Annotated in this window: 107 protein-coding genes (2 of these 107 only partly in view); 39 read left to right on the top strand and 68 right to left on the bottom strand. The window is 70.1% G+C overall.

The genetic code is table 11. The annotated features are described in order from the left end of the window. From menE to YWY_RS0106325, 3 genes are all read left to right on the top strand, one after another. On the top strand, nt 1-363 hold the end of the coding sequence (gene menE, locus YWY_RS0106315; protein ID WP_028846912.1) for an o-succinylbenzoate--CoA ligase. 789 nt of this gene lie to the left of the window's left edge; only the last 363 of its 1,152 coding nucleotides appear in the window; its start codon lies off the left edge, out of view; it ends in the stop codon at nt 361-363. Nucleotides 364-577: 214 nt separating this feature from the next. Next, nucleotides 578-1,744: an SH3 domain-containing protein gene (locus YWY_RS0106320; protein WP_245566574.1), complete on the top strand. Its 1,167-nt coding sequence runs from the start codon at nt 578-580 to the stop codon at nt 1,742-1,744. A 98-nt stretch (nt 1,745-1,842) separates the two neighbouring features. Further along, entirely contained in the window at nt 1,843-2,715 is an 873-nt protein-coding gene (locus YWY_RS0106325; protein WP_028846914.1) for a 1,4-dihydroxy-2-naphthoate polyprenyltransferase, read from the top strand. Between the two features lie 4 nt (nt 2,716-2,719). On the opposite strand, the gene cds1 is transcribed toward YWY_RS0106325, so the two are convergent. Together cds1 and YWY_RS0106335 are read right to left on the bottom strand one after the other, a co-directional pair. After that, nucleotides 2,720-3,784: an L-cysteine desulfhydrase Cds1 gene (gene cds1 / locus YWY_RS0106330; RefSeq protein ID WP_028846915.1), complete on the bottom strand. Its 1,065-nt coding sequence runs from the start codon at nt 3,782-3,784 to the stop codon at nt 2,720-2,722. Nucleotides 3,785-3,789: 5 nt separating this feature from the next. Then, nucleotides 3,790-4,152: a DUF4229 domain-containing protein gene (locus YWY_RS0106335; protein WP_028846916.1), complete on the bottom strand. Its 363-nt coding sequence runs from the start codon at nt 4,150-4,152 to the stop codon at nt 3,790-3,792. Between the two features lie 448 nt (nt 4,153-4,600). Between YWY_RS0106335 and YWY_RS0106340 the strand changes: the two genes are divergently transcribed. Together YWY_RS0106340 and YWY_RS0106345 are read left to right on the top strand one after the other, a co-directional pair. Further along, nucleotides 4,601-4,816, top strand: coding sequence for a BldC family transcriptional regulator (locus YWY_RS0106340; protein WP_028846917.1), 216 nt, complete (start codon nt 4,601-4,603; stop codon nt 4,814-4,816). Between the two features lie 112 nt (nt 4,817-4,928). Next, nucleotides 4,929-5,126, top strand: a complete 198-nt coding sequence (locus YWY_RS0106345) for a hypothetical protein (protein ID WP_028846918.1) — start codon at nt 4,929-4,931, stop codon at nt 5,124-5,126. Nucleotides 5,127-5,451: 325 nt separating this feature from the next. Here YWY_RS0106345 and YWY_RS20610 read toward each other — a convergent pair whose 3' ends face one another. The 18 genes from YWY_RS20610 to YWY_RS0106435 all read right to left on the bottom strand — a co-directional run bounded on the left by YWY_RS20610 (nt 5,452) and on the right by YWY_RS0106435 (nt 25,381). Then, nucleotides 5,452-6,684, bottom strand: a complete 1,233-nt coding sequence (locus YWY_RS20610) for a MinD/ParA family ATP-binding protein (RefSeq protein ID WP_084609090.1) — start codon at nt 6,682-6,684, stop codon at nt 5,452-5,454. Between the two features lie 429 nt (nt 6,685-7,113). Next, the gene (gene ccsB / locus YWY_RS0106355) at nt 7,114-8,112 is read right to left on the bottom strand and encodes a c-type cytochrome biogenesis protein CcsB (RefSeq protein WP_028846919.1); all 999 of its coding nucleotides are present in this window, start codon (nt 8,110-8,112) and stop codon (nt 7,114-7,116) included. Next, the gene (gene resB, locus YWY_RS0106360; protein ID WP_028846920.1) at nt 8,109-9,701 is read right to left on the bottom strand and encodes a cytochrome c biogenesis protein ResB; all 1,593 of its coding nucleotides are present in this window, start codon (nt 9,699-9,701) and stop codon (nt 8,109-8,111) included. The genes ccsB and resB overlap by 4 nt, the downstream gene beginning before the upstream one ends. Further along, nucleotides 9,698-10,468, bottom strand: a complete 771-nt coding sequence (locus YWY_RS0106365) for a cytochrome c biogenesis CcdA family protein (protein ID WP_028846921.1) — start codon at nt 10,466-10,468, stop codon at nt 9,698-9,700. The genes resB and YWY_RS0106365 overlap by 4 nt, the downstream gene beginning before the upstream one ends. 30 nt (nt 10,469-10,498) lie before the next feature. Further along, complete coding sequence (locus YWY_RS0106370) at nt 10,499-11,122, bottom strand: TlpA family protein disulfide reductase (protein ID WP_084609052.1); 624 nt, start codon at nt 11,120-11,122, stop codon at nt 10,499-10,501. Continuing rightward, on the bottom strand, nt 11,119-11,754 hold the full coding sequence (locus tag YWY_RS0106375; RefSeq protein WP_028846923.1) for a histidine phosphatase family protein: 636 nt from the start codon (nt 11,752-11,754) through the stop codon (nt 11,119-11,121). The genes YWY_RS0106370 and YWY_RS0106375 overlap by 4 nt, the downstream gene beginning before the upstream one ends. 191 nt (nt 11,755-11,945) lie before the next feature. Beyond that, nucleotides 11,946-13,241, bottom strand: coding sequence for a glutamate-1-semialdehyde 2,1-aminomutase (gene hemL / locus YWY_RS0106380; RefSeq protein ID WP_028846924.1), 1,296 nt, complete (start codon nt 13,239-13,241; stop codon nt 11,946-11,948). A gap of 18 nt (nt 13,242-13,259) precedes the next feature. Next, complete coding sequence (locus YWY_RS0106385) at nt 13,260-13,682, bottom strand: hypothetical protein (protein WP_245566575.1); 423 nt, start codon at nt 13,680-13,682, stop codon at nt 13,260-13,262. Between the two features lie 18 nt (nt 13,683-13,700). Beyond that, on the bottom strand, nt 13,701-14,168 hold the full coding sequence (locus YWY_RS0106390; protein WP_156899127.1) for a hypothetical protein: 468 nt from the start codon (nt 14,166-14,168) through the stop codon (nt 13,701-13,703). Continuing rightward, nucleotides 14,165-15,049, bottom strand: coding sequence for a hypothetical protein (locus YWY_RS23090; protein WP_051309914.1), 885 nt, complete (start codon nt 15,047-15,049; stop codon nt 14,165-14,167). Before YWY_RS23090 ends, YWY_RS0106390 begins: the two co-directional genes overlap by 4 nt. Next, nucleotides 15,046-16,020, bottom strand: coding sequence for a porphobilinogen synthase (gene hemB, locus YWY_RS0106400; RefSeq protein ID WP_028846927.1), 975 nt, complete (start codon nt 16,018-16,020; stop codon nt 15,046-15,048). The genes YWY_RS23090 and hemB overlap by 4 nt, the downstream gene beginning before the upstream one ends. A gap of 170 nt (nt 16,021-16,190) precedes the next feature. Beyond that, nucleotides 16,191-17,744 carry a bifunctional uroporphyrinogen-III C-methyltransferase/uroporphyrinogen-III synthase gene (locus tag YWY_RS0106405; RefSeq protein ID WP_028846928.1) on the bottom strand — a complete coding sequence of 518 codons (1,554 nt, stop codon included), beginning with the start codon at nt 17,742-17,744 and terminating at the stop codon, nt 16,191-16,193. Between the two features lie 70 nt (nt 17,745-17,814). Beyond that, entirely contained in the window at nt 17,815-18,750 is a 936-nt protein-coding gene (gene hemC / locus YWY_RS0106410; protein WP_028846929.1) for a hydroxymethylbilane synthase, read from the bottom strand. Between the two features lie 41 nt (nt 18,751-18,791). Beyond that, nucleotides 18,792-20,099: a glutamyl-tRNA reductase gene (locus tag YWY_RS0106415; protein ID WP_028846930.1), complete on the bottom strand. Its 1,308-nt coding sequence runs from the start codon at nt 20,097-20,099 to the stop codon at nt 18,792-18,794. Further along, nucleotides 20,100-20,960 (bottom strand): redox-sensing transcriptional repressor Rex, encoded by an 861-nt coding sequence (locus tag YWY_RS20620; protein WP_084609053.1) that lies wholly within the window; start codon nt 20,958-20,960, stop codon nt 20,100-20,102. Between the two features lie 747 nt (nt 20,961-21,707). Further along, nucleotides 21,708-23,444, bottom strand: a complete 1,737-nt coding sequence (locus YWY_RS0106425) for a molybdopterin-dependent oxidoreductase (protein WP_051309916.1) — start codon at nt 23,442-23,444, stop codon at nt 21,708-21,710. Nucleotides 23,445-23,563: 119 nt separating this feature from the next. After that, complete coding sequence (locus tag YWY_RS0106430; protein ID WP_028846932.1) at nt 23,564-23,806, bottom strand: glutaredoxin family protein; 243 nt, start codon at nt 23,804-23,806, stop codon at nt 23,564-23,566. A gap of 84 nt (nt 23,807-23,890) precedes the next feature. Continuing rightward, nucleotides 23,891-25,381, bottom strand: coding sequence for an AMP-binding protein (locus YWY_RS0106435; protein ID WP_028846933.1), 1,491 nt, complete (start codon nt 25,379-25,381; stop codon nt 23,891-23,893). A gap of 315 nt (nt 25,382-25,696) precedes the next feature. Between YWY_RS0106435 and YWY_RS0106440 the strand changes: the two genes are divergently transcribed. The 4 genes from YWY_RS0106440 to YWY_RS0106455 all read left to right on the top strand — a co-directional run bounded on the left by YWY_RS0106440 (nt 25,697) and on the right by YWY_RS0106455 (nt 29,081). Next, nucleotides 25,697-26,344: a sigma-70 family RNA polymerase sigma factor gene (locus YWY_RS0106440; RefSeq protein ID WP_051310001.1), complete on the top strand. Its 648-nt coding sequence runs from the start codon at nt 25,697-25,699 to the stop codon at nt 26,342-26,344. A 136-nt stretch (nt 26,345-26,480) separates the two neighbouring features. After that, the gene (locus tag YWY_RS20625) at nt 26,481-27,683 is read left to right on the top strand and encodes a DUF5667 domain-containing protein (RefSeq protein WP_156899128.1); all 1,203 of its coding nucleotides are present in this window, start codon (nt 26,481-26,483) and stop codon (nt 27,681-27,683) included. Nucleotides 27,684-27,794: 111 nt separating this feature from the next. Continuing rightward, a complete protein-coding gene (locus YWY_RS0106450) occupies nt 27,795-28,139 on the top strand; it encodes a hypothetical protein (protein ID WP_028846935.1) in 345 nt (114 codons plus the stop codon). A 30-nt stretch (nt 28,140-28,169) separates the two neighbouring features. Then, entirely contained in the window at nt 28,170-29,081 is a 912-nt protein-coding gene (locus tag YWY_RS0106455) for an HAD family hydrolase (protein ID WP_425426114.1), read from the top strand. Nucleotides 29,082-29,168: 87 nt separating this feature from the next. Here YWY_RS0106455 and YWY_RS0106460 read toward each other — a convergent pair whose 3' ends face one another. The 20 genes from YWY_RS0106460 to YWY_RS0106565 all read right to left on the bottom strand — a co-directional run bounded on the left by YWY_RS0106460 (nt 29,169) and on the right by YWY_RS0106565 (nt 49,709). Next, nucleotides 29,169-30,218, bottom strand: a complete 1,050-nt coding sequence (locus YWY_RS0106460) for a lysophospholipid acyltransferase family protein (RefSeq protein WP_038044660.1) — start codon at nt 30,216-30,218, stop codon at nt 29,169-29,171. Between the two features lie 22 nt (nt 30,219-30,240). Next, entirely contained in the window at nt 30,241-31,278 is a 1,038-nt protein-coding gene (locus YWY_RS0106465; RefSeq protein ID WP_028846938.1) for an NAD-dependent epimerase/dehydratase family protein, read from the bottom strand. 250 nt (nt 31,279-31,528) lie between these two features. Further along, nucleotides 31,529-31,630 (bottom strand): 30S ribosomal protein bS22, encoded by a 102-nt coding sequence (locus YWY_RS23610; RefSeq protein ID WP_084609054.1) that lies wholly within the window; start codon nt 31,628-31,630, stop codon nt 31,529-31,531. A gap of 124 nt (nt 31,631-31,754) precedes the next feature. Beyond that, complete coding sequence (locus tag YWY_RS0106475; protein ID WP_028846939.1) at nt 31,755-31,970, bottom strand: helix-turn-helix domain-containing protein; 216 nt, start codon at nt 31,968-31,970, stop codon at nt 31,755-31,757. Nucleotides 31,971-32,413: 443 nt separating this feature from the next. Continuing rightward, on the bottom strand, nt 32,414-33,226 hold the full coding sequence (proC, locus tag YWY_RS0106485; RefSeq protein WP_038044661.1) for a pyrroline-5-carboxylate reductase: 813 nt from the start codon (nt 33,224-33,226) through the stop codon (nt 32,414-32,416). 89 nt (nt 33,227-33,315) lie between these two features. Continuing rightward, on the bottom strand, nt 33,316-34,182 hold the full coding sequence (locus tag YWY_RS0106490) for a thioesterase family protein (protein ID WP_028846941.1): 867 nt from the start codon (nt 34,180-34,182) through the stop codon (nt 33,316-33,318). 46 nt (nt 34,183-34,228) lie between these two features. Next, a complete protein-coding gene (locus YWY_RS0106495) occupies nt 34,229-35,155 on the bottom strand; it encodes a proline dehydrogenase family protein (protein WP_028846942.1) in 927 nt (308 codons plus the stop codon). A 113-nt stretch (nt 35,156-35,268) separates the two neighbouring features. Continuing rightward, on the bottom strand, nt 35,269-36,069 hold the full coding sequence (locus tag YWY_RS0106500; RefSeq protein WP_028846943.1) for a sugar phosphate isomerase/epimerase family protein: 801 nt from the start codon (nt 36,067-36,069) through the stop codon (nt 35,269-35,271). After that, entirely contained in the window at nt 36,066-37,838 is a 1,773-nt protein-coding gene (locus tag YWY_RS23095) for a hypothetical protein (RefSeq protein ID WP_051309921.1), read from the bottom strand. Before YWY_RS23095 ends, YWY_RS0106500 begins: the two co-directional genes overlap by 4 nt. Before the next feature lie 115 nt (nt 37,839-37,953). Continuing rightward, nucleotides 37,954-38,952 carry a Ppx/GppA family phosphatase gene (locus tag YWY_RS0106510; RefSeq protein ID WP_028846944.1) on the bottom strand — a complete coding sequence of 333 codons (999 nt, stop codon included), beginning with the start codon at nt 38,950-38,952 and terminating at the stop codon, nt 37,954-37,956. 6 nt (nt 38,953-38,958) lie between these two features. Further along, nucleotides 38,959-39,642, bottom strand: coding sequence for a response regulator transcription factor (locus YWY_RS0106515; RefSeq protein WP_028846945.1), 684 nt, complete (start codon nt 39,640-39,642; stop codon nt 38,959-38,961). Continuing rightward, nucleotides 39,639-40,829 (bottom strand): sensor histidine kinase, encoded by a 1,191-nt coding sequence (locus YWY_RS0106520; protein ID WP_028846946.1) that lies wholly within the window; start codon nt 40,827-40,829, stop codon nt 39,639-39,641. The genes YWY_RS0106515 and YWY_RS0106520 overlap by 4 nt, the downstream gene beginning before the upstream one ends. Before the next feature lie 242 nt (nt 40,830-41,071). Continuing rightward, on the bottom strand, nt 41,072-41,821 hold the full coding sequence (locus YWY_RS0106525; RefSeq protein ID WP_028846947.1) for a phosphoglyceromutase: 750 nt from the start codon (nt 41,819-41,821) through the stop codon (nt 41,072-41,074). Between the two features lie 390 nt (nt 41,822-42,211). Further along, a complete protein-coding gene (locus tag YWY_RS0106530) occupies nt 42,212-43,147 on the bottom strand; it encodes a DUF4349 domain-containing protein (RefSeq protein ID WP_038044662.1) in 936 nt (311 codons plus the stop codon). 73 nt (nt 43,148-43,220) lie between these two features. Next, nucleotides 43,221-43,739 (bottom strand): type III secretion system chaperone family protein, encoded by a 519-nt coding sequence (locus YWY_RS0106535; protein WP_028846949.1) that lies wholly within the window; start codon nt 43,737-43,739, stop codon nt 43,221-43,223. Nucleotides 43,740-43,768: 29 nt separating this feature from the next. After that, nucleotides 43,769-45,085, bottom strand: a complete 1,317-nt coding sequence (mshA, locus tag YWY_RS0106540; RefSeq protein ID WP_425426115.1) for a D-inositol-3-phosphate glycosyltransferase — start codon at nt 45,083-45,085, stop codon at nt 43,769-43,771. A 239-nt stretch (nt 45,086-45,324) separates the two neighbouring features. Then, nucleotides 45,325-46,482 (bottom strand): L,D-transpeptidase, encoded by a 1,158-nt coding sequence (locus YWY_RS0106545; RefSeq protein ID WP_028846951.1) that lies wholly within the window; start codon nt 46,480-46,482, stop codon nt 45,325-45,327. A 155-nt stretch (nt 46,483-46,637) separates the two neighbouring features. Further along, nucleotides 46,638-47,441 carry an NsdA family TPR-like regulatory protein gene (locus YWY_RS24565; protein ID WP_051309925.1) on the bottom strand — a complete coding sequence of 268 codons (804 nt, stop codon included), beginning with the start codon at nt 47,439-47,441 and terminating at the stop codon, nt 46,638-46,640. Beyond that, nucleotides 47,411-48,019, bottom strand: coding sequence for an NsdA family TPR-like regulatory protein (locus tag YWY_RS24570; protein WP_245566577.1), 609 nt, complete (start codon nt 48,017-48,019; stop codon nt 47,411-47,413). Before YWY_RS24570 ends, YWY_RS24565 begins: the two co-directional genes overlap by 31 nt. A gap of 613 nt (nt 48,020-48,632) precedes the next feature. Then, nucleotides 48,633-49,709, bottom strand: coding sequence for a UDP-N-acetylmuramate dehydrogenase (locus YWY_RS0106565; protein ID WP_028846954.1), 1,077 nt, complete (start codon nt 49,707-49,709; stop codon nt 48,633-48,635). Nucleotides 49,710-49,733: 24 nt separating this feature from the next. Between YWY_RS0106565 and YWY_RS0106570 the strand changes: the two genes are divergently transcribed. The 3 genes from YWY_RS0106570 to purU all read left to right on the top strand — a co-directional run bounded on the left by YWY_RS0106570 (nt 49,734) and on the right by purU (nt 51,925). Further along, nucleotides 49,734-50,243 (top strand): DUF2505 domain-containing protein, encoded by a 510-nt coding sequence (locus YWY_RS0106570; RefSeq protein ID WP_028846955.1) that lies wholly within the window; start codon nt 49,734-49,736, stop codon nt 50,241-50,243. 73 nt (nt 50,244-50,316) lie between these two features. Then, on the top strand, nt 50,317-51,006 hold the full coding sequence (locus tag YWY_RS20640) for a DedA family protein (RefSeq protein WP_051309927.1): 690 nt from the start codon (nt 50,317-50,319) through the stop codon (nt 51,004-51,006). A gap of 43 nt (nt 51,007-51,049) precedes the next feature. Next, complete coding sequence (gene purU, locus YWY_RS0106580) at nt 51,050-51,925, top strand: formyltetrahydrofolate deformylase (protein WP_028846956.1); 876 nt, start codon at nt 51,050-51,052, stop codon at nt 51,923-51,925. A 204-nt stretch (nt 51,926-52,129) separates the two neighbouring features. Here purU and YWY_RS0106585 read toward each other — a convergent pair whose 3' ends face one another. The 3 genes from YWY_RS0106585 to YWY_RS0106595 all read right to left on the bottom strand — a co-directional run bounded on the left by YWY_RS0106585 (nt 52,130) and on the right by YWY_RS0106595 (nt 55,689). Continuing rightward, nucleotides 52,130-52,633 carry a hypothetical protein gene (locus YWY_RS0106585; protein ID WP_028846957.1) on the bottom strand — a complete coding sequence of 168 codons (504 nt, stop codon included), beginning with the start codon at nt 52,631-52,633 and terminating at the stop codon, nt 52,130-52,132. A gap of 574 nt (nt 52,634-53,207) precedes the next feature. After that, complete coding sequence (locus tag YWY_RS0106590; RefSeq protein WP_169725220.1) at nt 53,208-54,245, bottom strand: hypothetical protein; 1,038 nt, start codon at nt 54,243-54,245, stop codon at nt 53,208-53,210. 277 nt (nt 54,246-54,522) lie between these two features. Next, nucleotides 54,523-55,689, bottom strand: coding sequence for a pyridoxal phosphate-dependent aminotransferase (locus YWY_RS0106595; RefSeq protein ID WP_028846959.1), 1,167 nt, complete (start codon nt 55,687-55,689; stop codon nt 54,523-54,525). 164 nt (nt 55,690-55,853) lie between these two features. Here YWY_RS0106595 and YWY_RS0106600 point away from each other — a divergent pair, with 164 nt between their 5' ends. From YWY_RS0106600 to YWY_RS23110, 7 genes are all read left to right on the top strand, one after another. Next, entirely contained in the window at nt 55,854-57,119 is a 1,266-nt protein-coding gene (locus tag YWY_RS0106600) for a DUF445 domain-containing protein (RefSeq protein ID WP_038044720.1), read from the top strand. Between the two features lie 76 nt (nt 57,120-57,195). Then, entirely contained in the window at nt 57,196-57,585 is a 390-nt protein-coding gene (locus tag YWY_RS0106605) for a VOC family protein (RefSeq protein ID WP_028846961.1), read from the top strand. A gap of 297 nt (nt 57,586-57,882) precedes the next feature. Then, nucleotides 57,883-58,371, top strand: coding sequence for a helix-turn-helix domain-containing protein (locus tag YWY_RS20645; RefSeq protein WP_084609055.1), 489 nt, complete (start codon nt 57,883-57,885; stop codon nt 58,369-58,371). A 7-nt stretch (nt 58,372-58,378) separates the two neighbouring features. Further along, nucleotides 58,379-59,137: a hypothetical protein gene (locus tag YWY_RS0106615; RefSeq protein WP_051309932.1), complete on the top strand. Its 759-nt coding sequence runs from the start codon at nt 58,379-58,381 to the stop codon at nt 59,135-59,137. A 129-nt stretch (nt 59,138-59,266) separates the two neighbouring features. Next, a complete protein-coding gene (locus YWY_RS0106620) occupies nt 59,267-59,569 on the top strand; it encodes a DUF2516 family protein (protein WP_028846963.1) in 303 nt (100 codons plus the stop codon). A 10-nt stretch (nt 59,570-59,579) separates the two neighbouring features. Then, nucleotides 59,580-60,131 carry a YbaK/EbsC family protein gene (locus tag YWY_RS0106625; protein ID WP_028846964.1) on the top strand — a complete coding sequence of 184 codons (552 nt, stop codon included), beginning with the start codon at nt 59,580-59,582 and terminating at the stop codon, nt 60,129-60,131. Beyond that, nucleotides 60,128-61,417, top strand: coding sequence for a protein kinase domain-containing protein (locus tag YWY_RS23110; protein ID WP_051309935.1), 1,290 nt, complete (start codon nt 60,128-60,130; stop codon nt 61,415-61,417). The genes YWY_RS0106625 and YWY_RS23110 overlap by 4 nt, the downstream gene beginning before the upstream one ends. 823 nt (nt 61,418-62,240) lie before the next feature. On the opposite strand, the gene YWY_RS0106635 is transcribed toward YWY_RS23110, so the two are convergent. The 5 genes from YWY_RS0106635 to YWY_RS0106655 all read right to left on the bottom strand — a co-directional run bounded on the left by YWY_RS0106635 (nt 62,241) and on the right by YWY_RS0106655 (nt 70,218). Then, nucleotides 62,241-64,517, bottom strand: a complete 2,277-nt coding sequence (locus YWY_RS0106635) for a transglutaminase TgpA family protein (RefSeq protein ID WP_051309937.1) — start codon at nt 64,515-64,517, stop codon at nt 62,241-62,243. After that, a complete protein-coding gene (locus YWY_RS0106640) occupies nt 64,514-65,695 on the bottom strand; it encodes a DUF58 domain-containing protein (RefSeq protein ID WP_028846966.1) in 1,182 nt (393 codons plus the stop codon). The genes YWY_RS0106635 and YWY_RS0106640 overlap by 4 nt, the downstream gene beginning before the upstream one ends. An 18-nt stretch (nt 65,696-65,713) precedes the next feature. Then, nucleotides 65,714-66,658, bottom strand: a complete 945-nt coding sequence (locus YWY_RS0106645) for an AAA family ATPase (RefSeq protein WP_028846967.1) — start codon at nt 66,656-66,658, stop codon at nt 65,714-65,716. A 65-nt stretch (nt 66,659-66,723) separates the two neighbouring features. Further along, nucleotides 66,724-68,874 carry a fibronectin type III domain-containing protein gene (locus YWY_RS20655; protein WP_169725221.1) on the bottom strand — a complete coding sequence of 717 codons (2,151 nt, stop codon included), beginning with the start codon at nt 68,872-68,874 and terminating at the stop codon, nt 66,724-66,726. A gap of 96 nt (nt 68,875-68,970) precedes the next feature. Next, nucleotides 68,971-70,218: a sensor histidine kinase gene (locus YWY_RS0106655; protein ID WP_028846968.1), complete on the bottom strand. Its 1,248-nt coding sequence runs from the start codon at nt 70,216-70,218 to the stop codon at nt 68,971-68,973. Nucleotides 70,219-70,983: 765 nt separating this feature from the next. On the opposite strand from YWY_RS0106655, the gene YWY_RS20660 reads away from it, so the two are divergent. Beyond that, nucleotides 70,984-71,805, top strand: a complete 822-nt coding sequence (locus tag YWY_RS20660) for a LuxR C-terminal-related transcriptional regulator (RefSeq protein ID WP_084609056.1) — start codon at nt 70,984-70,986, stop codon at nt 71,803-71,805. A gap of 99 nt (nt 71,806-71,904) precedes the next feature. Here the strand turns inward: YWY_RS20660 and YWY_RS0106665 are convergent, their stop codons facing one another. Continuing rightward, nucleotides 71,905-72,678 (bottom strand): hypothetical protein, encoded by a 774-nt coding sequence (locus tag YWY_RS0106665; protein ID WP_156899131.1) that lies wholly within the window; start codon nt 72,676-72,678, stop codon nt 71,905-71,907. 493 nt (nt 72,679-73,171) lie between these two features. On the opposite strand from YWY_RS0106665, the gene YWY_RS0106670 reads away from it, so the two are divergent. Both YWY_RS0106670 and YWY_RS0106675 read left to right on the top strand, forming a co-directional pair. Beyond that, on the top strand, nt 73,172-75,028 hold the full coding sequence (locus tag YWY_RS0106670) for an acyl-CoA dehydrogenase (RefSeq protein ID WP_028846970.1): 1,857 nt from the start codon (nt 73,172-73,174) through the stop codon (nt 75,026-75,028). A gap of 332 nt (nt 75,029-75,360) precedes the next feature. Further along, a complete protein-coding gene (locus YWY_RS0106675; protein ID WP_245566578.1) occupies nt 75,361-75,696 on the top strand; it encodes a GlsB/YeaQ/YmgE family stress response membrane protein in 336 nt (111 codons plus the stop codon). A 357-nt stretch (nt 75,697-76,053) separates the two neighbouring features. Here YWY_RS0106675 and YWY_RS20665 read toward each other — a convergent pair whose 3' ends face one another. The 7 genes from YWY_RS20665 to YWY_RS0106710 all read right to left on the bottom strand — a co-directional run bounded on the left by YWY_RS20665 (nt 76,054) and on the right by YWY_RS0106710 (nt 85,472). Further along, nucleotides 76,054-78,435, bottom strand: a complete 2,382-nt coding sequence (locus YWY_RS20665) for a VanW family protein (RefSeq protein WP_245566579.1) — start codon at nt 78,433-78,435, stop codon at nt 76,054-76,056. A gap of 18 nt (nt 78,436-78,453) precedes the next feature. After that, complete coding sequence (locus YWY_RS0106685; protein ID WP_028846972.1) at nt 78,454-78,789, bottom strand: GroES family chaperonin; 336 nt, start codon at nt 78,787-78,789, stop codon at nt 78,454-78,456. A gap of 44 nt (nt 78,790-78,833) precedes the next feature. Beyond that, a complete protein-coding gene (locus YWY_RS0106690; protein ID WP_028846973.1) occupies nt 78,834-81,158 on the bottom strand; it encodes a hypothetical protein in 2,325 nt (774 codons plus the stop codon). 29 nt (nt 81,159-81,187) lie between these two features. Next, nucleotides 81,188-81,964 carry an amino acid ABC transporter ATP-binding protein gene (locus YWY_RS0106695; protein WP_038044664.1) on the bottom strand — a complete coding sequence of 259 codons (777 nt, stop codon included), beginning with the start codon at nt 81,962-81,964 and terminating at the stop codon, nt 81,188-81,190. Next, nucleotides 81,961-82,770 carry an amino acid ABC transporter permease gene (locus YWY_RS0106700; protein WP_028846975.1) on the bottom strand — a complete coding sequence of 270 codons (810 nt, stop codon included), beginning with the start codon at nt 82,768-82,770 and terminating at the stop codon, nt 81,961-81,963. Before YWY_RS0106700 ends, YWY_RS0106695 begins: the two co-directional genes overlap by 4 nt. Before the next feature lie 86 nt (nt 82,771-82,856). Next, on the bottom strand, nt 82,857-83,681 hold the full coding sequence (locus YWY_RS0106705) for a basic amino acid ABC transporter substrate-binding protein (RefSeq protein WP_028846976.1): 825 nt from the start codon (nt 83,679-83,681) through the stop codon (nt 82,857-82,859). Between the two features lie 369 nt (nt 83,682-84,050). Beyond that, the gene (locus tag YWY_RS0106710) at nt 84,051-85,472 is read right to left on the bottom strand and encodes a M20/M25/M40 family metallo-hydrolase (protein WP_028846977.1); all 1,422 of its coding nucleotides are present in this window, start codon (nt 85,470-85,472) and stop codon (nt 84,051-84,053) included. 203 nt (nt 85,473-85,675) lie between these two features. Here YWY_RS0106710 and pdhA point away from each other — a divergent pair, with 203 nt between their 5' ends. The 4 genes from pdhA (at nt 85,676) to YWY_RS0106730 (ending at nt 90,296) form a co-directional block, all read left to right on the top strand. Next, nucleotides 85,676-86,881 (top strand): pyruvate dehydrogenase (acetyl-transferring) E1 component subunit alpha, encoded by a 1,206-nt coding sequence (gene pdhA, locus YWY_RS0106715; protein WP_028846978.1) that lies wholly within the window; start codon nt 85,676-85,678, stop codon nt 86,879-86,881. Next, nucleotides 86,881-87,912, top strand: coding sequence for an alpha-ketoacid dehydrogenase subunit beta (locus YWY_RS0106720; RefSeq protein WP_028846979.1), 1,032 nt, complete (start codon nt 86,881-86,883; stop codon nt 87,910-87,912). The genes pdhA and YWY_RS0106720 overlap by 1 nt, the downstream gene beginning before the upstream one ends. A gap of 6 nt (nt 87,913-87,918) precedes the next feature. Further along, the gene (locus YWY_RS0106725) at nt 87,919-89,337 is read left to right on the top strand and encodes a dihydrolipoamide acetyltransferase family protein (RefSeq protein ID WP_028846980.1); all 1,419 of its coding nucleotides are present in this window, start codon (nt 87,919-87,921) and stop codon (nt 89,335-89,337) included. 494 nt (nt 89,338-89,831) lie between these two features. Continuing rightward, nucleotides 89,832-90,296 carry an FxsA family protein gene (locus YWY_RS0106730; protein ID WP_028846981.1) on the top strand — a complete coding sequence of 155 codons (465 nt, stop codon included), beginning with the start codon at nt 89,832-89,834 and terminating at the stop codon, nt 90,294-90,296. Nucleotides 90,297-90,325: 29 nt separating this feature from the next. On the opposite strand, the gene YWY_RS0106735 is transcribed toward YWY_RS0106730, so the two are convergent. Continuing rightward, nucleotides 90,326-90,931 (bottom strand): SCP2 sterol-binding domain-containing protein, encoded by a 606-nt coding sequence (locus YWY_RS0106735; protein ID WP_169725222.1) that lies wholly within the window; start codon nt 90,929-90,931, stop codon nt 90,326-90,328. Between the two features lie 23 nt (nt 90,932-90,954). Further along, complete coding sequence (locus YWY_RS20670; RefSeq protein ID WP_342665096.1) at nt 90,955-91,437, bottom strand: SCP2 sterol-binding domain-containing protein; 483 nt, start codon at nt 91,435-91,437, stop codon at nt 90,955-90,957. A 90-nt stretch (nt 91,438-91,527) separates the two neighbouring features. On the opposite strand from YWY_RS20670, the gene YWY_RS0106745 reads away from it, so the two are divergent. Then, complete coding sequence (locus tag YWY_RS0106745) at nt 91,528-92,193, top strand: TetR/AcrR family transcriptional regulator (protein ID WP_028846983.1); 666 nt, start codon at nt 91,528-91,530, stop codon at nt 92,191-92,193. Between the two features lie 13 nt (nt 92,194-92,206). Here YWY_RS0106745 and YWY_RS0106750 read toward each other — a convergent pair whose 3' ends face one another. Together YWY_RS0106750 and YWY_RS0106755 are read right to left on the bottom strand one after the other, a co-directional pair. Next, the gene (locus YWY_RS0106750; RefSeq protein ID WP_051309943.1) at nt 92,207-93,088 is read right to left on the bottom strand and encodes a MaoC/PaaZ C-terminal domain-containing protein; all 882 of its coding nucleotides are present in this window, start codon (nt 93,086-93,088) and stop codon (nt 92,207-92,209) included. A gap of 2 nt (nt 93,089-93,090) precedes the next feature. After that, the gene (locus tag YWY_RS0106755) at nt 93,091-94,446 is read right to left on the bottom strand and encodes a 3-oxoacyl-ACP reductase (RefSeq protein ID WP_028846985.1); all 1,356 of its coding nucleotides are present in this window, start codon (nt 94,444-94,446) and stop codon (nt 93,091-93,093) included. Between the two features lie 110 nt (nt 94,447-94,556). On the opposite strand from YWY_RS0106755, the gene YWY_RS0106760 reads away from it, so the two are divergent. From YWY_RS0106760 to YWY_RS20680, 6 genes are all read left to right on the top strand, one after another. Beyond that, on the top strand, nt 94,557-95,921 hold the full coding sequence (locus YWY_RS0106760; protein WP_028846986.1) for an acetyl-CoA C-acetyltransferase: 1,365 nt from the start codon (nt 94,557-94,559) through the stop codon (nt 95,919-95,921). Between the two features lie 231 nt (nt 95,922-96,152). Next, nucleotides 96,153-97,157: a daunorubicin resistance protein DrrA family ABC transporter ATP-binding protein gene (locus YWY_RS20675; RefSeq protein ID WP_038044665.1), complete on the top strand. Its 1,005-nt coding sequence runs from the start codon at nt 96,153-96,155 to the stop codon at nt 97,155-97,157. Continuing rightward, nucleotides 97,154-97,990 (top strand): ABC transporter permease, encoded by an 837-nt coding sequence (locus YWY_RS0106770; protein ID WP_051309944.1) that lies wholly within the window; start codon nt 97,154-97,156, stop codon nt 97,988-97,990. The genes YWY_RS20675 and YWY_RS0106770 overlap by 4 nt, the downstream gene beginning before the upstream one ends. A gap of 162 nt (nt 97,991-98,152) precedes the next feature. Further along, a complete protein-coding gene (locus tag YWY_RS0106775; protein ID WP_028846988.1) occupies nt 98,153-98,923 on the top strand; it encodes a MerR family transcriptional regulator in 771 nt (256 codons plus the stop codon). 258 nt (nt 98,924-99,181) lie between these two features. Continuing rightward, complete coding sequence (gene dusB / locus YWY_RS0106780; protein WP_028846989.1) at nt 99,182-100,324, top strand: tRNA dihydrouridine synthase DusB; 1,143 nt, start codon at nt 99,182-99,184, stop codon at nt 100,322-100,324. Next, nucleotides 100,317-101,123, top strand: coding sequence for an aminoglycoside adenylyltransferase domain-containing protein (locus YWY_RS20680; RefSeq protein WP_051309956.1), 807 nt, complete (start codon nt 100,317-100,319; stop codon nt 101,121-101,123). The genes dusB and YWY_RS20680 overlap by 8 nt, the downstream gene beginning before the upstream one ends. Nucleotides 101,124-101,188: 65 nt before the next feature. Here YWY_RS20680 and YWY_RS20685 read toward each other — a convergent pair whose 3' ends face one another. After that, nucleotides 101,189-102,622: a cytochrome P450 gene (locus YWY_RS20685; protein ID WP_051309957.1), complete on the bottom strand. Its 1,434-nt coding sequence runs from the start codon at nt 102,620-102,622 to the stop codon at nt 101,189-101,191. A gap of 98 nt (nt 102,623-102,720) precedes the next feature. Between YWY_RS20685 and YWY_RS0106795 the strand changes: the two genes are divergently transcribed. The 5 genes from YWY_RS0106795 to phoU all read left to right on the top strand — a co-directional run bounded on the left by YWY_RS0106795 (nt 102,721) and on the right by phoU (nt 108,309). Further along, nucleotides 102,721-103,374, top strand: coding sequence for a TetR/AcrR family transcriptional regulator (locus YWY_RS0106795; RefSeq protein WP_028846990.1), 654 nt, complete (start codon nt 102,721-102,723; stop codon nt 103,372-103,374). Next, entirely contained in the window at nt 103,371-103,994 is a 624-nt protein-coding gene (locus YWY_RS0106800; RefSeq protein ID WP_028846991.1) for a class I SAM-dependent methyltransferase, read from the top strand. The genes YWY_RS0106795 and YWY_RS0106800 overlap by 4 nt, the downstream gene beginning before the upstream one ends. 376 nt (nt 103,995-104,370) lie before the next feature. Then, nucleotides 104,371-105,105 carry a GGDEF domain-containing protein gene (locus YWY_RS0106805; RefSeq protein ID WP_245566580.1) on the top strand — a complete coding sequence of 245 codons (735 nt, stop codon included), beginning with the start codon at nt 104,371-104,373 and terminating at the stop codon, nt 105,103-105,105. Nucleotides 105,106-106,278: 1,173 nt separating this feature from the next. Continuing rightward, on the top strand, nt 106,279-107,481 hold the full coding sequence (locus YWY_RS20690; RefSeq protein ID WP_051309961.1) for an LCP family protein: 1,203 nt from the start codon (nt 106,279-106,281) through the stop codon (nt 107,479-107,481). Nucleotides 107,482-107,637: 156 nt separating this feature from the next. Further along, complete coding sequence (phoU, locus tag YWY_RS0106815; RefSeq protein ID WP_028846993.1) at nt 107,638-108,309, top strand: phosphate signaling complex protein PhoU; 672 nt, start codon at nt 107,638-107,640, stop codon at nt 108,307-108,309. Between the two features lie 162 nt (nt 108,310-108,471). On the opposite strand, the gene YWY_RS20695 is transcribed toward phoU, so the two are convergent. Then, the gene (locus YWY_RS20695; protein WP_084609059.1) at nt 108,472-108,939 is read right to left on the bottom strand and encodes a serine hydrolase; all 468 of its coding nucleotides are present in this window, start codon (nt 108,937-108,939) and stop codon (nt 108,472-108,474) included. 103 nt (nt 108,940-109,042) lie between these two features. On the opposite strand from YWY_RS20695, the gene YWY_RS20700 reads away from it, so the two are divergent. Then, nucleotides 109,043-109,663: a hypothetical protein gene (locus tag YWY_RS20700; protein ID WP_038044667.1), complete on the top strand. Its 621-nt coding sequence runs from the start codon at nt 109,043-109,045 to the stop codon at nt 109,661-109,663. 7 nt (nt 109,664-109,670) lie between these two features. Here YWY_RS20700 and pstB (YWY_RS0106830) read toward each other — a convergent pair whose 3' ends face one another. The 6 genes from pstB (YWY_RS0106830) to mshD all read right to left on the bottom strand — a co-directional run. Beyond that, on the bottom strand, nt 109,671-110,534 hold the full coding sequence (pstB, locus tag YWY_RS0106830) for a phosphate ABC transporter ATP-binding protein PstB (protein ID WP_038044668.1): 864 nt from the start codon (nt 110,532-110,534) through the stop codon (nt 109,671-109,673). A 28-nt stretch (nt 110,535-110,562) separates the two neighbouring features. After that, a complete protein-coding gene (gene pstB / locus YWY_RS0106835) occupies nt 110,563-111,333 on the bottom strand; it encodes a phosphate ABC transporter ATP-binding protein PstB (protein WP_245566592.1) in 771 nt (256 codons plus the stop codon). A 126-nt stretch (nt 111,334-111,459) separates the two neighbouring features. Next, a complete protein-coding gene (gene pstA / locus YWY_RS0106840) occupies nt 111,460-112,398 on the bottom strand; it encodes a phosphate ABC transporter permease PstA (RefSeq protein ID WP_211227489.1) in 939 nt (312 codons plus the stop codon). Beyond that, nucleotides 112,398-113,354, bottom strand: a complete 957-nt coding sequence (gene pstC, locus YWY_RS0106845; protein WP_051309963.1) for a phosphate ABC transporter permease subunit PstC — start codon at nt 113,352-113,354, stop codon at nt 112,398-112,400. The genes pstA and pstC overlap by 1 nt, the downstream gene beginning before the upstream one ends. Nucleotides 113,355-113,412: 58 nt before the next feature. Further along, a complete protein-coding gene (locus YWY_RS0106850) occupies nt 113,413-114,357 on the bottom strand; it encodes a PstS family phosphate ABC transporter substrate-binding protein (protein WP_211227490.1) in 945 nt (314 codons plus the stop codon). A 149-nt stretch (nt 114,358-114,506) separates the two neighbouring features. Further along, nucleotides 114,507-115,343, bottom strand: the 3' portion of a protein-coding gene (gene mshD, locus YWY_RS0106855) for a mycothiol synthase (RefSeq protein ID WP_028847000.1). 60 nt of this gene lie beyond the right edge of the window; only the last 837 of its 897 coding nucleotides appear in the window; the start codon falls outside the window, past its right edge; it ends in the stop codon at nt 114,507-114,509.

The following is a 115,343-nucleotide window of genomic DNA, read 5'->3' on the forward strand; positions in this document are numbered from 1 at the left end:
GAAGACCTCGGGCGGATCACCGACGGCGTGCTGGAAGTGCTTGGCCGGGCCGACGACGTGATCAACAGCGGCGGGGTGAAGGTTTCCGCGCCCGCGGTCGAGCAGATCCTGCGCGGCCACCCCGCGGTCCGCGCGTGCGCGGTGGTCGGCATTCCGGACGCGGAATGGGGAGAAGTCGTGTCCGCTCTCGTCGTGCCCACCGACCCGGCGAATCCGCCCTCGGTGGCCGAGCTGCGTGCACATGTCCGCGCCGGCGAAGGGAAAGCCGCTGCGCCGAAAGTGGTGCGCTTCGCCACCGAACTCCCGTTGCGCGGCCCCGGGAAAGTCGACCGTCGCGCGGTGCGCGACGCCCTCGAATCGTGAGCGAATTCACGCTCGAGAACCACACTCAGCGCCCAGCGATCACCACATGATGATCACCCTGCGCATTCACATTTATTAACGCTGTCGAGTGAGTGTTTCACCAAGTGAAACGTTTACGAGTTGACACCTCACGGAACGCCCTTTTTGCTCAGCGCACGGTCACTAAACCGAGCGAGGGATTCATATGCGAGGGCGAAAACTGTTGACAGCGGCGGTGTCCGCCGTACTCATCACCGGTGCAACTGTCGGGGTGACGGCCGCTCCCGGCCTGGCCGCCGAACCAGGCACGTGGGCGCTGACACCGGACAACACCGAGCCGGACAACCGGACGATCATCGAGTCCGGCGGCTCCTGGACGCTGTCGGGCGATCTCGGCAGGCAGAGCGCCGACTGGACGACCGGCACCCTGACCTTCCCTGCCAAGCACATGCAGCACCCGGTGAACCGGGTTGCCGCACGCGTCGACGCCGCCATCCCGGACGGGACGGAAGTGGCCGTCGACGTGCGCGGCAAGCGGCCGGACGGCACCTGGTCGGAGTGGACCGAGGTCCTCCCCGACACCCCTGCCGTGCTGCCGAACCGGACCAAGACCGTCCAGGCCCGCCTCGTGCTCACCGCACCACCGGACGCCCGCAGCCCGCAGGTGGATCGGATCGAGCTCAGCGCGAGCTACGACGCCTCGGCCAAGCCGACCGCGGAGGTCGCCGGGCCGGCCGAGGGATACCGAGTGTTCGCCACCCGGGAAGGCCTGGTGGGCGGGACGACCGCGAACGGTCACGTGATCGTGGCCCGCGACCACTTCGTGGCGCTGCCGTCCCGCCGGGGGCTGGCCGACAAGAACAGCGGCAACTACACGGTGCAGGTGTGCACGGAGAACGGCGCCCGGTGCGAGTGGGCCCCGGTGTGGGACGTCGGCCCGTGGAACACCAAGGACGACTACTGGAACCCCAACCGGGAGATGTGGCAGGACCTGCCGCAGGGTAAGCCGGAGGCCCAGGCCGCGTACCTGGAGGGCTACAACGGCGGCAAGGACCAGTTCGGCCGCAAGGTGGCCAACCCGGCGGGCATCGACCTGGCCGACGGGACGTTCTGGGACGGCCTCGGGTTCACCGACAACGGCTGGGTGATCGTGACCTACGAGTGGACCGTCGGCGGCCCGTGGGGGACCGTAGCCACCTCGGGACCGGTGCTGAACGTGCGCGCGCAACCCAACACCAGCTCCGCCGTGGTGGGCCTGGCCGCCAAGTACGCCCAGGTGCGGATCGAGTGCGCGGTGAAGGGCCAGGTGGTCGAGGGCAACGACACGTGGTTCCGGATCAACCCCGGTAAGTACATCTCCGCGGCCTACGTGCGGGTGGGCCAGGCGCCACCCGCCTGCTGAGTGGCAGCCCGGTTGCCCCGGTGTCGTGACCGGCGCCGGGGCAACACCGCGCCGGCGGCCGGTCGATGCCCGCCAGATGGGTAGGAAAGAATGCCGGCATGGCCACCGTCGCGCAGTGGATCGAAGGCGCCCGTCCCCGCACCTTGCCCAACGCGATCGCTCCCGTGCTGGCGGGCACCGGGGCCGCGACCGCCATGGGCGAGTTCGACTGGGTGCGTGCCAGCCTGGCCATGGTGGTCAGCCTGGCCCTGATCATCGGAGTCAACTACGCCAACGACTACTCCGACGGGGTGCGTGGCACCGACGACCAGCGGGTCGGCCCGCTGCGGCTGGTCGGTTCCGGCGCGGCCCGGCCGCCGGAGGTACTGGCTGCCGCGGTCGGCGCGCTGGCCTTCGCCGCGGTCGCCGGGCTCGCCCTGGTGGTGCTGACCAGGCAGTGGTGGCTGCTGGCGGTCGGGGCGGCGTGCATTGCCGGCGCGTGGTTCTACACCGGCGGCAAGCGCCCGTACGGCTACGCGGGCTTCGGCGAGCTCGCGGTCTTCGTGTTCTTCGGGCCGGTCGCGGTGCTCGGCACCACCTACGTCCAGGCAGGAACGGTGAGCTGGGCCGCGGTGGTGTGCTCGGTCGCCGTCGGATCGTTCTCCGCGGCCGTGTTGCTGGCCAACAACCTGCGCGACATCCCCACGGACACCGAGGCGGGCAAGCGCACGCTGGCGGTCGCGCTGGGCGATCGCGGCACCCGGCGGCTCTACCTCACGCTGCTGGCGCTGCCGTTCCTGCTCACCCTGATCCTGGGGTGGTGGTTCCCGCCCGCGCTGTTCGCCGTGGTCGCCGCGATCGTGGCGGCCGGGCCGGCGCGCACCGTCTCCAGCGGTGCGACCGGCCGCGATCTGATCGCCGTGCTCCGCGACACCGGCCTGACCATGCTGCTGTGGTCCGTCGTGGTCGCCGCGGCCCTTGCGTTCGGCTGACCGGCTAAGCCTCGAACCGGCCGGTGGCCAGGAAGTTCTCCATGATTTCGGTGTACGGGTCGAGGTCCATGCCCTGCTCCGCCACCCAGTTGTCGTCGTAGTAGGTCTGCGCGTACCGCTCGCCGCCGTCGCAGAGCAATGTCACGACGCTGCCCTGCTCGCCGGCCTCCAGCATCCTGGCGATGAGCTGGAAGGCCCCGTAGAGGTTGGTGCCGGTCGAGCCGCCCGCCCAGTGACCGGTGCGCCTGCGCAACAGCCGGATCGCCGCGATCGACGCCGCGTCCGGCACCTGGATCATCTCGTCGATCACCGACGGCACGAACGACGGTTCGACGCGCGGGCGGCCGATCCCCTCGATGCGAGACGGCATCCCGGTGGTGTAGTCCGTCGCCCCGGTCTTCCACGCCCAGTAGAACGACGAGTTCTCCGGGTCGACCACCGCGATCTGCGTGGGGTGGCGGCGATACCGCACATAGCGGCCGAGCGTGGCGCTGGTGCCGCCGGTGCCCGCGCCGACCACGATCCACCGCGGTATCGGGTGCCGTTCGGCGCGCATCTGGGTGAAGATCGACTCGGCGATGTTGTTGTTGCCGCGCCAGTCCGTCGCCCGCTCGGCGTAGGTGAACTGGTCCAGGTAGTACCCGCCGCACTCGGCGGCCAGCCGCTCGGCCTCCGGGTACATCTCCGGCGGGCGGTCGACGAAGTGGCACCGGCCGCCGTAGAACTCGATCAGCTCGATCTTCTGTTTGCTCGTGCTGCGCGGCACCACGGTGACGAAGTCCAGGCCGAGCATCCTGGCGAAGTAGGCCTCGGACACGGCGGTGGAGCCGCTGGAGGCCTCCACCAACACCGTCGATGGCCCGATTTGCCCGTTGACCAGCCCATAGAGGAAAAGCGATCTCGCCAACCGATGTTTCAACGAACCGGTCGGATGGACCGACTCGTCCTTCAAGTAGAGATCGATGCCCCAGTCCTCGGGCAACGGAAACACAAGGAGATGAGTGTCCGCGCTACGGTTGGCGTCCGCGTCGATGGCCCGGATCGCCTCGGTGACCCATTCCCGGTCCACCGCCGTCACGACCGCCCCTCGTCCTGGCCACGGCGGTCGGCGGGGTCCGTGGGGCGGGCGCCGTCTGCGGCATCGCCTGCGGGGCCGTCGTCGGGCTCGACGTCGCCGCGCAACTGGGCACGCAGTTTTTCCCGTTCGGCGCGGCGTCGCTCGCCGCGTGCCGCCAGCCCGGCGGTGACCCGGGCGGCCAGCGACCGGAACAGCAGCAGACCGAGCGGGAAACCGACCACCATGGCGATGATCAACGCGACCAGCACCGGAACCCGGAACGCGACCAGCAGCACCGTGATGACCGCCACCAGGGCGAACCGGGCCAGCAGATACAGCGTCAGATCGACCGCGAACCGGTCCTTCGGTGCCTGGTCCACCAGGGATTTCGCTCCTTTAGCTCGCCGCGCCCTCCTGGTCAAGCCTAACCGGCGGCGTGTGGCCGTGACCGACCGCCACGCACCGGCGGGCATGGGCGTGCGGCAGGATGCCGCACCACGCATACCCGACACGACGACCACACCCGGGAACGCGGTGGATTCCGGACGAGGAGCAGGTTTTGCGGAGGAGACACCCCATTGCGCACCGCAAGGGAAGCGGTACGCTCTGCAGTCGTCTGCTCCGAATGCCGCGCCGGATTGCACCGATGGGATGCAGCCGCGCGCCCGATTCCTGCCCTTACCTCCCCTTTACTCTCACCCAACCGTTCGAGTACTTGATGCGTACGATGACACGATTGGGATGTAGACCGCCCGTCGGTGGTGATCGGGATGATCCGCCTGGTCATCGCACGGGGACCGCAGCAAAAGTCGTAAGGAGGCGAAACGGATGACTCAGTCGGTGCCTCAGTCGGGGGGACGATTGCTCACCCCGGGCGAAGTGGCAGCACTCTTCCGCGTTGATCCGAAGACCGTGACCCGCTGGGCCGCGGCCGGGCGGATCGGCTCCATCCGCACCCCTGGCGGACACCGCCGGTTCCGCGAATCGGAGGTCAACGAGCTGCTGGCCAAGCTGACCACCGAGGCGACGGAGAGCGTCAGCTGATCGTCGCCCCGGCGCCGGCACGTGTCGCGCCGACGGGCGACAGCAGGCGAGTGCGCGGTACCGGTCGGGAAGGTTAACCTCGAGGGAGAACCCCCGGCGCGGAAGGAGCGGCATGCACTACCTGCTCGTGGCGATCGGAGCACTGGCCGTCGCCGTGCTCCTCTGGCGTATGTACACCGCGGAACGGGTCGGCGTGCCGGCTGAGAAGCGCCGGCCTGCCCGTCCGTTGGCGCCGGACGACGATCCGGAGTTCTTGCGCAAGCTGGCCGAGCAGACCCGCAAGAACTTGCCAGAGGACAAGGACAAGTAGCGCCGAAGCGAAAGCCGCGGACCCAGGCGGTCCGCGGCTTTTGTCATGCCCGACGGCAGGCCGCGTCACCGCCTGAGTGGTGTGTGTGGGGCTGGTTGGCGAAGGGCACTGGCACGGGTGCGCTGCCTATGCGCGACAGCCGACCGACGATGCTGGGCGTGGTTCTGAGCCTGAGAGGAGTCCTGTCGGGCTGAAAACGACGGTCGTCGCCATGGCGGCCACCCGACCACGACACGACACAGCGCACCCACGCGCACCAACCACCAGCACCACAGCAAGGACCACAACCCCGCCCCCGAGCAAGACTGCCAGCCCAGCAAACGCCCTACTGGGTGGGGAAGGCGTCCGCCACCGCGGCGGCCAGCCGCAGCAACGCCAGCTGGGTCTCCTCCTGCAGCCGGTCCAGCTCGATCTCCGCGCCTTCCTCCAGGTGCGGGTCGAACGGGATCCGACACACCACCCTGGTGCGCGCCCCGAAATGCGCCTCCAGCTTGTCCAGGTCGACCGAGCTCGCCTTGGGTCGGACCGAGTTGATCACCGCCACCGAACGCTTCACCAGGTCCCCGTAACCGTGCGCGTCCAGCCAGTCCAGCGTCGCCGACGCACTGCGCGCCCCGTCCACCGACCCGGACGACACCACCACCAGGGCGTCGGCCAGCTCCAGCACGCCTTTCATCGCGCTGTGCATCAAGCCGGTGCCGCAGTCGGTGAGCACGATGTTGTAGAAGTGCTCGAGCAGGTCCACCGTGCGGCGGTAGTCGTGCTCCGAGAACGCCTCGGACACCGCCGGGTCCTGCTCGCTGGCCAGGATCTCCAACCTGCTCGAGCCCTGCGACGTGTACGCCCGGATGTCGCTGTACTTGGTGATCCGGTCGGCGTCCCGCAGCAGATGCCGCACGGTCGCCGTGGTCTCCATCGGGATCTTCTGCGACAGCGTCCCCCGGTCCGGGTTGGCGTCGACGGCGATCACCCGGTCACCGCGCAGGGACGCGAACGTCGCGCCCAAGGTCGCGGTGGTCGTGGTCTTCCCGACGCCGCCCTTGAGGCTCAACATGGCGATCTTGTAGCAGCCACGCAGCGGCTGGTTGATGCGCGTGATCAGTTCCCGCTTGAGCCGGTCCTTCGGGCTCTCGCCCGGGTTGATCAGGTGCCCGGACGCGACGTAGACGAACTTGCGCCACCCGGACTGCGGCTTCCGCTTCACCGGTTTGATCAGCTGCGCCGACGCCAGGTCGTCGCCATTGGCCCGGGCATGCCTGCCGCGCTTGGGCTGCTGCTGCGGCTGCGCCGGGGGCACCTGCATCGGCTGCTGCGGAGCGGCCATCGGGGCCTGCGGACGACCTGCCGCCTGCGGGTGACCGGCCGCCTGCGGGTGACCGGCCTGGTGGCCGGGGGCCTGGGGGCCGCCCGGCATCTGCTGGCCGGGAGCCGGTTGCCCGGCGGACGTCGGCGGGTAGGCCTGATGCTGCTGATCGACCGACGCTTGCTGGTATCCGGGCTGCTGCGCGGGCAGCGGACCCGACGGCGGCTGGGCCAGTCCGTAGTGGCCGTACCCCATCGGATGCGCAACGGTCTGCTCGAGGGCCGACTCGGCGTGGCTTCCCGGGTAGACCTCGTCGGCGGGAACGACGGGCGGAACCTCTTCCTGCCGAACCGTCTGCGGGGCGACGTGGTGCCCACGCGCACGAGGGTGGGCGTGCGAATCGGTGTCGGCGTCCGCGTCCGCGGCACCGTCCACGCTGTCCGGCGGGTTCTCGGCCGCCGCTTGTGCGCTTGTGGTGGGCTCGGGCTCCTGGGCGGCCTGGGTGGGCCGCTGCTCCTGAGCCCCGGCCTCGGCCGGACTCTCTGCGGCCGGGTGGCCCGTGCTCTGGTGTGGCTCACTCACTCGACGTCCTCCACTCACCCGACCAGTAGCTCACCGATCACGCGCAACGGTAGTCGCCACCACGTGCGGTCGCGACCCAGTGGTGACCCGCGACTTGCCTCGTCAGACGCCCGCGTACGAGTGCAGGCCGGCGGTGACGAGGTTGATGAAGAAGAAGTTGAACACGATACAGGCGAACCCTGCGGTGTTGATCCACGCCGCAGGCTTGCCGCGCCATCCGGCGGTCGCCCTGGCATGCAGGTACGCAGCGTAGATGACCCAGGCGACGAACGACACCGTCTCCTTGGGGTCCCAGTCCCAGAACCGGCCCCACGCCGACTCCGCCCAGATGGCGCCGGCGAAGACACCGAACGTGTAGATCGGGAAGGCCAGCACGCTGGTGCGGTAGGCGATCCGGTCCAGCACGTCCTTACCGGGCAGCCGCTCGGCCAGCCGCCGGAACCGCCGCGGGTTGCCCTCGTTGGCGGTCCGCATCAGATACAGCACGCTGGCCACCCCGGGCACCAGGAACATCCCGGAAGCCACGATCGCCGCCGCCACGTGAATGACCAGCCAATACGACTGGAGGGCGGGAACAAGCGGGCCGGCCTCGACGTACAGCGTGCCGCCGACGAACATCAAGAAGACGACCGGCAGCAGCACGAAGGCGGTCAGGTGCCTCAGCGGGTACTTGCGCACCAGAACCAGCCAGGTCACCACCGCCACCAGCGACAGCGCCATCAGGTACTCGTACATGTTGCCCCAGGGGGCACGCCCGGCGGCCAGGCCACGCAACACCAGCGCCGCCACGTGCAACAGCGCGCCGAGCACCATCAGTGCGATGCCCATGCGGCCGAACCGTTCCGGCCGGCCGGAAGCAGGCCTGCCGGCGGACGGGGCCGCGGGCACAGCGGCGTCGTGGGTGGCATCGGCGCCGTCGCCGTCCGCGACCGGCGCACCCGCCCCGACCAGCGCGCGCTGCTTGGCCAGGTCGCGCTGCGCCACCCGCTGCCTGGCCACTCGCCCGAACGCCTGCTCCACCAGCACGAACAGCATGGCCAGTACGTAAATGGCCGCCGCCGTCGTGTACGACAAGTCGCTGAATTGCGAATACGCGGTCATCGCGCCTGCTCCTTAGTTCGCAGCAGTTCGTCGGCGATGGCGCCGAACTCCTCGCCGTAGCCGGCTTGATCGGTCTTCGCCAAACCCCCGACCTGCACCACGGTACGTGTTCCGGACGTTTCGTCGCTCGCTGGGGTGACGCGAATCCACACCCGCCGCCGCTTGATCAGCAGCGACATCAGCAGGCCGATCATGGTGGCCACCGCGAAGCCGAGCACGCCCTCCTGTGCGGGGTCGTGCGACACCTGCAGGGACACCCAGCGCTTCACCCCGGTGAACTCGACCTTGGTGCCGTCGTCCAGAACCACGGATTCACCGGGCCGAAGGTTCTCCCGCGCCACGCGTTTGAGTCGCTTCTGCTCGATCATGTCCTGATCGATCGAGAAGATCGATTGCGCGCGGCCGCTCTCCAGCCCCAGGTCCCCGCGCAGGATGTCCACCGCCACCGCGGGATCGAGCAGCTGCGGGCCCGCCGACGTCAGCACCTTGCCCTGGAAGGCGGCCGTCGGGGCGAACAGGCCGGTGATGGCCAGCTGCTTGGTGCGCCGCTCGCGGGAGTCGGTGATGCCGGGCGGGTCGAACTTCGTGGCGCCGTCGGACAAGAACGTCGTCTGGTCCGCGGGACGCCACTGGGTGGCCTGCACCCGCTTGGTGCCGTCCGGGAAGGTCACCGTGAACTCCGGGGCGAAGCCGTGACCGAGCAGGTAGACCCGGTCGCCCTCGGTGCGCAGCGGGTTGTTGACCTCCAACTGGTGGGTCTTCCACCGGCCGGCTTCCAGATCCTCACCCGCGGAGTACTGCACCTGCGCACGGAAGGACGACGGCTGACCGTTCGGCAGGAACGTCGGGGTGAAGTCGGTGACGCGGATGCAGAACGACGTCAGCTCCGTGCCGTCCACCCGCAGGCCCGGCTCGAACGAGTCGTAGGCGTAGATGCCCGCATTGCAGAACTCCGACTCGGGGCCACCGCCGGCGTGCACGATGACCTGCCCCTCGTAGCCGTAGAGCTTGCCAAGTGCCACGCACACGATCAGGCCGAGCATCGAGAAGTGGAACAGCAGGTTGCCCGCTTCCCGCAGATAGCCGCGCTCCGCGCTGATGCTGGCCCCGCCGTCCTCGGTGCGCTCGACCATCCGCCACCCGCGCAGCCGTTGCTTCGCCCGCGCCAGCACCTCCTCCGGCGTGCCGTCGACGGTGGCCGTCCGGAAGTGCGGCAAGCGGGACAGGTTGCGTGGGGTGAGCACCGGCTCGGCCCGCAGCGCCCGGTAGTACTCCAGGAATCGGGGCAGCAGGCAGCCGACGATCGACACCATCAGCAGCAGGTAGATCGCCGAGAACCAGGCGCTGGAGTACACCTCGAAGAAGCCGAGGGCGTCCAGCAGCTCGCCCCACCAGCCGTGCTCGGCGATGTAGGCATCGACCTTCGGGGTGTTCAGCGAGTACTGCGGGAGCATCGCCCCGGGCAGCGCGGCCAGCGCGAGCAGGAACAGCAGGATCAGCGCGGTGCGCATCGAGGTGAGGCCGCGCCAGGTGTTGCGCGCGAAGGCCAGCGCCCTGCGGGCGGGGGTGTTGACGTATCCGGTGGTCACAGTGGCAGCTCCGTGTCGGAGATGAAGCCGTCCCGCAGCCAGGCGACGATGTCCGCCCACAGCCCGCTGACCAGCAGCAGTCCGACGACCAGCAACAGCACCCCGCCGGTGATCTGCACCGCGCGGACCCGGCGGCGCAGCCAGCCTGCCGCCCGGACGGCCCAGCCCGCGCCCAGCGCGATGAGCAGGAACGGCAGGCCGAGGCCGATGCAGTAGACGAACACCAGGAAGTACCCGCGCACCGCGCTCTCTCCGGTCGCCGAGGCGATGGCCAGCACCCCGGCCAGCGTCGGCCCCAGGCACGGGGTCCAGCCGAGGGCGAAGACGCCGCCGAGCACCGGGGCGCCCCACAGGCCCATACGCGGCACGACCTTCGGCCGGACGTCGCGTTGCAGCGCCGGGACGAAGCCCAGGAACACCAGGGCCATGACGATGGTGATCACCCCGCCGATGCGCTGCAGCAGCTCCTGGTTGGCCAGCAGGGCGTCGGCGAGCCACACCAGGCTGCCGATGCCGGCGGCGAAGACGACGGTGAACCCGAGAACGAACAGCGCCGCGGCACCGACCACCCGGAAGCGGCCTTGCTTGGGGCCCTCGCCGGTGGTCACCGCCGGGGCGTCCGCACCGACCAGCGCGGCGAGGTAGGCGAGGTAGCCGGGCACCAGCGGGACGACGCACGGCGAGGCGAACGACACCGCACCGGCGGCCAGCGCCAGGACTGCCGCCAGCAGCAGCGGTCCCGACATCGCCAGCTCGGTGAGTTCCATCGGGGACCTAGCCTAGGCCGGTGTCCGCCGTCACTCGGCGGTGAGTCGCTTGAGCACGGGTTTCAGATCAGCGGCCAGCACCGGCTCGAGGAACACGTTGGCCACCCGGTGGCGTTTGTCCAGCACCAGGGTCAACGGCACGACGTTGCGCGGCAGGCCCTTCATCTGCAGCATCACGCGGCCGGACGGGTCGTACAGCGACGGATAGGTGAGCTTGCGGTCCCGCATGAAGTCCTGCGCCGTCTCGCGCACCGGGTCCCGCACGTCGATGCCCAGCACCACCACGCCGCCGTCCGGGTCGTGCACCTGCTGCAGCTCGGGTGCCTCGGCCCGGCACGGCGGGCACCACTGACCCCACACGTTCAGCACCACGACCTTGCCGGCGAAGTCCTTGGTGGACAGCTGCTTGCCCGGGTTCATCAGGTCTTCGCCGGTGACGGTGAGCGACTGCCGCTCCGCACGCGGGTATTCGATGCGGGTCTGGCCGCCAGGGGCGACGAAGGTGAACTGGGAACCGCTCACCACCGCGTCGTCGCCGGTGCTGCAGCCGGCCAGCGCGGCGGAACAGCAGGTCAGCGCCGCGGCGAGCGCGGCGAGCAGGCGCCCGCCGCGCCGGGCACGGGCCCGGCCACGACGCGCGGACGCCGGTGTCATGCCCCGGTCACCCGCGGGTCGGTCCGGCCTGCCGGCTCGGCGTAGCGGATGGCCGTGATGGTGTGCCCGGTGAACTCGAAGCTGGTCAGCGAGGCCAGCGAACACTCCCGCTTGCGGGGGTCGTGCCACAGCCGCTTGCCCTCCACGAAGCGGCGCAGCGTCCAGATCGGCAGCTGGTGCGACACGCACACCGCTTCGTGCCCCTCCGCGGCCGCCCGCGCGGCGTAGGCGGCACCCAGCATGCGCCGGGCGATGTCCAGGTACGGCTCGCCCCACGACGGCCGGAACGGGTTCCACAGCTTGCGCCAATGGCGGGGATCCCGCAGTGCCCCGTCGCCGACCGACACCCGCATGCCCTCGAAGTAGTTGTCCGACTCGATCAGCTGCTCGTCGGTATCGACCTCCAGCCGGTGCGCCGCCGCGATCGGCGCCGCGGTCTCCTGTGCGCGCTGCAGCGGCGAGGCCACCACGTAGGTGATGTCGTGATTGGCCAGGTACTCGGCCACCGCGAGGGCCTGCTTGTTGCCGGTCTCCGACAGCTTGTACCCGGGCAGCCTGCCGTACAGCACGCCTTCCGGGTTGTGCACCTCGCCGTGCCGCACGAAATGCACCACTGTCCTGGTCGCTGTCATGAACCCCTCCGCTCGTGCACCGCGCCGGATCGGTTACCGCTACCTCAGCCTTGCGCCCGCCGGTGACGATCCCCGTGACCACCGGCTTTGGGCGAACTGTCCAAGTTCACCTTGCCCCATCGCCGGTCCGGCTCGCCGTGGTGGCGGTCCGATCCATGAGGCAGACCACGGCACCCTCCGGCGGTTCCCCGTCAGGGCTCGGCACGGGCGGCCGCTTCGGCGGCGGCGGGCAGTGCCGCCTCGATCCGCTCGAACGTCTCGTCGTCCATCGCCGCGTTGACGAACCACGCTTCGAACGCGCTTGGCGGCGCGTACACCCCGCGCTCGAGCAACGCGTGGAAGAACGGCGCGAACCGGTACGTCTCCGAGGCCTGCGCACTGGCGTAATCGTGCACGGGCTGGTCGGTGAAGAAGACCGACAGCAGGTTGCCCGCGTACTGCACGATGTGCCGCACCCCGGCCTTGGTCAGCGCCTCGGTCAGCAGGGCGCCGAGCCGCTGCGCGTTGGCGTCCAGCGCCTGGTAGACCTCGGCGTCCGCGGCGCGGAGGGTCGCCAGGCCCGCCGCCACGGCCACCGGATTGCCGGAGAGCGTGCCCGCCTGGTAGACCGGTCCGCTCGGGGCAAGGTGCTCCATCACGTCCGCCCGGCCGCCGAACGCGGCAGCGGGCAGCCCGCCGGACATCACCTTGCCGAACGTGTACAGGTCGCCGGGGATCCGCTCCAGCCCGTACCAGCCCGACGCGGACACCCGGAAGCCGGTCATCACTTCGTCCATGATCAACAGGGCGCCGTGCTGCGTGCACAGCTCGCGCAGCCCCGCGTTGAAGCCCTCCCGCGGCGGGACCGCGCCCATGTTGCCCGCGGCCGCCTCGGTGATCACGCACGCGATCTGCCCCTCGTTCTCGCTGAACGCCAGCTTGACCGCGTCGAGATCGTTGTACGGAAGCACGATGGTGTCCGCCGCGGACGCCCCGGTCACGCCGGGCGACGTCGGCAGCCCGAGCGTGGCCACCCCCGACCCGGCCTGGGCCAGCAGCGCGTCGACGTGGCCGTGGTAGCAGCCGGCGAACTTGATCACCTTGCTGCGGCCGGTGAAGCCGCGCGCCAGGCGCACCGCGCTCATGGTCGCCTCGGTGCCGCTGTTGACCAGCCGGATCCGTTCCACCGGCTCGACCCGGTCGACGATCTCCTCGGCCAGGTCCAGCTCGCCCCGTGTCGGTGTGCCGAACGACAAGCCGAACGCGGCGGCTTCCTGCACGGCCCGCACGACGTCCGGGTGCGCGTGGCCGAGGATCATCGGCCCCCAGGAGGAGACCAGGTCCACGTAGGTGTTGCCGTCCGCATCACGCAGGTACGCGCCGGAGCCGGACACCATGAAACGCGGGGTGCCGCCCACCGCTTTGAACGCCCGCACCGGCGAATTGACCCCGCCCGGGGTCAGCGTCGTCGCCCGGTCGAACAGTGCTCGAGACTCCTGGCAGCTCATCATCCTCCGGTCCACGCATCAGACGTCTTCGTCGAACGGCGGCCACGGTTCGGTGCGCTCGGACCGCCCCCTGCGCGAGCGGACCCGCACCGCGAGCAGCAGCTGCCGCCCGGCATCCAGGACCAGCAGGACACCCACCAGCCCGAGGCCGATCGCGCCGCTGATCGCGTCGCCGTGGTAGTGGGTCAGCTCCACCGAACCGTCCGGGGTGGGCACCACGGTGATCCCGGACTGCCACAGCCGGACGGCCAGCCACCCGGCCGTCGCGGCCAGGATCAGCTCGGCCAGCGCGACGAGTGCCCGCCACGGCTGGTGCAGGCGCCCAGGGCGAGTGGGCGCGGATGCCGGCGGCCCGCCTGTCGGATCGGGTGCCCGATCCCCGGCGGCGTCCGCGAACGCCTGGTCGGCGCCCCGGCCCCCTTCGCCCGATGTCCTGGTCATGCTCACGTGGTCAGCTTCTCATGCGTCCATGGCGGCTCGCAGGGCGGTGCGCAGCGCCTCGCCGTCCCGTGCCCAGGCCAGCGCCCTGGTGCCGTCGGTCAGCTGCAGCCGCACCGGTTCGTACTTGCGCGGCATGCTGTGCCCGCCGCCGAGGACCCGCAGGTCACGGACCTGCTCGTCGCGCGGGCCCGCCGGGAGGATCTTGGCGATGCGGTCGATGGCGAGCACTTCGGGGCCCTGGATCAGCTCGCTGCGGGTGACCCGCACGCGGCAGAACCGGCGCCTGGCGACCACCCAAAGCACGGTGATCAGCAGCAGGACCCCGCCGGCGAGCGCCCACAGGCTCCAGAACACCGGGCCGGTGACCGCTTCCACCGCGACGCCGGCCGCGGCCAGCCCGAACGGGAAGGCCAGCGCCAGCCAGCTGCCCCCCGGGTCGTCGTAGAGCACGTCCTGCGCGTCCGGCACGGCACGTTCCCCGCTCACCGATCACCTCGCCATCGCCGTTTCGGGGCCTGGATTTTCGGCAGGTAGGCGTTCGCCGCGGGCAGGAACAGCAACACGGCCGCCACACCGCCGAGCACCAGCCCGGCCCAGTGCGCGGGGTTGACGTACTCGGCGGGCATGAACCCGCAGAACGCAACGACCACCAGGGCCAACGCCACCAGCACGGTGCGCGCCGATCGGGTTCCCTCGCGCATCCGGTAGGCGAACGTCACCACCAGCATCGCCAGCATGACGCCGCCGCTGCCCAACAGCCACACCAAGCCGGACGCACCGGCCCGCACGTCGTCCGCGGTGATGTCGGTCCGCATGATCGGGTCGCCCGCCTCCACCGCGCGGTTGTAGGCGGCGACGTTCGCTTCGGCGATGTCGTCGACGTCGACGATCATCAGCACGAACGCCAACGCCGTCGCGGCCGCCGCGGCCAGCCACAGCGCGAGCGAGACGGTGATCTCGCGGGGCGGCGGCACCGTGCTGCGTGGGCCCGAATCCAGTGGCGGCAGGCCGGCCGCTTCCCGCTCCAGCGGATCCGTCGGATCCGAGTAGCCGGGTCCGCCGGACGGCTCCTCCTCGGGGAGCTCCGGATCATGCCAGTTCAGCCGGCCGCCGGGGCGTGCCTGCGCCGCCGGGCTCGGCCCGGCACGGCCGGGACCTACGCCGGTGTGTGGCCCGCCCTGACCCAGCTCGGGAGCGGCCAACGGGTCGTCCGAGGCCAGCGGCGCCGAAGCGGTCCGGTCCGGCCCGGGCTCGGCGGGCGCGCCCAGGGAGGACGGCGGCTCCGGAACGTTCCGATCCGGCTCGTCGCCCGGGCGCGGATCACCGGCGTCCCACTCGCGACGCGGGGAAGGAGAGCGATCGGTCATCGGGACAGCCAGGCCGCGGCCTCCGCCGCCCAGTATGTCAGCACCATGTCCGCGCCGGCGCGGACGATCGAGGTCAGCATCTCCAGCACCGCGCGCTCCCGCTCGACCCATCCGCGCTCCGCAGCGGCTTCGAGCATGGCGTATTCGCCGGACACCAGATACGCCGCCACCGGGACGGTGGACAACTCGGCGGCCAGGCTGACCACGTCGAGGTACGCAAGCGCGGGCTTGACCATCACCATGTCCGCGCCCTCGGCGATGTCCAGCTCGATCTCCCGGATCGCCTCACGCGCGTTGGCCGGGTCCTGCTGATAGGTCTTGCGGTCGCCGCGCAGCTGCGAATTCACCGCCTCGCGGAACGGGCCGTAGAACGCGCTGGCGTACTTCGCCGAGTACGCCAGGATGCCCACGTCGGTGAAACCGGCCTCGTCCAGCGCCGAGCGGATCGCGGCCACCTGGCCGTCCATCATGCCGCTCGGCCCGAGCACGTGGGCGCCCGCTTCCGCCTGCGCCACGGCCATCTCCGCGTAGCGCTGCAGCGTCGCGTCGTTGTCCACGTTGCCGTGCTCGTCCAGCACACCGCAGTGGCCGTGGTCGGTGTATTCGTCCAGGCACGTGTCGGCCATCAGCACGGTGTCGTCGCCCAGCTCGGCACGCAGGTCGCGCAACGCGACGTTCAGGATGCCGTCGGGGCTGCTGGCGGCCGACCCGATCGCGTCATGCGTGGCGGGCACACCGAAGAGCATCAGCCCGCCCACCCCGGCGGAGACCGCTTCCACCGCGGCCTTGCGCAGCGAATCCCTGGTGTGGTGCACGACGCCGGGCATGCTGGCGATCGGCCTCGGCTCGGTGATTCCCTCGGCCACGAACAGCGGCAGGATCAGCTGGCGCGGCCGCACCTCTGTCTCGCGGACCAGCCGCCGTATGGCGGCGGTGCCGCGCAGCCTACGGGGTCGATGCTCGGGAAACATTCATCAAACGGTACTCCGTCGCACCCGCTCGACGACGCACCCCTCACCTGGACGTACGCCGCAAAAAGCCGGTGCGCGAGCCCGCAAGCACAGCGGACTCGCGCACCGGAACGTCTCGTCGATCACCTGGCCGCGGCCAGGTCCACATCGCCCCTGATGCGCCCTGCTGCCTACTTCGACGAGGACGAGGAGCGACGCCGCTTGGTCTTCCGCGGCGGCGGCAGGGCACCCTCCGCGCGCAGCTTGGCCGCGTGCGCCGCCAGCTCGTCGACCAGCACGGTCACCCGGGGCTGGCTGGCCAGCACGTCCACCCGCAGGCCGAACTCCTGCGCGGTCTCCGCGGTCTTCGGCCCGATGCAGGCGACCAGCGTGCGCGCGTGCGGCTTACCCGCGATGCCGACCAGGTTCCGCACCGTGGACGCCGAGGTGAAGCACACCGCGTCGAACCCACCGGTCTTGATCATCTCGCGGGTCTCGGCGGGCGGCGGGGCGGCACGCACCGTGCGGTAGGCCGTCACGTCGTCGACCTCCCAGCCGCGTTCGACCAGCCCGGCGGACAGCGTCTCGGTGGCGATGTCGGCACGCGGCAGCAGGATCCGGTTGACCGGGTCGAGCACGTCGTCGTACGGCGGGAACTCCTTGAGCATGCCCTCGCTGGACTGCTCGCCCTGCGGAATCATCTCCGGGGTGATGCCGAACGCCCGCACCCGGTCCGCGGTGGCCTCGCCGATGCAGCCGATCTTGACCCCGGAGAAGGCCCGCGCGTCCAGGCCGAACTCCTGGAACTTCTCCCACACCGCCTTGACCGCGTTGGCCGAGGTGAAGATGACCCACTGGTAGCGGCCGTCCACCAGGCCCTTGACCGCCCGCTCCATCTGCGCCGGGCTGCGCGGCGGCTCGACCGAGATGGTCGGCACCTCGTGCGGGGTGGCGCCGTGGCTGCGCAGCCGCTCGGTCATCTCGGCCGCCTGCTCCTTGGTGCGCGGCACCAGCACCTTCCACCCGTACAGCGCCCGGGACTCCCACCAGGACAGCTTGGCCCGCTCGGCCACCGCGTCCCCGATGGTCACCACCAGCGTGCCGACCGTCTCGCCGATGGCGTCGGCCATCTGTGCCAGCGTGGTCTCCACGGTGCGCTGCAGGTTGACCGTGCCGTTGCTGGTCACCGCCACCGGAGTGTCCGGCTTGCGGCCGTGCTCGATCAGCTCGGCGGCCGCCTGCCCGAGGTGCGCCGACGTGGCGATCAGCACCAACACGCCGGGAGCGGCGGCCAGTGCCGCCCAGTCCACCTCGGCCCGCGAGTCGATCAGGTTCACCGTCGTCTGCGCACTGCCCAGCGCGATCCCCGCGTAGGCGGGCACGGCCAGCGCCGGCGGAACACCGGGCAGCACGTCGAACACCGCGTCGGTCTCGGCCACCGCCTTGACCTCGGCGATCACGGCCGAGCGGGTGAACGGGTCACCCGACACCAGCCGCAGCACCAGCCTGCCTGCCTTGGCCTCGGCGGCCAGGTCCTTGGCGACCTCGGCCGACTCGCCGACCGCGGGCCGTACCTCGGCGCCGTCGGCGGCCATCGCCAGCACGCCGGACGGGACGTCCGGGTCGGTGACGACAAGGTCGGCCTTGGCCAGCAGCTCGCGAGCGTTCGCCGTGATCAACCCGGGATCACCGGGGCCTGAGCCGACGAAGGCGATGCGCCCGGCGGACTTCGGTGCGGGGGTCATCTCGTGCACTTCTCCTTGTCGTGTCGAGCAGGTTGTCGGTCTTTGTCGTCATGGCGCTGCGGGCGGCGGGTCAGGCGCGCGGGGCCGCTCCGCGCTCCAGCAGTTCGGCGGCGAGCGCCTTGCCCATCGACTCCGCCTCGGCGAGCTCCCCGGTGATCGAGGCACGCAGCAGCGCCGGGGCGGCGGCGTCGGCGTCGACCGCGGCGACGCCGCGCAGGGACAACCGGGTCACCACCGATCCGTCGTCGGTCAAGTCCTCCACCACGTCGGCCAGCGCGCCGACCGGGGCACTGCACCCGGCTTCCAGCGCGGCGAGCATGCTGCGCTCGGCCGTGACGGCCGCGCGGGTGTGCGAGTCGTCCAGCACCTCGTGCAGCAGCTGCTCCAGCTCGACGTCGGCCGACCGGCATTCCACCGCCAGCGCGCCCTGCGCGGGCGCGGGCAGCATCTGCAGCGGATCCAGCGTCTCGGTGATGCGGTCGGTGCGGCCCGCCCGCTCCAGCCCGGCCCTGGCCAGCACGACCGCGTCCACCTCGCCGGAGTCGACCTTGCCCATCCGGGTGTCGATGTTGCCGCGGATGCCGCGCACCTCGAGGCCGAGGCCGAGCGCGCGCAGCTGGGCGGCCCGCCGGGGCGAGCCGGTGCCGATCACCGACCCCGGCGGCAGCTCACCGAGCGTCAGCCCGTCCCGGGCCACCAGGGCGTCCCTCGGGTCGGCCCGGCGCGGCACGGCCGCCACCACCAGGTCGGGCTCCGGCGTCGTCGGCAGGTCCTTGTAGGAGTGCACCGCCAGGTCGATCGCGCCGGCCCGCAGCGCCTCGCGCAACGCGGAGGTGAACACGCCGACACCGATCTCCGCGATCGGCTTGGTCGACTGGTCGCCAGGGGTGGTGATGCGCACCAGCTCCACGGCGTGGCCCGCGGCGCGCAGCGCGGCGGCGACGGTCTCGGTCTGCGCGACAGCCAGGACGCTCGCCCTGGTGCCGACCTTGAGGGTCTTGGTCACGGATGACTTCCGGTTGGTCGTTACGGTCTGCTGCTTGCCTGTCAGTTCTGTGCCCGGTCACGGTCCCCGGGCTGCGACACCACCGCGGGAGCCGACGGGTCCAGCCCGAACAGCTCGCGCAGCGCCTGGGCGTAGTCGGTCCGGTCGCCGCCCGCGGCCAGCTGCTTGACCCGCACCGTCGGGGTGTGCAGCAGCTTGTCCACCACACGGCGCACCGTGCGGGCCACTTCCTGCCGGACCTGCGGGTCCAGGTCCGGCAGCCGCCGGTCCAGCCGCAACAGCTCGGCGTCGACCACCTCGGCCGCTTGCTGCCGCAATGCCGCGACGGTCGGCGTGACGGCCGCCGTGCGCTGCTCGGCGAGGTAGTCCCGCACCTCGTCCAGCACGATGCCGGACGCCTGCGCGATGTGCTTGGCGGTGCTGGAGTCACCGGCGCGGTCCATGCGGTCACGCACCGTCTCCAAGTCCACGATACGCACGCCGGGCAGCCGCTCGACCGCGGAATCGACGTCCCTCGGCATGCCGAGATCGCAGATCACCAGGTCCTTCTCGCGTGGGCGGACGTGCTCGGGGCCGATCACCACGCCCTTCGCGCCGGTGCACGACACCGCCACGTCCGCGTCGAGCAGGGCCTGCGGGACCTCGGACAGTCCGACGGCCGCGGCGTCGGCACCGGACTCGGCGATGTTCTGCACCAGCCGCTCGGCCGTGGCGAACGTCCGGTTCGCCACCACGATCCGCCGCACCCCGGTCTTGACCAGCTGCGATGCGGCGAGCGCGCCCATCGACCCCGCGCCGACGACGAGCGCGGTGCGGCCGGCCAGGTCACCGGCGGCGGCCAGCGCCTCGGACACCACCGACGCGCCGAGCGAACCGAGGGCGGTCTCGCTGTGCACCCGCTTGCCGACCCGCAGCGTGCGCTGCACCAGGCCGTGCAGGGCGCTGCCGACGGTGCCCGCTTCGTGCGCTGCGGCGTAGGCGGCCCGCACCTGGCCGAGGATCTGCGTTTCCCCGACGACCATCGAGTCGAGGCCCGAAGCCACCGAGAACAGGTGCTCGATGGCGGCGCCCGCGTAGTGCACGTACAGGCTTTCGTGCAGTGTCGGGCACGGGACGCCTGCCTTCTCAGCGAGCGCTTCGGAGACCGCGGTGAGGCCGCCGTGGAACGTCTCCACCACCGCGTAGACCTCGGTCCGGTTGCACGTGGACAGCACCATGACCTCGGTGATGTCCGGCGCCTGCTGCAGCTTGTGCAGCAGCTTCGGCAACTCGGTCGCGGTGACCGCCACCCGCTCCAGCATGGTCAGCTCGGCGGTGCGGTGCGACAGGCCGACGGCGAGCACGCTCATTCAGACCACCTCACCGTTGGACGGCATGCGGCGTGCGGCCGCTCGCTTGGCGGTGCGCTGACCGGACGACTGGGCCGCGGACGAGCGCGCGCCGTTGCGTTCGGCCCGCTTGGCCGCCGCCCGGCCGGCGTGCCGCTGTTCGGCCTTGCGCGCCACGTGGAAGGACAGGATCTGCAGCTCCACGGCCAGGTCGACCTTGCGGACCTCGACGTGGGACGGCACCTGCAGCACCACCGGAGCGAAGTTGAGGATGCACTGCACGCCGCCCGCCACCAGCCGATCGCAGACGGCCTGCGCCGCCGCGGGCGGGGTGGCGATGATCCCGATGGCGATGCGCTTCTGCGCGCACACCTTGGGGATGTCGTCGATGTGCTGCACCGGAAGGCCACCGACCGGGACCCCGATCAGGTCCGGGTCCACGTCGAACAGCGCCTCCACCGGGAAGCCGCGCCGGGGGAATCCGGCGTAGTTGGCCAGCGCGTGGCCCAGGTTACCGATGCCCACCACGGCGACGGTCTGCTTGCGGGTCAGCCCGAGGGCGCGTTCGATCTCGCCGACCAGGACTTCCACTTCGTAGCCGACGCCGCGGGTGCCGTAGGAGCCGAGGTAGGACAGGTCCTTGCGCAGCTTCGCCGAGTTCACCCCGGCCGCCGCGGCCAGCTCCTCGCTGGAGACGGTGACCGCGCCCTGGTCGGCCATGGCGGACAGCACCCGCAGGTAGACCGCAAGGCGGGCGACGGCGGCTTCCGGGATGTCCCTGGTGCGGCCGATCGCGCGGTCGGTGACCTTGGGCAGCTCGGTGGTCTGCTCTCCGTCAGCGGGTGGCTGAGGAGGCTGGACTCCGTTGCCTGACCGTGCCACGTGCTGCCCTCACAAAACGCGTGCCCTGGCGCGGTTGGCACACCGAACGCCCGGGGAGAGAAGGTGGGATGCCTTAGTAACGGTAACGCTTGTGAACGTGCGCACAAAATCGGCGGGACTTTCGGGTGAGCAGCGCCATGTTTCGGCTGCTCACGGCTGTGTTCGAAGCCACGAGCGCGGCCGCCTGCCGATCGTTCGAACGGCTCACGGGGGCAAGCCCACCGACGCCACACATCGCCGGCGCTGGGCTTCTGCTCTGGCTGAGCAGCGTGCACGGTGACTTCTGGCGCCGGAGCAGCCGCCTCTGACCCCCCGCACCCTTCCCGCAGGTCAGGTCACTTCTGGCCACGGGGGCGGCAGGTCCTGGCACGGAATCCCGCCAGTCAGCACGTCGGTCACTCCCGGCCACGGGGGGTGGCAGGCTGCGCGGAACCCCGCAGGTCAGGTCACTCCCGGCCAGGGGAGGCAGCCCCTGACCGCAGGGGTGGCAGCGGCTCCGGGGGGCCGGAGCGCAGTGGGTCCCTGGCCCTGGTGGGCGGGACTCCCGGCCGATGGCAGCCGCCGAGATCACCGGCGCGGCGCACGATCGCTGACCGCCGCGGTCATCAGGCCGAGGACGAACCATCGCGCTGGCCGAACGCACCGACAACCCCCTCGACACCCATCCGGATGCCGGTCACGCCGAGAACGAGACCTCGCGCCAGCCGAACGCACCGACAGCCCACTCGACCCCCATCCAAGAACGGGTCACGCCGAGAACGAGACCTCGTGCCAGCCGGTCGTGCCGTCCGGCGCCGGGGGCGCGACCTTGCTGGTCTGCGTGTAGCCACTGCGGTCGGTGGCTCGGCAGCGCACCGTGTGCTCACCGGGATCCACGCGTGCCGACAGCCGCCACATGCGCCAGGTGTCCTTGCTGACCTCCGTGGCCAGTTCCGCTGCCTGCCACGGCCCGTCGTCGATCTGCACCTCGACCTTGTCGATGCCGATGTGCGGCGCCCACGCCGTGCCCGCTACACGCACGCTTCCGCCGTCGGCCGTCACCTTGTCGATCCGCGACTGCGTCTTCACCGGGCCTTCGCGCGCCCAGCCGCGCGGCACCCAGTACGGCGTGCGCGCCCGCCACGTGGTGACCTCCAAATCGACCAGCCACTTGGTCGCGGAGACGAACCCGTAAAGCCCGGCGACCACCATGCGCACCGGGAACCCGTGCGCCACCGGCAACGGCTCGCCGTTCATGCCGATGGCCAACATGGCCCGGCCGGGCTCGAGCACCGCGTCGATCGGCGTGCCCGCGGTGAACCCGTCCTCGCTGGTGCTGAACAGCTGCTCGGCCCCCGCCTGGACACCGACCTCCGTCAACAGCTCGGCCAGGTCGACTCCGATGAAGTTCGCGGTCGAGACCAGATCGCCACCCACCGGATTGGACACGCACGCCATGGTGATGGTGCGCTCCACCAGCGGCCGGCTCCGCAACTGCTGGTAGGTCAGCGTGACGGGGCGGTCGACCATGCCGTGAATGCGCAGCCGCCAGTCCTCGGCCCGCAGCCTGGGCAGCACGAACGCGGTGTGGACGGTGTAGAAGTTCTCGTTCGGCGTGATGAAGACCGGCGTCCCCCTCGAGGCGAAGTCCGCACCGCCGGGCGGAGCCGGGGGACGCTTGATCCCGACGAACGGGGCGACAGCACGCCGGGATGCCTCCGCGTCCGGGCCGGCCAGCCACTGCCCGGCGGCACCGACCAGGCCTGCACCGACGAGCGCGCCCGCCGACCCGACCAGCAAGCGCCGGCGATCCACACCCGAGTCCGACCGCTGCGGCTGCCCGGCCGTGACCTTGCCCGGCTCGGCGGCCGGCTGCTCCGGCTGCCGGGCCCCGCCGGCGTCCGGCTCATCGCTTGCCTGCTGCGCCGCCTCGGCTTCCTCGGCACCCACCTCATGGCGCGGTCGCGTCACGGGTTCGGCGCCGGCATCTCGCAGAACAGGGGCACCGGGCGCACGGCCGGCCGAAGCCCCCTCGTCCGGCCCCGCGACGGGCTCCCCGGCCGTGGCCCGAGCGTGCAGCCAGGCGAAGACGATCGACCCGGCCAGCACACTCACCAACGGAGCGAGCACGGCGAACGGGCCCACGTCCGGGCGAGTGAGGACGGCGGCGAGGCCCGCGACACCGAGCATCCCGACGACGACCAGCCCGAGCACCAGGCGCCGCAGCGCAAGCCACCCCGCGAACACCGCCAGCGCGAGCAGCACCACCGCCATGCCCGCGAAAAGCACCACCTTGTTGGCCGTGCCGAAGGCTTCCTTGGCGAACTCCACCAGCCACGGCGGCGAGAGGTCGATGACGCTGTTGGCCACCGCCACATAGGGCGAGGCGCCCGGGGCGATCAAGGCACCGGCGAGGTGACCGACGGCCAGTGCGCTCGCCAGCGCCGGCACGCCGATCAACGCGGCGCGCAGCACCGAAGCACGCGATGAATCGGCAGCGGTCATGGCTCCATCATCCTCCTCAGCCCCCGTCACGACCGCGTTTTCTGCGCAGAGCAGATCGGGTCGTCCGGAAGGCTGAAAGTCAAGTGCTCGACCGCAGGCCGGGACGGCCGCGAAATGGTCTACTGCGCGGCCGCCAGGGCGGCGCGGAACCTCTCCTCCTCCACCCGCCAGTAACCGTGCTGCACGCCGTCGATCAGGATGACCGGAACCATGTCGCCGTACTCGGCACGCAGCTCCGGGTCGCTGTCGACGTCCACCGTCTTCCACGGCACGCCGAGTTCGCCGCAGATGCGGTCCACCTCCTGCTCGGCGACCTCACACAGGTGGCAGTTCACGCGGCTGACGACGGTGACCTCGGGCATGGCCACATGATGCCCGAGGCGCAACGCCGACGACCACGGCGGCGTGCCCTGGCGATGGCAGCCGCTGCCGCACCGACCGCACGGTCAGCGCAGCTTGGCGCGATACAGCTTGCCGGTGACCGTGTGCGGCAGTTGGCCGGAGAACTCCACGGCGATCGGCACCTTGTAGCGCGGGAGCTTCTGCGCGCAGTGCTCGATCACCTGCTGCTCGCTCAACGTGCTGCCCGGGCCGGGAACCACGACCGCCTTGACCGCCTCCCCGGTGTGGTCGTCCAGCACGCCGACCACCGCGACCTCCGCGACCTGCGGCAGCTCGGCGACGACCTCCTCGACCTCGTGCGGATACACCGGGAACCCGCTGACGACGATCGTGTCGTCGACCCGGTCGACCAGGTGCAGATCGCCGTCGGCGTCCAGGTAGCCGATGTCGGCCGTCTGGAACCAGCCGTCGTCGTCCGGGCCACCCACCCCGTCCGGCCAGTAGCCGGAGAACAGGTTCGGCCCCCTGACCGCCACCATCCCGGTGTCGCCGTCCGTGTCGGAGAGATCGGCGAGCACTTCGTCGGCTTCGTCGTCCGGTGTCGGCGCGTCGCTGACCAGCCGCAGCTCCACCCCAGGCAGCGCGCGGCCGACCGAGTTGGGCTTGGGGCGACCGGTCACCAAGGTCGAGGCCAGCATCGGGGCCGCCTGCGTCAGCCCGTAGCCGTCGTAGACGCCGAGGCCGGTCGCTTGCTCGATCGCCGTCAGCACGTTCGGCCGCAGCGCCGCCGCCCCGGAGATCAGCAAGCGCACGCTGGCCAGGCCGGAACGGAGCTCGTCGGCGGGAAGCGCCGCGAGCTCGGCGTACATCGCGGGCACCCCAAGCACCACCGAGACGTGGTGCTGCGTGCAGGCCGCCAGGGCCGCCCGCCCGTCGGTGTGGTCCGCGATCACGGCCGTCGCGCCCGCCCGGATGCACTGCAACAGCCCCGGCCCGAACCCGTAGACGTGGAACAGCGGAACCGCCACCAGTACCCGGTCGATGGCCGTCACGGGTGCGGGGTCGATCGCCGCCATCTGTTCCACGTTGGCCAGCAATGCGCGGTGCGACAGCATCACGCCGCGGGCCTGACCGCGGGCGGCGGTGGTGTAACAAAGCAGCGCGATGTCTTCGCCGGAGCCGACCGGCGTGGCCGTCGCCACCGTGTCCGCACCCGGCCGTGCCGCCGGAGGCTCGAGGACTCGCTCGACCGGGACGTCGCCGTCGGTTCGCCCGGAGATCAGGAAGCGGGAGCCGCTGTGCTCCAGGATGCGCCGCAGGTCCTCGTCCGGCTCGTGCGGGGAGGCAGGCACCACGATCCCACCCGCCCGGACGGCTCCCAGCATGGCCACCGCACAGTCGATCGACGACGGCAGGCACACCGCCACCCGGTCGCCCTGCTGCAGGCCGACGCCGGCCAATCGCGCCGCCTCGGCGGACACCGCCCCGTCGAAGTCCGCCCATGTCATGCTTCGACCGGTCGCCGCATCGACCAGGGCAAGCCCTTCCGGGTCGCGAGCGGCGGCCGTGCTCGCCAGTTCGGAGGTGTTCGGCACGGCTCTCCTTCGCGCTCTTGAGCTCGGCACCGTCGCCTGTCATCTTGGCCGAGCCGGCCACCGCAAGCCAGTCGGAACCGAACCGCTACCGCGTCGTGACGTCATACGTCATTCGGACGATCGTCGCAGATTCAGTCGCTGCGAGCACTACCGAACAACCGTTTCGACAACGTATGCTGCGCACGCTCGTGGGGATTCGTCACCGCGCGTGACGCGAAGCCACAGATCGACGCACAGCAGCGAGGAGACCATGTGTCCAACGCCATGGCTGGTCTTCGGCAGGTGTCCTCGGCCCGCCCCGGAGCGACCAACGCCATGACGACCACGCGCCGGCATCCGCTGCCCGGGCCGCCCGCCACCGCCGAGGCCGTCGGCGGTGCGGCGACCGACGGCGACAGCGAGGCCTGGCGGCTGGTGCGCGCGGCGCAGGCGGGCGACCAGAAGGCGTTCGCCGCGCTCTACGACCGCTACGTCGACACCGTCTTCCGCTACGTGCTGTTCCGGCTGGGCAACCGCGAACTGGCCGAAGACGTCACCAGCGAGACGTTCCTGCGCGCGCTGCGGCGCATCCGTTCGATCACCTACCAGGGACGCGACGTCGGCGCCTGGTTCATCACCATCGCCCGCAACCTGGTGCTCGACCACGTCAAGTCGAGCCAGTACCGGCGGGAGATCAGCACCGGCGAGATCGCCGACGCCGGGCCGGTGCCGTACCTGGCCGAACACCGGGCAGACGAAGGCCCGGAGCACCAGGTCATGGCCATGGCCACCAAGGAGCAGCTGCTGCGGTGCATCGCGGAGCTGGGCGACGACCAGCGGGAATGCATCGTACTGCGGTTCCTGCAGGGACTGTCGGTGGCCGAGACGGCAGTGATCATGAAGCGCAACGAGGGTGCGGTGAAGGCGCTGCAACATCGCGCCGTGCGCCGCCTCGCGCAACTGCTGCCGCGGGGGACCAGATGACGGCGTCGCCGCCCCGGCTCGCGGCGGGGCCGGAACCACCCGGGCCGGACAGGCGTTCTTCCGGGTGGACCGGCGTAACCGGCACCAGGGCTGGTCGTTGGGCCCTCAGGAATCGCCCCCGAGTCAGGACAGCAGCGTGAACGAGCCCGTTTGGTCCCGGCGGCCGCGCGAAGCCAGTGACCGCTTCGCCGACGCGGTGGATCGTGCTGGGCGCGCGCCGGAGACCGGGGACACCGAGTTCGCCGACGAGCTTGCCGTGGTCGCGCTGCTGCGCCAGCTGGGCTCCGAACCCGTTCTCGAGCCGGCCCGGCGGGACCGCATGAAAGCCGCGGTGATGTCCGAGGCGGCCGCCATCACCACCGACGACGAGCCGGAGGAATCGACCACCGTCCGTCCGCTCGCCCGGCCGTCCCGCGCGCAGCGGCGCAAGGCCGGCTTGTGGGCCGCCGCCACCGCCGCCGGGATCGTCGCGCTGGGGGCGTTCGGGATCGAGTTGTCGCAGAGCGCCCTGCCCGGCGAATGGCTGTACGACGTCAAACGCACCACCGAGTCGATCTCGCTCGACCTGACCTTCTCGCCGAGCGACAAGGCGCTCCGGCAGCTGGAGCTGGCCGAAACCCGGATCGCCGAGCTGGCCGCGCTGGCCGAGCGGGACCGGGCCGACGGCGGGACCACAGCCGAGGAACTGGCCGGATACCGCTCGCTGATCGCCGACCTGAACGGCACGGTCGCGGCCGCGTCCCGGAACATCACCAGCTACGCCCCGCAGACGAACGGCGACGACCTGCGGGCGCTGCGCGACTGGGCGAAGAAGAACCGCGCGCGGCTCGCAGCGCTGCGTCCCGACGTGCCGGCGAGCACGGTGGGGGATCTCGACGGCAGCGTCGAGCTGATTTCCCGCGTGCAGCAGCGTGCCAGCGCGTTGCTGGCTCGGTGGCCATGTCGGCAGATCACTTCCGGACATGCCGATGCCCTCGGTGCCTTGCCCGCGACGCTGGAATGCCAGGACGCCCCGACGTCGCCCGACCTGTCGGTCCGCCCGCGCGCGAGCGAACAGCCCGCGGACAGCACGCGCGGCAAGTCGCCCTCGGCGGCGAAGCCGGGCGATGCGCCGTCCACCGCCGAAGACCCGGCAGAGCAGAAGTCACCGGACAACGGCGGGCAACCCGGTGGCAGCGGTAGCGACAGCGCTCCGCCGACCGTGCAGCTTCCGGAAGCCCCTGACCGCACGACGACTCAGCCGCCGCCGGACGAGCCCACGCAGCAGCCCGGAGGTCTTCCGTTGCTGCCGCTGTTGGAAAAGCTCGGCAAGCTCAACCTCCGCCTGGACCTGAACTAGCCGCTGTCCGGCCGCCTTTCGCCGCGCAGGGACACGTCGTCGTTGCTCCACTCCAACCCCTTTCCGGCTGATCGCTGGTTGCGCCGGTGCTGCGCGGATGGCTGGGAGACGATGCTGCTGGAGATCGACATCGTCGTCACCGAGGCCGTTCTTCGCCAGGAACCCGTGCCGGACACGGCTCGGCGCGAGGGCGAACCGTACTGCCGGGTCGAGCGCCGACCGGGTGCACCATTCCATCGATCGATCGACGAGCCGGGTGACGCACGACTGCGTGATCGGCCCAGCGGTCAGGGCCCGCTGTTTCGCCTGCGCCTCATGGCGATCGACCCGGTGACTCGCCGCCGAGCAAGATCGCGGGTGAAAAGCACGTCGTCGGCTCCGATCGACCCGGTGATTCGCGGCCAAGCAAGATCGCGGGTGAAACAGCACGTCGTCGGGGGCCTGGATAGGCTGTAACTGACAGGACGATTTGCTCCCTGGGAGGCGGTGCGCGTGTCGTTGTGGTGGAGCAAGGAGTCGCCGCGCGACGTGGAGCAGCGAGCCGCAGAAGCAGGTGAGGCCTCCGCCGAAGCCGCGGTCGCACTGGAGAAGGCCAACGCCGACGCCGAACCCGGCAAGCCGAAGAAGCAGGTGACGCCGGACCTGACCGCCGCGGCGTTCTTCGACGTGGACAACACGATGATGATGGGCTCGTCGTTGTTCCACCTGGCCAGGGGGTTGGCCTCGCGCAAGTACTTCACCACCGCCGACCTGGCCGGTTTCGCCTGGCAGCAGCTGAAGTTCCGGATCAGCGGCAAGGAGGGCGACCTCAACTCGCCGCGGGAGCAGGCGCTGTCGTTCGTGGCCGGGCGCAGCGTCGCCGAACTCAACGCCATCGGCGAGGAGATCTACGACGAGCTGATGGCCGACAAGATCTGGTCCGGAACCCGGGCACTGGCCCAGCTGCACCTGGACGCCGGCCAGCGGGTGTGGCTGGTGACCGCCACGCCGGTGGAGATCGCCAACCTGATCGCGCGCAAGCTGGGGTTGACCGGCGCCCTCGGCACCGTCGCCGAGCAGAAGGACGGCGTCTACACCGGACGGCTGGTCGGCGATCTGCTGCACGGCCGGGCGAAAGCGCATGCCGTCCGGGCGCTGGCCGCCAAGGAGGGCCTGAACCTCAAGCGCTGCACGGCCTACTCGGACTCGGTCAACGACGTGCCCATGCTGTCGGTGGTCGGCACGGCGGTGGCCATCAACCCGGACACCGGCCTGCGGGACATCGCGCGGGAACGGCAGTGGGAGATCCGCGACTGGCGGACCGGGCGCAAAGCCGCCAAGATCGGCGTTCCGTCCGTACTGGGCATCGGGGCGCTGGCCGGGGTGCTGGCCGCAGGCATGGCCTACCGCAAACGCTGACCGGACAGCACAGCCACTGGGCGCTCCGCACCACTCCTCGGCCGCGAGGTCGCCTGCCGTGGCGTCGGCTTGTCAGGGGCGCCGACCCTACCCCCGGAAGATGCTCTTGCGCTGTGCCAGGCGGGCGTAGAGCATCTGCTGGATCGTCTCGCGCACCTGATCGGCGAGCGTGAAGACCGCCATCGGGTCGTCCGCGTCCTCGGTCATCCGGTCGGTCCGCACCGGCTCACCGAACTCGATGTGCCACTTCGTCGGCAGCGGGATCGCCCCGAGCGGCCCGAACAGCGGGAAGAACGGCGTGATGGGGAAGTACGGCAGCCCCAGCAGCCGGGCCAGCGGTTTGAGGTCGGCGATCTTCGGATAGATCTCCTCCGCCCCGACAATGGCGCACGGCACGATCGGCACCCGGGTGCGCAACGCGGCGGAGACGAACCCGCCCCTGCCGAACCGCTGCAGCTTGTACCGGGACGAGAACGGTTTGCCGATCCCTTTGAACCCCTCGGGGAAGACGCCCACCAGCTCGCCGCCGCTCAGCAGCCGCTCCGCGTCGGGGTTGCAGGCCAGCGTGTACCCGGCCTTCCTGGCGAACGGACCGACGAACGGCAGCTTGAACACCAGGTCGGCGGCCAGATGGCGGGCGTGCCTGCCAGACGCGTCATGCACCGCGACCGCGGCCATGAGGGCATCGAGCGGAAGCGTGCCCGAGTGGTTGAAGACCAACAGCGCGCCACCGGTGGCGGGCAGGTTCTCCGCCCCGGAGGTGGTCACCCGGAACCACTTGTCGTACAGCACGCGCAGCGCGGGCAGGACCAACGCCTCGGTCAGCTGCGCGTCGAACCCGAACTCGTCGACGTCGTAGTCGCCGGTCAGCCTGTCCCGCACGAAGTCGAGTGCCCGCTTCAGCTGAGCCGGGACGGACTCCTCGTCCGCGTCCACGTGGTCGCTCCGCCCGGCGCGTCCGGCGGCGGTCGGCATGGCGACCACGTCGGCGACCTCGGCATCGCACCGATCACCGGCCGGCGTCGCGTGCCGCCCCGAACGCCCGGGGAGCGGGATCACCTGGGCGGCCCCGGCCGTGCGGGCCTGGGCCGCGCCGCCACCTCGGACGACACCCAGTGCGGGATCTTGATCGGCCATCACAACTCCTGGGACTCGCGGATCACATGCGGCGCGCGGCGGCGAACGCCACCCTGCTCAGCGACTCCGTCATCGCGCCCCCGTCGACCACCGGCCGCAGCCCCCGACCCTGCACGTAGTCGTCGAACGCTTCCTGCGTCGACCAGCGGGGCACGAAACCGAACTCCCGCTTCACCTTCGTGGTGTCCACGACCAGCCCGTGCTGCAGCAACTGGATCCGGTCGGGCGAGAAGTCCACCAGCCTGGCGCCACGCAGCATCCTCCCGATCGACGGCAGCATCGCCTTGGGCAGCGGCAGCTCCACCCGGCCGGCCTGGCGGATCGCCTGGGACAGCGTCAGCACCCCGTCGCCGCCGACGTTGAACACGCCCGGCTTGTCCTCCACGGCGGCCAGCTCCAGCACGCTCAGCGCATCGGCCGCGTGCAGCAGCTGGATGCGCGCGTCGTAGCCCAGGATGGTCGGCACCACGGGCAACGCGAAGTACCTGGTGGTCACCGTGTCGACCTGCGGGCCGATCAGGTTGGTGAACCGGACCACGGTGACCGCGATGTCCGGCCGCCTGCGCTGCAAGCCGCGTACGTAGTTCTCCACCTCGACCGCGTCGGCCACGAAACCTTGCGCCGACGGCGGCCGCAGCGGGGCGTCCTCGTCGAACACCGCGGGCGAGCGCGCATCGGTGCCGTAGACCGCCGCCGTCGACTTGACCACCAGCTTGCGCACCAGCGGGGATCGCTGGCAGGCCGCCAGCAACCGCATGGTGCCGATGACGTTCATCTCCTTGACCGCGGTCCGCCTCGCCGGGCCCGCCGGGTGCGCCGTGGTGGATGCGTGCACCACCGTGTCCACTTCGGACGCTGCGATGATCTTGGCGATGAGCGGGTTACGGATGTCCGCCCGAACGAACTCGGCCCGGCCCATGCGGGCGGCCACGTGCGGCGCGGGCGGCACCGTGTCCACGCCGATGACCCGCTGGAAATCCGGGTTGTTGCCCAACCTGGCCAGCAGCTTGCCACCCAGCTCGCCGCCGACCCCGGTGACCAGCACGATTCTGGACGGCATACCGCTCCCCGGACGCGAAGGACACGAACGACTCACGACGGCGCGATCAGCACCGCCGGCCGGTGCGCACCGTCTTCGCTCGTGGCACGGCGCGCATCGGTGATGCTACTCCGCGTGTGCGGCCTTCCCCAGAGTGCTTACGACCTGTTAACACCCTCGACCGCGGATGGACACCCGGGCCGAAGGAAGCGGTTCCGGTCCACGCCGGTGCCGGTGCGAGGGCCGCCGCCGTGGCCCGGCGGCGCGATGATCACTTGCCCTGCTTGCGACGCTGGTGGCGAGTCTTCCGCAGCAGCTTGCGGTGCTTCTTCTTGGACATGCGCTTGCGACGCTTCTTGATCACCGACCCCACAGGGCACTCCTCTTTTCACACGAATTGAACCAGCTTGGCGAGATTATCAAGCGCCGTTCGCCGGGCAGTTGCCCGCTCCTGCACTGCCCGGGGGACCGGATCGTGCCGGGGTCGGTGATCGCGCTCATCCGACGTCGTAGTAGGCGTTCTCCAGGTACGCGTGCACGGCCTTCTCCGGCACCCGGAAGGACTTGCCCACCCGGACGGCGGGCAGCTCGCCGGAATGCACCAGGCGGTACACGGTCATCTTGGAGACCCGCATCATCGCGGCGACCTCGGCGACGGTCAGGAACTGCACCTCGCCCGGCGTGACCGATTGGGGGCCCTTCTTCTGCGGCATAGTCAGACTCCTGTGGCACGCGTCGCGCCGCTCGGCTTCCCCACCGAACGGTGACGACACGCGCGTGCTACCTCTGAGCCTAGCGGGACCTGTGTGACTCGTGCGACATGCGCGCCCGATTTGCCGCGAACCGCTGCCCGCGGTCGGCGTGTCGCTGCCGGGAAAAGAGCCATCCGCGTGATATGCATTGCTCTTTTCGGGCGTGGTCGACGTCATACCGGAGACGGGCACCGGACGGGGGCGAAGCGGCGGACACCGAGCGCGGAAAATACCCCGGGCGGGGCAGGGCGCGCGGGGCGGAGGCGCGGGAACAAGCTGGTGTGGAGCCGAGGCGTGAGAAACAAGCCGACGCGGAGCCGAGTCGCGAGGGCAGGCGGGCGTCGGGCCGCATCACGCCGAGCGCCGCCGCCAGATCGCACCCGATCCACGCGCCGACACCACCCTCAGTCCTCGTGCGCCTTCCCCAGTTCCACCGACCGGTCCCTGGCGGCCTCGATAGCGTCCAGCAGCGCCGCCCGGACGCCGTGCTTCTCCAGCTCACGGATGGCGTTGATGGTCGTCCCGGCAGGCGACGTCACCGCTTCGCGGAGCAGGACCGGGTGCTCGTCGGACGTGGCCAGCATCTTCGCCGCACCCACCGCCGACTGGATGATCAGTTGCTCGGCGACCGCCCGCGGCAGCCCGAGCAGGATGCCGGCGTCGATCATGGCTTCCACCAGGTAGTAGAAGTACGCCGGGCCCGACCCGGACAGCGCGGTCACCGCATCCTGCTGGTGTTCCGGCAGCTCGATGACCTTGCCGACGTGCGACAGCATCTTCTCCACCACGGCGACGTGGTCGGCGGTGGCGTACTGGCCGGGGGAGGCCACGCTCATCGCCTCGCCGACCAGCATCGGCGTGTTCGGCATGACGCGCACCACCGGCACCTGGCCGAGCCGCCGCTCGAAGAGCGTGGTCGGCAGGCCCGCGCACAGCGAGACGATCAGCGTCCGCGAGCTGACCAGCGGCGCCAGATCGGCCAGCAGCGGCTCGATGTCCTGCGGCTTGACCGAGACGACCAGCACGTCGGCGGTCTTGGCCGCCTCCGCGAGGTCGACACCGCGGATGCCGTACTGCTCGGTGAGCTGCGCGGACCGCTCGGGGTGCCGCTCCACGAAGATCAGCTCGTCCGGCTGGTGGCCGCCGCGGAGCAGACCGGACAGCAGCGCCTCACCGATCTTGCCTGCACCGACGACCGCGATGACGGGATTGCTCATGTGCACACTCTAGAAGCGCACGCCCGGCATGCGCGGAAAGCATCCGGCTGCGCTCGGTCAACAACCCGCCCCGGCCGGCGGAACCGGACTCACGGACCAGGGGTCAGGGCCAGCTGGCGGGCCTGGCAGACCAGCTGCCCGCTGGCGTCGAGCACCGTGGCGTCGGAGTCGAACCAGCTCCCGCCGACCGCCCTGCTCTCCACGTGAATGCGCAGCCACCCCGGCACCGGCCTGCCCCGCAGGTACGCGGTCATCTGCACCGACGGCGCCCATCCCGGGCGGCCGATGAGCAGCGGCATGGGCGGGTTGAGGTCGCCGGCCAGCAGCGCGAAGTACAGATCGGGCTCGGCGTTCCGCGGCCGCACCCACAGCCGCATCCTCGGCGGCGGTTGCCGGTCCCGCGTGCCCGGTGCCGGGCGCACCGGCCGCCGCGCCACCTGTGCCGCCGCGCTGGAGTCCAGCCGCACGTCGCATCCCTGGGCGAGCCGGAAGACGCTCGGCCCGACCCCGGGCATCTCCTCGCCGAGCGGCAGCGCGTTCGCCGGTGGTTCGGCGGGCATCACCGGCAGGTCCACCCACGCGGGCCGCTGCGCAGGCACGCGGCCGATCACCACGGATGCTTCCACGCAGCTGCGGCCCCGCTGCTCGACGATCACCGCGATGACCGACGTCTGCCTGCCCACCTTGCGGACGTCCGTGCGCAGCAGCACCGGCCCGAGGCTGGTGGCCCGGAGGAACTCCGCGCTGACCGAGACCGGCTCGCCGTTGATCCCTTCGTGCTCGCTCGCCACCTGCATGGCCGTGCGCGCGATCAATGCCGTCACGAACCCTCCGTGCGGGTGGCCGTTGATGGACCACTCGGACCGCAGGGCCGCGGTGAACGTCCCGTCTCCGAGGGAACGGGCCTGGCTGGCCGTGGCGAACGGCACCGGCTGCTCGGTCGCGGACGCAGTCATGACGCGATCCCGTCAGCGCTGGTCAAGGGACAGGGACGGACATGGTTCATGATCTGCTCACCAACGCGCGCAGGAAGAACGCTGTGTTCGCGGGTCGCTCGGCAAGCCTGCGCATCAAGTACCCATACCACTGATCGCCGTAGGGAACATAGATCCGAACGGTATCCCCTGCCGAGGCCAAACGTCGCTGCTCGTCCGGCCGGACGCCGTAAAGGAACTGGAATTCGTAGTCACCGGGGCCGAGCCCGTACGCCTGCGCCCGGTCCTGCACCACGTCGATCAGCCGGGGGTCGTGAGTGGCGAACATCGGGTACCCGCCGCTGGCCAGCAGCTGGTTGGCGCACCGCACGAAGGCCAGGTCGACCTCGTGCTGATCCTGGTAGGCGACCTCCGGCGGCTCGGCGTAGGCGCCTTTGACCAGCCGGACGCGGGAACCCGGAACGGCGAGCTCCTTCAGGTCGTCCTCGGTCCGCCGCAGGTACGACTGCACCACCGCGCCGACGTCCGGCCACGTCGACCGCAGCGAGCGGACGATGCGCAGCGTGGCGTCCGTGGTGGTGTGGTCCTCCATGTCGATGGTGACGCTGGTGCGGCACTGTTCGGCCGCCGCGCAGATGCGGAAGGCGTTGTCGGCCGCCAGCCGCTCGTCGAGCTTCAAGCCGAGCGCGGACAGCTTCACGCTCACCTCCGCCCGTGGCGTCAGCTTGGCGGCGTGCAGCTGGTCGAGCAGCTGCAGGTAGGCCTGCACGGTGGTTTCGGCCTGGGCATTGTCGGTGACGTCCTCGCCGAGGTAGTCCAGCGTGACGTGCAGGCCTTCGTCGGCCAGGCGCGCCACCACGGCCACCGCGTCCTCGGTGGTCTCCCCGGCGACGAAGCGCTCGACCACGCTACGGGTCACGGGCGCGGTCTTGACCGCTTTGCGGATCGACTCGGCCTCGGCCGCGGCCAGGATGAGCGAGCGCAACGGGTTCACACCACGAGACTAACCGGATTCCGCCGTTCCGCCGGGTGTCCACCGCGCACCCGGCCCGCGTGGGTGCCGACACGAACGTGCAGCACAGGCCCGGTACGGATGCCCGGTGGACGTCACTGCCCGAGGTGCAGGCGGGTGAACAACAGCGCTTCCCCGAGCGCTCGCACCCGATCGGCCGGACGGCGCATGCTGCGGGTGTTGATCTCCAGGATCACCTGACCGGAGAACTCGCTGGCGGCCAGCTTCTCCAGGAATTCCGCGCACGGCTGGTTGCCTTTGCCCGGCAGCAAGTGCTCGTCCACCGGCCGCCCCGTTCCGTCGGCCAGGTGCACATGGGTCAGGCCCTCGCCCATCCGGTCGGCGAGCGCGAAGACGTCCATCTCCGCGGCCGCCGTGTGGGAGAGGTCCAGCGTGTAGTGGCGGTAGCCGACGTCGGTGGGATCGATCGACGGATGGAACGCGGACACGCGCCGCTTGCGGGCACCGATCGGCGGCCGCACCTTGTACATGTTCTCCACCGCGATCTCGACGCCGCTGGACTCCTCCAGCTCGGCCACCAGATCGGCGAATCCTTCGGCGTACCTGCGCTGCCAGCGGAACGGCGGGTGCACCACCACGGTGCGGGCGCCCAGTTCGAGCGCGGCGTCGACGCTGCGCCGCAGCCGCACCTCGGGGTCTGACGACCACACCCGCTGGGTGATGAGCAACGACGGCGAATGCACCGACAGCACGGGCACGCCGGTGGAGTCCGACAGCCACTTCAGCGCGGAGACGTCCTGGCTGATGGAGTCGACCCAGACCATCACCTCGACGCCGTCGAAGCCGAGTTCGGCGGCCAGCTCGAAGCCGACGTTGGCACGCAGCGGCCAGACCGACGCGGTGGACAGTCCGACCGGGATCGACCGAGTACTCATCTGGACAGCAGCAACAGCATCGCCGGTGACACCGTCACGACCAGGCCGACCAGCACCGCCATCAGCGTCGTCTGCATGTCCTCGGCCTTGCGGATCTTGCGCACGATCCACACCAGGCCTGCGGTGACCACCAGCGCGGTGCCCAGTGCCACCACCGGCAGCTGGTTCCACAGCCAGTTGAACAACAGCCACACCGCCGCGCCGCCGACCACGCCCAGCGCCAGCTGCACCCCGACGACCAGCCACTGCCTGGCCGGGGACTGCTCTTGCTCGTCGTCCTCGTCGCCCTGGTCGTCCTGGTCGGACGCCGCCGCCTGCTCGGCGGCGGGCTCCGGCTTGGCCTGCTGACCGCTCAGCAGCTCGGGCTCGTCGTCTGCGTCGTCGACGGCGGACTCGCCGGAAGCGTCGTAGTCTTCGGCGTAGTTCTCGTCCTCGTAGCCTTCGTCGACGTAGTCGCTGTCCTCGTAGCCTTCGTCGGCGTAATCGCTGTCGTCGTAGTCCCCGTCGGCGTAGTCGTCGAGCTCGTCGTCCTCGGCGTAATCCGCCTCGTCGTAGGCGTACTCGTCGTCGGCCAGCTCCTCCTCGGCGTCCTCGACGAAGTCCTCGACCGCGTCGAACTGCTCGGTGTGGCCGTCCTCCGGCGCCATCTGCTGGCGCTGCTCCGGCGGGACCGGCGGGCCGCCCGGCCCCGGCGTGGGCGGCTGGCCGGGCCGGTTCGCCAGCGTGGTGTCCGCTCCGTTCAGCCGGTCGTCGATGGCACCGGGCGGGACCGGTGCCGCGAAGGCGGTGCCGGACTTCTCCCCGGCAGCGGCGGGCGGCACGGCCGTTCCGTTGGCGCCGTTGACCCCCTTGCCACCGGTGACCCCGTCGACGCTCTCGACGCCCTTGACACCGTTGATCCCGTTGACGCCGCCGGGCCGCAGCGGCGGGGCGAAGCCGGGGTTGCTGCGCTCGGCCGACCGGGGCGGGGGTGGGAAGGCAGGCTTGCCGTGCTCACCCGCACCCGGCATCGGGGAAAATCCGGTGCCCGTCCGCTCCCCGCCGGGCCGGGCAGGCGGAAACGCCGTACCGGACCGCTCACCACGAGGCGGGGTCGGCGGCATGGTCCCAGTTCGGTCACCCGGCCGGTTGGCGGGCGGGAAGGCAGGCTTGCTGTGCTCACCCGCACCCGGCATCGGCGAGAATCCGGTGCCCGTCCGCTCCCCGCCGGGCCGGGCAGGCGGAAACGCCGTACCGGACCGCTCACCACGAGGCGCGGACGGGAAACCGGTCCCGTTGCGGTCCCCGGGTGGCGGCACGGGCGCGAAGCCCCGCCCGGTCCGGTTCCCCGGGCCGGGCTGACGCAGCGGTGGGATGTCGTCGCGAGAGGGGCCGTCGTGCGGTGTGACCGGCTTGATGTCGGTCCTGGTCGTCGCCGTGTCGTCCGGCTGGCCCTGCGGTGGTTTCGGCGCGGGCGGCTTCGGCTGGGCGGCGTCCGGCCCCGGCCGCGCCACCTCGGTCTTGGTGTCCAGCTCGCCGAGCGAATGCCCGTTGCGCCCAGGCTTGTCGTCGCCGTCGTACCCGGCGTCGTGCCGCTCGGCACGAATACGCGCGATGATCTCGTGCGGCGCGGTCGTGGTCAGCTCGGTGTCGGCCGCTTCGTCCGGGCCCTCCGCACGCCGGCGGCGGCGACGACCGGCACTGCTGCTGATGTCGGTCTTGCCGTGCTGCGCCAACAGCTCGGCAACAGTGAGCCGCCGCGTGGGCTGTTCACCGTTCTGTCGACTCATCCCTCTCACCGTGCCTGATCGCCGATCCGTGCATCACGTGGCGTGACGGCTCGCCAACGGCCTGACAGGGGCTGGTAGCACCGCCAGCGTTGTCACAGCGTTACACGGTACTGAATCACGCGCGCCTGCGTGCAGGGCCGACCCCGCTCGGGCCCACTTGCTGAGACCAGACTTCACCGTGCGCATCCAGATCCGTGTGGTCCAGCCTGCGCAAAATCACGCCTTCGCGTAACGCCCAGGGACACAACGTCAATTCGCTCACACCGAGTGCACGCATCGTCGCTTGCGCCACCAGCGCGCCACCCACAAGTTGATGAGCGCGGCTCGGGCTGACTCCGTCGATCTCCGCCAGGTCCGCCGCGGTCATCCGGGAGATGAACGCGATCAGCTGGCTCAGCGCGGTGTCGGTGAGTGTGCGGCGCACGCGCGGGCCCGCCGCGGACGGCGCGGCGCCGGTGAGCCTGGCCAGTGACCGGAACGTCTTCGACGTCGCCACCGCGTGGTCCGGCGCACCGTTGGCCATGACCTGCTCACGCACCCCGGAAAGCTGCTCGTCCAGCCATGCGCAGGTGTCCACCAGCTCCGACCGGCTGGGCGGATCGTTGCTGAACCTGGTGCGGGTCACCCGCCCGGCGCCCAACGGCAGGGACAGGGCGGTGTCCGGCACCTCGTCGACACCGATGGCCATTTCCAGTGAGCCGCCCCCGATGTCCAGCACCAGCAGCCTGCCCGCGGACCATCCGAACCACCGGCGCACGGCAAGGAACGTCAACCTGGCCTCGTCGGCACCGGACAACACCTCGAGGTCGACTCCGGTGCGCTCGTAGACCTGCCGGAGCACGTCGGCGGCGTTCGTCGCCTCCCGCACCGCGGAGGTCGCGAACGCCATCAGCTCGCTGCAGCCCAGGCGGATCGCCGAGTCGCGTGCCGCGGCGACGGCCGCCACCAGGTCCTCCGCACCGTCCTGGCTCAGCTCGCCGTCGGGGGTGATCCGCTCAGCCAGCCGCAGCATCGTCTTCTCCGAGTGCGTCGGGGTCGGGTGGCCACCGCGATGCGCATCCACCACCAGCAGATGCGTGGTGTTCGAACCGACGTCGAGGACCCCGAGCCGCATGGCGGGTCACGCCTCGAGCTTGTAGCCGAGGCCGCGCACGGTCACCAGGTAGCGCGGCGAGCTCGGGTCGGGTTCGATCTTCGAACGCAGGCGTTTGACGTGCACGTCCAGCGTCTTGGTGTCGCCGACGTAGTCCGCGCCCCACACCCGGTCGATCAGCTGGCTGCGGGTGAGGACCCGGCCGACGTTGCGCATCAGGTACTCCAGCAGGTCGAACTCCTTCAACGGCAGCGCGACCTCCTTGCCGTCGACGGTCACCACGTGCCGCTCGACGTCCATCCGGACCGGCCCGGCGGTGAGCACCGACGAGGAGTTCCGGTCGGCGGACTTCTCGCCGCGCCGCAGCACCGCGCGGATCCGGGCGACCAGCTCACGCGCCGAGTACGGCTTGGTCACGTAGTCGTCCGCCCCCAGCTCCAGCCCGACGACCTTGTCGATCTCGCTGTCCCGCGCGGTCACCATGATCACCGGCACGGACGTCCGCTGGCGCAGCTTCTTGCACACGTCCGTGCCGCTCATGCCCGGCAACATCAGGTCGAGCAGCACGATGTCGGCGCCGTTGCGGTCGAACTCCTCGAGCGCCTGCTGGCCGTCGGTGGCGATCGCCGTCGTGAATCCCTCCTTGCGGAGCAGGAAGGCCAGCGGGTCAGCGAACGACTCCTCGTCTTCGACGATCAGCACCCTGGTCACAGCTTTCCTCCGTGGTCGGTCCCGACGAGGCGCGTGGCACGCTCGCCATGGGTCGCGTTCGCCCGCACGCTCTGCCGCGCGGGAATGCACAGTGTGAACGTCGAGCCGGTGCCGGGCACGCTCCACAGCCGCACCGATCCGCCGTGGTTGGCGGCGACATGCTTGACGATGGCCAGCCCGAGCCCGGTGCCGCCGGTTTCCCGTGAGCGCGCCTTGTCCACCCGGTAGAACCGTTCGAACACGCGCTCCTGCTCCTCCGGGGCGATGCCGATGCCGCGGTCGGTCACCGCGATCTCCACCATCCCGTCCACCAGGCGGCGGGTCACCGAGACCGGGCTGCCCGGCGGCGAGTACGCGACCGCGTTGTTGAGCAGGTTGGTCAACGCGGTCACCAGCAGCGTGCGGTCGCCTTCCACCACCAGGCCGCTGTCGACGTCGGTGGTGAACCGCCTGCGGTCCTCGTCGTCGGGGAGCTTGACCCGCTCGAGCGCTTCCCGCACCACGTCGTCGACGTCCACCTCGACCAGGTCCGGCAGCCGCTCGGCGCCCTGCAACCGGGACAGCGCGATCAGCTCGGAGACCAAAGTGCCCATCCGGTTGGCCTCGTCGAGGATCTTCCTGCCGAACCGGCGCACCCCGTCCGGATCGATCGGGTCCTCCGCCGCGTCCAGCACGGCCTCGGCCAGCAGCGCCATGGCGCCGACCGGCGTCTTGAGCTCGTGACTGACGTTGGCTACGAAATCCCGCCGGGTGGCCTCCAACCGGACCGCCTCGGAATGGTCGACCGCCTCGATGACGGTGAACCCGTCGCCCAGCGCGGTCGCCTCACCGACCACCGCCTCCGGCTGCCTGCCCTTGGCGTGCAGCGGGGACAGGTCGATGGAGACCTTCTCGCCGGTCTGCTGCGCCTGGTCGGCGGCCACCCTGGCTCGCGGGTCGATGCGGTTGTCGCGCACCACACCGAGTTCGACCGCGCGCGGATTGTGCAGCACCGTGTCGCCGAACTTGTTGATCACCGCGATGGCGCTGCGCGAGGAATCCAGTAGCCGAAGCAGCAATTCCGCCACCGTCGGGCCCTCTGGGCGGCCGGCGCGCTGCCCACCGGAGGAGCGCCGGAGGAAATACCCCAGCACCACGCCGGCCACCAACGAGCCGACGGCGACGGCAACGGTCGCGACCACACTCACGGGCGAATCGTAAACATGCAGGTAGGCGGTTGTCCTAGTCTCGGACGTGGAATTCGTGACCGCGGTGACATCCGGGGCGGAAATGTTTCCCGGCAGGTCAATTCCCGTTCACCCGTTGGTGGTTTTGCGGTCACCGTGGGCGAACCGCCGGCCCGGGCGCCTGCCGCGGGAAACGGCAAGGCCCCGGCATGATCGACACCGGGGCCTTGGCCGTGGTTCACCGAACGCCGGTCAGCAAGAATTCACCGGCCCTGGTTGGCCACCGCTTCCGCGGCGGCCTTCGCCGCTTCCGGATCCAGGTACTCGCCGCCGCGCTTGATCGGCTTGAGGTTCTCGTCCAGGTCGTAGCGCAGCGGGATGCCGGTCGGGATGTTCAGGCCGACGATGTCGGTGTCGGAGATGCCGTCCAGATGCTTCACCAGCGCCCGCAGCGAATTGCCGTGCGCGGCCAGCAGCACCGTCTTGCCCGCCCGCAGGTCCGGCACCACCGCGGACTCCCAGTACGGCAGCACCCGCTCGAGGACGTCTTTCAGGCACTCGGTGCGCGGGATGTCGACTCCCGCGTACCGCGGGTCGTCGTCCTGGCTGAACTCGCTGCCCGGCTCGATCGGCGGCGGCGGGGTGTCGTAGGAGCGGCGCCACAGCATGAACTGCTCCTCGCCGAACTGCTCCAGCGTCTGCTTCTTGTTCTTGCCCTGCAGTGCGCCGTAGTGCCGTTCGTTGAGCCGCCAGTCCCGCCGCACCGGGATCCACAGCCGGTCCGCGGCGTCCAACGCGATGTTGGCCGTGACGATGGCGCGCCGCAGCAGCGACGTGTGCACGACATCCGGCAGCACGCCGCGTTCGCGCAGCAGTTCACCGCCGCGCCGGGCTTCCTGTTCACCCTGCTCGGAGAGCGGAACGTCGACCCAGCCGGTGAACAAATTCTCCGCGTTCCAGGTGCTCTGCCCGTGGCGGAGCAAGACCAAGGTTCCCATCGCGTTGTCAGCCATGCGTTCAGGCTATTCGGTGACCCCGGCCCCCTGGCTACACGGGTAACACGGTCCTACCGGCGGTAGAACGACCTTTCTGCCTTCCTGGGCACGTCGAGTGATTTCGTTCACTCTCCCGGGCTCCGAAACGCTGCCCCGAGCGGACGTCAGCGGCAGAATCCGCCCGGATGGATGAGCGGCGGTACTTGAGAAAACGGTGGCATTTCTGACAAGTTGTGTCTCGACCCCGTCCGCGCCGGCCTCCACGCACTCCCTGGCGCGGGCCGGGAATCGCCGCCGTCCGTTGGCTCCCGTCACGGTCGGACTTCCGGCGGACCTGGCGGAACGGCTCGAGCTTCGCGACTCCCCCTCCCTCGAGCCGTTCCGCCAGTCGTTACCCACCGCGATCGATCATCGACTCTCGGTCGCCAGGTTGCGATTGCGCCGCCTGCGCAGCCACAGCACCGCCGCCACCCCCGGCAGCGCGAGGACGAGCACGAACGGTGCAGCTGCGCCGATGCCGGTCGCGACGGCGGCGAGCATGGTGGTGAACGCGTCCCAGCCACCGGCGAGCCCGGCCAGGAAACCAGTGTCGTCGTCCTGCTGGCCGGCAGGCACGTCGTCGCGGGTGATCGTGACGGTGATCGAAGCCATCGCGACCCGGCTGGTGAGCGCCTGATGCCGGGCGAGGAGTGATTCCAGCTCGGCTTCCCGTTCGGCGACCTCCTCCTCGACCGTGACGATCTCGCCGATGGTCTTCGCCTGATCAAGCAGTGCCCGCGCACGTGCCACGCTGCGCCGCTGGGACGCGATGCGGCTTTGCACGTCGACCACGGCGTCGGTGACGTCCTCGACGGTCACCTCGCGGGTGGTCAGCGGCGCGATCCGGGCGATGCGGTCGAGCGCCTGATCCAGCTTCTCGCCAGGGACCGCCAAGGCGAGGGTCGCCGAATCCTCCGATGTCCGCTCCGATCCGACGTAGCCGCCCAAGCCGGCGGCGATGTCGCGCGCACGAGCCGCAGCGCGGGCCACGTCCTTGACCCGCAGCGTGGCGTTGGCGGTGCGGGCGAGCTTGCGGTCCTTGGTGGCCAGGTCGGCGGCGGCGGGCGCGGTGCCGGTGGCGGCGCTCGGGCCTGCCTGCTCCGGCGTGGCGGGCGGTCTTTCCCCCGGGCTGCCCGGAGCAGCCTGCTGCGGACCGGGCTGGGCACGGTCGACCGCTCCTTCGGACGCGTTCGCGCTCAGCGGCGACGCCGCCGAGGTGGACCGGCTCGCGCCCTCGGACGAGCAGCCGACGGCCAGGCACCCGGCGAGCGTCAGCACGCCCAGCATGCGAAAGCCCCTGTGCATGAGGTTCCCCTTCGTCGACGGGTGTGATGCCCGCAGGACGGAAGGAGCCCTCAGCGCAGTTGCACCGCAAACGTCACGAGTCGGACAAGCTTCCCGGCTCGCGCTCGGCCGACGGCTTGATCAGGTGCTCGAACGCCTTCAGGTTGGCCAGCGATTCGCCGCGGGAGACCCGCCACTCCCACTCCCGCCGGATCGACTCGGCGAATCCGAGTTCCAGCAGCGTGTTGAAGTCGCCGTCGGCGGCCTGCAGCACCTGCCCGAGCACCCGGTCCAGCTCGTCCTCGGTCACCGACTCGTGCGCCATCCGGCCGACCAGGTAGATATCGCCTGCGTCGTCGATGGCGTAATGGACGCCGTACAGCCGGGTGTTCCGGCGCAGCAGGTAGCGGTAGACCTGCTCGTGGTTCTCGTCCGGCCGACGACACACGAAGGCCTCGATGGCGAACGCGTTGTCGCCCACGATGAGCCAGCAGTTGGTCTGCAGCTTCTTGGTGCCGGGCAGGGTGGCGAAGAACTTGCCCGGGCCGTGCTCGGCGTAGCGGATCTCCATCGCGTCCAGCGTGGACCGCACGACCTGCTCGAGGTCGGACATCGCGCCTCCTGGGGTCCTTGGTCGCAGCCCTAGACGGCCTGAGCAGCCTGTGGCCTGCTGACGGCCGCACCCGCCGCGTAGGCGGCCAGCAGCTTGTCGGTCGTCACCCGCCACGAGAACTGCGCGGCATGAGCGTAGGCGCCCGCCGACAGCCGCGCGCGCTCGCCCGGTCGCAATGCGACAGCGGCCAGCGCATCGGCCCAGTCGTCCGCCCGGTGGGTCGGCACCAGCAACCCGGAGACGTCGTGCCGGACGGCCACCGGCAGGCCGCCGACTTCCGCGGCCACCACGGGGGTCCCACATGCCTGCGCTTCCAGCGCCACCAGCCCGAACGACTCGTTGTAGCTGGGCACCGCGACCACGTCGGCCGCCCGGTAGACCTGCACCAGGCGGTCGGCGGGCTGCGGCGGCATGAAGCGCGTGATGTCGTCGATGCCGAGCGTGCCGGCGAGCTCGCGCAGCGCGGTGGGCTGCGCCAGGCCGGTCCCGGACGGCCCGCCCACCACGAGCACCACTAGTCGTTCCCGCAGTGACGGATCGCGTTCCAGCAGCACGGCGGCCGCGCGCAAGAGCACGTCCGGGGCCTTGAGCGGTTGAATCCGGCCCGCGAACGCCAGCACGAGGGCGTCCGGGGGCAAGCCGAGCTCGGCCCGCGCCGCGATCCGCGAACCGGGAGTGAAGCGTTCCAGATCCACACCCGGCATCACGGTGCTGACCAGGGCAGGGTCGGCCCCGTAGAGCTCGACCAGCTGGGCGGACTCCACCGCGGTGTTGGCCACCAGGCGGTCGGCCGCCTCGACCACCTGCTGCTCGCCGATCTCCCTGCCGCGCGGCTCCGGCTTGTCCCCGTCGGCCAGCGCCGCGTTCTTCACCTTCGCCAGCGTGTGCGCGGTGTGCACCAGCGGTACCCGCCACCGCTCGGCGGCCAGCCAGCCCACCTGCCCGGACAGCCAGTAGTGGGAGTGGATCAGGTCGTAGTAGCCCGGCGGGTGAAAGGCCTCGGCGCGCAGCACCCCCGCGGTGAACGCGCACAGCTGGCTGGGCAGTTCGGAGCGATCCAGCGGCTCGAACGGCCCGGCGGGCACGTGCCGCACCTGGACGCCCGGCACCATCTCCACGACGGGTGGCTGATCGGACGACGTGGCCCTGGTGAACACCTCGACCGCGATGCCGCGGCGGGCCATTTCCTTGGCCGTCTGGGTGATGTAGACGTTCATCCCGCCCGCGTCGCCGGTGCCCGGTTGCTCCAGCGGCGAGGTGTGCACCGACAGCACGGCCACCCGGCGCGGCATCCACCCGACGGTTCGAGCGAAGACGTCGGTGGATGCGGTGGTGCGGGACGTCATCGTGCAACCCCCTTGTAGCGCGCGCGGGTTCTCTCGGCGTCCAACACCTGGGACGGCGAAGATCTTCCCACCAACTGTGGCGGACAATGGGTGGTTGGCCTCACACCGGCGGGGAGATTGTGGCCTTCCGCACGTCCCGGCTGCCTCCCCGGCCACGGCGCGTCACGGGCAGCACACGGCGCCCCGCAAGCGGTGTCACCGACGGGTCCGGCACAGCCGAGGTGGACCGAGCGGAGCGGTCAGAGCGCGGACAGCTTGCGCCAGGACTCCCAGTCCACCAGCCAGTCCCACACGTCCGAGGTCGTCGGGAAGTCCGCCTTGGAGCCGGTGATCTCCACCGGGTCACCCAGCAGCGCCGAGTCGAAGTAGTCCTTGGCGTCGGCCTCGAACAGGTTGATGCAGCCGTGCGAGGTGTTCCGCTTGCCGATGTTGGCGCGGTTCTCCTCGTTCTCGTGGATGTACTCGCCGTGGTTGGAAATCCGGCAGCACCACTTCTTCTTGACGTTGGTGTAGCCGTAGCGCTCGTTGTCGAAGATCGACGTGGGCTCCTTCGACATGACAATGACCGTGCCGTTCGGGGTGTTCAGGTCCGGGTCGTCGTCCCGGCCGTTGCTGCACGGGTAGGTCTTGTAGAGCTTGCCGTCCCGGTAGACCTTCATCCGGTGCTCCGGGGTGTGCACCTTGACCACCTGGTTGCGGCCGATGCGGAACTTCGTGGTGATGTCGGCCTTGCCGTAGGCCCCGCCGCCGTAGTGCACCCCGTACAGCTCGGCGGTCACCTCGACCTCGGTGTTGGCCGGCCAGTACTCCTTCGGCCGCCAGTCGACCTGCTGGTCGTGCAGCCAGCCCCAGGAGCCCTCCACCTCAGGCGTGGTCTTCACCTTCAACGCCCGCTCCGCGGCCTTGCGGTTCTTCACCGGCTGGGCGAACCGCACGCTGATCGGCATGCCCACGCCGACCACCGCGTCGTCGATGGGGTTCAGGGTGGCCCGCACCACGGACTTGGGCTTGAGCGTGGTGAAGCTGCCGGTCAGCTCCACCGGCTTGTCGTCGTCCCCCATCGCCTTGGCGGTGTAGGTGTACTTCTTGCCGTAGCCGAGCGGCTCGGCGGGCCGCCAGGTCGTACCGTCCTCGGAGATGCTGCCCTTGACCTGTTTGCCCGCCGGGTTGGTCAGCGTGACCTCGGTGAACTTGCCCTTGCTGACCGTCAGCCGGATGCCGTCACGCACCTTGACGCCGGTCGCGCCGTCCCCGGGTTCTGCCGTGATGAGTGCGATTGGCGGACTGTCCGGGTCCGCTACGGCTTGCCCGTCGGTGGAGCCGCCGGTGCAGGCGGCGAGCAGTCCTACGGTCGATCCCGCCACGGCCGCGTGGACCACGGTGCGGCGTGTTATCACGGGTACCCCCTCCTCAAGCGGCGATCTGCCGCGTGGACAAACCGGCCGTGTCCAGAATGCCACGGGCCGTCCGGTTCACCCGATGCGGCAAGCGGCTACTTCTGGGTAGCTGCTCGATGCGCACCCAGCCGCGGGGTTCCCGTCGGAGAGGCGCACTACGCCCGGTTGCTGGCAAGGAAGGCGGCCACGCGTTCGTCGAACTCGCGTGCAGCACGCCCAGGGCCGGCTCCGTGGGCGTGGCGCCGCAGCGACCGTACGCGATCCACGATGCGGTTTGACGAAATTACCTGCGTGGCGTCCAACACCCCGGCGACAACTTCGCCGGCGGTGCGGATGTCGCCCATCGCCAGGTGTGCGGCCGCGATGTGGATCTGGGTCTTGAGCCGGGCCGTCACCCGGTGCTCGGGCAGCGCTGCGGCCGCTCGCTCCAGCATGGCCAGACCGTGCCGCGGCCTGCCCACGTCGCGTAGGCACTGCCCGACGTCGGCAAGAAAATCGGCTTCACCGTAGAAGCCGAACCACTCCGGCTCGTTGCCGTCAGCTCCGTCGAACGAGCGTCGAGCGCGCAGCACGGCCTCGTCGACCGCATGCCGATCACCGACCATGGCGAGCGCACGCGCCTCCATTGCGTGCAGCCATGCCTTGAACCCCGGTGTCGCCCGCTCACCGGCGACATGCACAGCAGAACGGGCTAACGCCACGGCGTGCCGGCCATTGGCGGCGACGTTTCCCGAAGCGTTGGCGACGTCCATCGTCGTGCGGCTCATCTCGGCCAGGATGTTGGCCGCGTAGACCCGGTCACCGGACTGATGGGCAAGATGAAGGGCTTGCGCGTAGTAGACCTGGCCGAGCGCGTGGCGGCCGCTGTCGATGCTGGTCAACCCGGCCAGCCAGGTTGCTTGAGCGACAGCACGGTGCAGATCGCGGGTCAGGTGATCCGGATAGCTGCGGCGCCGCACCAGCTCGGCCTGCCGATGGACGAAACCGATGACGGGTCACGGATCTTGCCGCCACCGATTCGTCGCTGCAGCCGTTCGAAATGCCGCACGGTGTCCGTGATGACCGAGACCTCAGCCGCGCCCACTCGTCGGTTGCCTGCCTCCGCCTGCGCCGTCGGCATCGTCATGGCCAGCCACGCCGGCTCGGCGAACGAAGCCGCGGCGAAACTGGCACCCAGCAGAAAGTTCCGCCGCTTGATGTCCCGACCCGACAGTTCCACCACGGTTGCGATCGTGCCATCTGCGGTGGGCGCTCGCCGGAAAGCGTCGAACGTGTCGGCCACCTCGTCACGATCGGCAAAACCGCAGTCCGTCACGCTCACGGCGAACCCGAGGTGCTGGGACAGCACCTTCGCCACCACCCGCGGCACCGGCCATCGCGGCTGGCAACCGTCGAGCATTCGGCCCACCGATGTCGCGTTCGTCCCCAGATGGATTCCTTCGGCCGCCCCGGCCCGCGCCACGGCTCGCGCCAGACCGGCATTGCTCATCCCAGCCTCGTCGAGCAGCGCGCGCAGAGCGGAATTCCCTCCCGCCACGATGCCCTCTCCGTAGTCGGCACAACACTCACCGTAGCTGGATCTGCCGACACATGCCTGGTCGACAAGACGTTGCGCGACGAGTGACACCCAAGTGAGGCCCCGTGAGTCATCCGGCTACTTCGCTCGCGGAATGACATCGCCGAGCTGGGCGTGCACGGCGTTTCCTGGGGCGTGCACGGCGTTTCCTGGGGGGCGTGCACGACGTTTCCTGATGACGCGACACAAAGGCGGGTCGATGACATGGAGATGGCTGCGTCGCATGCTCCGACGGCGACGCCGTCGACGTATTCGCGTCGTCCTCGACGGCCGGACGGCCCCACCACCTCGCGATTGAGCTCAGTGCAAGTCGCCAGGTGGACCGGACGAGAAACGACCGCGCTCAGACACGCGATGCGCCTCAGCATTCGTGCATTTGCCCAGCTGATCGGTGTGTCGGATCGCACGGTCTCCGTGTGGGAAAGGCGCGGCCGAAGTATCCGGCCATGCCCGTTCATGCAGGGCGTGCTGGACACCGCACTGCAACGCTCGGATCACGCCACCCAAGCACGATTCGTGCTTCTGCTGTCGGCACCGGCCACCGAAGAGCCGGTCGCACCGACCGGGCCGAGGATCACAGCGAGCAGCCGATGAGCAGCGGTTCCGGGTGCAGCACGATCCCGAACCGGTCGGCGACCCCGTCGCGCACCTCCCTGGCCAGCGCCAGCAGGTCCTCCGTGCTGGCCGAGCCGCGGTTGGTCAGCGCGAGCGTGTGCTTGGTGGACAGCGACACCCGGCCACCCGGGCCCGGGTGCCCCTTGGTGAACCCGGCCCGTTCGATCAGCCACGCGGCGGAGAACTTCACGGCGTCCCCAGGCGCCGGATAGGTGGGAATCCGCACGTCGCCGCCGACGACCTCGGCGATCCGCCGCATCGCCCTGTCCGCCTCGCCCGCGGGCAACACCGGGTTGGTGAAGAACGATCCGGCGCTCCAGGTGTCGTGATCGTCCGGGTCCAGAACCATGCCCTTGGTCCGCCGCAGCTGGAGCACCGCCTGGCGGACGTCCGCCGCAGGCACCCGCGCGCCCTGCTCGACGCCGAGCATGCGCGCCAGCTCCGCGAACCGGATCGGCCTGCTGAGCCCGTCGGCGTACAGGTCGACCGTGACCGCGAGCACCACGGCCTCGTCCGTCCCCTTGAACCTGCTGGTGCGGTAGCCGAGCGCCAGCTGCGACGGCTCCATCGTCTCGCGCCGGCCGGTGGCACGGTGATACACCCGCACCGAGTGCAGGAAGTCGCCCACTTCCCAGCCGTAGGCGCCGACGTTCTGGATCGGCGTGGCCCCGACCCGTCCGGGGATGCCCGACATGCACTCCAGCCCGCCGAAGCCGGCCTCCACCATCTCGGCCACGAAGGCGTCCCAGTCCTCGCCCGCGGCCACCTCGACCCGGACCCGGTCGCCGCCGCCGGAGCCGGGCGAGGTCACCCGCTCGATCCGCCGGCCTTCGGTGCACACCCGGATCACCGTGCCCGGGAACCCGCTGTCGGCAATCACCAGATTGGACCCACCGCCGAGCAGCAGCACCGGCTCGCCCGCGGCATCCCGCTCGGCCACCGCGGCGACGAGTTCGTCGTCGGTCTTGACCTCGAGCATGCGGCCCGCCGGGCCGCCGAGCCGCAGCGTGGTGTAGTCGGCCAGGGATGGGGACATGACCAGCAGGGTAATCTCCCGCCCATGGCACGCCCCCTGCAGCACAGCACGGAGTTCGCATACCCGGTCGAGAAGGTCCTTGCGGCCATCGCCGACGAGGAGTCGGTGCGCGGGCGATTGGCCGCCATCGGCGGACACAATGCGAAGCTTGTGGATTACCAACGGTCACCGGACGCCGTCCGTTACACCGTGCAGCAAGGCATACCGGCGGAAAAGCTGCCGCCTGTCGTGCGCAAAATCCACGCCGGTGACCTGATTGTTAAACGCACGCAGGAATGGCGGACGCGCGGCGACGGCACCGTGGTGGGCACCGGTTCGGCGCATGTGTCCGGTGTGCCGGGTTCGATCCAGGTGAACACCGCGCTCACCTCGCATGGCAGCGGGTCGAAACTGCAGGTCACGGGCCAAGTTCAGGTCTCGATTCCGTTGGTCGGCGGCAAGATCGAGCAGACCATCGCCGAGCAGGTGGTGCGCCTGCTGCGGCACGAGGACGCCCACGTCGCGCAGCAATTGGCCCACGCCGAGACCGGGTGAATCCCCTCGGGGACAACCCGGATATTGCTCCATTTCGGTGGTGACGGGAGTCGATTCGGGCCACCATCGAGACATGTTCGAGCTTCTTGATCAGTTCGTCACCCTGTTGCGGACCACCGTCGATTCGCCGTGGCTGTGGGTGCTGCTGTTCCTGATCACGATGCTCGACGCCGTCATCCCGTTCTCGCCGAGCGAGACCACGGTGGTCACGGTTGCCGTGCTGGTCAGCCCGCAGACCGAGCTGCTGCTGCTGGCCGTCGCGGTCGCGGCCATCGGGGCGTTCGTCGGCGACTGCGCCAGCCACGCCATGGGCCGGTTCGCCGGCCCGACCCTCATCGCCCGGTTCTCCCGGGGCGAGAAGGGCCGCCAGCGCATCGAGTGGGCGCGCGCCAAGGTGCATCAGCACGCCGTGATGTTGCTGCTGGTCGCGCGCTACCTGCCGGGTGGAAGGTTCGCCACCGGCGTCGCCACCGGCGGTATCCGGTACCCGTGGCGCAAGTTCCTGACCTTCGACCTCATCGGCACCACGATCTGGGCCGCCTACAGCGTGACGATCGGGTACGTGGGGGGCGCCTACTTCGCCGACAACCCCGGCAAGGCGTTGCTGCTGGCCTTCGCCCTGGCGCTGACCACCGTCGGCCTGATCGAGATCGGGCGCCGCATCTGGGCCCGCAGTCACGGCAAGCACGAACCAGGTGAGGACGTCGCCGCGACACAACCGCTCACCCCTGAGCCCGCGCAGCAGGACGCCTGCGCCGGCTGACCCGCGCCCGCTGCCGGATACGTGCCCGGCTTACAGTGGCCGAGTGCCAGAACGCCGTTACGTGATCACCTTCGGTTGCCCGGACCGCACCGGGATCGTGGCGGGCATCGCCACGTTCCTGGCCGAGGCGGGCGGATGGATCGTGGAGGCCGCCTACCACACCGACCCCGACACCGGGTGGTTCTTCACCCGGCAGGAAGTGCGGGCCGATTCGCTGCCGTTCGACGTCGACGAGCTGCGTGCCCGGTTCGAGCCCGTGGCCCGCTCACTGGGCGGTGACCAGGCGCAGTGGCGCATCGACGACACCGGCCAGAAGCGCCGCGTGGTGATCCTGGTGTCCAAGGAAGGCCACTGCCTGTACGACCTGCTCGGCCGGGTGGCCTCCGGTGAACTGGACATCGACCTGCGTGCGGTCATCGGCAATCACGACGTGCTCGCCGACATCACCCGCGCGCACGGCATCCCGTTCCACCACGTGCCGTTCCCGGCCGAGCCGGACCCCGAGGCCCGCGCGGCCGCGTTCGACCAGATCGAGAAGCTGGTCGACGAGCACGATCCGCACGCCATCGTGCTCGCCAGGTTCATGCAGATCGTGCCGCCGCACCTGTGCGAACGCTGGGCGGGCCGGGCGCTGAACATCCACCACAGCTTCCTGCCGTCCTTCGTGGGGGCCCGGCCGTATCACCAGGCGTACCAGCGTGGCGTGAAGCTGATCGGCGCGACGTGTCACTACGTCACGCCCGAGCTCGACGCGGGGCCGATCATCGAGCAGGACGTCATCCGGGTCAATCACGAGGATGCGGTGAGCGACCTGGTGCGCAAGGGCCGCGACATCGAGAAGGTGGTGCTGGCCAGGGGGCTGCGTTGGCACCTGGAGAACCGGGTGCTGGTGCACGCCGGACGCACCGTGGTGTTCTGACTCCCCGCCGGTCAGCCGTGCCGGACGAGCCCTTCAGCTCCGGCCAAGGCCCACAAGGCCGACGCTCGGGCACTGGGCCCCACTCAACGGCAAGCGGCCGCACGCCGACAGGACCTCGACGGCATGCCGGCATGCGGTCGCCGCTCACCCGCAGGAGCTCGACGCTCACCCGCAAGAGCTCGGCCACCGGCGGGCCCGTGCGGCTCACCCGGCCTGCCCAGCGTGGGGCGTGACACTGTCCACCAGGGCCCGGAAGTCGCCGACCACCTGATCGATCTCCTCCGGCACCGCGCTGAGCACCAGCTCGATCACCGCCCGTTGTTCCGGGTACTGCGGGTCGGGCACCGCGAGGAACACCTGGACCTGCAGCACGCGGCGCGGCGTGCCCTGCACGTCGGTGGTCAGCGAAACGATCTGGGTCACGCTCGGCGTCTGTTCGGCGTCGGTCTCGGTGCGCTTGACCAGCTCCGCGTCGGGTGCGGTCTGACGCAGCCGACGCAGTGACTCATCGACGTACTCGACCAACGAACGATCGCCGTTCAGCCGTTCGCCTGCGACGGTGATGTTGGCGACGAAGTCAGTGACTGTGACCGGCTCGGGCCGCAACGCAACGTAGGCCGCCTCCGGCGCTCCGACCTGTTCGGGCTCGGCGGGCCGCCAGTTCTGCGGCAGCTCGAACGCGATGGGCACGGGCAGTGCACTGCTCACGACGCGATCCTCCTGATTCGTCCCTCGCGCATTCTGGCAGGCCGTGATCGTCTGCATGCGGCACTTGCCGAACTCCGTGCCGGACCGTCGAGAATGTCCGCGGTGGCTTCCCGGCACAGCCCCTCGTCATGCCGGAAAGCCACCGCGGTCAGGCGCGTCGTGGGACAGGCCGACGGAACCTCGGCGCGGTGAAGTCCGTCGGAGCGACGCGCCCCATCGGGCGCGGGGCGTGCTGACGTGGCGCACGCCGTGCGGGCCCGAAACCGGTTTCGCGCCGTGCGGTGGGCTCCGGCGCCGCGGGGGCAACGCGGCGCCGGAGCAGGACCCCGAGAGGCCGGGCGCGGTCGGCCCATCGGGTTGCTCGCGGGCGACCGCACTCGGTCTCGTGCGCGGGACGGTGCCCGGCGCTGTTGTGAGCAACGATGCGGTCGGTCATCGGAAATGCCCCTTGTGCTGTCGGCGGCCGACGGACCACGAACGTCGGTACGCCGGAACGGACGGATGGCTCAGCTTGCTAGGCCAGGTGGGGTAAGGCGAAAAAGGACGCAGCTGTCCCGTCGGATCCGGGGCGAGGTCAATCAGGGGAGGTACACGGCAGCGCGGCGGTCATGACGGCGCGCGATTCCGGTGCGACTGCCACGGCGCCGATCCGGTGCAGCGGGTTGCTCGCCGTCGTCGTCGCGACGACGCCGAGCAGCTTCTTGCTCGGCGCGTCCGCGTGTGCCACCGTCGGCGACGAAGCGCCGCACGGCGTCGACGGCATCTGCTTCTCCATGGCGCCAACCGCGCCGTCCTGGCTCGACAGCGCCGAACCCGTCGACGCGCTACCGGCGGAACGTGCCAAGTCGGCCATGCCAGCCGCAGGAGCGCGGTCGTCGTGACGCTCGGCCCGCGCCGGCGAGCGCTCGCTCGACTGCGGCTTCTTCGCTTCTGGCCGCTCGGACGTCGTGACGGCCTTCTTCGTGACCGTGCGCACGGAGGACGTGGCCGGTGGTGTCTGCGGCTTGATCGGCACGGTGACGACCGGCTGCACCACCGGAATCGACGGCGCGGGATCGATGATGTCACCGATTCCGCTGCCGGGGCGGATGACGTTGCCCACTGTGTCACGCACGCCGCCGGTGACGGCGTTGACGGTCTCCGACACCTGCTTGACGGTGTCGTGCACCGTCTTGGTCACCGCACCGGTCGTCTGCTTGACGGTGTCCACGGCCGAATTCGCGATGTGCGACGTGGTCTGAGCCAGACCGCCGATGACACCGCCCAGCAGGCCGGGACGCGATGCGCTGGTGGCGGCGGTCGTGGCCTCCTTCGTGGCGGCTCCCCGGCTCACGGACTCGTCCTCGGAGCCGGGCTCGGCGGAGTTCCCGGACCGTGCCGGCTGCGCGGGAGAAGCGCTCGCAGGCCGCTCGACAGAGCCGAGCGAAAGGCTCGGTTCGTCGGCCGAAGCGGCGGCGGAGCCGACGACCAGCATCAGCCCCCACCCGGCAGCCGCCAGACCTGCGGCGACCGCGACACGGACCACAACGCGGGCGAGCAGGACCGACACGCGCGCGGCAGCCCTACGGATGCCGTCGGCCCACGTCGTCGAGGTCGCCGCGTTGACGTACACGTGCACGAGTGTTACATCCTGCACCCCTTTGATCCAGTCCCCCATGCGGCGTTTGGGCGGTTTGCCGGTAGTCCATCTCGCCCACCCACGACCATCGTGACCTGCACTGACACGCTCACAGACGGCTTCGAACCGGTAAGGAGGGGCGTGACCAGCGGATCGGCGGAACCGCGCGCGGCGGCGGACAGGTCGGCACCGCGCCCCGGCCTCGGCGAAGAACCCGGCGAACTTTTCGTCCCCCGCCACGGCGGGTGAGGCCGAACGGGTGTAGGGGCCGCTACAGCGAGCGCAATCGCTTGATGGCTTCGTCCAGCACGTCGTCCTGCTTGCAGAAGGCGAACCGCAGCAAGTGGTCGAATTCCGGCCCCTCGGTGAACGAACCCACCGGCACCGCGGCCACCCCGATCCGCTCCGGCAACTGCCAGGCCAGCTCGGTGGCGTCCGTGATGCCGAGCGGCCGGACGTCGGCACAGACGAAGTACGTGCCGGACGACTCGAGCACACCGAAGCCCGCGTCCGCCAACCCTTCCGACAACCGGTCCCGCTTGCGCTGCAGTGCCTGCCGATTCCGCTCCACCCACGGCAGCTCGTTGTTCAGCGCGTGCGCCACGGCGACCTGGAACGGTCCGCCGGAGACGAACGTGAGGAACTGCTTGGCCGCCCGGACCGCAGCCACGATCTCCGGCGTGCCGCAGGCCCAGCCGATCTTCCAGCCGGTGCAGCTGAACGTCTTGCCCGCGCTGGAGATGGTGACGGTGCGCTCGGCCATCCCGGGGAACGTGCCCAGCGGGATGTGCTCGCGGCCGGACGGCGCGTCGAACACCAGGTGCTCGTACACCTCGTCGGTGATGGCGATCAGGTCGTGCTCGACACACAGCTGAGCCAGGCCGGCGAGCTCGTCCCTGCCGAACACCGTCCCGGTCGGGTTGTGCGGGGAGTTGAGTACGACGGCCCTGGTCCGTGGGGTGATCGCGGCCCGGATCGCGTCCAGGTCCAGCCGGAACGTGCCGTCGGACTGGGCCAGCGAGACCACCACGCGGCGCGCTCCTGCCATCGCCACCGCTGCCGCGTAGGAGTCGTAGTAGGGGGCGAGCAGAATCACCTCGTCGTCGGCGTCGGTGAGCCCGAGCAGGGCGGCGGTGATCGCCTCGGTGGCTCCCGCGGTCACCAGCACCTCCGACTCCGGATCGAACGAGGTGCCGTACCGCTGCCGGTGCGCCGCGACCGCCTCCCGCAGTTCCGGCCTGCCCGGTCCCGGCGGGTACTGGTTCACCCCGTCGGCGATGGCTTGCCGGGCCGCGTCCAGCATGCCCGCGGGCCCGTCGGTGTCCGGGAAGCCCTGCCCGAGGTTGACCGATCCGGTTCGCGTGGCCAGCGCGGTCATCTCGGCGAACACGGTGCTTGCGAACGGCCGCAGCCGGGGTACCAATACCGGGTCGCGCATGACGATTGATCCTCGCAGATCACCGGCACGCGGGAACAGAGCGGGCAGACAAGCCGCGCCGGCGGCGACAATGACGGCCGCGCGGATGTTGAACCGGTGAGTCGCACGCCAGCAGCAACGAGGGAGCCACCGTGACGCAGACGGAACAGGCCGAGACCCTGACCATGGTCACCCGGCGCACACAGCTGGCCGAGGAGGAGAAGCGGCAGGGGCTGCGCCGCATGAAAGCGGTGGCGCTGTCCTTCCTGCTCGGCGCCGCCGCGGTGTTCCTGCTGAGCAGCTGGGCACTGTCGGCCGGTGGCGGGGAGTGGCTCGGCTACGTGCGGGCGGCCGCCGAAGCCGGCATGGTCGGCGCGCTGGCCGACTGGTTCGCGGTGACCGCGTTGTTCCGTTACCCGCTGGGCATCCGGATCCCGCACACCGCGATCATCCCGAACAAGAAGGACCAGCTGGGCTCCAGCCTGGGCGAGTTCGTCAGCACCAACTTCCTGTCCGAGCAGGTGGTGCGCCAGAAGCTGCGCAACACCGACCTGGCCAGGCGGCTCGGGCAGTGGCTGGCGAAGCCGGAGAACTCGGCACGGGTCACCAGCGAGGTCGCCACGGTGGTGCGCGGCGCGGTGACGGTGCTGCGGGACGAGGACGTGCAGGCGGTGATGGAGCAGGCGGTCGCCCGCCGGGTGATCGCCAAGGAGTGGGGCCCGCCGCTCGGCAAGATCCTGGCCAAGGTGGTCGAGGACGGCTCCCACCACAAGCTGGTCGACCTGGTGTGCGACCGGGCGTACGAGTGGGTGCGGGACAACCAGAAGACGGTGCTGACCGTGGTGATGGACCGGGCACCGTCCTGGTCGCCCCGGTTCGTCGACGAGCTGCTGGCGGACAAGGTCTACAGCGAGGTGCTGTCGTTCGCCTGGGCGGTGAAGGTGGACGCCGACCACCCGATGCGGCAGGCACTGGACCGGTTCCTGACCGAGTTCGCCAAGGACCTGCAGGTCGACCAGGAGACCATCGCGCGGGCCGAGCAGGTGAAGATGCAGATCGTCGAGCACCCGCGGGTGCAGGAACTGATCGGCTCGGCGTGGGCGACCGCCAAGGAGATGTTGCTGACCGCGGCCGAGGACCCGTCCAGCGAGCTGCGGCTGCGCCTGCAGCAGAGCCTGGTCCGGCTGGGCGAGCGGCTGTCCGGCGACGACCCGCTGCGCGCCAAGGTGGACACCTGGGCCGAGGACGTGGCCGCCCATGTGGTCGGCAACTACGCCGACGAACTGACCACGCTGATCACCGACACCGTCGAGCGCTGGGATGCCGACGAGACCGCGCGCAAGGTGGAGCTGCAGGTCGGGCGTGATCTGCAGTTCATCCGGATCAACGGCACGGTGGTCGGCGCGCTGGCCGGGCTGGCCATCTACACGGTCGCGCAGCTGCTGTTCTGAGACCGGAAAATCAGCTGCGGCTGTCGGTGCCCCGGAACACGATGGGCGGCACCGGTAAACCGACGAAGGAGTCGCCATGCCCGACATCACCGTCAGCTGTGTCGCTTTGGACTGCCCGGACCCGTACGCGCTGGCGCAGTTCTACGGCGAACTGCTCGGCTGGTCCATCTCCGCCGAGGACCAGCCGGGCGACCGATGGGTGACGCTGGTCAACCCGGACGGCGGCGTGGACATCTGCTTCCAGCAGGACCCGGAGTACCAGCCGCCCACCTGGCCGTCGAACGAGCGCGCGCAGATGCTGCACCTGGACTTCGACGTCACCGATCTGGAGACGGTGCAGGAACGCGCGCTGCGCCTCGGCGCCCGGATGCTGGACGACACGCCGAAGACGTTCCGCGTCTTCGCCGACCCGGCGGGCCATCCGTTCTGCCTGTGCTTCGACTCGACGGCAAACGGTCAGGGATAACGGGCGCCGCCGGCGAGAGTCCGGCCACACCTCGGCACCGTCGCGTTTGGCCTCCCGCGGCACAAGGAAATCCGGTACCGAGCACGGTGCTTGCAGTAGTGCTTGCGCCCGCTGCCCGTGTCGGCATCCCGCCGAAGTCTGATCGGCACGCGCATTTGCCGACGTCAGGGTCGGTCGCCGAGCGTCATGTGGCCCCACCCACGGTGGCTGAGCTCACACCGGATGGTTGCAAGCAAAGTGCTTGCAATTGCTAGCACATGGGCGTAGCGTGGGTGATGTCGCAAGGAGGTGGGCGGGATGCCTGAATCGACCAACGAGGGTCCGGGTGCCCGAACCGACGCGTCCGGCACAGCCGGCTCGCGGGAGTCCTCTTCCGGCAAGCCCATCGGCAGGGTGGCCGATTTCGGCCGGGACATCGGCCGGGACATCGGGCAGTACATCAGGCAGCAGCGCACCAACGCCAAGATCTCGCTGCGTCAGCTGGCCAAGCGCGCGGGTGTTTCCAACCCGTACTTGAGCCAGATCGAACGGGGCGTGCGCAAGCCGAGCGCGGAGATCTTGCAACAGATCGCCAAAGGGCTGCGTATCTCGGCCGAGGCGCTGTACGTCCAGGCGGGAATCCTGGACACCCCGAGCGGGGGTCCGGTGCCGGACGCGATCCGCGCAGACACCGAGCTCACCGAGCGGCAGAAGCAAGTACTGCTCGACATCTACCACTCATTCCGCCGGGAGAACGCGGCGAAGCAGGACCAGCACCGTGCTGAGTCCGACAAGAACGAGGAGTGATCTCAGCATGACCCGTCCGACCGTGACAGACACCAAGGACAACATCGCCAAGGTGCGCGAGCAGGTCAACAGCGCCTTCGAGCAGGTCCGCACGCCGCTGCTGGCCGCGCTTGGCGCGGGCAACCTGGCCACCAAGGCCGTCGTGGACACCGTGCACAAGGCGCGCGAGCGGGCCGGTGAGGGCCGCGAAGGCGTGCGCAAGACCATCGACGAGGCGGGCGAGGGCCTGCGCAAGGCCATCGACGAGGCCCGCAAGGCCGCCGAGGACCTGCGTGGGTCCGGCGACTTCAGCGAGCTGCGCAGCAAGCTGACCGCCGACGAGCTGCGCAAGCTGGTCGACGAGTACAGCGAGTCGGCGCGCAAGCTGTACGACAAGCTGGCCGAGGCCGGCGAGGAGGCGTGGGACCAGCTGCTGGCGCAGCCGCAGGTGCGCAACACCCTCGAGCAGCTGCAGGACGCGCTGGAGAAGGCGCAGGAGCGGCTGGAAGAGGTCGCCGGCGAGGCGCGCGAGCGCATCGACGAGGTGCTGAGCAAGGTCACCCAGCGCACCCGTAAGGCCACCGCGGCCGCGGAGCAGGCCGTCGACACCGCCGCCGAGGAGAGCGTCAAGACCGCGACCTCGGCCAAGAAGACGGCCAACGCCGTCGCGGCCGAGAACACCGCGGCCACCAAGCGGGCGAAGGCGAGCACCACCCGCAAGAGCACGACCCGCAAGACGGCCGGTTCCACCTCGGCCCGCAAGACCACGCGGAAGACCGCCGAGTAACAGGTCCGGTCACCACACCGATTCAGACCCCGGCGCACCTGGCATACGCCGGGGTCTGAGTGCTATTTGTGGAGGTCTGCAGCGTGACCCGAGCTGGCCATGGCTCCGCGATTCCAGGAGACTGGTGACGTGGCACCGCTTTCGTTGGACATCCTCTACATCATTCAGCTGGCCGGAATCCCGGTCGGTGTCTTCGCGTTCGTGCATGCCGCGTTGCAGCGCCCCGATGCCTATGCGGCGGCGGATCGGCTGACCAAGACGGCCTGGATGGGTCTCACCGGCGGTGGTACGGCGGCCATGGTCCTGTTCGGGGCGTTCGGCGTGGCCGGGCCCGGCCTGATGTTCTGGATCGCGGGGCTGGTCGCCGTGCTTGTCTACATGGTGGACGTGCGGCCGAAGCTCATCGAAGTCCAGCGCGGCGGGCGATGGTAAACGTTCAACCATGACGTGGACGATCGCCGGGACGCTGGACGTCCTGCCTGCGCTGGAGAACACGCATCTGCTCGCCACCCCCGTCGCGAAAGCGCTGCCCGAGGTCGAGGACGCGGAGCGGATCGGTGTCGCGGCCATCGACCGGGCGTTGGCGGACACGGCGGACTTCTGCGCCGCCTACTCCTCTCCGTTGGAGGCCTCCGCCAACTGTGTCGTGGTAGCCGGCAAGCGTGCCGGTGAAGTGCGCTACGCGGCGGCGATGGTGCTGGCCACCACGCGCGCCGACGTGAACACCGTCATCCGCAAGCGGCTGGATGTGCGCAAGGCGTCGTTCGCGCCGATGGCCGACGCGACTGAGCTGACCGGGATGGAATCCGGCGGTATCACACCGATCGGGCTGCCTGCGGGATGGCCGATCCTGATCGACGAGCGGGTGGCCGAAGCCAAGGAGTTGATCGTCGGCAGCGGGGTGCGCGGCTCGAAGCTGCTGGTGACCGGTGCCCAGCTGGCCGCGCTGCCGGGTGCCGAGGTGATCGCTGGACTGGCCAAGCCGGTGGCATGACCGCGCCGCTGGCTGGCCGCGCGGCCACGGTCTATCCGAAGCCGGACCCGCGCACCGGCGCGCCGCTGATGGTGAAGGTCTTCCACCGACCCTTCGATCAGCAGACCCGCGGTGAGATCGCGGCGGAACAGGCCGCACTCGCCACGCTGACCCACGTTCGCTCGATCCTGCCGTCGGTCTGCGAAGAGGTGCCCAACGGCTTCCTGGCCATCCGGATGCCGCGCTGCCCGCAGTCGCTGGCGCAGCAGGTGCGGGCAAGCGGACCGCTGCCGGTGGACCGGGCGCTGGCGGTCGCCAAGACGGTCGCGCTGGCGTTGGCGGCCGCGCACCGTGCCGGGGTGGTGCACGGCGCCGTCCACCCGCACAACGTGCTTGTCACCGCGCCCAGCCAGCAGGCTCCGGAGGTCGTACTGGCCGACTTCGGTGTGGCAGCGCGACGGACGTACGGCCAGCCGACGGGCGAGTACCTGGGGTTCACCGCACCGGAAACGCTGCGCGACGGAACACTCGACCAGCGCACCGACGTGTACGGGATCGGGGTCGTGTTGTACTTCGCGCTGACCGGCCGCTCGCCGTATCCGGTGGTGACGGGGGAGCCCGACGCCCAGCGCATTCTGCGCATCCTGAAGGACGGCCCGCCCACGGTGGAGCGGGACGACCTGCCCGCAGCGGCGCGGGAACTGATCGGCCAGCTGCTGGCGACCGAGCCGGGAAACCGTCCGGACTCCGCATCGGCCGTGGCGAACCGGTTGACAGTGCTGCTGGCCGGCGGCTCCCCGGAGCGGCCGGTGCACCGAGAGGGGCCGGTGCGTCGACCCGCCGGTCCGCCGGTGGCGGTGTTCCGGCCCGAGCGGAAGCGGCGGCGCGTGACCGGTGTCCGCGTGGCCGCGCTGGTGGGAGTGATCTTGATCGCCGGGATCCTTGCCGCCGTGCTGCTGATCGGGGACCAGGGTGCGCCACCGACAGCCCTGCCTGCCCCGCCGAGTGGTACGGAGAGCGAGCCGCCGTCCCGGAGTGATCGAGCCGGCGAAGTGGTGCGGCTGGCCGTGCCGACCGTGGCGGACGGGTACGTGGAGCTGCGCTGGAACGGACCGCCGGGCTTGGACTACGTGGTCTGGTTCCGCGAGGGCCGGTCGAGCTGGGAGCACCGGATCGCCAAGCGGCGGCAGGACATCCGTCTGCCGGTGAAGCCCGGCCGGGAGTACTGCTTTCGCGTGGAGGGGTCCTCGGTGGACGGCAGGTACACGAGCCGGCAACTGGGGCTGGACGGATCGAGCTGCGACTAGGGGTCACTGGCGTCCGACCGACAGCGGGGCCGGGGCCTGCTGCTGTGGTTGGTGATGTCCCTGTGGGTGATCTGCCAGGGTGCGTGACTTGCCAGGGTGCGTGCCAGGGTGGGTGACTTGCCGGGGGCGTCGCCGGCGCGAGTGGGCTTGCCGAGGCCCTGCTCACCGCCCAATGGGGCGTTTGGCTCGTGTGGGTGACGTTGCGCCGCTCTCTCGCGCGGGTCCGCTACGGGGTGCCTCGCACAGGTTCGTCACGGGACGCCTCGCGCAGTTCCGCAGCGAGGGGCACCTCGCGCGGCTCCGCTGCAGGGGCACCTCGCGGGTTCGCTGCGGGTGCCTCGCACAGGTTCGCTGTGGGGACAACTCCGATCGGCTCCGTCGCGCGCCTCCCCGCATGGCCCGTCCGCATCCACGGGCCGCCGCTCGCACCCTCGGGCGATCCCGTCCGCTTCCACAGGCAGGCCGCCCGTTTCCTCGGGCCAACCCGTCCGCGCCCACAGACAGCCCGTCCCCACCCACAGGCAACCGCTCGCACCGCTCGGGCGAGCCCATCCGCATCCTCGAGGCATTCGGTCCGGCGGCGGGCTGTGCACGCTTCTGGAGCTGCTGTCCAAGACCATCGGATCGACGGAAAGACCCCGCGTCAGGTCACAGGCTGCCCAGCAGTTCGTCTCTCGTGTGCAGGGCACACCGGGCGAGCCGTCCGCACCCTCGGCGGCCCGCGCTTCTCGAGCGGGTTCGCTTCCTCGAGCGAGTTCGCTGCGCAGGTATCGCCGACCAGCCCCCTCGCACGGCCCTGTCACCCACACGTACACCAGACGCATCAATTGCCACGACCGAGCGGGTTACCGGCTCCCCTGGGTGCCTTCTCCTTGGGCGGAAACAAACTCTTCAGGTCGAGCGCGGCACGCAGGCGTGCCCCCAGCGGGCGAGTCGCCAGCCCTCGCCGGACCAGCCGCACCGACGCCCACGCCTGATCCGCCGTCGCTTGCGTCACCGCGCTGCCGGACCACAGCGCGAAGTCGACCGCCTGCGCCAACGCCCGCACCCCCTCCACGGTGGCCTGCCCACCGATCCGAGCCGCAGCGGGCGCGAGGTCCCGTACCGTCATTCCCGGGCTGACCGGCACACCGTGCGCACGAAGCCGGTCGCGAACCTCGGCCCACGCCCCGACGACGGCACGCACCGGGACAGCTCGGCGACGCCGCACTGCGCGTATCCCCCGGACCACGGGCACCATCAGCCACGCCAGCAGCCCCGACGCCAGCACCGTCCCCAGGCCCACCGCGAGCGTCAAGGACCACGGCCAAGCGTCGTCCGCCGACGAAGCCGAATCACCCGGCTCGGGCGCCACCGGCGGGTCGGACAGCCGGCTGACGTCCTTCGGCAGCTCCGACCGCACCTGCTCCGCCACCCCGGCGAGCCCGGTCGGCCGCTGCCCACCCGCACCGGCTGCGCTGCCCACCGGATCCAGCGGGACCCAGCCCAACCCCTCGACCGCGACCTCCGGCCACGCCGTGGCCTGCGCGTTGCGGACCACGTACCGACCGCCATCGCTCGGCTGCCCCGGCCCGCGGAAACCCACCACCAAGCGCGCCGGGATGCCGCGGATTCTGGCCAGCATCACGTATGCGGCGGCGAACTGCTCCGTGGTGCCGCGCTTGTCCGGCCCGGTGAGGAAGCGACGCAGGTGAAAAAGGGTATGCCCGGCAGGCACGTTCTCCCCGGTCGCCAGCTGGTAGTTGTCCCGTAGATAGTTGGCCAGCACCAAGGCGGCGCGGAAGGTGGCGCGCAGCCCGCCGGTCGCTTCGTGCGCCAGCTCGTCGAACTCCGGCGGGATCGGCCCGAGCGGGCCGAGTTCGGCCAGGGCGTCGCCGTCCACGGCCGCATCGGCCAGCTCGGCCGCATCGACGGCTGGCTCCCGCCACGCGATCCGGTACCCGGCGAGTGGACCGCTCTGGGTCAGCAACGTGCCACTGGCCTCGTCGACGAAAGGACTGATGCCCTGCACACCGGACAACCGGGGCTGACTGGGCAGCCACGGCGCCAGCAACGCATCCAGCTGCGTGACCTGGGCGGTGCGGGCTGTGGTCGGCGCGGTCACCGCTGGATCCGGCTGCAACGCGGTGCCGAGCCGCCGGAACCTCCAGTCCGCGGTCCAGCTGACACCGTCGAATCGGTCCAGCACGGCGAGCGTCCACCGGTCGACCGGCGCATCCGCGACATAGGTGAAAGCGATCGCCTCCGGCTCTCGCACTCGCGCTGCCAAGGCGTCCAACGGTTTGGCCACCGAGTGCTGCACCACCGGGGCGACGACGGCGTCGCGCAGCGTCGTCGGTGGCCGCGCCAGCGGGCTTGTCACCGCAAGCAGCAAGGCACCGACGACCGCGAACACCACCACGGGCACGGCCAGCCCGGCGAGCACCCAGCGACGCGGACCGGCCGTGGGCCGGGTGACCATCAACAGCACCGCCGCCAGCAGCGCATAGCTCAGCCCGGCAACGACTGCGAGACCACCGGTGAGCGGAAAGAACGCCTGACTGACGGCCACGACCACCGCACTGGGCAGCAGCGCCACCAGCGGCGGCCGCACCCGATGCAACAGTTCCACGCCGAGCACTGCGGCCAACAGAACAGCCAGCGGAACGAACGTCACCACGTGCGGTTCGGCACGAGCTGGCCACGTCGACTGCAATGCCAGCTGCCACGAATCGGTCAGCCCGGCCAGCAGCAGCTGCAGCGTTCGCCCCGACGGGATTCCGGCAACCGTGGTGTCCGCCAGGACCGTCCAGACCACACCGAGCAACCCCGCGGCGATCACCAGCAGCGGGCGCACCGGGATCAAGCGGGGCAGGTGCCGGCACATCTCGTCGGCCAGGAAGGCCAGGACGAGAACGACGAACACGGGCAGCAGGAGCGCTTGCACCGAGAACACCGGGGCGAACAGCAAGCCACCCACGGCGGCAGCCCCGAGCACACAGCACACCGCCCGCCGATTGCGCAGGGCGTCCTGGGCCGGCTGCACCCCCGTCGGCAGCCCCGGCGAGCCCGCGCTGACCGCCGAACCAGGCCGTTCGTCCTTCCTCACCGGCGCACTCACACGACTACCGCATTCCACTCACGGATCGCCTGCTCGGCGTCCACCGCGGAGATCGCTTGCGCAGCGGGCAGGCCGGACAGCCGCTGCACGCCGATCCCGTCCCACCCGAGTCCGTGCTTGGCGACACCGATGAGCACCATGCGCGAGTACCGGTCGCGCACCGTGGACAACCCGCGGACGTCGCGCTGATCCACCCGGCCAGTGACCGCGACCAGCAGCCCGCCACCACCGGCACCCGAACCGGCCAGCGTCTTCGGCACGATCACGTCGCCTTCTGGCTCGTCGCTCTGGGCGACGTCACACAGGGCGTCGAGGATCCGGCGCAGCGCCGCCGGACCGCCAGGCGTGGCGACGTCGATGCCGCCCGGCGTGAGCAGCCGGCACCGATGGCCCGCCAGCGCGGCCGGCTTGACCAGCGAGGCCGCCACCTGCACCGCCTGTTCGAACTCGTCCGGGCGCAGCACCCGCTTACGGGTGTCCAGCAGCACGCTGAACCGAGGCTGATCCGGGTCGATGTAGTCGCGCACCATCAGCCGGCCGGTGTGCGCGGTCGCCTTCCAGTGCAGGTGCCGCACCTCGTCGCCGATCACGTACTCCCGCACGTCCCGCAGATCCGACGACCCGTGCAACGGCTCGTCGATCGCCCGGCCCTCGTGGTGGTGCCGCGGATACCCACCGACTCGTTCCCGCGCCGGGTAGGTCTTGGGATAGACCCGCAAGGTGGCCGTGTTCCCGGTGGCCAGCGGCCTCCGCACCACTCCGAGCGGGTCGACCCTGGCCATCTGCAACGGCCCGACGGTGATCCGCCCCCGGCGCTCGGTGGGCAGCTCGTAGTGGAAGGTCGCGGTGCCGCCCGGCGGCAGGGACGGCACCAGAACGCTGTGCTCACCGCCATGCTCGATCCGATCACGCGCCAGGAAGGCCGATTGCCGCCGTCGCGTCGGATTGGTGACCCGCAACGTGGCCAACGCGGGCCGGCCGCTCTCCACCCGATCCGGATAGACCTCGCGTCGTACTTCGACCCGCGGACGCCGGACGGTCGTGACCACGCCCGCGATCAACGCCCCCAACGCTGCTCCCGCCACCGCGCGCAGCATGGGCCACCCCGCCAGCTCACCGGCCGCATACAGGGCGATCGCGGAGATCAGCACGGCAACGCCCCGCCTGGTGAGGCGCACGGCAGGCAATCGCATGGCTCAGATCTGGTTGATCGCCGGAGCCGGGGTGGCCGCCAGCACCTCGTCGACCACTTCGGACGACGAGCGCTGGTTCAGCTCGGCGTCCGCGGTCAGCACCAGGCGATGCGCCAGCACCGGCTGCGCAACGCTCTTCACGTCGTCCGGGGTCACGAACGCCCTGCCCTCGGTGGCCGCCATCGCCTGGGCGGCCCGGACCAACGCGATCGAGCCGCGCGGGCTGGCGCCGTAGCGGACCGCGGCGTGCTCCCTGGTCGCCGCCGCGAGCCGGACCGCGTAGGAGACGATCGCCGGGTCCAGGTACGCCTGCCGGACCTGGACAATCGCCTGGCGCAGCGTGTCCAGGTCGACCACCGGCGCCAGCTCGTCCGGGTTGATCCGCGCAGTGTCGCCCATGACCACCCGCACCTCGGCGTCGTGGTCGGGGTAGCCGACGGCGATCCGCATCAGGAAGCGGTCCAGCTGCGCCTCCGGCAGCCGGTAGGTGCCTTCCATCTCGATCGGGTTCTGGGTGGCGACGACCATGAACGGGTCCGGCACCGGATGGGCCGTGGCGTCCACGGTGGCCCGGCGCTCGGCCATCACCTCCAGCAACGCCGACTGCGTCTTCGGCGTGCCCCGGTTGATCTCGTCGGCGAGCACCACGTTGGCGAAGATGCCGCCGGGGTGGAACTCGAACCGCTCGGCGTTCTGGTGGTAGACCATCACCCCGGTGATGTCCCCGGGCAGCAGGTCCGGGGTGAACTGGATGCGGTTCCACGTGCCGCCGATGCTGCGCGCCAGGCAGCGGGCCAGCGTCGTCTTGCCCAGCCCCGGCACGTCCTCGATGAGCAGGTGCCCTTCGGCCAGCAACGTAGCGATGGCCAATCGCACCACGTCCGGCTTGCCGCGCACCACGCGCTGCACGTTCTCGGCGATCAGCCGGTACACCTCGGCTACGCCCACGCGGTTCCTCCCTCGCCCTCCAGCTGCCCGACGTGCCCCGACCCTACTGACGTGCGGGCGGGTGATCACCACACCATTTCGTTCGACTTGACCTTCGTGCCGTCCGGCAGGGTCGCCACCACCCACACGGTGTGCCCGGTCCCCGCGTAAGCGAAGCGATCGGTGGAAGCCGTGCCGTCCTCGTCGATGACGATCGTGGCACCCGGGTTGTCGTAGTCCGGATCGCTGGAATACGGATCCAAGTGCACGCTGCTGCCCGGCTCGAATCCGGTGAACTCGATGTGCATCCACGCGCAGCCGGGGAGGTCGCCGCAGTACTCGTCGGTCGGCTCGCCCTTGGTCAGCACCAGCTTCGGGCCGATGACCTGCACGGTCGCGCCTCGGCCGCGCGGACCCCGGCCTGCCCGGTTCTCCCCGCTCGCGTAGAACGTGTAGCTGCCGGGCGGCAGGTTGCCGATGACCAGCTGCCGCGTGGCCGTGCCGCCGTTCGAGGCGGCATTGCACAGCATCGTGCGGCCTGCGCTGTTGCGTTGCCAGGTGACGCGGCACGTCACGTTCGGATCACCGCCACCGTCGACCCGCACGGTCAGCGTCACCTCACGGTCACCGGTCTGACGCGCGGAGACGACGTCGACGGTCGGAACGGCGCGCGGCGTCACTGCGCGCGAGTTCGCCTTGGTGCCCAGCCCCGCCGCGTTGCGGGCGGCGACGGTGAACACGTAGCTCCGGCCGTTGGTCAGCCCGGTGATGCGGGCGCTCGTGGCGTCCGCCGACACCGTTCTCGACCCGCCTGCCCACGTGATCCGGTATCCGGTGATCGCACCACCACCGGTGGACCTCGGCGGCGACCACGAGACCACGGCCGAGGCGTTGCCCGGGCTCGCCGAGACGTCGCGCGGTGCGCCCGGCGGCGTCGCAGGCTTCGGATCGGGGAGCACGTTGCCCTCGGGCCGGTCGTCGACCGACCGATCGGATGCGGACGGCTGCTCCTGCTGCCGCCGGGGCCGTTCCCGATCGGTGCGGTCGGGTCGGCGGCTGGGCGCCCGGTCCACGTTGCGATCGGCGGTGCGGTCCTTCGCCGTCCTCTCTCCGTCACCGTTCGCACCGGTCAGGTCGACGTCCGCGACCTTGCCGTCGTGATCGACCACCAGGACGTGATCCCCACGCTTGCCGTCCGCGTAGACCCGGCCGTCCTCACCGGTGATCAACGGCTGCTCGCGGTCGGCAGGCTCGCCGGGCAGCTGCTGCCTGGCGATCTGCCGTCCGTCACCGCCGTACGTCTCGACCGTGTTCGACGACCGATCCAGCAACGCCACCGCATCACCGGTGGACGCCGGGCCCTCGTAGTCACCCCCGGCCAACGGCACGATCAGCGGCTGCTCGGGCCGCCCGCTTCTGGTCAACGGCTTGGCGTCGACCAGCACCAACCGCTTGGCCTGGGGGTCCAGCACCGCCACCCGGCCGTCCACGTCCCGCGGCGCGACCTCGACTTCGGTGGGCACGTCCACGCCCATCGGCACCCCTTCGCCCAGGCCGGCTGGCCCGAGCGGGTGCACGCTGTCGGTCGTGGTGTCGACGAACGCTGGCCGGTCGGCGACCACGGTGAGCTTCCCGCGGTGCCCCTCCGGCACGCTGACCGGACAGCTCACCAGCCGCGCGTCCTTGGCCAGCCAGCACAGCAGCCCGTTGTCCACCCGCAGCAGCCACAGCGTGCCGTCGCTGGTCACCACCGGGTCCGCCAGCGGGCCACCTACGTCGATCGGGCCGCCGTCGGCGCCGAAGCGCATGATCCGGCCCGCCTGCCGGTACACCGCGTACGGCCCGCCGTTGGCCTCCAGCATCACCGGCGGCTCCGGCGACACCGACGGCCGGACCCCGGCGACGCTCATGTCGGCCTTGCCGAACTCGACCACGTGCTCCTTGCCGACCACGTACCCGCTCTTGTCGCCCTGGACGACCTGGCTGTCGGGGTCGGCCATGCCGTTCATGTCGACCTCGGCGTCGACGGCCTGGCTGGCTCCGTCGACGTGATACACCGTGTCGGTGGCCTCGTGGTAGACCCAGTGGCCGGATGAGAAGAAGTGCAATCCGTGCAACGGCTTGGCCGCTCCGCTCAGCGCCACGACCACGGCCGCGACGCACGCCAGGACCAGCACGACGACCGGCACCCGGCTGCGCCATCTGCGCTGAGTCGTGCCAACCTCCCCGGACCGCACGTGATCAGCGTAATTCATCGGGCTCCGAAACCGTCCAGCCGCGAACCGGGCAGTGGCACCAAGCTGTCATCGCACAACCGGAGACAAAACAACACATCACCGAGTAGCCGGTGGCAAAACCAATTCGAAAATTGCTCCCCCTTGTTCGGCGTTGTATACGCTCAACGTGCCGCCGTGCGCCAGCGCCACCCAGCGCACGATGGACAGCCCGAGCCCGGACCCTCCGCTGGTGGTGAACCGGTCGAACGCCGACTGCGCCACCGCCGGATCGATGCCCGGGCCGCTGTCGGCGATGGTGACCCTGCCGTTGGCCACCGCGACGTGCACGATCGCCTTCTGGCCCGGCAGCCTGCCGTAGCGCAGCGCGTTGTCCAGCAAGTTGGTCACCGCCCGCTGCAGCAGCACCGGGTCGCCGTGCACCATCGTCGGCGCGGCGGTCACGGTCACCTGGGCACCGTCGGCCGGAGTCTCCTCGACGACGCCGGTCACCAGCTGGTCGAGCCAGATCGGCTGCATGGTCAGCTGCTCGACGCCCGCCGCCAGCCGGGCGCGCACCAGCAGCCCGTCGATGATGCCGCCCATCCGCTTGGCCAGCCGGACGGTCCGGGAGAGCAGTTCCTCCCGCTGCTCCGGGTTGCGCTCGGCGGCCTCGGCCAGCGCCCGCAGCGCGGCCACCGGCGTGCGCAGGTCGTGCGCTGTCTCGGCGAGCAGCGTCTCCTGCTGTTCCAGCGCACCGGCCGCAGGCCGGATCGCCCTCCCGGCCAGCAGGTAGCCCGCCACACCCACCACCCCGATGAGCAGCACGCAGCCGCCGACGATCAGCAGAACCATGCGATCGTGCCGGGCCGCCTCGGGTTCCGCGTCGGCAACGGAGACGACCGCGCCGACGTACGGGCCTTCGGTGTCGGTGCGGAACCGTTCGGCGGCGAACCGGACGGTTCGGTCGTCGGGCGTGGTGGCGTAGCCGACCTGCATCCCGTCGGCGACGACGGCCCGTCGCGCGATGTCGGTCATCAGCTCCGCCGGCACGTCGACGCACTGACGGGCACTGTCGTGACGGGTGAACGCCTGGTCCGCGGGGACGACGGCGAACTGGGGACATGTGTCGTTGAGCGGGTCGTTGATCACCCGCTCGAGCAACAGGCTGTCGTCGGCGACGCCGAGCGCGCGCAGCACAGCAGTGGTCACCCTGGTCAGCTCGGCGTCCAGGCGCTGCCTGCCCTCGTCCGCGTCGGCCTCGATCAGCAGCAGCGCCAGCACGATCACCGCGACCGCGTTCATGGCGGTGAACAGGGCAGTCAGCAGCCAGCGCAGACGGCGCAGGCGATCCGCGGCGCTTCTCATACCGTTCGGTCGCTGGTCATCGGATCCTCGCGTCGCCCACGGACATCTGTTGCCGAGGTCTTCCGCCGACGGCTCCGGCGCAAGACCACCTTGCCCCGCAACGCTAATGCGTGGAGTGAGCTTAACCGGATCGAACGCCGCGACATGGCAGCAAACGGCCGCTGCCGCGCCAGGCGCCCGAGCACGCCCACCGAGCGGGCACTGTGGCACTGACCCACCACGAGGGACGCGGCTGCGCACCGGGCACCCCGACCCTGCGACCGGAACCGCTGACCGCCACGAAGAGACATGGCCGCTGCACGCCGGGCACCCCGACCCTGCAACCGGAACTGCTGGCTCGCTGCGAGGGGACACGCCACTGGCACGAACGAGTGGTTGTGCGAGCTTGACACTCGCTCGAACGGAGTAACGCGCCCTTGCCACCCCGGCCCGGCGGTACTACTGCCGGTATTGCTTTCGAAACGTCCCGGACATGCCAGGAATCACCCAGCAGACTGACCGTACGGTCAATTTTCCAGGCTGACCGCCCGGTCAATTATCACGGCCGATCTCGCCGCGACGAGCCTACTGTCGAGGGAGATCACGAAATTCTGCAGGCGTATGACTGGCGAAACTCGCCCCGGCGAGGTAGACATAATTGTTCACTCGGTTCGACGATTCGAGGAACTCGTACCGAGAACGGGCGTCATACGACCACTGTGAGGGGCGTCGCCTGACTGCCGGCCTCGGCGGATCCACGCGGCAGCAGCGACGGGAGGAGGGACTATGAAGGTCAAGGACACCAGGCCCAGCGGCCAGTTGCACCGAGCGCTCGGACCAGCGAACGGGTACCCGAACGGGTCGTCGACGGCCAAGCGAACGGTCACCGTGGGGGTGGTGGAGACCGTTCCGCTGTACCGGGACGGCCTCACCGCGCTGATCGAGCGCACCTCATGGGCCAAGGTCGCCGCGCACTCGGCCAGCCAGCAGGGTGCACTGCTGATGAACGAGCAGCTGACGCCCGACATCGTGCTGCTCGACTCCGGCCTGGCGCCCAACGCTCATCTGGTCGAGCTACTGACCGCGCACAAACTCCACGCACGGGTCGTGGTGCTGGTGCGCGACGCCGACCGCAACCCGCGCTACCTCGCGTCCTGCATGCGTGCTGGGGCGCACGGCGCGGTGCCACGGACCGCGGAACCGCAGCGTGTCCTGGAGGCGGTTCGGCAAGCTGCCCGCGCCCATCGGTATCTCGACCCGGCGCTGGCCTCGCTGGTCACCCATCCCGAGGCCCAGCCGCCCGCGCAACGCCGCGCCGGCGACGGTGAGGCGCCGCCTCCTCGCGTCCCCCTGTCGCGCCGCGAGTACCAGGTCATGCAGCTCATCGCCGAGGGCCAGGAGAACGCGGCCATCGCCAAGGAGCTGTTCCTGTCGGTGGAGACGGTCCGGACACACGTCAAGAGCATCCTGCGCAAACTGTCCGCACGGGACCGCACGCATGCGGTGTCCATCGCGTTCCGCACCGGGATGCTGTCCATCTCACCGGACGCCGCCCGGGACGACGATCTGGCGGCACCGACCACGCCGACCCGCCCCGTCCGGCGCTGACCCCGACTCGGGCCGACCAGATCCCGGTGGGCCCGGTCGGCGGCGTGTCGACGGGCCCGCGGGTCGCCGCGGCCAAACCACCGCGGTCGGTCGGCGTGGCTAATCGAAGAAGAGGTGAAAAACGCACCACCACGTCTTGCCGTTCACTGACAGCCTGGACACCATGAGCGCGCCGTCCGCCGGCTTCCCGCCGAGCGTGCCGCGCACCAACCGCGTCGCGTGCGCGGGGCTCGCTTGGGTCACCTGACCGAGGGTCAGCTTCGCGTCGTCGTCGAGCAACTTGGCCAGTCCCCCACCGATGATGCTCGGGCATTCCAGCCGCAGCACGCTCTGGTCCCTGTCGTTGATCTTCCGCACGACCCTCTTCATGAACTGGTCAGCGGCGGGCGGCACACCGCCTTGCCACCGTTCGTCCGGCTCGCTGGTCTTGCTCGGCTGCGGCGGCTTGAGCGGGGAAGGACCTTCGAAGGTCACTGCGTCCCAGCACACGGTCCCGCCTTGCTCCTCCACGTGGACCTTGAGCACGGTCCTGTCCTGTGCGGTGGACAGCCTCATCGAGGCCACCACGAAGTGGTCGTTGTGCTTGAGGATCCGGAACAGCGTCGCCGAGCGGATCTCCGGCACGATGTCGATCGTGCGGTCCACCGTCGAGCGCCGCTTCGGGCACGCCACCTTCTTGAGCGCTGCGGTGTCCTTGCGGTTGAGTCCTTCGGCGATCCGGAAGACGAGACGTTCCCCAGGGGATGTCTGCGGGCGCTTGGTCGGCGCGATTCGCTCAGTGCCGCCCGCGACCGCCCGCTGATCCTCGTCGCCCGACAGGAAGAATCCAGGCGCGAGGAATCCGGTGACACCGACGATGCCGAGGATGACCACCACCGCGACGATGCCGACGATGCGGGGTGGTCGATCTCTTGACGGGCGGGGGAACCGGCACGGGCGGTGCCGCCGGGAGATGCTGCTCGCCGGGCGTGGTGGCTCCCTGCTGCGAGGAGCCTGCCCCTTGCTGCCGTGGGTCGTGCGGAGTCGTCATGGTCGTCCCATCACTCGATGACACCTGCCGGACTCGATGACACTTGCCGGCGCGTGTCGCCGTCTGGTCCTCACCGACACCGACCCACCCGCGTCCCGTCAGGTTGGGTCTCCGCCGTCGGCGCCGGGTGGAATGCCGCTCATGATGGCGCGACGCGGCCCGACCGGGGACAGTGCGGCGAATTTCACCCGGACGGACTACCTCGATGCCCGGACGGGTCGCGTCACGCCGACCACTTGCCCTAGTTACCGGCAGGTAATATCCTCGGAGTTACCGGCAAGTAATAGCCCGCAACGCGGCACCACGCACGCGGAGAGACGAATCCGGAGCCACGACATGGGCCACTACAAGAGCAACGTCCGCGACCTCGAGTTCAACCTGTTCGAACTGCTGAGGATCCAGGAGTACCTGGGGAAGGGTCCCTACGCCGAAGCTGACTCCGACACCGCCCGCGCGGTGCTGACCGAGGTCGACAAGCTGGTCTCGTCCGACGTCATCGCCCAGGCGACGGTGGACACCGACCGCAACCCGCCGGTGTTCCACCCGGACAGGTTCGACGTGACCATGCCCGAGTCGATGAAGAAGGCCTACCGGGCCACCCTCGAAGCGGGCTGGGACCGCATCAACCTGCCCAGTGAGCTCGGTGGCTTCGGGATCCCGCCGTCCGTGGCGTGGGCGGTCGCGGAGCTGTTCACCGGCTCCAACCCGGCCCTGTACTTCTACCTGGCGGGCAAGACGTTCGCAGGCATCCTCTACGAGGTCGGCAACGAGCAGCAGAAGCGCTGGGCGGAGATCGCCATCGAGCGCGACTGGGGCGCCACCATGGTGCTCACCGAGCCGGACGCCGGCTCCGACGTGGGCGCCGGCCGCACCAGGGCGATCAAGCAGCCGGACGGCACCTGGCACATCGAGGGCGTCAAGCGCTTCATCACCGGCGCCGCTCAGGACGACATGACCGAGAACATCTACCACCTGGTGCTGGCCAGGCCGGAAGGCGAAGGCATCGAGCCGAAGCCGGGAACCAAGGGGCTGGGCCTGTTCTACGTGCCGATGTGGCACCACGACCCGGAGACCGGCGAGCTGACCGGCGAGCGCAACGGCGTGTTCGTCACCAACGTCGAGCACAAGATGGGCATCAAGGGCTCGACCACGTGCGAGCTGACGTTCGGGCAGCACGGCAAGCCCGCGGTGGGCTGGCTGGTCGGCGACAAGATCGACGGCATCGCGCAGATGTTCAAGGTGATCGAGCACGCGCGGATGATGGTCGGCACCAAGGCGATCTCCACGCTGTCCACCGCCTACCTGAACGCGCTGGAGTACGCCAAGGAGCGCATCCAGGGCGCGGACATGACGCAGATGACGGACAAGACGGCGCCGCGGGTGCCGATCACCCGTCACCCGGACGTCCGCCGCGCGCTGATGACGATGAAGGCGTACGCGGAAGGCCTGCGCGCCCTGTACCTGTACACCGCGTCGTTCCAGGACAAGATCCGGCTTGGTGAACACCAGGGCGAGGACGTCTCGCTGGCCAAGCGGGTCAACGACCTGCTGCTGCCGATCGTCAAGGGCGGCGGCTCCGAGCGGGCGTGGACGCTGCTGGGCACCGAGGCGTTGCAGACGCTGGGTGGCTCCGGCTTCCTGCAGGACTACCCGATCGAGCAGTACGTACGGGACGCCAAGATCGACACCCTGTACGAGGGCACCACGGCCATTCAGTCGCTGGACTTCTTCTTCCGCAAGATCGTGCGGGACAAGGGCCAGGCGCTGACCTACCTGGCCGGCGAGATCACCAAGTTCATCGAGGCCGAGTCCGGCAACGGCCGCCTCAAGCAGGAGCGGGCCGCGCTCAAGCAGGCGCTGGAGGACGTCCAGGGCATGCTCGGTGCGATGTTCGGCTATCTGACCGAGGCGCAGCAGGACCCGAAGAACCTGTACAAGGTCGGCCAGCACACCGTCCGGCTGCTGCTGTCGGCGACCGATCTGCTGGTCGGCTGGCAGCTGCAGCGCCAGGCCGAGGTGGCCATCGCGGCCCTGGACAACGGCGCCGCGGACAAGGACAAGCCTTTCTACCAGGGCAAGATCGCGGCGGCGTCCTTCTTCGCCAGCACCGTCCTGCCCGAGCTGTCGGCCCGGCGCAAGGTGGTCGAATCGGCGGACAACACGCTGATGGAGCTGGACGAAGCGGCGTTCTGAGGACCACTCGCTCCCGCGGCGTGACAGGTCGGCGGCGGTCCCGGCACGGGGCCGCCGCCGTCGTCTGTCGGGAGAGCCCACCGCTTGCCGGTCCCGGCCACCCCCGGCAAGCAACGAACTAAGCCACAGACACCAACCGACGCCTGTCAGGAAAGCCCACCGCCTACCGATCCCGGCCACCCCCGGCAAGCAACGAATTGGGGCACGAGCGCTAACGAGTTGGCTTCCACCGCCCGTTCAGGTCCACCTGGAGCACTCTCGAATCGCGAGCGCGGCCAAGTGGTGGGACAGTTTCGGACAAAGCTCGTTCGGACTCGAAGCGAGGAGAAGTCATGGCAGACACCTACACGCTCGCTGCTAGCTTCAGCGAAGCGCTCGGCAAGGCGTTCGACGGGTGGGGCATCTTCGGCTTTCTCATCACGGGCATCATCCTCGGCTTGCTCGCCAAGCTGGTCATTCCCGGCGACCAGGGCATCCCGCTCTGGCTGACCATCATCTGCGGCATCCTGGGCGGCGGCCTCGGCAACGTGGTCTACGCCCTGTTCGGCGGCTCGGACACCGCGGGTTTCGACTGGCTGCGGCACGGCCTGCAGCTGGCCGGGGCGGTGGTCGTGGTGCTCATCGCCGCTGCTGTGTACCCGAAGTCACGCGGGCGCACCGCTGCCTGACACCCGCCGACGCACGGGGAGTACGCGTCGACCGGACGGTCCGCCCTCAGGCCGTCTGCTGGAGCCACCTGGCCCCGGCAGGCGGCCTGACGGCTTTTCGCCTACCGACGAGCACCGGTCACTCACCGGCAGGAGCTTGGCCCCACACAGCGGCAAGCGGCCGACCGCACGCCGACAGGACCCCGACCGCATGCCGGCGACGCAACGACCGTCCGCTCCGATTCGCGGCCGCGGAAGCGGGTCCTTCCCGGCTACCGGTACCCGCACCGGGCCGCTCGGCGGCTTCTCCGTCCACCACCGCCCGGGCCCACGCCGACCGGATTGCCCGCTTCCGTGCGGACGGGCTCAGGTCAACCGTCAATCGTCGTCATCGTCCCGCTTGCCGCACACGATGGTCGGCTTCGGGTTGTAGGTGACCGTCCTGGTCTCCCTGCGCACTTCCCGCCCGGTGTTGATGTCGTACAGGATGCGGGTGTCAGTCGCGGTGAAGCCGGGGATGCCGGGGGACGGCTCACAGCTGCTGCCGTTCACCCGCTGCGTGCCCGGCTGCTTGACGTTCGTCTTCGGGCCGGTCACCGACTCCACCCGGTACCGCTTGGTGCCCCACAGCTTCACCGTGATGCTCTGCGGCGTCCAGTGCGTCTGGATGGCCACGCCGGTGTCCGAGTCGTTGGTGATCTTCAGGTCGATGCCGCCACCACCGGGCGCCTGGAACACCGTCGCCTCCCGGGCGATCGGGTAACGGCTGATGTAGTAGCTGTGCTCCTTGTGCCCGGCGTCCTTCAGGCCGGCGAAGTACGCCGCGTTGTACAGCGTGGTGGCGAACTGGGAAATACCGCCACCGACCGCGCGACCCGGCACGCCGTTCTGGATGATGCCCGCCTCGACGTAGCCCTTGTCCGCGGTGCGCGGGCCGGTGTATTCGTTCAGGCTGAACGTCTCGCCCGGCTTGATGATCGCGCCGTCGACCTCGGCGGCCACGGTCCGGATGTTGATGCCCGAGTCCGGCGCGAACCCACCCGTGGTGAACTCGCCGATGACCTCCTTGATGCCCAGCTTCTTCGCCTCGGACGTGGTCAGATCGGGCTTCTTGGTGGCGTAGCTGACCTTGAGCACCCGGCCCTCGGTCTTGGTGATCACGTCCAGGTACGGCCGGAACGTCTTCTTCCAGTCCACCTTCCGGCCGTTCTTGGCCGGCTTGACGGTCGGCTTGCCGCCGGTGAAGACGATCTCCGCGTCCTGGCCTTCCTGCTCGGTCGGCTTCAGCGCGGGCTCCAGCGCCTTCTTCAGCACCTCGCGGTCCACCAGCGCCTTGAGCGAACCGTCCTCCTGCGGCTTGAACTCGAACGCCTCGCCGATCTGTTTCGGGGTGAGCGACGTGCTCACGCCGTCGCCCTGCACCTCGATGGGGGCGGCCACGGCGGGTTTGGCCAGCTTCTCCAGCGTCGCCCGCACCCCGTCGGGGGTGGCCTTCACCGGCTGCACGTCGACGTCGAGCCGGACACCGCCCAGCTGCAGCCAGGTGTCCTCGATGGTCTCCACCGCCTGGTCCACCGAGCGCAGCTGCTGGCCCTGCCGCGGTGGCACCGCCACCGGCTGCACGGCGCCGTCGGTGCCCTCGATCTCCTTGAAGGTGATGTTCCCTTCCCGCTTGCGGTGGTTGATCTTGGTCTTGGCCAGCCGCTCCACCGCCTTGCGCAGCGTCGGCCGGTCCGACTTGCCGACGATGCCGACCTCGCGGGTCTCCCAGAACGACGTGAGCCTGGTGATGGGGTTCCACGGCTGCTTGCCCGCCTGCTCCAGGGTGGCCTGCCAGTCCACACCGAGCCCCGACTCCGCCGGGTCGAGCGTGGTCTCCACGTCGCCGGCCTTGACCGTCACCGGCTTGTCGAAGCGCGGCTGCAGCTCCTGCCGCAGTTTCTCCTCGGCCGCCGTCCGGCTCAGGCCGCCGACGTCGACACCGGCGACCGTGACGCCACGCGGCACGTCGCCCCAGCTCACCACCATGTCGACGACGTAGGCGACCATCAGCACGCCGAGGGTGGCACCGGTGACCAGCATGGCCCGACCCAGCCCGCTGCGCAGCTTCCGGCGCGGCTCCTCTGGCTCGTCGTCCGCGCGGTAGATGCCGTGCGCCACCGGCTCACGCTGGACGGTGGGCTCGTCGAACAGACCGAGGTCGTCCGGGGCCTCGCCGTCCGGGGCCCGGTCCGGATCGAATCGGGGGAACGCCTCCGTCGCGCCCGCGGCCATTTCCGGCATGCGCGACTTGGGCAACGCTTCGGTCGCGCCGTCGTACCCCCGGTCGTTCGGCAGGTCCCCCCATGTCTCCGTCGCACCGTCGGGTGCCTGGCTGGAGACCGCGTGGTAGATCTGCGTGGCTTCGTCCGACCACTCGGTGCCGCGGCCCGCTGATTCGCTCGGCCACCCCGCACCGCGCCCGCCGGACGCAGCGCCGGCTCGATCCGGGCCGTAGGGGGCCGCGGGCCCTTGCTCGGGGTAGGCGGACGGCATCGGGCGATGGAACCGCGTCGGCTGGCCGGCGTCGTGCCCCGGCGGCAGGTGGCCTCGCCCGCCGGTGTCGTCGATGCGCCCGGACAGTGCACCGGACGAGGTGTCCAGCTCGCCGGCCAGGGCGTCGTCGAGGCTGCCCGAGACGCTCTCCCGCTCCTCGCCGCCAGACGGAGGACGACCGGTGTCAGAATCCCATGTCGGCCAGTTCTGCTGGTCGTCGGCCACGTTTTCCTCCGTATGCCGCTACAGGTACAGCCCGGTCCCGTGCTCGGTGCGCTCGCTGGCGATGGCGTGCACGTCCCGCTCGCGCATGACCAGATAGGTCTGTCCCTGGATCTCCACCTCGAGCTGGTCGGCCGGATTGAACAGCACCCGATCGCCGACCTTCACACTGCGGACATTGTTGCCCACGCCGAGCACATCCCCCCAGGCGAGGCGGTGTGCGACCTGCGCCGTCGCGGGGATGACAATGCCGCCGCTGGAACGTCGCTCCCCTTCCTCGCCCGGTTGCTTCACCAGCACCCGGTCGTGCAGGAGCTGAATCTCCAGTTTGTGATCGTCGTCAGGTGACAAGGGCACTCCAGCATGGTACTTGTGTCTCGCCGGGCCTTCTGCTAGCGGGCTCAGCTTCGGTGCAGGGTGCGCGTGATGCCCGCGGCCACCGTGGTGGCCAGGATCCACCCCGCGGCGATGAACCCGGTGGCCACCCACTTGTCCACCCCGCTCATGTGCCAACGACCCTTGTTGCCCAGATCGACGATGGGCAGCAGCAGGTCGGCGGTGTAGAGCACCGGATTCCACTCCAGCCCGGTGTCGTCGGCGTTGACCAGGCACCGCGGCCCGCTGACGGTGAACCGCGGATCGTGCACGCAGGAGTCCGGCGTCAGCCAGAACCACAGGCTGCCGAGCACCAGCAGCAACACCAGCCAGCCGAGCGCGCGCATCGGTTTGTAGCCGTAGCCGACCAGCACGCGCTGCACCGTGCTCCACAGCGTGATGCCCGCGGCCACCGGGCGGGCACGGCCGCTGGCCAGCGCCTCGTAGCGGTACCGCTGCTTGAGCATCAGCACCGTCACCGCGTGCTCCTCGTTGCCTGCTGCCCGCAGGACGGCGGCGAGCTGGTCGTACGGCCCCGGCCGGTAGCCGTTCATCGCGTTGCGCAGCCACCACACGCGCCGCAGCACCTGCACGTTGTCGTCCAAGTCGATGGGCTCGGCCAGCGCGTCGTAACGGAAGTCGTCCACTTCCACCTTGCCGGTGGCCTGCCAGAGCGCTTCGTTGTCCTCGAGCGAGCCGCAGTGCGCGCCGCGCAGGATCACCCTGCCCTGCGGCGGCTTGCCCGGGGTGAGCTGGAACTCGTCGGCCGTCGCCCCTCCGGCGTCCAGTGCCACGACCGTGCGCAGCGACCCGAGCAGCGCGCCGTCCAGGGTGAGGATGCGGCCCACCCGTACAGCGTCGAGGTTCACGCCGCCGTCGGCGCGCATGACCTCGTCGGCGAACCTCGCCATGACCAGGTCACGGCCGACGGTGGCAGCGCGCATGCCGACCGAGAAGTTGCGATGACCGTGCACCGCGGGGTCGGTGAACGCCGTTCCGGAGAAGCGAACCGACCCGCCGACCTGGGCGCCCTGCAACTGCACCGTGCCACGCACCCTGGCGTTGACGATCTCCACGTTGCCCGCCACCACGGCACGGCGGGCCAGGAACACCATCCGCCTGGGGTGCCGCAGCTCGGCGTTCCTGGCCAGCACGTTGCCCCCGACCTTGATGTCCGCCAGCCGCAGCTGGCCGCGGGCTTGCAACCTCGCGGCCTGCAGGTCGCCGCTGATCTCACTGCCGTCGAGGTGAATCGCCCGGTCGTAGTGCGGTTCCTGCTCCCGCCGCTCGGCGACCACGGTGGCGTCGCTGAGCCGGAACGACCCGCCCACCAGCGCGTTCACCATCCGGACGGTGCCGTAGGCGGCCAGCCGGTCGGCGACCAGGTTGCCCTCGACCCGTAACCGGTCACCGACCAGTGACGGCCACGGGTCGATGGACGGATCACCCGCATACGCGCCGTCCCGCCACTGTTCGATTCCGATGCCGGAGAAGTCGCCGGGCGTCTGACCGGTGATCCGGGCGCCGGACAGCCAGAAGTCGCCGTCGATGGTGGCACCGGGAACGAACAGCATGCCCTCCGCGGTGAACTCGCGCGGCTGCTCGTTGCGGGCCGCCTTGCCGGGGTCGCGCTCGCACAGCAAACTGCCGCGCACGTGGACGCCGGTGGCGTTCAGCGCGATGCCCCTTGGGTTGCGCAGCTGCGAGCCGGAGAAGATCACGTCGCCGCCGCTGGTCATGCCGGACAGCCGCACCTCGCCGCTGGTCACCATCCGGTAGGCGGTGACCGCACCGGCCACCCGCAGGCGATCGGCCTGGATCGCCTTGCCGTGCGAGTGCCGGACGGTGCTTCCGGTGAGCACCACCGAGCCTTCCACCACGGCGTCGGTGAGCACCACGGCCGCATCGGGCACCCCGGGCTCGGCCGTCTTCGGGTTCATCGTGAGGCTGGTGCCCGGCTCGGTGGCGTGTTCGGCGGGAGTCATCCGCACTACGCAGCGGTGCAACCGTAGATCGTTGCGGCAGCGCAGGTTACGGCCGCGCAATCCGGGCAGCACGCAGTCGGAGAAGGACAGCCCGAGCAGCTGGGACTCGCGCACGTCCGGACGGTGCTCGAACAGGCAGCGCTCGAAGTGCAGCAGCATGTCCAGCACGGCACCGCGCAGGTTCAGCACCCCGGTGATGTACTTGCCGACCACGCGATAGGTCGGCGTGCCCGCGGACGAGCCGCGCCTGCGCCACCAGCTGTCCGGTTCGATCAGCTCCCGCACGATGTCGGCAGCCTTCAGCTCGTAGCGCAGGTCGGGGCCCTCGCGCGGGTCGTACGGCGCGTCGTCCTTCGATCCCGGCATCGACTGCGTGCTGCTGCTCCGGCCGTCGCCTACTCGTTGGCGTGCACCGGGTTGAGCACCCGGCGCAGGAACTCCCGTGTCCTGGCCTGCTGCGGATCCCCGATGACGCGGCTGGGCGGCCCCTGCTCGACGACCACCCCGCCGTCCATGAACAGCACCTCGTCGGCCACCTCGCGGGCGAACTGCATCTCGTGCGTGACGACCAGCATCGTCATGCCCTCGTCGGCCAGCGAGCGCATCACACCGAGCACGTCACCGACCAGCTCGGGGTCCAGCGCCGACGTCGGCTCGTCGAACAGCATCACCTTGGGGTTCATGCTCAGCGCCCGGGCGATCGCCACCCGCTGCTGCTGGCCGCCGGACAGCTGCGACGGCATGGCGTACACCTTGTCGGCCAGGCCGACGCGCTCGAGGTTCTCCCGCCCGATGCGCTCGGCTTCCGCCTTGCCGCGCTTGAGCACCTTGCGCTGCGCCAGCGTCAGGTTGTCCAGCACGTTGAGGTGGGAGAACAAGTTGAACGACTGGAACACCATGCCGATCGACGCCCTGGCGGTGTCCAGGTCGCAGTCGGGGTCGTTCAGCTCCACCCCGTTGACCTTCACCGACCCGGAGTCCGGTTGTTCCAGCAGGTTCACGCAGCGCAGCAAGGTGGACTTGCCGGAACCGGAGGGCCCGATGATGCACACCACCTGCCCGTGCCGGACGTCCAGGTCGATGCCCTTGAGCACTTCGAGCCTGCCGAACGACTTCCGCAGCCCACGCAGCTCGACGGCCAGGCCGCTGTCGGTCCCGTTCCCCTGCGTCATGCCTCCACCTCCAGGCCCCGGTCACGCTGCCGCCCAGTACGCCGCTCCAGGTAGCGGGACAGGTAGCTCAACGGGACCGTGATCAACAAGTAGCACAGCCCGGTGATCAGGATCGGCGTCAGCGACTTGGTCTCGTTCAGCGCGTCCCGGCCGAACTTGGCCAGCTCCAGCTGGTCGATGCTCAACCCGAGCAGGTAGATCAGGGACGAGTCCTTGGTCAGCAGGATGAGCTCGTTGGTCAGCGGGGGCAGGATGATGCGGAACGCCTGCGGCACCACGATGGTCGCGGTGGTGCGCAGCGGGGTCATGCCCAGCGACCTGGCCGCCTCGATCTGCCCGGCAGGCACCGCCTGGATCCCGGCACGGATGGTCTCGGCCATGTAGGCGGCGCCAACCAGGCCGAGCGAGAGCGCGGCGGTGGAGTAGTTGTCGAACTTGATCCCGAAGGCGGGCGGCACACCGTAGCCGATGGCGATGAACACCAGCAGCAGCGGCACGCCGCGGAAGAACTCGACGTAGATGGTGGACAGCCACCGGTAGGGACCGATCGAGGACAGCTTCATCAGCGCCAGCGGCAGCGCCATGACCAGTCCCAGCGCGAAGCCCAGCGCGGTGTACACCAGTGTGTTGACCAGGGCGACGGTGAACAGGTCCGGGAACAGCACGCTGGCCGCTTCCCAGTCGAAGAAGGCCTTCCCGATCTTGCCCCAGTCGGCCAGGAGCGCCAGTACCACCACGACGATCACCAGGATCGCGTACTGGATGCCCCTGGCGAGCTGCCCGCGCTTGCGGCGCGACATCGCCATGTTTTTCCGCTCCTCTTGCCCTGACACGGCGGCAGGCGCACCGGCCGCGGTGGCGGCCCATGCGCCTGCTGACTACCGCTGGACGGTCAGTTCTCGGCCTGCCCGGCCTCCGGGAACCACTTCTTGTAGAGCTTGTCGTAGGTCCCGTCCTTCTTGGCCTGCTCGATGACCTTGTTGACCACCGCGAGCAGGGCCTTGTTGCCTTTCTTGACGCCGATGCCGTACTGCTCGCCGGTCTCGAACTCCTCGGTCACCTCGACGTCGTCGTTCTTGGCCAGGAAGTCGTAGAGCACGGTGTTGTCGTTGATGGCCGCGTCGATCTGGCCGTTTTGCACCGACTGCAGCAGCAGCGCCAGGTCCTCGAACTGCTTGGTCTGGTAGCCGAACTCGCTCTTGTGGTCCTCGGCGTAGATCTCCCCGGTGGTGGCCTGCTGGACGCCGAGCACCTTGCCCTTCAAGTCGTCCAGCGACTTGATGCCGGACCCCTTCTTGACCAGCAGGGCCTGGTTGGCGTCGAAGTAGCCGACCGAGAAGTCCATCACCTTCTTGCGCTCGTCGGTGATGGTCATCGCCGCCGCGGCCAGGTCGCAGTCGTCCCGCTCGAACACGGCCGCGGACTCGATGCCTTCGAACGCGGTGTCGAAGATCTCCTGCTCGACACCCAGTTCCTTGGCCACCAGATCGACGAGGTCGACATCGAACCCGACGATTTCGCCGCCCTTCTTGAACTGGAACGGCTCGTAGGGCAGGTGCGTGCAGGTGACCAGCTTGTCCCCCTTGACCAGGGTCGGCTTCTCGCCAGCCTGGCTGTTGCCCGAGTTGCCCACCTCCTCCGCACATCCGGCTGCGGCCAGAGCCAGTGCGACGGCCGGAATCAGGACAAGCCTGGTGAGCTTGTTTCGACGCGCCACGATGTCACCTCTCGTATGTGGTCCGATCGAGTGAGGGCAGTTTGCCACCTTACGGCGCGCGACGAAAAGGGCAAACCAGGCTCGTAACCGACTCGTATATCAATCGATCGTCTCGTAGAGCAATCGATCGGGTGGAAGCACCCCACACACCGGCCCGACGCAGATCACCGGCAACATCCTCACGGGAAAACCTCACCCGGCCACAGCCACCGAACCCCCGCCGGACACGTGGCGGATGAGCCGGCGATGCGCCTCCGTGAACGACCGGGCGATCAGGCCGCGACACCCACCACGATTCGCCATCCGTCCTTTTCCGCATGCCGGCTAATCACGGGCCCGGCGCGTGGTGCGCCGGGCCCACCTCGGCCCTCAGCCGCGAGCGTGCGCGTCCAGCAGCGCGGCGACCGCGGCGGTGACCCGCTCGGCGTGCGCCAGGTGCAACCACTCGTCCGGCACGTGCGCGTTGGAGTCCGGCCCCAATGCCCCGGTGACCAGGAACTGCGCGTCCGGGTACTTCTCGCCGAGCAGGCCCATGAACGGGATCGACCCGCCCAGGCCGATGGCCCCGTACGGCGCCCCGAACACCTCGTCGCTGACCCGCTGCAGCCCACGCTCCAGCCACGGCGCGGTCTGCGGAGCATTCCACCCGTCGGCGTGCTCGATGCCGGACAGGCTGACCTGCGCGCCGTACGGCACGTCGGTGGTCAGCGCCCGCTGCACCGCTTCCAGCGCCGCCTTCGAGTCCGCCGTCGGCGGCAGCCGGAAGCTCAGCGCCAGCGTGCTCGACTCCCGCAGCACGTTGCCCGCGTTCTCCGGCTCGGGGAAGCCGGACGCGCCGATCACCGACAAGGTCGGCCGCCACGCCACGTTGAGCAGCAGCTCGGCTTCGTCGTCCGTCACCGTCCGCGCCCCGTCGGCCAGCGGGAACGAGGACCGGATCGCGCCCGGCGTGGCCGCCGCCGCGTCGCGCGCCTGGCGCTCCCGGTCCGCCGGGATCTCCACGTGGAACTCCGGCAGCAGGATCTCGCCGGTCCGCGCGTCCTCGATGCGGTCGAGCAGCTGCCGCAGCACCCGGAACGAGGACGGCACCGCGCCGCTGGCCAGTCCGCTGTGCTGGGCCACGTCCAGCACCTTGACCGTGACCCGCACCTGGGCAAGTCCGCGCAGGCTGGTGGTCAGCCACAGCCGCTCGTAGTCGTTGCCGCCGGAGTCCAGGCACACCACGAAGCGGACGTCACCCAGGAAGCCCGCCAGGTGCTCCAGGTAGGCGGGCAGGTCCGGGCTGCCGGACTCCTCCCCGGTCTCCAGCAGCAGGACGGCCCTGGCGTGCTCGCCGCCCGCCTCCCGCACCGCGCGCAGCGCCGCGGCCGCCGCGTACCCGGAGTAGCCGTCGTCGGCCGCGCCCCGGCCGTACAGCCTGCCGTCCCGCACCACCGGCGTCCACGGGCCCAGCCCGTCGGACCAGCCACCGACCGGTGGCTGCTTGTCCAGGTGGCCGTAGAGCAGCACGGTCCCGCGGTCGGCGGCGCCCGGGGTGGCAGGCACGTCCAGCACCAGCACCGGCGTGCGGCCGGGCAGCCGCACCACCTGGGTCTGGCCGAGGCCCTGCGCATCCAGCCAGTTCCGCACGTGGTCCACCGCCGCGTCCAGGTGGCCGCTGCCTGCCCAGTCGGCATCGAACGCCGGGGACAGCGCGGGAATCTCCACCAGTCCGCACAGGCTCTTGAGGATGTCGTCGTTCCACTGCCGCCGAACGGCCGATTGCACAGCGTTGATGTCCACGGCGATGATCCTGCCATCGGTGGCCGGTGGCGGGCACGTCCCGTCGGGACTGCCACTCCGGCCCCGGTTCATGCCAGGATGTCTGGCATACCGTCAACGCCGACGGCAGTTGTGACCTCCGAACCGGAAGCCGGCTCGCCGTTGAGGACCGTCGTCGCGCCCGTCACAAGCGAGCGCGAGGAAGCGCAGAAGGAGAAGCCGACATGTCTGACATGTCGTCCGCCGAACAGTGGACGCACCCCGGAGAGGGCGATCTACCACCCGCAACGGCGGCGAAGCCAACCAAGGAACAGGTGATCGCTGGATTGCGGGCAACCACGGAAGGCGGCGCGGACCTGACGCAGCTGCTGACTCCCGAAGGTGAACGGGTCGCGTCGCCGATCTTCGATCCGTACGTGGCCGACATCGATTTCGCCGCACTGCGTGGCCTGTACAAGGACATGGTCATCGTGCGTCGTGCGGACCGGGAAGCCAACGCGCTGCAGCGGCAGGGCCAGCTGGGCATCTGGGTGCCGCTGCTCGGCCAGGAGGCCGCGCAGGTCGGCTCCGGCAGGGCGCTGCGGCCCAACGACATGGCGTTCCCCAGCTACCGTGAGCACGGCGTCGGCTACTGCCGCGGCGTCAGCTTCAAGGAAATGCTGGGCCTGTTCCGCTGCACGTCGATGGGCGAGTGGGACTACCGCAAGCACGGTTTCCACCCGTACACCATCGTGATCGGCAACCAGGTGCTCAACGCCACCGGCTACGCGATGGGGCAGAAGTTCGACGGCAAGGTCGGCGACGACGACGGCGAAGCCACCATCGTCTACTTCGGCGACGGCGCCACCAGCCAGGGCGACGTGCACGAGGGCTTCGTGTGGGCGGCGGTCTACGACGCGCCCATCGTGTTCTTCTGCCAGAACAACCAGTGGGCCATCTCCGAGCCCACCGAGCGCCAGTCGCGGCTGCCGCTGTACCAGCGGGCCCGCGGCTACGGCTTCCCCGGCATCCGGGTGGACGGCAACGACGTGCTCGGCTGCCTGGCGGTCACCCGCTGGGCGCTGGAGGCGTGCAGGCACGGCAACGGCCCGGTGCTGATCGAGGCCTTCACCTACCGGATGGACGCGCACACCACCACCGACGACCCGACCCGCTACCGGCTGTCGGACGAGGTGGAGACGTGGAAGCTGAAGGACCCGATCGAGCGGGTCCGGGTGTACCTGACGCGCAACGGGGGAGCGGACGCGTCGTTCTTCGAACAAGTCGAGGCCGAGGCCGACGAATTCGCCGCCGACCTGCGGGAGTTCGTGTTCAACATGGAGGACCCGCCGCCGGAGCGGATCTTCGACAACGTCTACGCCGAGCCCTCTGCTCAGCTGGAGGCCCAGCGCGAGGAGTTCCTGGCGTACCTGGCCGGGTTCGAAGGAGGCGAGCACTGATGTCGGCACCCACCACGCCCAACGTGGCCGCTCCCGCTTCGTCGACGGTGCAGACCCTCACCATCGGCAAAGCCATCAACATGGGCCTGCGGGCCGCGATGGAACGCGACAACAAGGTCATCGTGATGGGCGAGGACGTCGGCAAGCTCGGCGGCGTCTTCCGCATCACCGACGGTTTGCAGAAGGACTTCGGCGAAGAGCGCGTGCTGGACACCCCGCTGGCCGAGTCCGGGATCATCGGCACCGCGGTCGGCCTCGCGGTACGCGGCTACCGCCCGGTGTGCGAGATCCAGTTCGAAGGGTTCATCTTCCCCGGGTTCGACCAGATCAACAGCCAGGTGGCCAAGCTGCACGCACGCACCCAGGGCAGGGTGAAGGTGCCGATGGTCATCCGGGTGCCGTACGGCGGCGGGATCGGTGCGGTGGAACACCACTCCGAGTCCCCGGAGTCGTACTTCGCGCACCTGGCCGGGGTGAAGGCGGTGACCCCGTCCAACCCGGTGGACGCGTACTGGATGATCCAGCAGGCGATCTTCTCGGACGACCCGATCCTGGTGTTCGAGCCGAAGAAGCTCTACCACATGTCGGCGCTCAAGGAGCCGGTCGACACCGCGGCGACGCCGATGCCGCTGTTCAAGTCGAAAGTGCTGCGCACCGGCACCGCGGCCACGCTGGTCTGCTACGGCCCGACGGTGAAGACGTGTCTGGAGGCCGCGGAGACCGCGGCCGAGGAGGGCAACGAGCTGGAGGTCATCGACCTGCGTGCCCTCTCGCCCATGGATCTGGAACCGGTGTTCGCATCGGTGCGCAAGACCGGCAGGCTGATCGCGGTCAGCGAGGCCCCGTCGGAAGCGTCGCTGACCTCGGAGATCGCGGCCAGGGTGCAGCAGGAGTGCTTCTACTCGCTGGAGGCGCCGGTACTGCGGGTGACCGCGTTCGACACCCCGTACCCGCCGTCCAAGCTGGAGGAGCACTACCTGCCGGACGTGGACCGGATTCTGCACGCCGTCGACCAGTCGCTGGAGTGGTGAGCGCCGATGCCTGAGTACAAGCAGTTCCCGCTCGCCGACACCGCGGAGGGCCTGACCGAGGCGGAGATCGTCGACTGGAAGGTGCAGCCGGGCGACAAGGTCGAGGTCAACCAGATCGTGGTGGAGATCGAGACCGCGAAGGCCGCCGTCGAGCTGCCGATTCCGTGGTCGGGTGTGGTCACCGAGCTGCACGTGGAACCCGGTCAGGTGGTGGAGGTCGGCACCAACCTGCTGACCATCGACGTGGACCCGGACGGGACCGGGTCGTCCGGCGCCCCGACCGGGGCGCAAGCGGCCTCGGTCAACGGGTCCGCTCCCGAACCGGCTGCGGAAGAAGAGATGAAACCGCTGGTGGGCTCCGGCGCCAAGGAGGTCACCAGCAAGCGGCGCCGCCGCCGGAAGGCGGCAGCGGCGGCCGGTGGCGGGAGCGCGGCAGCAGCACCAGCCGCCGCGGCGGCCACTGCGACCGCGCCGCGTGACGCGGCCACCACCACCGAAGCGCCGTCGTCGGGCACCCTGCCGTTGCCTCAGGTCAAGCCGCACGAGTACGTTCCGCTGGCCAAGCCGCCGGTGCGCAAACTGGCCAAGGACCTCGGCATCGACCTGCGCACGATCACGCCGAGCAGCGGTGACGTCATCACCCGCGAGGACGTGCAGCGGGCGGCCGAGGCGAAGACCGCCCAGCCGGCTGCGGCAAGCGTGAACGGTGCCGCGGTGGCGGCCGGCGCCCGGGAGCGCCGGGTGCCGATCAAGGGTGTGCGGCGGATGACCGCGGAGGCGATGGTGTCCTCGGCGTTCACCGCGCCGCATGTCACCGAATTCCTCACGGTGGACGTCACGCCGATGATGCAGCTGCGCGAGCGGCTGAAGAAGCACCCGGATTTCGCCGGGGTGAAGCTCACGCCGCTGGCGTTCGCGGCCAAGGCGATGTGCATGGCCGTCAAGCGCACGCCGGACGTCAACGCCACCTGGGACGAGGAAGCGGGCGAGATCGTCTACAAGGACTACGTGCACCTCGGTGTCGCCGCGGCGACACCGCGCGGGCTCGTCGTCCCGAAGATCCGCAACGCGGACGCGATGTCGCTGGTGGAGCTGGCGAAGGCGCTCGAGGAGCTGACCAACACCGCGCGGGAAGGCAAGACCCCGCCGGAGGACATGGTCAACGGCACCATCACGATCACCAACGTCGGCGTGTTCGGGGTGGACACCGGCACTCCGATCATCAACCCGGGGGAGTCGGCGATCCTGGCGTTCGGCGCGATTCGCGAGATGCCGTGGGTGGTCGACGGCGAGCTGGCGGTCCGCCAGGTGTGCCAGCTGGCGCTGAGCTTCGACCACCGGATCGTCGACGGGCAGCAGGGCTCGCAGTTCCTGGCCGACGTCGGCGCGCTGCTCAGCGACCCGGCCATGGCGCTGACGTTCTGAGCCGACGGCCTTCGAGCCGAAGAGATGTGCGACGGCCTCCCCTCCGGTCCACGCGGCCGGACGGGAGGCCGTTCACGTGCGCGCCCCACTCCGACCAGCCAGCCTCACCTTGTGATGTGCGGCCTGGACGGCCCCCGGTGTCGGCCGGTCGTCAAGCCGTACCGCCTCCCCTTCGATCCGAGCGTCGGGCAGCCCGCATGCTTCACTCGGCCGGCCAGCGATGCATCTCTCTTGACCGAGAGCCGGACATGACCGAATCGCCCCGGTGCCGCCCGGCCAGCCGCGCACCCCTCACCAAGAGCCCAACACGAGCAAACCGCCGCAGAGCCGCCCGACCAGCGGGTCGTCACTTGACCCCCGGAACCAGGCGATGGCCGGACCACAGCAGTGCCGCCGGAAAGCCGCGTCCGCTGCCCCTTCGATCCATGCGATCGGGCGGGAGGCCACCGGTGTGCTTGGGGAACGCGCGCCGAGTGCACTACGTTGTTTCCGATATGGCCGTAGTGATCCTGCTGTACCTCGTGGTCGAAGTGGCCGCCATCTGGGCGGTGGCCTCGCTGGTCGGCGCGCTGTGGACGATCGTCCTGCTCATCGGCGGTGCCGTGGCCGGCTCGTGGCTGGCTCGGCGCGAGGGCGGCAAGGCCATCCGTGCGCTGCTGGACGCGGCGCGCAGCGGCCGGTCGGGTCATCAGGAGATCACCGACGGCATGCTGGTCACGCTCGGCGGGCTGCTGATCTTCCTGCCGGGCTTCGTCACCGACGTGCTCGGCCTGCTGGTGCTGCTGCCGCCGACCCGCACCGTCCTGCGAAAGGCGTGGCTCCGGCGGATGGCGCGGACCGGCCGGGTACGCAGCCACCGCACGGTGGTGATCGACGGGGAAGTCGTCGAGAGTACCGAGGCTCCCCGCTCGGACAAGCCCACCGGTCCGGACGACCAGCCTCGCGTCATCGAGGGCTGACCGCGGCGGCACGGACCCCGTCGCAACGATCACGCGCGCGGCTTCGGGATGTCGAAGTAGCCCAGGAACCGTGCAGCGACGCCGAAATCACCTCGTACCTTCAGCTTGCCGGTGACCAGCAAAGACAGCGCCCGGGAGTTTCCGGACACAGCCAACCGCAGGACGTCCTCGGCAGCCGCCGTGATCGTCACGTCCGGTGTGTACACCGGATCGGACGTCGTCTCGCAAGCACCTTCGACGACGCGTGTCTGGTACCGGAGCGGTTCGGCATCGCCGCTGGTCACGACCCACTCGACCACCGCATCCACGTGCCGCGTCTTCTCCGCCACCACATGGTCGGCCATCCGCCGGAACAGCTCCTCGAGCAGGAGCGTACGCAGTTCCTGGCGCGCGGCGGCCGCCCTCAGCTGCTTCCTCGACGCCCGCGCGATGAGGTCGACCAGCGACTGCGTGCTCATCGCCGAGACGCTGACCCCCGCGTCCGCCCGGTCGAGCATGTGCACCGCGGCGAGCAGCTGAACGAACTGGTCCTCGGTCAGCTTGGCCAGATCGAGCGCGTCGGCCAGCGCATCGAGTTCCTTGCCGCGGACGACCTCGCCCCGCTTCGGCCCGCCGCACCGGCATCGCCGTCGCACGGCCCACCGCTGCCGGATCGGCCTCATCGCGGCAGGTCGAAATAGCCGATCAGCCCGGCCGCGAAGCCCAGGTCACCCTTGACCTGGATCTTGCCCGTGACGTACAGCTCCGCCGGGGTCGTCTGCCGGCAGATCAGCCGCACGAAATCCACCGGGGACACCGTGATGGTCACCCGCGGCTGCGGGCTCCTCTCCCGCGAGACGGTGCAGGCACCGTCGGCCAGCGTGCACTCGTAACGGTCGTAGCCGCCCTCACCGCTGCCCCCGGTCAACCGCCAGCGCACGACGGCGTGCATGTCGCGAACCTTCTCCGTCCGCACGTGCGTGGTCATCCGGCGGAAGATCTCGTCGAGCAGGCGGCGGCGTAATGTTTCGTCGGCGAATGCCGCCTCGAGCTGCTTGCGCGGCGCGGAGTCGACCATGCCGATCAACGTGCTCGCGTCGACGGTGGCCAAATCGGTGCCGGCGACGCGCTCGGCCAGCTCCAACCCGTCACGGTGGTCCACAACGCCTCCAGGTGGCTCGACAAGCGACTCGCCGGGATAACCTACTCACGAGTAGATTGGCGGGCAAGCCACACCCGCACGGAGGTGCCTGTGTCCGAGACCGAACGCAAACGACGCGTGCGCCGCCTGCCCCGCGAAGTACGCGAGCGGCAGATCGCCGACGCCGCGGTGGAGGTGTTCTCGCGGCACGGGTACCACACCGCGTCGATGGACGAGATCGCCGAGGTCGCCGGCGTGTCCAAGCCGATGGTCTACGCCTACCTCGGCTCGAAGGAAGAACTCTTCGCCGCCTGCATCCGGCGGGAGGCGCAGCGGCTGCTGAAGGCGATCGCCGACGGCGTGCGCAACGACGTGGAACCGGACATGCAGCTGTGGACCGGGCTGCGCTCGTTCTTCCACTTCGTCGGTTCGAACCGCAGTTCGTGGATGGTGCTGCACCGGCAGGCGCTGGCCGTCGGCGGCGAGTTCGCCGAGGAGGTCTCGCAGATGCGCTCCCGGTCCATCGAACTGGTCGCCGCTCTGGTGGTGGCCTCCGGTACCCGGAAGGGCATCGGGGAGCAAGCGGAGAAGTCCGGCGAGGCGCTGGCCGCCGCGCTGGTCGGCGCGGCCGAGTCGCTGGCCGACTGGTGGCTCGACCACCCCGGCGTGCCCGCCGACGTGCTGGCCTCGTGGCTGATGAACCTGGTCTGGCTCGGGTTCGGCGATCTGGTGGCGGGCGAGGTCTGGTCGCCCAAGGACCTGACCCCGCCCGCCTGAGCGCGCTCCGGACCTACTTCGCGGTGATCCGGCCCTGCAGGTACGGCTTGGGCTTGCGCGCGTCCCACAGCTCGAAGGCGAACCCGTCGTCCAGCTGCCACGAGGTGAACGCCGCCTTGGCGGGCAGCAGCACCGGCAACTTGAACCGCACGTCCAGCTCGAACGCCTCGGGCAGCCTGCCCTCGAACGCCGCCAGGCTGTGCGCCTTGGTCCACATGCCGTGCGCGATCGCCTTGGGGAAGCCGAGCAGCTTGGCCGTAACCGGGTACAGGTGGATCGGGTTGCTGTCCCCGGAGACCGCGGCATAGCGGCGGCCGATGTCGGCCGGGATGCGCCAAATCGCCTTCGGGGCGGGCGGCGCCAGCTGGGTCTCCTTCTTGCCGTCCGACTTCTTGCCGCTGCGCCGCAGGTAGGTGGACACGTCCCGCCACACCGGCTCGTCCTCGCCGGGCACGACCGCCTCCGAGACGAAGTCGAACTGCTGGCCCTTGTCGTGCGGGCGCAGGTTCTCCACCCAGACCCGCAGCGAGAAGTCCTCGTCGACCCGCATCGGCCGCCGCTGCGTGATCACGTTGCGCAGGTGCACCAGCCCGATCAGCGGGAACGGGAACGTCGGCTGCGTCATGAGCTGGATCTGCAGCGGGAAGGCCAGGATGTGCGGGTAGGTGGCGGGCAGCTCGTTGCCCAGCCGGAACCCGCACACCTCGTTGTAGGCCGCCAGGTGGGCGGGATCGACCACGACGTGCGGCCGCTCCAGCACGGTGCCCGGCAGCTTCGCCTGGCGTGGCTTGCGCTGGCCGGGCAGCGCCGTGGCGACCAGCGACTTGGCCAGCATCGTGGACAGCTTCTGCGGGGCGTCGACCCGGACGACGTCCTGTGCAGTACCGGTGCCCATGGTCACGCTCCGATCAGTGCCTGGCCGCACACCCGCAGCACATTGCCGTTGACCGCGGCCGATGCGGGGTTGGCGAAGTAGGCGATCGTCTCGGCGACGTCGACCGGCTGGCCGCCCTGCGCCAGGCTGGACAGGCGGCGGGCGGGCTCACGGATCATCACCGGGATGGCCGCGGTCATCTGGGTCTCGATGAAGCCGGGCGCCACGGCGTTGAACGTGTAGCCGCGCTCGGCCATCTCCGGCGCGGTGACGTCGACCATGCCGATGACGCCCGCCTTGGACGTGGCGTAGTTGGTCTGGCCGAGGTTGCCGCCGATGCCGGCCACCGACGACACCCCGATGAACCGCGCGCCGTCGCCGAGCACGTCGGACGCCAGCAGCTCGTCGTTGATCGCCAGCTGGCTCAGCAGGTTGACCGACAGCACCGAGTCCCACCGGGCGTCGTCCATGTTGACCAGCTTCTTGTCCCGCGTGATGCCCGCGTTGTGCACCACGATGTCGAGCTTGCCGAAGCGCTCGGAGAAGTACTCGACCAGCGTCTTGCCCGCGTCCGCCGCGGTGACGTCCAGCTGCAGCGCGTTGCCGCCGATCCTGTTGGCCACCGCGGACAGGTCGGCGCCCTGGGCCGGGATGTCCAGCACCACGACCTTCGCGCCGTCCCTGGCCAGGGTCTCGGCGATCGCCGCGCCGATCCCGCGTGAAGCGCCGGTGACCAGCGCGACCTTGCCGTCCAACGGCTTGGCCCAGTCGGCGGGCGGGGTCACCTTCGCGCCCGCGGTGCCCGCGGTGCCGATCCGGATGACCTGCCCGTCGACGAACGCCGACTTCGCGCTGAGCAGGAAGCGCATGGTCGACTCGGTGGCCTCTTCGCTGCCCGGCGCGACGTACACCAGCTGCGACGTCGACCCCTTGATCAGCTCCTTGCCCAGCGAGCGGGTGAAGCCCTCCAGCGCGCGCTGCGCGATCCGCTCGCGGCCGGAGGTCAGCTCCGGCGGGGTGCCGAGCACCACGGTGCGCCCGCATGCGCCCAGCGACCGCAGGCGCGGCTTGAAGAACGCGTAGACCTCGCGCAGCTGCGCCGGGTCGGTGATCCCGGAAGCGTCGAAGACCAGCGCCCCGTACTTGCGGTCGCCGGGACGCTCGGACTCGTCGAGCACGTCGATGCCCGCACCGGTGATCTGCTCGGTGATCACCTTCGCCAGCCGGCCGCCTGGCGCGCCGCCGACAACTGCGGGACCCTCGAGGGGAGGTTGCCCCGGCCGGTACCGCCGCAACGGGGCAGGCTGTGGGAGCCCGAGCCGAGGGGCGAGCCACTTGCCCACCGGGGACTGGGTGAACCGCTGATATTTGTCAGCCATGACGTGCTGCCTCCTGGGTGGTTCCCGACTGGCGTGCGGTATCGCACAGCCTAACCTACTCGCGGGTAGGTTACGATCGCTACCACGAGGACGAGACGCAGGGAGCGACAATGGCCACATCGAGCCAGGCCGGATCGAGCAAGACCGCATCGAGCAGATCCACCAGGACGAGCAGGGCAGCCGGCAAGGCGGGCGGCAGCCGCGGGTCGGTCCGCAAGGTCGCCATCGTCGGCGCGAACCGGATCCCGTTCGCCCGCTCCAACGGCCCGTACGCCACGGCGTCCAACCAGGACATGCTCACCGCCGCGCTGAACGGCCTGGTCAGCCGGTTCGGGCTGGCCGGGGAACGGATCGGCGAGTTCGCCGCCGGCGCGGTGCTGAAGCACTCCAGGGACTTCAACCTGGCCAGGGAGACCGTGCTCGGCAGCGCGCTGTCCCCGCAGACCCCGGCGTTCGACGTGCAGATGGCGTGCGGCACCGGGCTGCAGGCCATCATCAACGTGGCGAACAAGATCGCGCTCGGCCAGATCGACTCGGCCATCGCCGGTGGTGTGGACACCACATCGGACGCCCCGCTGGCGGTCAACGACGACCTGCGCAAGCTGCTCATCCAGGTCAATGCGGCCAAGACGCCTGCGCAGCGGCTCAAGCTGCTGGCCAAGCTGCGTCCCGGGCACATCGTGCCGGAGATCCCGCGCAACGCCGAGCCGCGCACCGGCCTGTCCATGGGTGAGCACGCGGCGCTGACCGCGAAGGCGTGGGGGATCACGCGCAAGGAGCAGGACGAGCTCACCGTGGCGTCGCACCGCAACCTCGCCGCGGCCTACGAGCGTGGCTTCTACGACGACCTGATCACGCCGTTCTTGAAGCTCACCCGTGACCAGAACCTGCGCCCGGACACGTCGGTGGAGAAGCTGGCCAAGCTCAAGCCGGTCTTCGGCGGCGAGAACGGCACCATGACCGCCGGGAACTCCACGCCGCTGTCCGACGGCGCCTCGGTGGTGCTGCTGGCCACCGAGGAATGGGCCAAGGAGCGCAGGCTGCCGGTGCTGGCGTACCTGACGTTCTGCGAGACGGCCGCCGTGGACTACGTGCACGGAGACGAGGGCCTGCTGATGGCACCTGCCTACGCGGTGCCGCGCATGCTGGCCAGGGCCGGCCTTGCCCTGCAGGACTTCGACTTCTACGAGATCCACGAGGCGTTCGCTTCCCAGGTGCTGGCCACCCTCAAGGCGTGGGAGGACCCCGGCTTCGCCAAGGAGAAGCTGGGCCTGGACGAGCCGCTGGGCAGCATCGACCGGAGCAAGCTGAACGTCAACGGTGGCTCGCTGGCCGCTGGGCACCCGTTCGCGGCGACCGGCGGCCGGATCGTCGGCACGCTGGCCAAGGCGCTGTACGAGAAGGGCTCCGGCCGCGGACTGATCTCCATCTGCGCGGCGGGCGGTCAAGGCGTGACGGCCATTCTCGAGCGGTAAGACGAGCCCGGCCCATCCGCTGGGGCGTCGGCGGCGCGAGCGGTACGTTCGCGCCGCCGACGTGTTTCTTGTAGCCGTGGCCATGCACGACCCTCGGCCGTGCATGCCACCGACAACCACGCTGACCTGCACGTTCTCCTTCATCCCTGAGAAAATCTCAGGGTCGGTTCAGGCCGAGTTCAGGGAGAAAACCGGACGACAGGCACTTTCTTCGTCCGTACGTTCTTCGCCATGGCTACTGGCGCATCCGACATCGCGGTACGGGCCGAGGGCCTGGTCAAGTCCTTCGGATCGACGAAGGCGCTGAACGGCGTCGACCTGGAGATCCCGAAGGGCACAGTGCTCGGTCTGCTCGGCCCGAACGGTGCTGGCAAGACCACCACCGTCCGCATCCTGACCACGTTGTTGCGGCCCGACGCAGGTCGGGCGTACGTCGCGGGCCACGACGTGCTGACCGAGCCGGACAAGGTGCGCCGCTCGATCGGCCTGTCCGGCCAGTATGCGGCGGTCGACGAACATCTCACCGGCGCCGAGAACCTCTACATGGTCGGCAGGCTGTACGGCATGAACCGCTCCACGGCGCGGGCGCGGGCCCGCGAACTTCTGGCACGGTTCCGGCTGACCGAGGACGCCGACCGGCCGGCGAAGGGCTACTCCGGCGGTATGCGCCGCCGGCTCGACCTGGCTGGGGCCCTGGTGGCCAAGCCACCCGTCGTGGCGCTCGACGAGCCGACCACCGGGCTCGACCCGCGCAGCCGGATCGACATGTGGGAGGTCATCTCCGAACTGGTCGACGACGGCACCACGGTGCTGCTGACCACGCAGTACTTGGAGGAAGCCGACCAGCTGGCCGACACGATCATGGTGATCGACCACGGCAAGGTGATCGCCCGCGGCACCGCCGACCAGCTGAAGGCCCAGATCGGCGGGGAGCGGCTGGAGCTGGTCGTGGACGACGCGGCCGACCTGCCGCTGGCGCAGCAGGTCCTGGCCGACGTCGGCTCCGGCGAACCGCACGTCGACCAACACACCCGTCGAGCCGAAGTGCTGGTGGACACCGGCACCAAGGCGCTGATCGAGGCGCTGCGCAGGCTCGATCAGCACAGCGTCGTGGTCAACGACGTGGCGCTGCACCGGCCGACCCTCGACGACGTCTTCCTGGCGCTGACCGGGCACGCGGCCGAGGAAGCGGCGGCGGAGTCCGGCACCACGAGCAAGAAGAAGGTGAAGGCATGACCACGCTCGCGCTGACTCCGCAGGGCGGCTTCGGTGGCGCGCTGGCGCGCACGTTCAGCGACGGCGGCACGATCATGTGGCGGAACCTGATGAACGTCCGCCGCAACCCGGAGCTGCTGCTGAGCGCCACCGTGCAGCCGATCATGTTCGTGCTGCTGTTCGCCTACGTCTTCGGCGGCAGCATCGGCGACGACCCGGTGATGTACCGGGACTTCCTGATGGGCGGCATCTTCGTCCAGACGGTGGCGTTCAACTCCGCGTTCACCGTCATCGGGATGGCCAACGACCTGCAGAAGGGCATCATCGACCGGTTCCGCTCGCTGCCCATGTCCCCGGCAGCGGTGCTCATCGGCCGCACCATGGCCGACCTGGCGGTGACGCTGCTCGGCCTGCTGGTGATGTCGCTGTGCGGCCTGGTCATCGGGTGGCGGATCCGGGGCAGCTTCACCGACGCGGTGCTGGCCTACGCGGTGCTGATCCTGTTCGCCTTCGTGATGGCCTGGATCGGGGCGCTGGTCGGCCTGATCTCCGGCAGCGTGGAGGTGGCGCAGAGCGCCGGGTTCATCTGGATCTTCCCGGTGACGTTCATCTCCACGGTGTTCGTGGCGGCCGACCGGCTGCCGGGGCCGCTGCAGGCGTTCGCGGAGTGGAACCCGATCAGTGCGCTGTCCGACTCGGTGCGGTCGCTGTTCGGCAACTACCAGCTGCGGCCGCCGACGGACGCCTGGGCGCAGCAGAACCCCACGCTGTACGCGCTGATCAGCTGCCTGGTGCTGCTGGTCGTGTTCATGCCGCTGGCCGTGGCCAAGTACCGCAAGGTCGCGGCGAAGTAGCCCCGGTCGCGGTAGAGATCTCTGGCCCTCTCTAGTGATTCCGCTAGAGAGGGCCAGATTGCATGATGGTCAGTGTGATCGAGGCCACATAAACAGCGTCGACAAATCGGTGGACCTTGACGTTACGTCAACTCCTACCGTGGTCGGCGTAAGGAGGGAACAGTGACCGCCGCGAGAGCCACGTCCGAGTGGTCCATCCAGGAGATCGCCAGAGCGGCCGGGACCACCAGCCGGACGCTGCGTTACTACGACGAGCGTGGGCTGCTGAGACCGAGCCGGGTGGGCAGCAACGGCTACCGGTACTACGACCAGGAGTCGCTGGTGCGACTGCAGCGCATCTTGCTGCTGCGCGATCTCGGCCTCGGGTTGGACGCCATCGTCGAGGTGCTGGACGGCGAGCAGGACTCGCGCGCCGCCCTGCGGGCGCACCTGGACTGGCTCGAACACGAAAGGGCTCGCCTGGCCAGGCAGATCGCGTCGGTTCGCCGAACCCTGGACGCACTGGAGAAAGGGGAGCCGATCATGGCAGACGAAGCGTTCGACGGCTTCGACCACACGCAGTACAAGGACGAAGTCGTCCAACGGTGGGGCAAGGAGGCCTACGAGAGCAGCGACCGCTGGTGGCGCTCGCTGTCGAAGGACGAGCAGCGCGAGTTCCAGCGCAGGCAGGAGTCCATCGCGGCCGACTACGCCAAGGCGTACCAGGCCGGGGAGACCCCGGCGAGCAAGCAGGTGCAGGAGATCACCCGCCGTCACCTCGAGTGGATCACCAACGCCTGGGGCGGCAAGCAGCCGTCGGCGGAGCAGTTCACCTGCATCGGTCAGATGTACGTCGACGATCCGCGCTTCACCAAGAATTACGACAAGCACGGCGAGGGCACGGCGGCGTTCGTCCGGGACGCCATGAAGGCCTACGCCGAAGCCAACCTGTAGTGACACCTGATGGCCGGGGCCGCGGACCCGGCCATCCGCCGCTGTCCACGACGGCCTTGCCCACGCCCGGCGGCCGCCCGAGCAGCAGCCCGGCCAGGACCTGGGACCGGCACGCTTCACCCGGGTCGCGCGCACCACGATGCCCGTCCTCCGGGTGGTCAGGTGAAGGTGCGCCAGACCCGGGCCGGGCGCGCACCACGATGACCACGGTCACCTGCGACAACGGGCGGATCTGGCCGGCAGGACCGGGCAGTTAACCTGGACGATGTGCCTGCACCAGCCCAGCCGTTGCGAATCGGCCGTTTCGAGGTCGATCCGCCGGTCGTGCTCGCCCCGATGGCGGGCATCACCAACCGGGCGTATCGGCAGCTGTGCCGGGAGTACGGGGCAGGTCTGTACGTCTGCGAGATGATCACCGCGCGGGCGGTGGTGGAGCGCCACCCCGGCACCTTCCACATGATGAGCTTCGCACCCGGCGAGTATCCGCGGTCCATGCAGCTCTACGGTGTGGACCCGGCCACGATCGCGGAAGCCGTCAAGATCGTGCTGGGCGAGGGGCTGGCCGACCACATCGACGCCAACTTCGGTTGCCCGGTGGCGAAGGTGACCCGCAAGGGCGGAGGCGCCGCGCTGCCCTACAAGCGGCGGCTGTTCGGCAAGATCGTGGCCGCCGCGGTCGCCGCCGCCGAGCCCTACGGTGCCCCGTTCACCGTGAAGTTCCGCGTCGGCATCGACGACGACCACCACACGTACTTGGACGCAGGCCGGATCGCCGAGCAGGAGGGCGCGGCCGCCGTCGCCCTGCATGCCCGCACCGCCGCGCAGCGCTACTCGGGCAAGGCCGACTGGTCGCACATCGCCCGGCTCAAGGAAGCGGTCACCAGCATCCCGGTGCTGGGCAACGGTGACATCTTCACCGCACACGACGCCCTGCGCATGGTCGAGCAGACCGGCTGCGACGGAGTGGTCGTCGGCCGCGGCTGCCTGGGCAGGCCGTGGCTGTTCGGCGAGCTGGAAGCCGCCTTCGCCGGGCGTCCGATCCCGCCGGGGCCGAAGCTGGGCGAAGTGGCCAAGGTGCTGCGCAGGCACGCCGAGCTGCTGATCGAGCACGACGGCCACGACAAGGCCATGCGGGACCTGCGCAAGCACATGGCCTGGTACTTCATGGGCTTCCCGGTCGGTTCCGAGCTGCGCCGCAAGTTCGCGATGGTGAGCAGCCTGGCCGAGCTGGACGAGCTGATCGCCCAGCTGGATCACGAGGCGCCCTTCCCGGAGGCGGCGACCGGGCCGCGCGGCCGCCAGGGTTCCCCGGGCAAGGTCACCCTCCCGCACGGGTGGCTGGACGACCCGGACGACCCGAGCGTGCCGGAAGGCGCCGACATGATGCACTCCGGTGGATAGTTCCGCGCAGCTGGCAGCCGTCACCCAGCTGGTCACCGACGTCGTCGGCGCGCCGGCCATCGGCCTCTACCTGCACGGCTCGGCCACGTCGTCCGAGCTGCGGCCGGCCAGCGACCTGGACTTGCTCCTGGTCACCGACCGCAGCTTGCGCGGGCAGGAGCGGACAGCGCTGCTGGCTGGCCTGCTCGACATGTCCGGCGTCGCTGTCGACGTGCGTCCGATCGACATGACCGTCGTCGTGCGCACGGACATCGTCCCCTGGCGGTATCCGCCGAAGGCCGACTTCGTCTACGGCGAATGGTTGCGCCAGGAGCTGGAAGCGCGCGGCCCGCTTCCGCCACATCCGCTGCCCGACCTTGCCGTGCAGCTGGCGCAGGCGCGGGAGTGCGGACGCCCGATCTTCGGGCCGCCTGCCGACGTGGTGACAGCCCCCGTGCCGCACCGCGACGTGGTCGAAGCGGGCGTGGCAACCGTCCCCGAGCTGCTCGCCGAGTTCGACGGCGATCGGCGCAACGTCCTGCTGACCCTGGCGCGCATCTGGGCCACGGGATCCACCGGCCGGCTGCTGGCCAAGGACGCAGCCGCCGAGTGGGCGCTGCCACTGCTCCCGGAAGAACACCGGCCGGTCCTGCGGCATGCCATCGAGCTGTATCGCGGTTGCACCTACGCCGACGAGACATGGCCTGGCCCACTTGCCGCCCGCGCCCGGGAGTGCGCGGAGTTCATGGCGATGGAGATCGGCCGCCGGGTCGGCCGCATGCCCGGCAAGCGCCCGCCGAAAACCACCCCTGTGCGGTAGGTCCGCCAGGGCGGACGCCGCACGTCGTCGACGAATCGCCGCCCGACCAGCCCGCCCCAGCCAGCTCAGATCGCCCGCATGCGCAGCGGCAGCCCGTCGGCCGGGATCGGCCCGGTGCCGTAGGTCATCGGTGGTTCGTAGTCCTCCGGGACCGACCAGGTGTAGCGGAGCAACAGCTGGTGCATGATCGCCTTCACTTCCATGGTCCCGAAGTGCATGCCGATGCACTTGTGCGCGCCGCCGCCGAACGGCATCCAGGCGAACCGGTGCGACTTGTCCTCCCGCCGCGGCTCGGCGAACCGCTCCGGGTCGAACACGTCCGGGTTCGACCACCACGGCTCCATCCGCTGCGTCGGGTACACCCCCAGCACCACCCGGGCGCCTGCCGGGATGTAGCGGCCTTCCAGCTCGGTGTCGGCGATCGCCCGGCGCATCAGCACCCCCACGGGCGCGGACATCCGCAGCGACTCCTTCAACACCAGGTCCAGCGACCGCAGCCGGTCCAGGTCCGCGTACCCGATCCGCTCGGTGCCCAGCGCCATCGACTCGGCCCGCACCCGCTCCTGCCACTCCGGGTGCTTGCCCAGGTAGTAGGCCATCATCGCGGCGGTGACCGTACTGGTGTCGTGCGCGGCCATGAGCAGGAAGATCATGTGGTTGACCACGTCGGCGTCGGTGAACCGCTGGCCGTCGTCGGTCTCCGCCCGGCACAGCACGCTGAACAGGTCGCTGCCGCCGCCCGCCCGCTTGGCCGGGATGCGCTCGGCGAAGTACCGCTCCAGCTGCCGCCTGGCACGCAGGCCTCGCCGCCAGATCCCGCCGGGCACATCCGCCCGGATCAGCGCCTGGCCTCCGCGCACCGTGTCCACGAAGGCCTCGTTCAGCCGGTCCGCCTCCGGCCCGAGCTTGCCGCCGACGAAAACCTCGGTGGCGATGTCCAACGTCAACCGCTTGAGGGCGGGATAGATCGGGAACCGGCCGCGCGGCTGCCACTGCGCCAGGCCGCGCGCGATGGCCGGGTTCATCACGTCCAGGTAGCCGAGCAGGCGGTCCCTGGTGAACGCCTGCTGCATGATCCGCCGATGCCGATGGTGCTCGTCGAAGTCCATCAGCATCACGCCGCGGTGGAAGAACGGTCCGATGAAGTACTCCCACCCGGGGCCGTTGGCGAACGCCTTGTCCCGGTTCACCAGCACCCGGCCGATCGGCTCCGGGCCGAGCACGATCACCATCTTGGTGCCGAATCCGCCGACCCAGTGCACCGGCCCGAACCGCCGGTACCGCTCCCTGGCGAAGCTGAGCAGGTCGCTGGTCACCACCAGCGAGTAGCCGAGCAGCGGCGGACCGGCGTCGCCGAGCACCGGTTCGAGCCCACTGCCGGGCGGCGGCGTGGCCAGCGGCTGCACCGGCGCCTGCACCCGCTTCGACGCCGTGGCCAGGGTGGTGTGCACGCGGCGGACCACCGTCGACTTCACCGTTGATGCGAGCGTCGCTGTCATCGGCCCTCCAACATCAGGCGTGATGCGCACCATAGCGGAATCAAACGTTTCCGTAAACATTCGTTTCCTAATATCGCCCGTGTGGCAGACTCGGCGAGGTGACCAGAGCGGCGACAGGCATCTATCGCGGAGCGACCGCCGAGGAACGGCGCGCCCAGCGCAGGCGCCGCCTGATGGACGCGGCGCTGGAGCTCATCGGCACCCAGGGCTGGGCGCAGACCACGCTGCGCGGTGTGTGCGAACGGGCCCGGGTCGGCCCGCGCTTCTTCTACGAAAGCTTCGCCGACCTCGACGAACTGGCCGCGGCGGTGCACGCCGAACTGGTCGACGACGCATTGCAGAAGACGCTGCGTGCGGTGCGAGAAGCGCCGGACGACCTCGCCGCGAAATCGCACGCGGGCGTGGCCACGATCATCAGGGCGTTCACCGACGACCCCAGGCGGGCCCGGTTCGTCTTCGCCGAAGCGCACGCCAGCGAGACGTTGATGCGGCTGCGGTTCCGCGCGATGCGCACCATCGCCGACGTCGTCGCCGAGCAAGCCGCGACCCTGCTCGACATGCCGCCGGACAGCGAAGTGGTGCGGCAGGCCTTCGCGTTGCTGTTCACCGGCGGCGTGGCGGAAATGATCTTGGTCTGGCTGGACGGCGGCCTCGACCTGGACCGGGACGGCCTGATCGACTTGTGCCACGAGTTCCTGCTGACCTCGGCACGCACCCTTCCCGACCTGGCGGCCAGGGTGAGCAGGCGATGAACCGGGCACGCTGGGCGCGGTACTGGGACCGCCAGTCCGCACGCCACGACGCCGAGATGATGCGCTGGGACAAGCGCCTGTTCGGCGACTCGCGGTCGTGGGCGTGCTCGCAGGCGCGCGGCAACGTGCTCGAGGTCGCCGTCGGCACCGGGCTCAACCTGCCCCACTACCCGCCGGACGTGCGGCTCACCGGCATCGACTTCAGCGCACAGATGCTCGCCCTGGCCGAACGGCGAGCCACCGGCCTCGGACGCCCGATCACCCTGCTGCGAGCCGACGCTCAGCGCCTCCCCCTGGCCGACGACAGCTTCGACACGGTGGTGTGCACGTTCGGCCTGTGCGCCATCCCGGACCACGAAGCCGCCCTGGACGAAATCGACCGGGTGCTGCGCGACGGCGGCAGGCTCATCCTCGTCGACCACGTCGTCTCCACGAACCGATTCCTGCGCGCCGGGCAATGGCTCCTCGAGCGCATCACGGTGCCGCTGGCCGGGGAGAACTTCCGGCGACGTCCCCTGCTGTCGGTCCAAGCCCGCGGCTACACCGTGCAGCAGGTCGAACGGTTCCGGTACGGGCTGGTCGAACGCCTGGTGGCGACCCGGGAACCAGCGGTTCGGTGACCGTGCACCGGCATCCGTGAGGTGGAGAAGCCGCGGTGTCCGGGTGGTGTTGCTGGGCGCTGTCCCGGCCGCTGGGGGCCGGTCGGTGGAACTGGGGAAGGCGCACGAGAACTGCGGGTGGCGTCGGCGCGGCCGCACCGATCGAGAGCACGACTGTGACCACGCTCACCCGCCGATCGAGTGATGTTCTCGCCACCACGGGGGACGGCACCTCAAGCGCATTCGCGAATCCGTCGAAACACATTACGAACATCAGGGAGGCGGGGCGCGGATGCATGGACCGGAAGCCAGTCGCATTCCAACCGCTTCCGCCCTGTCGTCGGCAGCAGGCCACCCGCAACTGGGGCCGAACGGCAACGGCGCATCACCGGCCGATTTGATCGCGCTGCACGAGTCGATCGCCAAGCTGCTGGCCGTCCAGGGCAACTGGAAGCGGGCGTACTCGCACATGCACGCGGCCTTGCGCCTGGCGCGCGAGGCCGAGAACGCCGGCCCGGTCGTTCCCGAGCAGTTCCGGATGCAGGTGGCCGAGCTGCACCGCGCCCACGCGGCCGCGTTGCACGCCAGCATGCGCGACTCGCTGACCGCTGCGTACAACCGCCGCTATCTGGACCAACGGCTCGCGGAACTGCTGGCCGAGCATTCCGCGGACCCGCGCAGCCCCGGCATTGCGGTCGCGCTCGTCGACCTGGACCTGTTCAAGGACGTCAACGACCGGCACGGGCACCTGATCGGCGACCGCGTACTGCGCCAAGTGGTCCGGCTGCTGCAATCCGAACTGCCCAACGGCGGCTTCTGCGCCCGGTACGGCGGTGAGGAATTCGTGCTCGTCCTGCCGGCAACGACGGCGCAAGCCGCGGTGAGCTGCGTGGAACGGACGCGCCGCCGGGTGGCCGCGCATCCGTGGACGATGCTGGCACCCGATCTCCGGGTGACGATCAGCGCGGGCGTGGTCCACATCGGCGGCGGCGACTACCCGGCCGACACCGAACTGTGTCTCGGGCTGGCCGACGAAGCCCTCTATGCCGCAAAGCGCGCCGGCCGCAACGCGGTCAGCTATCGGATGGCCGACACGATCAAGCTGGCGAACACCGGCGACGGTGACCGGTAACGGCGCGATTGGGCACACCGACCAGCGATTTCGTCACAGCGTTGGACCGCGCCATTGTGTTCTGCTCCATTGCGGTGATATCCGTACGGTAACGAACCGAATGCCGACGGCGTGTAACACACAGGCAACCAACGCGGAAGAGTTCGCCGTGTATCAGATGGTGTGAGCAGAGGGGAGCACTGAGTGCAGGACGACGACGGCGCTCAGCGTTCCCGATCCGGCCGGCGAGCACCCCGCCTCGGTCTCCGGCGGCCGACGGCGGAAACCGAACCACCGCGACACCACGCCGCCGAGCCGCGCGGCCGGTCACCCGGCGAGGTCGGCGAACGCACCCGCGTGACCGAGCCCCCACGGGACGAGCGGCCCGAACCCGCACGGCGGCGCCGCGCCTTCACCCCGCCGTCGGGCGTGCCCGGGCGCGCCGACCGCCCAGCGGGAAAGCCGAGGAAATCGCGCGCCGAACAGACCACGCAGGTCCGTCCTCCGGTGCCGTCACGGGTGGCCGGAACCCACGCCGCCGAACGCAAAGCGGACGATGCCGAACCCACTCCGGACCGCCCGGGCCGCCGGCGAGCGGCGTTCGTCCCCCGAGCCGACAGCGCATCCAGGCGGTCGCCGGGCGCTACGAAACAGCAGGCAGCGGATGCCCCTGGTGACCGGCGTCGCGGCCCAGCGCCCCATGACCGGCACCGCGACCCGGCACCTGGCCGTCACGCCCGCGGTACCCCACCCGCCGACCGAGAAAACCGCGCCCGCGGCCCGGCGCGTCCGGACCAGCAGCGCGGCCCCGCAGGTGCGGCACCCGAGCGGGACCGGCGCCCGGCATCCGGCGACCGGCTCCGCGGTCCGTTCGTCGCGGACCGCGAGCGCCGCCACGCACCGGGCGACCGCAACCGGTCCGCTCAGCCCGGCCACTCCCGCCCGGCCCCTGCCGGCCGAGACGGCAGCCCGCGGCCCGGCGACCACGGCCAGGACCCGGCCGACCGGAACGGCGCCCCTGCCGACCGCGAGGTCAAGACGCACATCCTGGCGGCGCACATCCGCAAACCGGAGGACGAGCCGCAGCAGCCACGCCCGCGGCTGCCCGCGCCGCCCCCGCCACGCCCGCGCCCCCCGAAACTCACCTCCGCACAGAGCACGGTCGTCCAGCGGTCGTGGCGCAACGAGCCGACGGTGGTCATCCCCAAGGTCACCGAGGACGGCGAACCACCCCAGAAACCCGACGAGCCGGCGCCGAGCACCCGGCTGCAGGAGAAACGCGAACGCAAGGACCGCAGGCTGCTGCTGGCAGGCAAGGCCGCGGCCGCCACACTGGCCGTGCTGATCTTCCTCGCCGCAGGCGCCGCGTGGGGCATGAAGACGTGGTACGACTCCAAGTTCACCGAGGTCTCCGCGCTCGATCAGGAATCGAAGGACATCAAGAACAAGGCGGCGCAGGTCGGCGACGAGAACTTCCTCATCCTCGGCTCGGACAGCCGGGTCGGCGCCCCGAAGGGCGCAGGCATCGGCACCGAGGAGACGGTCAAAGGCGCCCGCTCGGACACGATAATGATCGCCCACCTGCCCAAGGAACGCGATCGCGCGGTCTTGGTGTCCTTTCCCCGCGACCTGGAGATCACCCGCCCCGAGTGCCACCGGTGGAACTACAAGACCGGGGAGTACAGCGACGAGGTCGTCCCCGAGACGCCGCAGGTCAAGCTGAACACCGCCTACGCGGAGGGCGGGCCGCGGTGCGTCATCAAGTGGGTGCAGAAGATGACCGGCATGCGGATGACCAGGTTCGTCGGCATCGACTTCGCCGGGTTCAAGGAGATGGTGGACGCGGTCGGGGGCGTGCAGGTGAAGGTCGACACGCCGATCGTCGACTCGATCCTCGGCACGGTGGTGGACAAGCCGGGCCTGGTCACGCTGACCGGGGACCAGGCGCTCAGCTTCGTGCGGGCCCGGCACGTCGAAGGCGACCCGACGTCGGACTACGGCCGGATCAAACGGCAGCAGCAGTTCATCGCCGCGCTGCTGACCAAGACCATGTCCCGCGACGTGCTGCTGGACCCGGACAAGCTCACGTCGTTCGTCAACGCGTTCGCCGACGCCACGTTCGGCGACAACATCGGCGTCGACCAGCTGCTGGAACTGGCCCAGTCGCTGAAGGGCCTGGACACCGACTCGGTCGTCTTCCTCACCGTGCCCACCACCGGTTACGCCAACGAACGGGGCAACGAGGTGCTGCTCGAGGACCGAGCCCAGGAATTGTTCTCGGCTATCATCCACAACGAACCGATACCCGGGGTCGACACCGGCGAGGACGCGTCGCACGACACCTCAGGCGACGACTCGTCCACCGACCAGGGCGGAACATCACCCGAAGGCCAGTAGTCCGGCCGCGCAGGTCACCCCTGACGAAGCGGGACGCGATCCTTTCGTCCGCGATTCACCCCTGGTTCACCTCCACGCTACGGCATGCCACCGGACGCGAACGTAGAGTGGCGTCATGCCGGAACGACCTGGCCGCCGGCACCGAAGGAGTTGAGAATGCGCGAGGCATACCACGTCGAGCTGGACCGGCTCGCCGAGCGGCTGGCCGACATGTCCGCCATGGCGGCCACGGCCATGGAACGGGCCACCAGGGCGCTGCTCGATGCGGACTTGACCCTGGCCGAGCAGGTGATCAGCGACGACCAGAAGATCGACGACGCACGCGCGGCGTGCGAGGAGCACGCCTACCAGCTGATCGCCCTGCAAGCCCCGGTCGCCACCGACCTGCGCACCGTGCTGGCCACCATCCACGCCGCGGAGAGCCTGGAGCGCATGGGTGACCTGGCCCTGCACGTGGCCCGTGCGGCGCGCCGCAGGCACCCCGACCACGTGGTGCCCAAGCCGGTCGAGCACTACTTCGCCGAGATGGGCGAGGTGGCGGTGCAGCTGGGGCGGCTGGCCGAGCAGGTGATCCGGGAGCGCGACGTCTCCAAGGCGCAGGAGCTCGAGCGCATCGACGACAAGGTGGACGACATCCACCGCCACCTGTTCTCGGTGATCATGGACAAGGACTGGGAGTACGGGGTGGCCGCGGCGGTGGACACCACCCTGCTGGGCCGCTTCTACGAGCGGTTCGCCGACCATGCGGTGTCGGTGGCCAAGCGGGTGATCTTCATCGTCACCGGCAAGATGCCCGGCTACAACACCGACGCCGACGCCGACCTGTAGCTCGGCCGACCACCGGCTGCCCTCCTCAGGCGGGCGGCCGAGCACGACAGTGGGCAAGCCACCGAACCGCCTGGTGGCGCTGTTCGGTGGCTTGTCCGTCTCGTCACCCGAGGTGTCCCGGCGTGCTGTGCAATCGGAGGAAACCCGCTACTTCCGGGATGTTCAGGAGCCGCACAGGGCGTGCTCGATCAGGTCCGCGATCACGTCCCCGGCGACCTCCGGCGCGTCCGGCGCCGGCACCAACGAGTCGGTGTTGATCGACACCGTCACGCTGCGCCTGCCATCGGGGCTGACGCCGTTGCGGGTCATGAAACCCGGGATGTCCCCGCCGTGCGCCCAGGACCCACCGCACGAGTTCGGGATCCACACCAGGCCGAGGCCGTAGCGGGCACCGAGCCAGGCGGCGTCGCGCGGCTCGGCCCGGACCGTCCTGGTCATCTCGGCCAGCTCCCGTGGCCGCAGGACCTTGCCGCTGACCAGGGCCCGCAGGAACTTGTTGCTGTCCGCGGTGGTGCTGATCATCTCGCCCGCAGCGTCCCCCCAGGACGGGTTCGACGCCGTGACGTCGATCGGGTCTCCGTCCTGCGGATTCTCCGCGGTCAGATCGTCGACGAACCGTTCGTAACGCAGGCGCTCGAGTCAGCCGCACGCGGCCACCGGCCGGTAGCCGCGGCGACACCGGAACCGGCGATTGAGTACCTTCCGTCCATTCGCAAACAGAGAGGAGCTGCGCATGGCGAAGGTGTTCGAGCGTGGCGAAGGCCGGTACACGTACCGGGTGTTCGGACGACGGGTCGTGTGGGCTCCGCTGTGGTGGGTGGCCGTCGTGCTGCTCGGCGTGGCGATCTTCCGGCTCTTCGTGATTCCGGTGCACGTCACCAACAACGGGGGCGAAACCGTGTACGAGTGCGGTGGGGCGGCGTTCGGTTCGACCGCCCACCGGCTCGGCGCCAGCGGCTCCGAACGGATCGAGGCCAGCGAGTACGGTGAGCGGCGGTGTGCGCGGGAGCGCACCGTGGAGACCGAGCGCGGGATGGCGTTCGCGGCTGTCGCGCTGTTGCCGTTTTGGCTCGGCATCAGGCAGGTCCGTGGATCGTGGGTGCCGTGGCAGCACGTCGCCGCGGCCACCTGCGTCGGGGTGAGCATGATGCTGTTGCTCGGCCCGGACGAATCGAGCCTCGGGGCGGAGTGCGGCTCGCTCCTGTGGGTGGACGTGGAGCGATCCAGCAACGAGCAGATCGAAGACAGGTCCTGCATCATCGAACGCCCGAGCCGGGTGGGCTGGGCGGTCTTCTGGGGCGTGCTGTCGGTGCCGTTCGTGATCTCCGCGTCCCGCCGCGACGATCACCAGTGACGCGCGCTCAGCCGAAGCGCCCAGTGATGTAGGCCTCGGTCCGTTCGTCCGACGGTGTGCTGAAGATCTTCTCCGTCGCGTCGAACTCCACCAGCCGGCCAGTGCGCTCGCCGGTCTGCTCGTCCACCACCGTGGTGAAGAACGCCGTCCGCTGGGAGACCCGGGCCGCCTGCTGCATGTTGTGCGTGACGATCACGATGGTGTACTCGCGCGCCAGGTCCAGCATCAAGTCCTCGATCTTCTGGGTGGCGATCGGGTCGAGCGCCGAGCACGGCTCGTCCATCAGGATGACCTCGGGATTCGTGGCGAGAGCGCGCGCGATGCACAACCGCTGCTGCTGGCCGCCGGAGAGCGCGAACGCCGACTTGTGCAGCTTGTTCTTCACCTCGTCCCACAGTGCCGCGCGGGTGAGCGCCTGCTCCACCAGATCGTCCATGTCGTCGACCTTCATGCCGGTGACCCGTGGCCCGTAGGCGATGTTGTTGTAGATCGACGCCGGGAACGGGTTCGGTTTCTGGAACACCATGCCGATGCGCCGCCGGACCTCGATGACGTCGACGTCCTTGCCGTACAGATCGACGCCGTGGTAGCCGATCAGCCCTTCCACCCTGGCGCCGGGCACCAGGTCGTTCATCCGGTTCAGGCTGCGCAGCACGGTCGACTTGCCGCAGCCGGACGGGCCGATCATCGCGGTGATCTCGTTCGCCCCGATGGTCAGGTTGACGTCGCTGACCGCGCGGAACTTCCCGTAGTAGACGCTGACGTCCTTGCAGCTGAGCACCGGGCTGCCCCGGCCGGGCAGGCTCAGGTCGTTGGCCGACGCCGTCTCCAGGTCCAGCCCGCGTGCCGGGTTGCGGCCTTGCGCTGCCATGCTGCGACTCCTCACTGACTGCACGTCTTCAGCCGATCCGGCCGGAGATGTAGTTGTCGGTGCGCTCGTCGGACGGGTTGGTGAAGATCTTGTTGGTCTCGTCGTACTCCACCAGCTCGCCCCAGCGGCTGTGCTCGTCCGCACCCACCTGCACCATCAGGAACGCCGTCATGTCCGACACCCGGGCGGCCTGCTGCATGTTGTGGGTGACCACCACGATGGTGAAGCGCTCCTTCAGCTGCAGCATCAGGTCCTCGATGCGGCCGGTGGACACCGGGTCGAGCGCCGAGCACGGCTCGTCCATCAGGATCACGTCCGGCTCGGTGGCGATGGCCCGCGCGATGCACAGCCGCTGCTGCTGACCGCCGGACATGCCGTAGGCGTTGTCCTTCAGCCGGTCCTTCACGTCGTCCCACAGCGCGGCCCCGCGCAGCGCCCGTTCGACGATCTCGTCCATGTCGCCTTTCATGCCGACGGTGCGCGGGCCGAAAGCGACGTTGTCGTAGATCGACTTGGGGAACGGGTTGGGCCGCTGGAAGACCATGCCGATCTTCTTGCGCACCTGCACCGGGTTGACCTGCGGGCTGTAGACGTCCGCGCCCTGGTAGAGCACCTTGCCTTCCACCCTGGCGCCGGGGATCAGGTCGTTCATCCGGTTCAGGCTGCGCAGCAGCGTCGACTTGCCGCAGCCGGACGGGCCGATGAGGGCGGTGATGGTGTTGCGGTAGATGTCCATGCTGACGTCGTTCACGGCCTTCTGCCGGCCGTAGAAGACGGACACGTTGCGCAGCTCGAACACCGTCTCCCTGGCGGCACGCTGGGCACCGGAGGCCGGCTTGAGCGCGGCCTCGACGCTGGTGCGGCCACCCGCCGGGGCGTCGGGGCTGTTCGTGGTCACCTGCGGTCGCTCTCCTCGCATAGGCTCCTACCAGCGTCGCTCGTAGCGGTTGCGCAGCCAGACGGCGAACGAGTTCATCGCCAGCAGCACCGCGAGCATCAGGATCACGCCCGCGAACGCCAGCGTCTGGAACTCCTCCCTCGGCTCGACCGCGTTGCGGTAGATCTGCACCGGCAGCGCCGAGTACTGGCCGTCGAACAGCACCGGCAAGAACGGGGTGAAGCCCGCCGCGCCGACCAGCAGCAGCGGCGCCGCTTCCCCCATCGCCCTGGCGACGGCCAGGATCACGCCGGTCAGGATGCCGGGCGCGGCGGCAGGCAGCACCTGCCTGCTGATCGTCTGCCACTGGGTGGCGCCCAGCGCCAGCGACCCTTCCCGGATGGACGACGGCACGGCGCGGATGGCCTCCCTGGCCGCGATGATCACGGTCGGCAGCACCAGCAGCGCCAGCGTGATGGAACCGGTGGCGACCACCAGGCCGAGCCCGATCGGCCCGCGGGCGATGAACGCCAGGCCGAGGATGCCGAACACGATCGACGGCACGCCCGCCAGGTTCTGGATGTTCAGCTCGATCAGCCGGTTGTACCAGCGATCCTTCTTGGCGTACTCCTCCAGGTAGACGGCCGCGCCGACACCGACCGGGACGACCAGGACGATCACCCCGACGATCATGTAGATGCTGCCCACCAGCGCCGGCCCGTAGCCGGCCTGCTCCGGCCGGATCCGGGACGGCTTCTCGGTGATCATGTCCAGGTCCAGCCGCCCCCAGCCCCGCCACGCGGAGTAGATGATCAGGCTGGTCAGCATGACCAGCGCGGTCGCCAGCGCCAGCAGCATGAGCGCGCGGAAGACCATCCCGCTGATCCGGTCGCCGCGCGGCTGCTCGCCGAACACCGACTCGACGGCGGCCCGCGCCCCTGCGGTGGCCAGCCGGGCCCGTCGCGGTCCCTGGTACCGGTCGGCCATCACTCGTACACCTCACGGAAGCGGCGGACCAGGCGGATCGAGATGAGGTTCATGATCAGCGTCATGAAGAACAGCAACGTGCCGACGGCGAAGATGGTCTTGTAGGTGATGGTCCCGGTGGCGATGTCGCCGGTGGCGGTGCGGCCGATGTAGGCGGTCATGGTCAGCACCGACTCGCCGAACTCCCACGGGCCGACCAGTTTCGGGCTGGCGCCCGCGGCGATGAGCACCACCATCGTCTCGCCGATCGCCCGCGACGCGGCCAGCACGCACGCGGCCACGATGCCGGAGATCGCGGCGGGGAACACGACCTTCCGCGTCACCCGTAGCTTGGTCGCGCCCAGCGCGAACGCGCCCTCCCGCAGGCCCGGCGGGACCGCGCGCATGGCGTCCTCGGCCACCGAGGCGACCAGCGGCACGATCATCACGCCGACCGCGACCCCGGCCACCCCCTGGGAGAACAACCCGTCCAGGTCCACCCACGGCAGCAGATCGGCGAAGAACGGCTTCATGAAGTACAGCGCGAACAGGCCGATGGCCACCGTCGGGATGCCCGCCAGCACCTCGAGCACCGGCTTGACGATCCGGCGCAGCCGCGGATTGGCGTACTCGGAGAGATAGAACGCCGACAGCAAGCCGACCGGAATGGCCACGATCAGCGCGATCACCGTGATGTTCAGCGTGCCGACCACGATCGGCAACACGCCGTAGCTGGTCTGCGTGCCGCGCCCGGGCTGCCACTCGGTGCCGAACAGGAACTCGGTGAGCGACACCTCGGAGAAGAAGTCGACGGTCGGCACCAGCAGCGAGATCACGATGGCCGTGGTGACCAGCACCGACAGCCCGGCGCACAGGAACAGGAAGGCCTTGATCAGCTTCTCGCCGTAGCGCGGGCTGGTGGCCTTCAGCGAGGGCCGGGCGACCTCGCCGCCTGCCTGGTTCACACGTGTGGGCATGCGCTTACCACTGTGCTCGGGATCCTTGCCTTGTTCGGTGTCGTCGGGTTCGTCAGCGTCATCGGTCGCTCAGCGCCTGCTCGGTCTTCGCGGCCTGCTCGTCGGTCATCGGGATGTAGCCGGCCAGCCTGGCGATTTCCGCGGAGTTGTCGACAAAGTAGTCGACGAACGCCTTGACGTGCTTCTTTTGCATCGATTCGCGCGACGGGTAGATGTACAGCGGGCGGCTCAGCGGCTGGTACTCGCCGCTCTGCACGGCTTCCGGCGTCGGCGCGACGCAGCCGTCGCCGGCGTCGATCTGCAGCGCCTTCACCCTGTCCTTGTTGGCGTCGAAGTACTCGAAGCCGACGTAGAACATCGCGCCTTCGTCTTCCATGACGCCCGCGATACCGGTGTTGTCGTCCTCGCCGATGTCCTGGTAGTCGGCGCGCTGCTCCTCCTTGTCGCCGTTGATCTCCTCGGCGAAGAACTCGAACGTGCCGGAGTCGGTGCCCGGCCCGTACAGCGTCAGCTCGGCGTCGTAGTCGATGCCGTCGATCTGGTTCCAGTTGTTCACCTGGGAGCCAGGAGCCCAGATCTGGCGGAGCTGGTCCACGGTGAGGCAGTTCACCGGATTCTCCCGGTGCACCAGCACGGTGATGGCGTCGTTGGCCACCTGCAGCTCGTAGTAGCTGACGCCACCCGCACGGCACATCTCCGCTTCCTCGGCGGTGATCTTGCGCGACGCGTCGGCGATGTCGATCTCGCCGTTGCAGAACTTCTCGAACCCGCCACCGGTGCCGGAGGTGCCGACGCCGACGCGCAGATCGGGATTCCGGTCGCTGAACAGCTCGGCGGCCGCCTGGGTCAGCGGGCCGACGGTGCTGGAGCCGTCGACCTTGATGGACAGCCCGCCGCCCTGGCCTGCCGGCCCGCAGGCCGTGACCGCGAGCGATGCCACGGCCACCGCGGCGGCGGCCGTCACCCACCCGTAGCGCATAACCCCCGACTCCTCGGTCGACACTCGGCTCAAGCCACCATGTGGCCTGACCGAGCCCGACGGTAGAAGCCGAAGGTGAACGGAAGGTGACACCACCTGAAGGTGTGATGACGAACGCACCGACGTTTCGCCGAAAGCGGGCGAATCACCCTGTCGCGTGCCACTCCCCGCGGTCAGGTCGTCACGGTGCGCTCGTACTGCACGGCGGTCGATTCCACGGTGAACCCGAGCTTGCGATACACGGCCAATGCCGGGGCGTTGTCCCCCTCCACGTAGAGGATCACCCGTTTCAGACCGCGTTTCCGCAGGTAGTGCAGGCCGGCGATGGTGAGGTTGCGGCCGAGGCCGCCGCCGTGCGCGTCCGGGTCGACACCGACCACGTACACCTCGCCGACCGGGTCTTCGCCGTCCGCGGCCGGATGCACCTTGGTCCAGTGGAATCCGACGAGACGTTGGTCACGTTCGACGACGAACAGGCCCTCGGGGTCGAACCACTCCTCGCGCTCGGCCGCTGCCACGTCCGCCACGGACAGCTGGCTTTGCTCCGGATGCCAGGAGAACGCCCGCGCATTGACCTCGACCAGCGGTCGTTCGTCGATCCCGGGCCGGAACGTGCGCAGCGTGACGCCCTCAGGCAACTGAACAGACGGCAGGTCCTCGGACAGTGGCATGCCCATGCGCAGCAGCTCACGTACCCGGGCGAACCCGTGCCTGCGCGCCAGCGCTGCGGCGGCCGGGTGGTCGGTGTGCGACCACACCCGAAGCGTTGTCGCCGCCCTGGCCAGGATGTGGTCCAGCATGGCGCCGCCGTGCCCGCGGCCGCGGTGGCCGGGGTGTACGATCAGCTCGGCGACCTGCCTGCCGAACGCGTCACCGGCTTCGTTCAGCTGCCCTACGGCGACCAGCAGACCGTCGTCCTGGCCCAGCAAGTAGGGCCCCTTGGCGAGCTCGGACGGCAGCGGGGCTCCCGGCGGCAGCTGCGGCCATCCGTCCACGCCGCCTGCGGCCTG

Source organism: Thermocrispum agreste DSM 44070, from assembly GCF_000427905.1.
Lineage (GTDB): Bacteria > Actinomycetota > Actinomycetes > Mycobacteriales > Pseudonocardiaceae > Thermocrispum > Thermocrispum agreste.

What these genes read in the sequence shown, in the direction of transcription:
- YWY_RS0106755 (WP_028846985.1), bottom strand. Translation starts at nt 94,446, where the DNA reads ATGGCTGACAAATATCAGCGGTTCACCCAGTCCCCGGTGGGCAAGTGG.
- YWY_RS0106800 (WP_028846991.1), top strand. Translation starts at nt 103,371, where the DNA reads ATGAACCGGGCACGCTGGGCGCGGTACTGGGACCGCCAGTCCGCACGC.
- YWY_RS20660 (WP_084609056.1), top strand. Translation starts at nt 70,984, where the DNA reads ATGAAGGTCAAGGACACCAGGCCCAGCGGCCAGTTGCACCGAGCGCTC.
- YWY_RS0106595 (WP_028846959.1), bottom strand. Translation starts at nt 55,689, where the DNA reads ATGCGCGACCCGGTATTGGTACCCCGGCTGCGGCCGTTCGCAAGCACC.
- YWY_RS0106750 (WP_051309943.1), bottom strand. Translation starts at nt 93,088, where the DNA reads ATGGGCACCGGTACTGCACAGGACGTCGTCCGGGTCGACGCCCCGCAG.
- YWY_RS0106475 (WP_028846939.1), bottom strand. Translation starts at nt 31,970, where the DNA reads ATGCCGCAGAAGAAGGGCCCCCAATCGGTCACGCCGGGCGAGGTGCAG.
- YWY_RS0106625 (WP_028846964.1), top strand. Translation starts at nt 59,580, where the DNA reads ATGACGTGGACGATCGCCGGGACGCTGGACGTCCTGCCTGCGCTGGAG.
- YWY_RS0106675 (WP_245566578.1), top strand. Translation starts at nt 75,361, where the DNA reads ATGGCAGACACCTACACGCTCGCTGCTAGCTTCAGCGAAGCGCTCGGC.
- mshA (WP_425426115.1), bottom strand. Translation starts at nt 45,085, where the DNA reads ATGACGTCCCGCACCACCGCATCCACCGACGTCTTCGCTCGAACCGTC.
- YWY_RS0106670 (WP_028846970.1), top strand. Translation starts at nt 73,172, where the DNA reads ATGGGCCACTACAAGAGCAACGTCCGCGACCTCGAGTTCAACCTGTTC.
- YWY_RS0106345 (WP_028846918.1), top strand. Translation starts at nt 4,929, where the DNA reads ATGCACTACCTGCTCGTGGCGATCGGAGCACTGGCCGTCGCCGTGCTC.
- YWY_RS0106720 (WP_028846979.1), top strand. Translation starts at nt 86,881, where the DNA reads ATGTCGGCACCCACCACGCCCAACGTGGCCGCTCCCGCTTCGTCGACG.
- YWY_RS0106760 (WP_028846986.1), top strand. Translation starts at nt 94,557, where the DNA reads ATGGCCACATCGAGCCAGGCCGGATCGAGCAAGACCGCATCGAGCAGA.
- phoU (WP_028846993.1), top strand. Translation starts at nt 107,638, where the DNA reads ATGCGCGAGGCATACCACGTCGAGCTGGACCGGCTCGCCGAGCGGCTG.
- YWY_RS0106405 (WP_028846928.1), bottom strand. Translation starts at nt 17,744, where the DNA reads ATGACCCCCGCACCGAAGTCCGCCGGGCGCATCGCCTTCGTCGGCTCA.
- hemB (WP_028846927.1), bottom strand. Translation starts at nt 16,020, where the DNA reads ATGTTTCCCGAGCATCGACCCCGTAGGCTGCGCGGCACCGCCGCCATA.
- YWY_RS0106385 (WP_245566575.1), bottom strand. Translation starts at nt 13,682, where the DNA reads ATGACCAGGACATCGGGCGAAGGGGGCCGGGGCGCCGACCAGGCGTTC.
- YWY_RS23110 (WP_051309935.1), top strand. Translation starts at nt 60,128, where the DNA reads ATGACCGCGCCGCTGGCTGGCCGCGCGGCCACGGTCTATCCGAAGCCG.
- YWY_RS0106370 (WP_084609052.1), bottom strand. Translation starts at nt 11,122, where the DNA reads ATGACACCGGCGTCCGCGCGTCGTGGCCGGGCCCGTGCCCGGCGCGGC.
- YWY_RS0106440 (WP_051310001.1), top strand. Translation starts at nt 25,697, where the DNA reads ATGACGACCACGCGCCGGCATCCGCTGCCCGGGCCGCCCGCCACCGCC.
- YWY_RS0106460 (WP_038044660.1), bottom strand. Translation starts at nt 30,218, where the DNA reads ATGGCCGATCAAGATCCCGCACTGGGTGTCGTCCGAGGTGGCGGCGCG.
- YWY_RS0106690 (WP_028846973.1), bottom strand. Translation starts at nt 81,158, where the DNA reads ATGCCGGGATCGAAGGACGACGCGCCGTACGACCCGCGCGAGGGCCCC.
- YWY_RS20640 (WP_051309927.1), top strand. Translation starts at nt 50,317, where the DNA reads ATGTTCGAGCTTCTTGATCAGTTCGTCACCCTGTTGCGGACCACCGTC.
- YWY_RS0106510 (WP_028846944.1), bottom strand. Translation starts at nt 38,952, where the DNA reads ATGCGGCTCGGGGTCCTCGACGTCGGTTCGAACACCACGCATCTGCTG.
- YWY_RS0106615 (WP_051309932.1), top strand. Translation starts at nt 58,379, where the DNA reads ATGACCCGTCCGACCGTGACAGACACCAAGGACAACATCGCCAAGGTG.
- pdhA (WP_028846978.1), top strand. Translation starts at nt 85,676, where the DNA reads ATGTCGTCCGCCGAACAGTGGACGCACCCCGGAGAGGGCGATCTACCA.
- YWY_RS0106465 (WP_028846938.1), bottom strand. Translation starts at nt 31,278, where the DNA reads ATGCCGTCCAGAATCGTGCTGGTCACCGGGGTCGGCGGCGAGCTGGGT.
- YWY_RS0106570 (WP_028846955.1), top strand. Translation starts at nt 49,734, where the DNA reads ATGGCACGCCCCCTGCAGCACAGCACGGAGTTCGCATACCCGGTCGAG.
- YWY_RS0106535 (WP_028846949.1), bottom strand. Translation starts at nt 43,739, where the DNA reads ATGTCCGACCTCGAGCAGGTCGTGCGGTCCACGCTGGACGCGATGGAG.
- pstC (WP_051309963.1), bottom strand. Translation starts at nt 113,354, where the DNA reads ATGCCCACACGTGTGAACCAGGCAGGCGGCGAGGTCGCCCGGCCCTCG.
- YWY_RS0106490 (WP_028846941.1), bottom strand. Translation starts at nt 34,182, where the DNA reads ATGACTGCGTCCGCGACCGAGCAGCCGGTGCCGTTCGCCACGGCCAGC.
- YWY_RS20645 (WP_084609055.1), top strand. Translation starts at nt 57,883, where the DNA reads ATGCCTGAATCGACCAACGAGGGTCCGGGTGCCCGAACCGACGCGTCC.
- YWY_RS0106430 (WP_028846932.1), bottom strand. Translation starts at nt 23,806, where the DNA reads ATGCCCGAGGTCACCGTCGTCAGCCGCGTGAACTGCCACCTGTGTGAG.
- YWY_RS0106565 (WP_028846954.1), bottom strand. Translation starts at nt 49,709, where the DNA reads ATGTCCCCATCCCTGGCCGACTACACCACGCTGCGGCTCGGCGGCCCG.
- YWY_RS0106325 (WP_028846914.1), top strand. Translation starts at nt 1,843, where the DNA reads ATGGCCACCGTCGCGCAGTGGATCGAAGGCGCCCGTCCCCGCACCTTG.
- YWY_RS0106415 (WP_028846930.1), bottom strand. Translation starts at nt 20,099, where the DNA reads ATGAGCGTGCTCGCCGTCGGCCTGTCGCACCGCACCGCCGAGCTGACC.
- YWY_RS23090 (WP_051309914.1), bottom strand. Translation starts at nt 15,049, where the DNA reads ATGACCGATCGCTCTCCTTCCCCGCGTCGCGAGTGGGACGCCGGTGAT.
- YWY_RS0106365 (WP_028846921.1), bottom strand. Translation starts at nt 10,468, where the DNA reads ATGGAACTCACCGAGCTGGCGATGTCGGGACCGCTGCTGCTGGCGGCA.
- YWY_RS0106450 (WP_028846935.1), top strand. Translation starts at nt 27,795, where the DNA reads ATGCTGCTGGAGATCGACATCGTCGTCACCGAGGCCGTTCTTCGCCAG.
- YWY_RS0106770 (WP_051309944.1), top strand. Translation starts at nt 97,154, where the DNA reads ATGACCACGCTCGCGCTGACTCCGCAGGGCGGCTTCGGTGGCGCGCTG.
- YWY_RS20700 (WP_038044667.1), top strand. Translation starts at nt 109,043, where the DNA reads ATGGCGAAGGTGTTCGAGCGTGGCGAAGGCCGGTACACGTACCGGGTG.
- YWY_RS0106600 (WP_038044720.1), top strand. Translation starts at nt 55,854, where the DNA reads ATGGTCACCCGGCGCACACAGCTGGCCGAGGAGGAGAAGCGGCAGGGG.
- YWY_RS20685 (WP_051309957.1), bottom strand. Translation starts at nt 102,622, where the DNA reads ATGACAGCGACGCTCGCATCAACGGTGAAGTCGACGGTGGTCCGCCGC.
- hemL (WP_028846924.1), bottom strand. Translation starts at nt 13,241, where the DNA reads ATGAGCTGCCAGGAGTCTCGAGCACTGTTCGACCGGGCGACGACGCTG.
- YWY_RS20610 (WP_084609090.1), bottom strand. Translation starts at nt 6,684, where the DNA reads ATGGGGTACGGCCACTACGGACTGGCCCAGCCGCCGTCGGGTCCGCTG.
- YWY_RS0106340 (WP_028846917.1), top strand. Translation starts at nt 4,601, where the DNA reads ATGACTCAGTCGGTGCCTCAGTCGGGGGGACGATTGCTCACCCCGGGC.
- YWY_RS0106725 (WP_028846980.1), top strand. Translation starts at nt 87,919, where the DNA reads ATGCCTGAGTACAAGCAGTTCCCGCTCGCCGACACCGCGGAGGGCCTG.
- YWY_RS23095 (WP_051309921.1), bottom strand. Translation starts at nt 37,838, where the DNA reads ATGAGTCGACAGAACGGTGAACAGCCCACGCGGCGGCTCACTGTTGCC.
- YWY_RS0106655 (WP_028846968.1), bottom strand. Translation starts at nt 70,218, where the DNA reads ATGAGAAGCGCCGCGGATCGCCTGCGCCGTCTGCGCTGGCTGCTGACT.
- YWY_RS0106530 (WP_038044662.1), bottom strand. Translation starts at nt 43,147, where the DNA reads ATGCACAGGGGCTTTCGCATGCTGGGCGTGCTGACGCTCGCCGGGTGC.
- ccsB (WP_028846919.1), bottom strand. Translation starts at nt 8,112, where the DNA reads ATGACCGCGTATTCGCAATTCAGCGACTTGTCGTACACGACGGCGGCG.
- pstB (WP_038044668.1), bottom strand. Translation starts at nt 110,534, where the DNA reads ATGGCAGCGCAAGGCCGCAACCCGGCACGCGGGCTGGACCTGGAGACG.
- YWY_RS0106425 (WP_051309916.1), bottom strand. Translation starts at nt 23,444, where the DNA reads ATGACCGCTGCCGATTCATCGCGTGCTTCGGTGCTGCGCGCCGCGTTG.
- YWY_RS0106605 (WP_028846961.1), top strand. Translation starts at nt 57,196, where the DNA reads ATGCCCGACATCACCGTCAGCTGTGTCGCTTTGGACTGCCCGGACCCG.
- YWY_RS20675 (WP_038044665.1), top strand. Translation starts at nt 96,153, where the DNA reads ATGGCTACTGGCGCATCCGACATCGCGGTACGGGCCGAGGGCCTGGTC.
- YWY_RS0106525 (WP_028846947.1), bottom strand. Translation starts at nt 41,821, where the DNA reads ATGGCTGACAACGCGATGGGAACCTTGGTCTTGCTCCGCCACGGGCAG.
- pstA (WP_211227489.1), bottom strand. Translation starts at nt 112,398, where the DNA reads ATGGCCGACCGGTACCAGGGACCGCGACGGGCCCGGCTGGCCACCGCA.
- YWY_RS0106700 (WP_028846975.1), bottom strand. Translation starts at nt 82,770, where the DNA reads ATGGCGATGTCGCGCCGCAAGCGCGGGCAGCTCGCCAGGGGCATCCAG.
- YWY_RS0106500 (WP_028846943.1), bottom strand. Translation starts at nt 36,069, where the DNA reads ATGAGTACTCGGTCGATCCCGGTCGGACTGTCCACCGCGTCGGTCTGG.
- proC (WP_038044661.1), bottom strand. Translation starts at nt 33,226, where the DNA reads ATGAGCAATCCCGTCATCGCGGTCGTCGGTGCAGGCAAGATCGGTGAG.
- YWY_RS0106730 (WP_028846981.1), top strand. Translation starts at nt 89,832, where the DNA reads ATGGCCGTAGTGATCCTGCTGTACCTCGTGGTCGAAGTGGCCGCCATC.
- YWY_RS0106375 (WP_028846923.1), bottom strand. Translation starts at nt 11,754, where the DNA reads ATGACAGCGACCAGGACAGTGGTGCATTTCGTGCGGCACGGCGAGGTG.
- YWY_RS0106695 (WP_038044664.1), bottom strand. Translation starts at nt 81,964, where the DNA reads ATGACGCAGGGGAACGGGACCGACAGCGGCCTGGCCGTCGAGCTGCGT.